This window comes from Nocardia sp. NPDC004068, assembly GCF_042874315.1.
Taxonomy (GTDB): Bacteria; Actinomycetota; Actinomycetes; order Mycobacteriales; family Mycobacteriaceae; genus Nocardia.
Genome location: NZ_JBIAMW010000007.1, coordinates 1 through 112,139, shown reverse-complemented (window position 1 = coordinate 112,139; position 112,139 = coordinate 1). Strand labels below are relative to the sequence as shown.

Annotated in this window: 109 protein-coding genes and 1 pseudogene (1 of these 110 running past the window's edge); 66 read left to right on the top strand and 44 right to left on the bottom strand. The window is 68.8% G+C overall.

The features are described from left to right. Positions 1 to 1,068, top strand: the 3' portion of a protein-coding gene (locus ACFYTQ_RS19295) for an adenosine deaminase (RefSeq protein ID WP_387362520.1). It extends 24 nt beyond the left edge of the window; 1,068 of the gene's 1,092 nt are visible here — the last part of the coding sequence; the start codon falls outside the window, past its left edge; the stop codon is at positions 1,066 to 1,068. A 22-nt stretch (positions 1,069 to 1,090) separates the two neighbouring features. Here ACFYTQ_RS19295 and ACFYTQ_RS19290 read toward each other — a convergent pair whose 3' ends face one another. From ACFYTQ_RS19290 to ACFYTQ_RS19270, 5 genes are read right to left on the bottom strand one after another with little or no spacing between them, the layout of a single operon-like run. Next, positions 1,091 to 2,344: a primosomal protein gene (locus ACFYTQ_RS19290; protein WP_387362518.1), complete on the bottom strand. Its 1,254-nt coding sequence runs from the start codon at positions 2,342 to 2,344 to the stop codon at positions 1,091 to 1,093. A gap of 33 nt (positions 2,345 to 2,377) precedes the next feature. After that, on the bottom strand, positions 2,378 to 2,710 hold the full coding sequence (locus ACFYTQ_RS19285; protein WP_387362517.1) for a YbaB/EbfC family nucleoid-associated protein: 333 nt from the start codon (positions 2,708 to 2,710) through the stop codon (positions 2,378 to 2,380). Beyond that, entirely contained in the window at positions 2,707 to 3,051 is a 345-nt protein-coding gene (locus ACFYTQ_RS19280; RefSeq protein ID WP_387362515.1) for a hypothetical protein, read from the bottom strand. Before ACFYTQ_RS19280 ends, ACFYTQ_RS19285 begins: the two co-directional genes overlap by 4 nt. Next, on the bottom strand, positions 3,048 to 4,208 hold the full coding sequence (locus ACFYTQ_RS19275; protein WP_387362513.1) for an NlpC/P60 family protein: 1,161 nt from the start codon (positions 4,206 to 4,208) through the stop codon (positions 3,048 to 3,050). The genes ACFYTQ_RS19280 and ACFYTQ_RS19275 overlap by 4 nt, the downstream gene beginning before the upstream one ends. Further along, a complete protein-coding gene (locus ACFYTQ_RS19270) occupies positions 4,205 to 4,525 on the bottom strand; it encodes a type VII secretion target (protein WP_387362511.1) in 321 nt (106 codons plus the stop codon). Before ACFYTQ_RS19270 ends, ACFYTQ_RS19275 begins: the two co-directional genes overlap by 4 nt. Before the next feature lie 118 nt (positions 4,526 to 4,643). Here ACFYTQ_RS19270 and upp point away from each other — a divergent pair, with 118 nt between their 5' ends. Beyond that, complete coding sequence (gene upp / locus ACFYTQ_RS19265) at positions 4,644 to 5,267, top strand: uracil phosphoribosyltransferase (protein ID WP_387362509.1); 624 nt, start codon at positions 4,644 to 4,646, stop codon at positions 5,265 to 5,267. On the opposite strand, the gene ACFYTQ_RS19260 is transcribed toward upp, so the two are convergent. Together ACFYTQ_RS19260 and ACFYTQ_RS19255 are read right to left on the bottom strand one after the other, a co-directional pair. Beyond that, a complete protein-coding gene (locus ACFYTQ_RS19260; protein WP_387362507.1) occupies positions 5,264 to 6,823 on the bottom strand; it encodes a phospho-sugar mutase in 1,560 nt (519 codons plus the stop codon). The two genes, upp and ACFYTQ_RS19260, sit on opposite strands and share 4 nt — an antisense overlap. A 10-nt stretch (positions 6,824 to 6,833) precedes the next feature. After that, entirely contained in the window at positions 6,834 to 7,613 is a 780-nt protein-coding gene (locus tag ACFYTQ_RS19255) for a purine-nucleoside phosphorylase (protein ID WP_387362505.1), read from the bottom strand. A gap of 64 nt (positions 7,614 to 7,677) precedes the next feature. Here ACFYTQ_RS19255 and ACFYTQ_RS19250 point away from each other — a divergent pair, with 64 nt between their 5' ends. From ACFYTQ_RS19250 to ACFYTQ_RS19235, 4 genes are all read left to right on the top strand, one after another. Next, entirely contained in the window at positions 7,678 to 8,586 is a 909-nt protein-coding gene (locus tag ACFYTQ_RS19250; protein WP_387362503.1) for a ribonuclease Z, read from the top strand. A gap of 22 nt (positions 8,587 to 8,608) precedes the next feature. Beyond that, positions 8,609 to 9,310, top strand: a complete 702-nt coding sequence (locus ACFYTQ_RS19245) for an enoyl-CoA hydratase-related protein (RefSeq protein ID WP_387362502.1) — start codon at positions 8,609 to 8,611, stop codon at positions 9,308 to 9,310. 123 nt (positions 9,311 to 9,433) lie between these two features. Continuing rightward, entirely contained in the window at positions 9,434 to 10,609 is a 1,176-nt protein-coding gene (locus ACFYTQ_RS19240) for an amidohydrolase (protein ID WP_387363071.1), read from the top strand. Between the two features lie 26 nt (positions 10,610 to 10,635). Further along, on the top strand, positions 10,636 to 11,814 hold the full coding sequence (locus ACFYTQ_RS19235) for a M20 family metallopeptidase (protein ID WP_387363068.1): 1,179 nt from the start codon (positions 10,636 to 10,638) through the stop codon (positions 11,812 to 11,814). Between the two features lie 52 nt (positions 11,815 to 11,866). Here ACFYTQ_RS19235 and ACFYTQ_RS19230 read toward each other — a convergent pair whose 3' ends face one another. After that, positions 11,867 to 12,346 (bottom strand): gamma-glutamylcyclotransferase, encoded by a 480-nt coding sequence (locus tag ACFYTQ_RS19230; protein ID WP_387362500.1) that lies wholly within the window; start codon positions 12,344 to 12,346, stop codon positions 11,867 to 11,869. A 139-nt stretch (positions 12,347 to 12,485) separates the two neighbouring features. Between ACFYTQ_RS19230 and ACFYTQ_RS19225 the strand changes: the two genes are divergently transcribed. From ACFYTQ_RS19225 to ACFYTQ_RS19210, 4 genes are all read left to right on the top strand, one after another. Next, positions 12,486 to 13,916 carry an NAD(P)H-quinone dehydrogenase gene (locus ACFYTQ_RS19225; RefSeq protein ID WP_387362498.1) on the top strand — a complete coding sequence of 477 codons (1,431 nt, stop codon included), beginning with the start codon at positions 12,486 to 12,488 and terminating at the stop codon, positions 13,914 to 13,916. A gap of 263 nt (positions 13,917 to 14,179) precedes the next feature. Further along, positions 14,180 to 15,373: a hypothetical protein gene (locus ACFYTQ_RS19220; RefSeq protein WP_387362496.1), complete on the top strand. Its 1,194-nt coding sequence runs from the start codon at positions 14,180 to 14,182 to the stop codon at positions 15,371 to 15,373. A gap of 623 nt (positions 15,374 to 15,996) precedes the next feature. Further along, positions 15,997 to 16,872: a hypothetical protein gene (locus ACFYTQ_RS19215; RefSeq protein WP_387362494.1), complete on the top strand. Its 876-nt coding sequence runs from the start codon at positions 15,997 to 15,999 to the stop codon at positions 16,870 to 16,872. Between the two features lie 86 nt (positions 16,873 to 16,958). Next, on the top strand, positions 16,959 to 18,149 hold the full coding sequence (locus ACFYTQ_RS19210; RefSeq protein WP_387362492.1) for a PLP-dependent aminotransferase family protein: 1,191 nt from the start codon (positions 16,959 to 16,961) through the stop codon (positions 18,147 to 18,149). Here ACFYTQ_RS19210 and glpK read toward each other — a convergent pair. Beyond that, a complete protein-coding gene (gene glpK, locus ACFYTQ_RS19205; RefSeq protein ID WP_387362490.1) occupies positions 18,131 to 19,630 on the bottom strand; it encodes a glycerol kinase GlpK in 1,500 nt (499 codons plus the stop codon). The genes ACFYTQ_RS19210 and glpK overlap by 19 nt on opposite strands. A gap of 577 nt (positions 19,631 to 20,207) precedes the next feature. On the opposite strand from glpK, the gene ACFYTQ_RS19200 reads away from it, so the two are divergent. After that, positions 20,208 to 21,965: a glycerol-3-phosphate dehydrogenase/oxidase gene (locus tag ACFYTQ_RS19200; protein WP_387362488.1), complete on the top strand. Its 1,758-nt coding sequence runs from the start codon at positions 20,208 to 20,210 to the stop codon at positions 21,963 to 21,965. Positions 21,966 to 22,116: 151 nt separating this feature from the next. Here ACFYTQ_RS19200 and ACFYTQ_RS19195 read toward each other — a convergent pair whose 3' ends face one another. The 3 genes from ACFYTQ_RS19195 to ACFYTQ_RS19185 all read right to left on the bottom strand — a co-directional run bounded on the left by ACFYTQ_RS19195 (position 22,117) and on the right by ACFYTQ_RS19185 (position 28,673). Further along, positions 22,117 to 22,293 carry a hypothetical protein gene (locus ACFYTQ_RS19195; protein ID WP_387362486.1) on the bottom strand — a complete coding sequence of 59 codons (177 nt, stop codon included), beginning with the start codon at positions 22,291 to 22,293 and terminating at the stop codon, positions 22,117 to 22,119. Between the two features lie 587 nt (positions 22,294 to 22,880). Beyond that, positions 22,881 to 23,645 carry a DNA-formamidopyrimidine glycosylase family protein gene (locus tag ACFYTQ_RS19190; RefSeq protein ID WP_387362484.1) on the bottom strand — a complete coding sequence of 255 codons (765 nt, stop codon included), beginning with the start codon at positions 23,643 to 23,645 and terminating at the stop codon, positions 22,881 to 22,883. A gap of 255 nt (positions 23,646 to 23,900) precedes the next feature. Continuing rightward, positions 23,901 to 28,673, bottom strand: coding sequence for an ATP-dependent helicase (locus ACFYTQ_RS19185; protein WP_387362482.1), 4,773 nt, complete (start codon positions 28,671 to 28,673; stop codon positions 23,901 to 23,903). Positions 28,674 to 28,770: 97 nt separating this feature from the next. Between ACFYTQ_RS19185 and ACFYTQ_RS19180 the strand changes: the two genes are divergently transcribed. Further along, positions 28,771 to 29,316: a histidine phosphatase family protein gene (locus ACFYTQ_RS19180; RefSeq protein WP_387362480.1), complete on the top strand. Its 546-nt coding sequence runs from the start codon at positions 28,771 to 28,773 to the stop codon at positions 29,314 to 29,316. Here the strand turns inward: ACFYTQ_RS19180 and ACFYTQ_RS19175 are convergent. Next, positions 29,267 to 29,902: a TetR/AcrR family transcriptional regulator gene (locus tag ACFYTQ_RS19175; RefSeq protein WP_387362478.1), complete on the bottom strand. Its 636-nt coding sequence runs from the start codon at positions 29,900 to 29,902 to the stop codon at positions 29,267 to 29,269. The genes ACFYTQ_RS19180 and ACFYTQ_RS19175 overlap by 50 nt on opposite strands. A gap of 68 nt (positions 29,903 to 29,970) precedes the next feature. Here ACFYTQ_RS19175 and ACFYTQ_RS19170 point away from each other — a divergent pair. Then, positions 29,971 to 30,926, top strand: a pseudogene (locus ACFYTQ_RS19170) (patatin-like phospholipase family protein). Next, entirely contained in the window at positions 30,923 to 31,756 is an 834-nt protein-coding gene (locus ACFYTQ_RS19165; RefSeq protein ID WP_387362476.1) for an SDR family oxidoreductase, read from the top strand. The pseudogene ACFYTQ_RS19170 and the gene ACFYTQ_RS19165 overlap by 4 nt, the downstream one beginning before the upstream one ends. Before the next feature lie 146 nt (positions 31,757 to 31,902). Here ACFYTQ_RS19165 and ACFYTQ_RS19160 read toward each other — a convergent pair whose 3' ends face one another. Next, entirely contained in the window at positions 31,903 to 33,432 is a 1,530-nt protein-coding gene (locus tag ACFYTQ_RS19160) for an aldehyde dehydrogenase family protein (protein WP_387362475.1), read from the bottom strand. A gap of 87 nt (positions 33,433 to 33,519) precedes the next feature. Between ACFYTQ_RS19160 and ACFYTQ_RS19155 the strand changes: the two genes are divergently transcribed. The 5 genes from ACFYTQ_RS19155 (at position 33,520) to ACFYTQ_RS19135 (ending at position 38,263) form a co-directional block, all read left to right on the top strand. Next, the gene (locus ACFYTQ_RS19155) at positions 33,520 to 33,972 is read left to right on the top strand and encodes an Lrp/AsnC family transcriptional regulator (protein ID WP_387362473.1); all 453 of its coding nucleotides are present in this window, start codon (positions 33,520 to 33,522) and stop codon (positions 33,970 to 33,972) included. Positions 33,973 to 34,040: 68 nt separating this feature from the next. Further along, a complete protein-coding gene (gene lat, locus ACFYTQ_RS19150; RefSeq protein ID WP_387362471.1) occupies positions 34,041 to 35,423 on the top strand; it encodes an L-lysine 6-transaminase in 1,383 nt (460 codons plus the stop codon). A 71-nt stretch (positions 35,424 to 35,494) separates the two neighbouring features. Continuing rightward, on the top strand, positions 35,495 to 37,135 hold the full coding sequence (locus ACFYTQ_RS19145; protein WP_387362469.1) for an acyl-CoA carboxylase subunit beta: 1,641 nt from the start codon (positions 35,495 to 35,497) through the stop codon (positions 37,133 to 37,135). A 149-nt stretch (positions 37,136 to 37,284) separates the two neighbouring features. Next, entirely contained in the window at positions 37,285 to 37,593 is a 309-nt protein-coding gene (locus tag ACFYTQ_RS19140) for an acyl-CoA carboxylase subunit epsilon (protein WP_387362467.1), read from the top strand. 1 nt (position 37,594) lies between these two features. Then, a complete protein-coding gene (locus tag ACFYTQ_RS19135) occupies positions 37,595 to 38,263 on the top strand; it encodes a Maf family nucleotide pyrophosphatase (RefSeq protein ID WP_387362465.1) in 669 nt (222 codons plus the stop codon). Here ACFYTQ_RS19135 and ACFYTQ_RS19130 read toward each other — a convergent pair. Continuing rightward, positions 38,174 to 38,887, bottom strand: a complete 714-nt coding sequence (locus ACFYTQ_RS19130) for a helix-turn-helix transcriptional regulator (RefSeq protein ID WP_387362463.1) — start codon at positions 38,885 to 38,887, stop codon at positions 38,174 to 38,176. The genes ACFYTQ_RS19135 and ACFYTQ_RS19130 overlap by 90 nt on opposite strands. Before the next feature lie 231 nt (positions 38,888 to 39,118). On the opposite strand from ACFYTQ_RS19130, the gene ACFYTQ_RS19125 reads away from it, so the two are divergent. Continuing rightward, positions 39,119 to 40,048 (top strand): sulfurtransferase, encoded by a 930-nt coding sequence (locus ACFYTQ_RS19125; protein ID WP_387362462.1) that lies wholly within the window; start codon positions 39,119 to 39,121, stop codon positions 40,046 to 40,048. A 145-nt stretch (positions 40,049 to 40,193) separates the two neighbouring features. Further along, complete coding sequence (locus ACFYTQ_RS19120) at positions 40,194 to 41,996, top strand: biotin carboxylase N-terminal domain-containing protein (protein WP_387362460.1); 1,803 nt, start codon at positions 40,194 to 40,196, stop codon at positions 41,994 to 41,996. A 48-nt stretch (positions 41,997 to 42,044) separates the two neighbouring features. Here the strand turns inward: ACFYTQ_RS19120 and ACFYTQ_RS19115 are convergent, their stop codons facing one another. Then, on the bottom strand, positions 42,045 to 43,442 hold the full coding sequence (locus ACFYTQ_RS19115; RefSeq protein WP_387362458.1) for a serine/threonine-protein kinase: 1,398 nt from the start codon (positions 43,440 to 43,442) through the stop codon (positions 42,045 to 42,047). Positions 43,443 to 43,503: 61 nt separating this feature from the next. On the opposite strand from ACFYTQ_RS19115, the gene ACFYTQ_RS19110 reads away from it, so the two are divergent. The 7 genes from ACFYTQ_RS19110 to ACFYTQ_RS19080 all read left to right on the top strand — a co-directional run bounded on the left by ACFYTQ_RS19110 (position 43,504) and on the right by ACFYTQ_RS19080 (position 48,100). Beyond that, positions 43,504 to 43,929, top strand: coding sequence for a DUF1707 domain-containing protein (locus tag ACFYTQ_RS19110; RefSeq protein WP_387362456.1), 426 nt, complete (start codon positions 43,504 to 43,506; stop codon positions 43,927 to 43,929). Continuing rightward, positions 43,929 to 44,267 carry a hypothetical protein gene (locus ACFYTQ_RS19105; RefSeq protein ID WP_387362454.1) on the top strand — a complete coding sequence of 113 codons (339 nt, stop codon included), beginning with the start codon at positions 43,929 to 43,931 and terminating at the stop codon, positions 44,265 to 44,267. Before ACFYTQ_RS19110 ends, ACFYTQ_RS19105 begins: the two co-directional genes overlap by 1 nt. A 92-nt stretch (positions 44,268 to 44,359) precedes the next feature. Then, complete coding sequence (locus ACFYTQ_RS19100; protein WP_387362452.1) at positions 44,360 to 44,542, top strand: hypothetical protein; 183 nt, start codon at positions 44,360 to 44,362, stop codon at positions 44,540 to 44,542. A gap of 21 nt (positions 44,543 to 44,563) precedes the next feature. After that, a complete protein-coding gene (locus ACFYTQ_RS19095) occupies positions 44,564 to 45,355 on the top strand; it encodes a biotin--[acetyl-CoA-carboxylase] ligase (protein ID WP_387362450.1) in 792 nt (263 codons plus the stop codon). A 121-nt stretch (positions 45,356 to 45,476) separates the two neighbouring features. Continuing rightward, complete coding sequence (locus ACFYTQ_RS19090) at positions 45,477 to 46,019, top strand: PH domain-containing protein (RefSeq protein ID WP_387362448.1); 543 nt, start codon at positions 45,477 to 45,479, stop codon at positions 46,017 to 46,019. Between the two features lie 80 nt (positions 46,020 to 46,099). After that, positions 46,100 to 46,777, top strand: a complete 678-nt coding sequence (locus ACFYTQ_RS19085) for a response regulator transcription factor (RefSeq protein WP_062504717.1) — start codon at positions 46,100 to 46,102, stop codon at positions 46,775 to 46,777. 6 nt (positions 46,778 to 46,783) lie between these two features. Beyond that, on the top strand, positions 46,784 to 48,100 hold the full coding sequence (locus ACFYTQ_RS19080) for a sensor histidine kinase (protein ID WP_387362446.1): 1,317 nt from the start codon (positions 46,784 to 46,786) through the stop codon (positions 48,098 to 48,100). Between the two features lie 22 nt (positions 48,101 to 48,122). Here ACFYTQ_RS19080 and ACFYTQ_RS19075 read toward each other — a convergent pair whose 3' ends face one another. Next, positions 48,123 to 48,668: a GtrA family protein gene (locus tag ACFYTQ_RS19075; RefSeq protein ID WP_387362444.1), complete on the bottom strand. Its 546-nt coding sequence runs from the start codon at positions 48,666 to 48,668 to the stop codon at positions 48,123 to 48,125. A gap of 64 nt (positions 48,669 to 48,732) precedes the next feature. On the opposite strand from ACFYTQ_RS19075, the gene ACFYTQ_RS19070 reads away from it, so the two are divergent. The 5 genes from ACFYTQ_RS19070 to ACFYTQ_RS19050 all read left to right on the top strand — a co-directional run bounded on the left by ACFYTQ_RS19070 (position 48,733) and on the right by ACFYTQ_RS19050 (position 52,986). Beyond that, the gene (locus tag ACFYTQ_RS19070) at positions 48,733 to 49,953 is read left to right on the top strand and encodes a 5-(carboxyamino)imidazole ribonucleotide synthase (protein ID WP_387362442.1); all 1,221 of its coding nucleotides are present in this window, start codon (positions 48,733 to 48,735) and stop codon (positions 49,951 to 49,953) included. Next, positions 49,946 to 50,455, top strand: a complete 510-nt coding sequence (gene purE / locus ACFYTQ_RS19065) for a 5-(carboxyamino)imidazole ribonucleotide mutase (protein ID WP_387362440.1) — start codon at positions 49,946 to 49,948, stop codon at positions 50,453 to 50,455. Before ACFYTQ_RS19070 ends, purE begins: the two co-directional genes overlap by 8 nt. A 29-nt stretch (positions 50,456 to 50,484) precedes the next feature. After that, a complete protein-coding gene (locus tag ACFYTQ_RS19060; protein WP_387362438.1) occupies positions 50,485 to 51,132 on the top strand; it encodes a TetR family transcriptional regulator in 648 nt (215 codons plus the stop codon). A 161-nt stretch (positions 51,133 to 51,293) separates the two neighbouring features. Beyond that, the gene (locus tag ACFYTQ_RS19055; protein ID WP_387362436.1) at positions 51,294 to 52,454 is read left to right on the top strand and encodes an acyl-CoA dehydrogenase; all 1,161 of its coding nucleotides are present in this window, start codon (positions 51,294 to 51,296) and stop codon (positions 52,452 to 52,454) included. 223 nt (positions 52,455 to 52,677) lie between these two features. Then, entirely contained in the window at positions 52,678 to 52,986 is a 309-nt protein-coding gene (locus tag ACFYTQ_RS19050) for a hypothetical protein (protein WP_387362434.1), read from the top strand. Here ACFYTQ_RS19050 and ACFYTQ_RS19045 read toward each other — a convergent pair. Both ACFYTQ_RS19045 and ACFYTQ_RS19040 read right to left on the bottom strand, forming a co-directional pair. Beyond that, positions 52,983 to 53,273: a GNAT family N-acetyltransferase gene (locus tag ACFYTQ_RS19045; RefSeq protein WP_387362432.1), complete on the bottom strand. Its 291-nt coding sequence runs from the start codon at positions 53,271 to 53,273 to the stop codon at positions 52,983 to 52,985. The genes ACFYTQ_RS19050 and ACFYTQ_RS19045 overlap by 4 nt on opposite strands. A gap of 37 nt (positions 53,274 to 53,310) precedes the next feature. Continuing rightward, on the bottom strand, positions 53,311 to 54,669 hold the full coding sequence (locus ACFYTQ_RS19040; RefSeq protein WP_387362430.1) for an FAD-binding oxidoreductase: 1,359 nt from the start codon (positions 54,667 to 54,669) through the stop codon (positions 53,311 to 53,313). 139 nt (positions 54,670 to 54,808) lie between these two features. Here ACFYTQ_RS19040 and ACFYTQ_RS19035 point away from each other — a divergent pair, with 139 nt between their 5' ends. From ACFYTQ_RS19035 to ACFYTQ_RS18995, 9 genes are all read left to right on the top strand, one after another. After that, on the top strand, positions 54,809 to 55,099 hold the full coding sequence (locus ACFYTQ_RS19035) for a hypothetical protein (protein WP_387362428.1): 291 nt from the start codon (positions 54,809 to 54,811) through the stop codon (positions 55,097 to 55,099). A gap of 729 nt (positions 55,100 to 55,828) precedes the next feature. After that, positions 55,829 to 56,875: a ParB N-terminal domain-containing protein gene (locus tag ACFYTQ_RS19030; protein ID WP_387362426.1), complete on the top strand. Its 1,047-nt coding sequence runs from the start codon at positions 55,829 to 55,831 to the stop codon at positions 56,873 to 56,875. Between the two features lie 185 nt (positions 56,876 to 57,060). After that, a complete protein-coding gene (locus ACFYTQ_RS19025) occupies positions 57,061 to 57,183 on the top strand; it encodes a keywimysin-related RiPP (RefSeq protein ID WP_387362424.1) in 123 nt (40 codons plus the stop codon). Between the two features lie 37 nt (positions 57,184 to 57,220). Continuing rightward, entirely contained in the window at positions 57,221 to 59,062 is a 1,842-nt protein-coding gene (locus tag ACFYTQ_RS19020; RefSeq protein WP_387362422.1) for an asparagine synthase-related protein, read from the top strand. Further along, positions 59,049 to 59,300: a PqqD family peptide modification chaperone gene (locus ACFYTQ_RS19015; RefSeq protein ID WP_387362420.1), complete on the top strand. Its 252-nt coding sequence runs from the start codon at positions 59,049 to 59,051 to the stop codon at positions 59,298 to 59,300. The genes ACFYTQ_RS19020 and ACFYTQ_RS19015 overlap by 14 nt, the downstream gene beginning before the upstream one ends. After that, entirely contained in the window at positions 59,297 to 59,731 is a 435-nt protein-coding gene (locus ACFYTQ_RS19010; protein WP_387362418.1) for a lasso peptide biosynthesis B2 protein, read from the top strand. The genes ACFYTQ_RS19015 and ACFYTQ_RS19010 overlap by 4 nt, the downstream gene beginning before the upstream one ends. Before the next feature lie 83 nt (positions 59,732 to 59,814). Further along, positions 59,815 to 61,506 (top strand): ABC transporter ATP-binding protein, encoded by a 1,692-nt coding sequence (locus ACFYTQ_RS19005; RefSeq protein WP_387362416.1) that lies wholly within the window; start codon positions 59,815 to 59,817, stop codon positions 61,504 to 61,506. A 564-nt stretch (positions 61,507 to 62,070) separates the two neighbouring features. Continuing rightward, positions 62,071 to 62,391 (top strand): GroES family chaperonin, encoded by a 321-nt coding sequence (locus ACFYTQ_RS19000; RefSeq protein ID WP_387362414.1) that lies wholly within the window; start codon positions 62,071 to 62,073, stop codon positions 62,389 to 62,391. A gap of 195 nt (positions 62,392 to 62,586) precedes the next feature. Further along, complete coding sequence (locus ACFYTQ_RS18995; RefSeq protein WP_387362412.1) at positions 62,587 to 62,811, top strand: hypothetical protein; 225 nt, start codon at positions 62,587 to 62,589, stop codon at positions 62,809 to 62,811. Between the two features lie 200 nt (positions 62,812 to 63,011). Here the strand turns inward: ACFYTQ_RS18995 and ACFYTQ_RS18990 are convergent, their stop codons facing one another. Next, positions 63,012 to 64,451, bottom strand: coding sequence for an MFS transporter (locus ACFYTQ_RS18990; RefSeq protein WP_387363066.1), 1,440 nt, complete (start codon positions 64,449 to 64,451; stop codon positions 63,012 to 63,014). A gap of 162 nt (positions 64,452 to 64,613) precedes the next feature. On the opposite strand from ACFYTQ_RS18990, the gene ACFYTQ_RS18985 reads away from it, so the two are divergent. Beyond that, positions 64,614 to 65,195: a TetR family transcriptional regulator gene (locus tag ACFYTQ_RS18985; protein WP_387362410.1), complete on the top strand. Its 582-nt coding sequence runs from the start codon at positions 64,614 to 64,616 to the stop codon at positions 65,193 to 65,195. 16 nt (positions 65,196 to 65,211) lie between these two features. Here the strand turns inward: ACFYTQ_RS18985 and ACFYTQ_RS18980 are convergent, their stop codons facing one another. Continuing rightward, positions 65,212 to 65,808 (bottom strand): NADPH-dependent F420 reductase, encoded by a 597-nt coding sequence (locus tag ACFYTQ_RS18980; protein ID WP_387362408.1) that lies wholly within the window; start codon positions 65,806 to 65,808, stop codon positions 65,212 to 65,214. A gap of 28 nt (positions 65,809 to 65,836) precedes the next feature. Further along, a complete protein-coding gene (locus ACFYTQ_RS18975; RefSeq protein ID WP_387362406.1) occupies positions 65,837 to 66,652 on the bottom strand; it encodes an inositol monophosphatase family protein in 816 nt (271 codons plus the stop codon). Positions 66,653 to 66,765: 113 nt separating this feature from the next. Between ACFYTQ_RS18975 and ACFYTQ_RS18970 the strand changes: the two genes are divergently transcribed. The 3 genes from ACFYTQ_RS18970 to ACFYTQ_RS18960 all read left to right on the top strand — a co-directional run bounded on the left by ACFYTQ_RS18970 (position 66,766) and on the right by ACFYTQ_RS18960 (position 69,219). Continuing rightward, positions 66,766 to 67,698 (top strand): LysR family transcriptional regulator, encoded by a 933-nt coding sequence (locus ACFYTQ_RS18970; protein ID WP_387362404.1) that lies wholly within the window; start codon positions 66,766 to 66,768, stop codon positions 67,696 to 67,698. A gap of 140 nt (positions 67,699 to 67,838) precedes the next feature. Beyond that, positions 67,839 to 68,012, top strand: a complete 174-nt coding sequence (locus tag ACFYTQ_RS18965; RefSeq protein ID WP_387362402.1) for a hypothetical protein — start codon at positions 67,839 to 67,841, stop codon at positions 68,010 to 68,012. Further along, a complete protein-coding gene (locus ACFYTQ_RS18960; RefSeq protein WP_387362400.1) occupies positions 67,999 to 69,219 on the top strand; it encodes a hypothetical protein in 1,221 nt (406 codons plus the stop codon). The genes ACFYTQ_RS18965 and ACFYTQ_RS18960 overlap by 14 nt, the downstream gene beginning before the upstream one ends. A 102-nt stretch (positions 69,220 to 69,321) precedes the next feature. On the opposite strand, the gene ACFYTQ_RS18955 is transcribed toward ACFYTQ_RS18960, so the two are convergent. Continuing rightward, positions 69,322 to 70,215 carry a Scr1 family TA system antitoxin-like transcriptional regulator gene (locus ACFYTQ_RS18955; protein ID WP_387362398.1) on the bottom strand — a complete coding sequence of 298 codons (894 nt, stop codon included), beginning with the start codon at positions 70,213 to 70,215 and terminating at the stop codon, positions 69,322 to 69,324. Between the two features lie 216 nt (positions 70,216 to 70,431). On the opposite strand from ACFYTQ_RS18955, the gene ACFYTQ_RS18950 reads away from it, so the two are divergent. The 3 genes from ACFYTQ_RS18950 to ACFYTQ_RS18940 all read left to right on the top strand — a co-directional run bounded on the left by ACFYTQ_RS18950 (position 70,432) and on the right by ACFYTQ_RS18940 (position 73,266). Then, on the top strand, positions 70,432 to 71,658 hold the full coding sequence (locus ACFYTQ_RS18950) for a helix-turn-helix domain-containing protein (protein WP_387362396.1): 1,227 nt from the start codon (positions 70,432 to 70,434) through the stop codon (positions 71,656 to 71,658). 586 nt (positions 71,659 to 72,244) lie between these two features. Beyond that, positions 72,245 to 72,958 (top strand): hypothetical protein, encoded by a 714-nt coding sequence (locus ACFYTQ_RS18945; protein ID WP_387362394.1) that lies wholly within the window; start codon positions 72,245 to 72,247, stop codon positions 72,956 to 72,958. Positions 72,959 to 73,068: 110 nt separating this feature from the next. Beyond that, a complete protein-coding gene (locus ACFYTQ_RS18940; protein ID WP_387362392.1) occupies positions 73,069 to 73,266 on the top strand; it encodes a hypothetical protein in 198 nt (65 codons plus the stop codon). Between the two features lie 53 nt (positions 73,267 to 73,319). Here the strand turns inward: ACFYTQ_RS18940 and ACFYTQ_RS18935 are convergent, their stop codons facing one another. The 6 genes from ACFYTQ_RS18935 to ACFYTQ_RS18910 form a co-directional block, all read right to left on the bottom strand. Next, complete coding sequence (locus ACFYTQ_RS18935; protein ID WP_387362390.1) at positions 73,320 to 73,685, bottom strand: hypothetical protein; 366 nt, start codon at positions 73,683 to 73,685, stop codon at positions 73,320 to 73,322. 99 nt (positions 73,686 to 73,784) lie between these two features. Next, positions 73,785 to 74,714 (bottom strand): NADP-dependent oxidoreductase, encoded by a 930-nt coding sequence (locus ACFYTQ_RS18930; RefSeq protein ID WP_387362388.1) that lies wholly within the window; start codon positions 74,712 to 74,714, stop codon positions 73,785 to 73,787. 90 nt (positions 74,715 to 74,804) lie between these two features. Then, positions 74,805 to 75,248 (bottom strand): hypothetical protein, encoded by a 444-nt coding sequence (locus ACFYTQ_RS18925; RefSeq protein WP_387362387.1) that lies wholly within the window; start codon positions 75,246 to 75,248, stop codon positions 74,805 to 74,807. A gap of 119 nt (positions 75,249 to 75,367) precedes the next feature. Then, a complete protein-coding gene (locus ACFYTQ_RS18920; RefSeq protein ID WP_387362385.1) occupies positions 75,368 to 76,015 on the bottom strand; it encodes a Type 1 glutamine amidotransferase-like domain-containing protein in 648 nt (215 codons plus the stop codon). Further along, positions 76,015 to 76,836: a maleylpyruvate isomerase family mycothiol-dependent enzyme gene (locus ACFYTQ_RS18915; protein WP_387362383.1), complete on the bottom strand. Its 822-nt coding sequence runs from the start codon at positions 76,834 to 76,836 to the stop codon at positions 76,015 to 76,017. Before ACFYTQ_RS18915 ends, ACFYTQ_RS18920 begins: the two co-directional genes overlap by 1 nt. Beyond that, positions 76,833 to 77,282, bottom strand: coding sequence for an HIT family protein (locus ACFYTQ_RS18910; RefSeq protein ID WP_387362381.1), 450 nt, complete (start codon positions 77,280 to 77,282; stop codon positions 76,833 to 76,835). Before ACFYTQ_RS18910 ends, ACFYTQ_RS18915 begins: the two co-directional genes overlap by 4 nt. Before the next feature lie 190 nt (positions 77,283 to 77,472). On the opposite strand from ACFYTQ_RS18910, the gene ACFYTQ_RS18905 reads away from it, so the two are divergent. The 4 genes from ACFYTQ_RS18905 (at position 77,473) to ACFYTQ_RS18890 (ending at position 80,692) form a co-directional block, all read left to right on the top strand. Beyond that, positions 77,473 to 78,597, top strand: a complete 1,125-nt coding sequence (locus ACFYTQ_RS18905) for a Re/Si-specific NAD(P)(+) transhydrogenase subunit alpha (RefSeq protein WP_387362379.1) — start codon at positions 77,473 to 77,475, stop codon at positions 78,595 to 78,597. Then, a complete protein-coding gene (locus ACFYTQ_RS18900) occupies positions 78,597 to 78,914 on the top strand; it encodes an NAD(P) transhydrogenase subunit alpha (protein ID WP_387362377.1) in 318 nt (105 codons plus the stop codon). The genes ACFYTQ_RS18905 and ACFYTQ_RS18900 overlap by 1 nt, the downstream gene beginning before the upstream one ends. A 3-nt stretch (positions 78,915 to 78,917) precedes the next feature. Next, positions 78,918 to 80,330, top strand: coding sequence for an NAD(P)(+) transhydrogenase (Re/Si-specific) subunit beta (locus ACFYTQ_RS18895; RefSeq protein WP_387362375.1), 1,413 nt, complete (start codon positions 78,918 to 78,920; stop codon positions 80,328 to 80,330). 62 nt (positions 80,331 to 80,392) lie between these two features. Continuing rightward, positions 80,393 to 80,692: a hypothetical protein gene (locus tag ACFYTQ_RS18890; RefSeq protein WP_387362373.1), complete on the top strand. Its 300-nt coding sequence runs from the start codon at positions 80,393 to 80,395 to the stop codon at positions 80,690 to 80,692. 45 nt (positions 80,693 to 80,737) lie between these two features. On the opposite strand, the gene ACFYTQ_RS18885 is transcribed toward ACFYTQ_RS18890, so the two are convergent. Next, positions 80,738 to 81,244 (bottom strand): MarR family winged helix-turn-helix transcriptional regulator, encoded by a 507-nt coding sequence (locus tag ACFYTQ_RS18885; protein WP_387362371.1) that lies wholly within the window; start codon positions 81,242 to 81,244, stop codon positions 80,738 to 80,740. A gap of 58 nt (positions 81,245 to 81,302) precedes the next feature. Here ACFYTQ_RS18885 and ACFYTQ_RS18880 point away from each other — a divergent pair, with 58 nt between their 5' ends. Further along, positions 81,303 to 82,742: an MFS transporter gene (locus tag ACFYTQ_RS18880; RefSeq protein ID WP_387362369.1), complete on the top strand. Its 1,440-nt coding sequence runs from the start codon at positions 81,303 to 81,305 to the stop codon at positions 82,740 to 82,742. A gap of 40 nt (positions 82,743 to 82,782) precedes the next feature. Here the strand turns inward: ACFYTQ_RS18880 and ACFYTQ_RS18875 are convergent, their stop codons facing one another. The 3 genes from ACFYTQ_RS18875 to ACFYTQ_RS18865 all read right to left on the bottom strand — a co-directional run bounded on the left by ACFYTQ_RS18875 (position 82,783) and on the right by ACFYTQ_RS18865 (position 85,511). Further along, positions 82,783 to 83,571, bottom strand: a complete 789-nt coding sequence (locus ACFYTQ_RS18875) for an SDR family oxidoreductase (protein ID WP_387362367.1) — start codon at positions 83,569 to 83,571, stop codon at positions 82,783 to 82,785. Positions 83,572 to 83,643: 72 nt separating this feature from the next. Further along, positions 83,644 to 84,219: a TetR/AcrR family transcriptional regulator gene (locus ACFYTQ_RS18870; RefSeq protein ID WP_387362365.1), complete on the bottom strand. Its 576-nt coding sequence runs from the start codon at positions 84,217 to 84,219 to the stop codon at positions 83,644 to 83,646. Positions 84,220 to 84,251: 32 nt separating this feature from the next. Further along, positions 84,252 to 85,511: an MFS transporter gene (locus ACFYTQ_RS18865; protein ID WP_387362363.1), complete on the bottom strand. Its 1,260-nt coding sequence runs from the start codon at positions 85,509 to 85,511 to the stop codon at positions 84,252 to 84,254. A 100-nt stretch (positions 85,512 to 85,611) separates the two neighbouring features. Here ACFYTQ_RS18865 and ACFYTQ_RS18860 point away from each other — a divergent pair, with 100 nt between their 5' ends. Together ACFYTQ_RS18860 and ACFYTQ_RS18855 are read left to right on the top strand one after the other, a co-directional pair. Beyond that, positions 85,612 to 86,601, top strand: a complete 990-nt coding sequence (locus ACFYTQ_RS18860) for an AraC family transcriptional regulator (protein WP_387362361.1) — start codon at positions 85,612 to 85,614, stop codon at positions 86,599 to 86,601. Between the two features lie 24 nt (positions 86,602 to 86,625). Beyond that, positions 86,626 to 87,099, top strand: a complete 474-nt coding sequence (locus ACFYTQ_RS18855) for an acyl-CoA thioesterase (RefSeq protein ID WP_387362359.1) — start codon at positions 86,626 to 86,628, stop codon at positions 87,097 to 87,099. On the opposite strand, the gene ACFYTQ_RS18850 is transcribed toward ACFYTQ_RS18855, so the two are convergent. The 3 genes from ACFYTQ_RS18850 to pdhA are packed head-to-tail and all read right to left on the bottom strand — an operon-like array spanning position 87,077 to position 90,554. Next, complete coding sequence (locus tag ACFYTQ_RS18850; protein ID WP_387362357.1) at positions 87,077 to 88,480, bottom strand: dihydrolipoamide acetyltransferase family protein; 1,404 nt, start codon at positions 88,478 to 88,480, stop codon at positions 87,077 to 87,079. The two genes, ACFYTQ_RS18855 and ACFYTQ_RS18850, sit on opposite strands and share 23 nt — an antisense overlap. 26 nt (positions 88,481 to 88,506) lie before the next feature. After that, positions 88,507 to 89,487, bottom strand: coding sequence for an alpha-ketoacid dehydrogenase subunit beta (locus ACFYTQ_RS18845; RefSeq protein WP_387362355.1), 981 nt, complete (start codon positions 89,485 to 89,487; stop codon positions 88,507 to 88,509). Beyond that, a complete protein-coding gene (pdhA, locus tag ACFYTQ_RS18840; protein WP_387362353.1) occupies positions 89,484 to 90,554 on the bottom strand; it encodes a pyruvate dehydrogenase (acetyl-transferring) E1 component subunit alpha in 1,071 nt (356 codons plus the stop codon). Before pdhA ends, ACFYTQ_RS18845 begins: the two co-directional genes overlap by 4 nt. Positions 90,555 to 90,720: 166 nt before the next feature. On the opposite strand from pdhA, the gene ACFYTQ_RS18835 reads away from it, so the two are divergent. After that, positions 90,721 to 91,224 (top strand): Lrp/AsnC family transcriptional regulator, encoded by a 504-nt coding sequence (locus tag ACFYTQ_RS18835; RefSeq protein WP_387362351.1) that lies wholly within the window; start codon positions 90,721 to 90,723, stop codon positions 91,222 to 91,224. 52 nt (positions 91,225 to 91,276) lie between these two features. Beyond that, positions 91,277 to 91,990, top strand: a complete 714-nt coding sequence (locus tag ACFYTQ_RS18830) for a nucleotidyltransferase domain-containing protein (protein WP_387362349.1) — start codon at positions 91,277 to 91,279, stop codon at positions 91,988 to 91,990. A gap of 138 nt (positions 91,991 to 92,128) precedes the next feature. Here the strand turns inward: ACFYTQ_RS18830 and ACFYTQ_RS18825 are convergent, their stop codons facing one another. Further along, entirely contained in the window at positions 92,129 to 93,154 is a 1,026-nt protein-coding gene (locus ACFYTQ_RS18825) for an alpha/beta fold hydrolase (protein WP_387362347.1), read from the bottom strand. A gap of 144 nt (positions 93,155 to 93,298) precedes the next feature. Here ACFYTQ_RS18825 and ACFYTQ_RS18820 point away from each other — a divergent pair, with 144 nt between their 5' ends. The 3 genes from ACFYTQ_RS18820 (at position 93,299) to ACFYTQ_RS18810 (ending at position 96,175) form a co-directional block, all read left to right on the top strand. Further along, positions 93,299 to 93,925, top strand: a complete 627-nt coding sequence (locus ACFYTQ_RS18820) for a class I SAM-dependent methyltransferase (protein ID WP_387362345.1) — start codon at positions 93,299 to 93,301, stop codon at positions 93,923 to 93,925. 181 nt (positions 93,926 to 94,106) lie between these two features. Next, positions 94,107 to 95,309: a benzoate/H(+) symporter BenE family transporter gene (locus tag ACFYTQ_RS18815; RefSeq protein WP_387362343.1), complete on the top strand. Its 1,203-nt coding sequence runs from the start codon at positions 94,107 to 94,109 to the stop codon at positions 95,307 to 95,309. A gap of 59 nt (positions 95,310 to 95,368) precedes the next feature. Further along, entirely contained in the window at positions 95,369 to 96,175 is an 807-nt protein-coding gene (locus tag ACFYTQ_RS18810; protein ID WP_387363063.1) for a sulfurtransferase, read from the top strand. A gap of 515 nt (positions 96,176 to 96,690) precedes the next feature. Here ACFYTQ_RS18810 and ACFYTQ_RS18805 read toward each other — a convergent pair. Both ACFYTQ_RS18805 and ACFYTQ_RS18800 read right to left on the bottom strand, forming a co-directional pair. Next, positions 96,691 to 97,392 carry an HNH endonuclease family protein gene (locus ACFYTQ_RS18805; RefSeq protein ID WP_387362341.1) on the bottom strand — a complete coding sequence of 234 codons (702 nt, stop codon included), beginning with the start codon at positions 97,390 to 97,392 and terminating at the stop codon, positions 96,691 to 96,693. Positions 97,393 to 97,424: 32 nt separating this feature from the next. Continuing rightward, entirely contained in the window at positions 97,425 to 97,787 is a 363-nt protein-coding gene (locus tag ACFYTQ_RS18800; RefSeq protein ID WP_387362339.1) for a hypothetical protein, read from the bottom strand. A gap of 134 nt (positions 97,788 to 97,921) precedes the next feature. Here ACFYTQ_RS18800 and ACFYTQ_RS18795 point away from each other — a divergent pair, with 134 nt between their 5' ends. The 3 genes from ACFYTQ_RS18795 (at position 97,922) to ACFYTQ_RS18785 (ending at position 102,520) form a co-directional block, all read left to right on the top strand. Then, the gene (locus ACFYTQ_RS18795; protein WP_387362337.1) at positions 97,922 to 100,726 is read left to right on the top strand and encodes a DEAD/DEAH box helicase; all 2,805 of its coding nucleotides are present in this window, start codon (positions 97,922 to 97,924) and stop codon (positions 100,724 to 100,726) included. Beyond that, positions 100,723 to 101,487 (top strand): SWIM zinc finger family protein, encoded by a 765-nt coding sequence (locus ACFYTQ_RS18790; protein WP_387362335.1) that lies wholly within the window; start codon positions 100,723 to 100,725, stop codon positions 101,485 to 101,487. The genes ACFYTQ_RS18795 and ACFYTQ_RS18790 overlap by 4 nt, the downstream gene beginning before the upstream one ends. 271 nt (positions 101,488 to 101,758) lie before the next feature. After that, the gene (locus ACFYTQ_RS18785) at positions 101,759 to 102,520 is read left to right on the top strand and encodes a helical backbone metal receptor (protein ID WP_387362333.1); all 762 of its coding nucleotides are present in this window, start codon (positions 101,759 to 101,761) and stop codon (positions 102,518 to 102,520) included. 7 nt (positions 102,521 to 102,527) lie between these two features. Here the strand turns inward: ACFYTQ_RS18785 and ACFYTQ_RS18780 are convergent, their stop codons facing one another. Then, positions 102,528 to 103,355, bottom strand: coding sequence for an SDR family NAD(P)-dependent oxidoreductase (locus ACFYTQ_RS18780; protein WP_387362331.1), 828 nt, complete (start codon positions 103,353 to 103,355; stop codon positions 102,528 to 102,530). Between the two features lie 65 nt (positions 103,356 to 103,420). Further along, complete coding sequence (icmF, locus tag ACFYTQ_RS18775; protein WP_387362329.1) at positions 103,421 to 106,669, bottom strand: fused isobutyryl-CoA mutase/GTPase IcmF; 3,249 nt, start codon at positions 106,667 to 106,669, stop codon at positions 103,421 to 103,423. A gap of 148 nt (positions 106,670 to 106,817) precedes the next feature. Between icmF and ACFYTQ_RS18770 the strand changes: the two genes are divergently transcribed. Both ACFYTQ_RS18770 and ACFYTQ_RS18765 read left to right on the top strand, forming a co-directional pair. Continuing rightward, positions 106,818 to 107,891, top strand: coding sequence for an enoyl-CoA hydratase/isomerase family protein (locus ACFYTQ_RS18770; RefSeq protein ID WP_387362327.1), 1,074 nt, complete (start codon positions 106,818 to 106,820; stop codon positions 107,889 to 107,891). 25 nt (positions 107,892 to 107,916) lie between these two features. Beyond that, complete coding sequence (locus ACFYTQ_RS18765; RefSeq protein ID WP_387362325.1) at positions 107,917 to 108,693, top strand: enoyl-CoA hydratase; 777 nt, start codon at positions 107,917 to 107,919, stop codon at positions 108,691 to 108,693. A gap of 2 nt (positions 108,694 to 108,695) precedes the next feature. Here ACFYTQ_RS18765 and ACFYTQ_RS18760 read toward each other — a convergent pair whose 3' ends face one another. The 3 genes from ACFYTQ_RS18760 to ACFYTQ_RS18750 form a co-directional block, all read right to left on the bottom strand. Continuing rightward, complete coding sequence (locus ACFYTQ_RS18760) at positions 108,696 to 109,775, bottom strand: Hsp70 family protein (RefSeq protein ID WP_387362323.1); 1,080 nt, start codon at positions 109,773 to 109,775, stop codon at positions 108,696 to 108,698. Positions 109,776 to 109,850: 75 nt separating this feature from the next. Beyond that, a complete protein-coding gene (locus ACFYTQ_RS18755) occupies positions 109,851 to 110,387 on the bottom strand; it encodes a MarR family winged helix-turn-helix transcriptional regulator (protein WP_387362321.1) in 537 nt (178 codons plus the stop codon). A 34-nt stretch (positions 110,388 to 110,421) separates the two neighbouring features. After that, positions 110,422 to 111,825 (bottom strand): metallophosphoesterase, encoded by a 1,404-nt coding sequence (locus ACFYTQ_RS18750; protein WP_387362319.1) that lies wholly within the window; start codon positions 111,823 to 111,825, stop codon positions 110,422 to 110,424. Positions 111,826 to 112,139: the final 314 nt, after the last annotated feature.

The following is a 112,139-nucleotide window of genomic DNA, read 5'->3' as shown; positions in this document are numbered from 1 at the left end:
CTCGCCTCGATCCGCCGAGCCCCGAAGGCCGTACTGCACGACCATCTCGACGGCGGTCTGCGGCCCGCGACCGTCCTCGAGCTGGCCGCCGAGTGCGGCTACGACGCGCTCCCGGCGACGGACGCCGAATCGCTGGCGACCTGGTTCCGCGACGCCGCCGACAGCGGTTCGCTCGAGCGCTATCTGGAAACCTTCGATCACACCGTCGCCGTGATGCAGACCCCGGAGGGGCTGCGGCGGGTGGCCCGCGAATGCGCCGAGGATCTGGCCGCCGACGGCGTGGTGTACGCCGAGGTGCGCTTCGCCCCCGAACAGCATCTGGAACGCGGCCTGACCCTCGACGAGGTCGTCGAACACACCCTCGCCGGATTCCGCGAGGGCGAGGAACTGGCCGCGGCCGCCGGGACGCCGATCCGGATGGTCTGTCTGCTCACGGCCATGCGGCACGCCGCCCGCTCGCTCGAAATCGCCGAACTGACAGTGCGTTTCCGCGATCGCGGCGTGGGCGGCTTCGATATCGCCGGGGCCGAGGCCGGGTACCCGCCCACCCGGCACCTGGACGCCTTCGAGTACATGCGCGCCAACCACGGCTCGTTCACCATCCACGCCGGGGAGGCGTTCGGGCTGCCGTCCATTCACGAGGCGCTGGCGTTCTGCGGTTGCGATCGGCTCGGGCACGGGGTGCGGATCACCGACGACATCTTCGACTCCGACTCCGAGCCGACCCTGGGTCTGGTCGCGAATCATGTGCGGGACAAGCGAATTCCGCTGGAGCTGTGCCCGTCGTCGAACGTGCAGACCGGCGCGGTGCCCTCGCTGGAGAAGCATCCGTTCGACCTGCTGGCCCGGCTGCGCTTCCGCGTCACCGTGAACACCGACAACCGGCTCATGAGCGACACCACCATGAGCCGCGAGATGTTCAAACTGGTCGAGACCTTCGGCTACGGCTGGAGCGATCTGGAGCGGTTCACCATCAACGCGATGAAATCCGCGTTCATCCCGTTCCCGGACCGGCTCCGGCTCATCGACGAGGTGATCAAGCCGGGGTACGCCGTCCTGATCGGTTGAGCCCCAGTCCTTCTCGGGGGCCTCAGCCCTTCTCGAGCCGGGCCTCGAACGCGTGCTCCAGGGCCCGCCAGCTCTCCGCCTCGGCGGTGAACGGCGGGCTCGGGGCCAGTCGGCTCGGATCCGGCTCGAGCAGGTAGGAGACGTACCAGCCCAGCGGGGTCGACTTGGCGAGCGCCTGCTCGACCGCGTCGTCGCCCGCGTAATCGGCCGCGTCGCTGAACAATTCGACCGCCAGATCGAGCTGTTCGATGTCGACGGCCTCCGGGCCCGCGGCCAGATCGTCGGCCAGGCCGGGCAGGACGTAGACGTTGTCGTCCTCGACCTCGATCTCCAGCGAGCCGTCCACCGCCGCGGTCTGCACCTCGCCGTAGGTGCTGACCCGGGACAGGTCGTGCTCGTGGTCGTCGGCGAGGTAGCGGGCCAGCGCGCGCTCGGAGGTGAACACCGTGATGGTGCCCTCGGTGCCCAGGAAGACCGGCTCGTCGTCGAGGTAACAGCGCAGCGTGAAGTACGTGTCCGCGGCGGTGACGATCTTGACCGGGTCGATGCCGACCTCGTGCCAGAACGTCTCCTCCTCGTCCTCGGCCTCCTCGTCGTCCGCGTCGAGGTCGACCTGTTCGATCTCGTCGTCGTCATCGGTGTCGCCGACATCCTCGGCGTCGACGATGTTCTCCTCGGCCGCAAGCAGTTCCGCCTCCGCGACGGCCACCGCCGCGGCGTCGACCTCGGGGGTCTTGACGACCGAATCGATGGCGTCGACGACGCGGTCCCAGTCCTTGGCGATGGCGGTGCCGATCTGGTCCCACAGCTCCTCGCCCTCGCGCCCGTAGAAGGCGCTCACCCCGGCGGGCAGCGCGCCCAGCACCGGATGCGAGCCGAAGAACTTCGTCACCACGTCGAGTTCGCAGACCTCGCCGATGGTGCGGACCATGTCGAGGGTCTCCTCGAGCTCTGCCACGGTCTCCGGATCCGGATCACCGGCCGCGAGCTCCGGCACGCCGACCAGATCGAAGACGTACTGCTCCTCCGGCTCCAGCTCGGGCGCGCCCAGCCCGACCACGACCTTCCAGGCCGGATGATCGACCAGATCGTTGTCGTCGTCGGTGCGGATGAACGCCGCCAGATCCGCGACCGACTCGAATCCGTACAGCGCGTCCTCGTGCCCGAGGAATGCCTCCCACTCGTCGTCACCGTCCCGCCAGCGCGGTGCCCACAGTGTGACGAGGTCGCCGTCGGTCAGGCCGAGCTCGATCGGGACGATGTCTCCAGAAGCCATGACCGGAAGCCTATCGAGCCTCGCCGTTCGGCACTATTCGGCCCGCCCCCCAACGTTTCCCGGCGGCGGGGTCACGAAGGTGGAGTTGAGCTCGCCGACGACCTTCGACCGTTGCTCACCGGCGTCCTGGGCGGCCTGCTGGCACGCCCAGATGATGGCCTGCCCGATCTCGGCAGGGGGTCTGGACGTCACCGTCTCCGCCAGGGACAGCGCGACCAGCGCGCCGTTGCTGTCGACCTCCACGCTCACCGAACCGTCGTCGGTGGTGTAGCGGCCACGCACGTTCTTCAGGCCGTAGAGCGCCGCCTCGAGCGCCTCCAGCTTCTGCGTCGCCGCCGCGACCAGGGCGTCCATCTCCGCGCTCATACCGGCCTCATCCAGCTCGTGGGTCCCGTGTCCTCGTCGTCCATGCGATCCAGTTCGTCCACCGCGGCCTGCCGGGTGGGCAGGTCCAGCTTGTCGAGGATCTCGGCGGGCATCCCGGATTCGGCCAGCTGTTCGCGGCGGCGCGCCTTGGCCACGATGGTCGAGCGTTTGGTCAGGCGCAGGATCTCCGCGGCCAGAGCGCTTGCGCCGTAACGGTATTCGCTGCGCTCGAATTTGATCTCCACCGGCATGCCCTGATCGGTGGCGCGGACGGTGATGGTGCCCGCGCGGTTGGTGCTGGCGGCGACCGTGACGTTCGGAATCTGCGGTGGCTTGCTCATGACGTGGGCCTGTAGAAGCCGTGGAACGCCATACCCATGTTCTCCGTTCGAATCGGATCGATCTGTACCGGATCACCGGCCTCGACCATCTGTCCGTTACCGATCACCATGGCGACGTGACCGTCCCAGACGGCCAGATCGCCGGGCATGAGATCACCGGGGCTGACCGGGGTCGCGCCCGCGGACTGGTCGGCGGCCAGCCGGGGCAGGTCGACCCCGGCCTCGCCGTAGGCCCATTTCGTGAGGCCGCTGCAATCCAGGCCCGCGCCCGGGGTGTTGCCGCCCCACACATAGGGGGTGCCGACCGCGCTGATCGCGGATTTGACCGCGGTGGCGGCCTTTTCGTTGGGGGCCTCGACCTGACTGCCGTCGGGCAGCGTGATCATGACCCCGCCGTGCCGCCCGGGCCGGTCGCCCTCGGTCGCCGTGCCCGGGGTCGGCGTGGTCGTGCCCGCACCGCCGGAACTCGATCGCGACGGCATGGCCATCGAGGCCGTATGGATCAGGGGTGCGGCCATCGAGCCGCCGGTGGAGGCGAGGCCGCTGAGCGCCGAACCGGCCTGCTGCACCCCGCTGAGCACGGGCGCGGCCATCGAGGCGGGAGCGGTCGCGGCGGCCGCGGCGTCGGCGGGCGGGGGAGTGGGCGGCGGCGGGGTCAGTTCCGTCATGGCCGCGGTGTGGGTGTCGAGTTCGGAGCGGACCCGGCCGACCACGGTCAGCGCCTGCCCGAAATGGTCGATGGCCGAGCTCACCACGGCCGCCAGGCCGGGCGGGGTGGTGACCGCCGGGCCGAGCGCGGTCACCGAGTCCACGAACGACTGCAGGATCGCGTCGAGTTCCTTCTGCCCGGTCTGCACGGTGGCCGCGGCCTGACTGACCACGTCGGCGATGCTGTAGCCGCGATCGGAGATGGCCGCGGCGGAGGTCTGCACCTTCATCGCCTTGTCCATGGCCGCGTCGCCGCCCTGGCCGTTCCACACGCTGGTCAGTTGATTGATACTCGACGCGCCCGCCTGATGAATCCCGTCAAGGCTGGTCGACGCGTTGCGCAGCGCGTCGGCCGGGCCGCCGCCGGGCAGCACACCGTTGCCGAAACTCGCCAGCAGATCGAGCAGCGGCTGCGCGAGCGCGGTGAGGTCGACGACGGGCGCGGTCACGCCATACCTCCCTCGGTGGCGCGCAGACCCGCGGCGCCCGCGGCGTCGGTTCCGGCGTAGGCGCCCGCGGCCCCGGTGGCCGCGGCGCCGACAGTGCCCAGCACCGCGGACAATTCGCCGATCGAGGCGACGTGACCGGCGTGCGCGGCGGCGTAGGCGGCCACGAAATCACCGCCGATCAGACCGAAGATCGGGCCCAGCAGAACCGGATTCGCGCCCGCGGCCCCGGCCGCCGCGGCGGCCATCTCACCGGCGAGTCCATCGGCTGTCGCACCGTAGGCGGCGACGCCCTCGGTGTCGACCGAGATCTTGTGCATCAACATCCCCCATCGTGCTGGTCTCGTGGGCAGATTACGTCATCCGAGTACTTCGACGCAGGCGCCGCGGGGCCGGTTCCCGTTCCCCGACCCGAAATCGGGCCGATATCGTTCCCTCATGCGCACCCACCTCGTGGATCATCCGCTGGCCGCCACCTTGCTGACCACTATGCGGGACGCGGGCACATCCAACGCGGCTTTTCGTGCGGCACTGCGGGATCTGACCGGCATCCTCATCTACGAGGCGCTGCGCGAGGCCGAGGTGACGACCTTCGACCTCAGCACGCCCGTGGCCGCCACGCGCGGGGTGCGACTGGCCCGGCCGCCGCTGCTGGTTCCGGTGCTGCGCGCCGGGCTGGGCATGGTGGACGCGGCGAGCGCGCTCATCCCCGAATCGCGGGTGGGGTTCGTCGGCATCGCCCGCGACGAGAGTTCGCACCGGCCGGTGCCCTATATGGAGTCGCTGCCCGAGGACCTGTCCGGGCAGCCGGTCTTCGTGCTCGATCCGATGTTGGCCACGGGCGGGTCCATGCGGCACACCCTGGAACTGCTGGCCGCGCGCGCGGCCACCGACATCACCGCCGTCTGCGTCGTCGCCGCGCCGGAAGGCATTGCGGCGCTGACGGATTCGGGCCTGCCGGTGCGGCTGGTCACGGCCGCTGTGGACGAGCGGCTCAATGCCGACGCCTACATCGTGCCCGGTCTCGGGGACGCGGGCGATCGGCAGTTCGGGCCGCGCTAGAGCTTCTCGCAGAACGCGCGCAGTTCCATCAACCGCCGGGCGGCGGCCAGCCGCGCCTCCGGCAGCTCGTCGCGTGACGACACCGGCTCGACCACCTCGAGGTAGCACTTGAGTTTCGGCTCGGTGCCCGACGGACGGATCACCAGCCGCTGGCCCGCGCCCTCGAAGATCAGTGCGTCCGTGCGCATCCGGCCCCGGGCCTGCGCCAGATCCGTGCAGCGCACCGGTTCCCCGCCGAGGGTCGCGGGCGGGGTCGCGCGCAGCCGGGTGAGCACCTCGGCGGCCGCGGCGGGATCGGCCAGCCGCACCGAGATCTGATCGCCCACGTGCGCACCGAATTCCAGGGCGTAGTCGTCGAGCGCCTCGTGCACGCTGCGGCCCGCCGCGCGCAGCCGCGCCACCAGATCGGCCGCGGCCACGGCCGCGGAGATGCCGTCCTTGTCGCGCACGGAGTTCGGGTCGACGCAGTGTCCGATCGCCTCCTCGTAGGCGTAGACCAAGCCCTCGCCCGCGCGCGCCAGCCATTTGAAGCCGGTGAGGGTCTCGGCGTAGCGGGCCCCGCGCGCGGGCGCGAGCTCGCTCAACAATCGCGAGGACACGATCGTCGTGGCCACCAGCGCGTCCGGCGGCGCGGCGCGCAACACGTAATCGGCCAGCAGGACACCGGTTTCGTCGCCGCGCAGCATCCGCCAGCCCTCCGGTCCGGGCACGCCGACGGCGCAGCGGTCGGCGTCGGGGTCCAGCGCGATGGCCACATCGGCGTGCACCCGCTGGGCCAGCGCGAGCAGTTTGTCCGACGCGCCGGGCTCCTCCGGATTCGGGAAGGCGACGGTCGGGAAGTCCGGATCGGGGGCGAACTGGTCGACCACGACGTGCACGTCGAGGAAGCCCGCCGCGTGCAGCGCGGTCACCACCGCCTGACCGCCGACGCCGTGCAAGGGGGTCAGCGCGATGCGTAAGGTCTTGCGCGACACGGCTTCCGAGTCCGGGCCGCCGAGCACGCCGGGCAGTTCGGCCACCCGCGCGAGGTAGCGCCGCACGATCTCCTCGGTCATGGCCGTCGTCGTGGCGCCCGCGGGCAGGCCGAGGATCGCGGGGGGCGGTGCCGTGGACTCGGGATCGGCGCGCGGAATCGGTTCGGCCGCGGCCTCGATGAGCCGTTCGATCTCGCCGTCGGCGGGCGGGATCAGCTGGGAACCGCCGTCGAGGTAAACCTTGTAGCCGTTGTCGCCGGGCGGATTGTGCGAGGCGGTGATCTGCACCCCGGCCACCGCGCCGAGTTCGCGCACCGCGAAGGCGAGGATCGGGGTGGGCAGCGGCTTGGTCAGCGGGAGCACCGAGAAGCCCCCGGCGGCAAGGACTTTCGCGGTGGTGGCGGCGAATTCGGCCGAGCCGTGCCGGGCGTCGCGGCCGACGATCACCAGTCCGCCGCCCAGGCAGCGCCCGCGCAGCCATTCGGCGAGTCCAGCCGTGGCGCGGGTGACCGTGGTGACGTTCATGCCGTCGGGGCCGTCGCGGAGCGGGCCGCGCAGACCCGCGGTTCCGAAGCGCAGCATCGTCCCTGCCCTACAGCCGTTCCAGCACGCCGCGCAGCAGCTTGCCCAATCGCGGTGCGGCGGCGTGCCCCTCGGCGAGGACCTCCGCGTGCGAGAGATGTTCGCCCGTCACGCCCGCGGCGAGGTTGGTCACCAGCGAGATGCCCAGCACCCGCGCCCCGGCGGCGCGGCAGGCGATCGCTTCCAGCACGGTCGACATGCCGACCAGATCGGCGCCGACGGTGGCGAGCATGCGGATCTCGGCGGGCGTCTCGTACTGCGGGCCGGTCAGGCCCGCGTACACGCCCTCGGTCAGGCTGGGATCGACTTCCCTTGCCAGCGTGCGCAATCCGGGGTCCCAGGCGTCCACCAGATCGACGAAGGTGGCCCCGGTCAGCGGGGTGCGGCCGGTGAGATTGAGGTGGTCGGCGATCAGCACCGGCTCACCGACCCGCAGCCCGGGTCGGATACCGCCCGCGGCGTTGGTCAGCAGCACGGTGCGCGCGCCCGCCGCGATCGCCGCCCGCACGCCGTGCACGACCTGCGCGGGTTCGTGACCTTCGTAGAGATGCTGGCGGCCCATCAGCAGCAACACGTCGGCGTCGTTCACCCGCACCGAATGCACGGTGCCCTGATGGCCCTGCGCGGTCGGGGTGTCGAAGCCGGGCAGTTCGGCCATGGGCACCGAGGCGGTGGGGCTGCCGATCTCGGCGGCGGCGTCCTGCCAGCCCGAGCCGAGCACCACCGCGATCCGGTGGCCCGATACTCCCGTTCGTTCGGCGATCGCCTCGGCGGCCTGTGCGGCAAGCATGGGCTCACGATAGTCCGGCGCGAAGGTCCGCGCGCCCGGGGGACGGGCGGGGCAGGATGGGGGCGTGCGTGAACTCGTCGTGCTGGGGACGGCCAGCCAGGTACCGACTCGGCAGCGGAATCACAACGGCTATCTGCTGCGCTGGGACAGCGAGGGGCTGCTGTTCGATCCCGGCGAGGGCACCCAGCGGCAGATGCAGTTCGCGGGCGTGTCGGCCACCGGGATCACGCGGATCTGCCTGACGCATTTCCACGGCGACCACTGCCTCGGACTGCCCGGTGTGCTGGCCCGGCTCAATCTGGATCAGGTGCCGCATCCGGTGGACGTCTGCTATCCGGGTTCGGGCCAGGAGTTCTTCGAGCGGCTGCGCGACGTCGTCCCGTGGTTCCCGGGGCTGCGGGAGCGGCCGGTCACCGCGCCGGGTCCGATCCCGTTGCCGGACGCGCCCTTTCGCGTGGAGGCCGTGCGGCTCTCGCATCGGATCGACACCTTCGGGTATCGGCTCGTCGAACCCGACGGCCGCCGCATGTTGCCGGAACGCCTACGCGCGCTGGGCATTTCGGGTCCGGACGTCGGGCGGTTGCAGCGCGAGGGCACGCTGCGGCTGCCGACCGGGCGGGTGGTCGAACTCGCGGAGGTCTCGACGGTCCGGCGCGGGCAGCGCTTCGCGTTCGTGATGGACACCCGAATGTGTTCGGGCGTCGAGGAATTGGCGCACGAGGCCGATATGCTCGTCATCGAGGCGACCTTCCTCGACGCCGACGCGGCCCTGGCCCGCGACTACGGCCACCTCACCGCCGCCGAGGCCGCGCGGGCGGCCGCCGCGGCCGGGGTGCGCACGCTGGTGCTCACGCATTTCTCACAGCGCTACGGCGACCTCGACGGCCATCGCATCGAGGCGAGCAAGTACTTCGACGGCGAGCTGGTGGTGGCCGAGGACCTGCAACGCGTACCGGTCCCGACTCGCCGGTAACTTCGAGGGATATTCTCGGCGCATGCCGTACTTGGAACGTGACGGGGACGTCTTCGTGCTCTCCCTGGGCAGCGAGGGTCAGACCGACAACGAGAACCGCTTCCACCCCGAGTGGATCGACGCCCTGCACGGGCTGTTGGACGAGGTCGAGGCGTCGTCGGGACCGGCGGCGCTGGTCACCGTCGCGACCGGGAAGTTCTACAGCAACGGTCTCGACACCGACTGGCTGTTCGCCAACCTCGACCGCAAGAACTGGTACCTGGACCGGGTGCACTCGCTCTACACCCGGTTGCTGGCCTTCCCGCTGCCGACCGTGGCCGCGCTCAACGGGCACGCCTTCGGCGCGGGCGCGATGCTGGCCCTCGCGCACGACTTCCGCGTGATGCGGTCCGATCGCGGCTTCTGGTGCCTGCCCGAGGTGCATCTGGGCATGCCGTTCACCGTCGCGATGAACGCCCTGGTGACCGGGCGGCTGGCCAATCAGGTCGCGGTCGAGGCCATGACCACCGGCCGCCGCTACGGCGCCGACGCGGCCATCGCGGCCGGGATCGTGGACGATCAGGCCGCGGCCGATCAGGTGCTGCCGACCGCGGTCGCGCGGGCCACCGCGCTCGCGCCCAACCGCAAACCCAATCTGCCGGTCATCAAGCGGGCCCTGCACGCGCGCACTCTCGAGGGCCTGACCGTCCCCACGACCGACGAGAACCTCGCGTTCGCGCCGTGATAACCCGATAGGCGCGGTGGCGGCCGCAGTGCAACACTGTGTGCCATGCCACGCAGCCGCGAGGACCGGACGGCCGAAACGCGGGACGCGGGGGCGGATGTCGTCGCGCCCGCGGATCCCGCGGTGACCGCTGCCGCCGACGCCGCGATCGGCGCGGCGGCCGCCGAACTCGTCGCGCTCGCGCACGACATCCACGCCGAACCGGAACTGGCCTTCCACGAAACCCGCAGTGTCGCAAAGACTCTGGCGCCGCTTCGGGAGCGGGGCTTCGAGATCGCCGCGCCGGTCGCCGATCTGGACACCGCCTTCGTCGCCAGCTACGGCAGCGGCGACCTCGTGGTGGGCATCTGCGCCGAGTACGACGCGCTGCCCGAGATCGGCCACGCCTGCGGGCACAACATCATCGCCGCGTCCGCCGTCGGCGCCGCCCTCGGGCTGGCCGCGGTGGCGGATGTGTGCGGAATCACGGTGCGGGTTCTGGGCACCCCGGCCGAGGAGAGCGGCGGCGGCAAGGTCCTCATGCTCGAACGCGGCGTGTTCGACGACATCGCGATGGCCCTCATGGTCCACCCGGGCCCGGCCGATATCGTCGCTGCGCGCTCGCTGGCGCTGGCCGATCTGTCGATCGTGTACCACGGCCGCGAGGCCCATGCGAGCGCCGCGCCCGACCAGGGCCGCAACGCCGGCGACGCGGTGACGGTCGCGCAGGTTGCTCTGGGCTTGCTGCGGCAGCATCTCGGGCCCGGACAGCAACTTCACGGTATAGTCGGATCGGGTGGTGTTGCCCCCAATATCGTGCCCGGACAGGCGGAACTGCTGTATTACCTACGGGCGGTCGATTCCGTGTCCCTCGACGAGTTGATGCGACGGGCATCGGCGTGTTTCGAGGCGGGCGCGCTGGCGACCGGGTGTACCCACGAAATCCGGACGCTCGCGCCCACGTATACCGAGCTCACGCCCGATCCGGGACTACTGTGGGCATACCGCGAGCAGATCGTCGGAATGGGACGCGTACCGCTCGCGCCGGAGCTGGAGGCGGCTCGGCCGCTGGGCAGCACCGATATGGGCAACGTCACCAACGTGATTCCCGGCATCCATCCGGTCATCGGGCTCGATGCCGGAGGCGCGGTCACGCATCAGCCCGAGTTCGCGGCGGCGTGCGTGACACCGTCCGCGGATCTCGCGGTGATCGACGGGGCTACGGCCCTGGCGCGTACCGCGATACAGATAGCGAACGATCAATTTCACAGGGCCAGGTTGTTGGAGCGCAGCGTTCAGCGACAGGAGGAGATTCGGTGAGCACGAGCGGGGGTTGCGCCGCGGATGTGGCGGACCCGGAAGAGGCGTCGTCGGGGCGGAAGGCCGTCGACGCGTGGTTACGCGAGCACTCGGAGGACCTGATCGGGTTCCGGCGGCACATCCACGCCAACCCCGAACTGTCCCGGACCGAGTTCGCGACGACCGAGTTCATCGAGAGCTGGCTGGTGAAGGCCGGACTCGAACCGCGCAAGCTGCCCACCGGCACCGGCCTCATCTGTGACATCGGTCCCGACGGCCCGCGCGTCGGACTGCGCGCCGATATGGACGCGCTGCCGTTGCAGGAGTACACCGGCCTGCCCTTCGCCTCGTCCGTGCCGGGCGTGTCGCACGCCTGCGGCCACGACGCGCACACCGCCATCCTGCTGGGCACGGCCCTCGCGCTGGCCGAGGTGCCGCGGCTGCCCGTCGGCGTGCGGCTGGTGTTCCAGCACGCCGAGGAGGTCATGCCCGGCGGGGCCATCGATATGGTCGCCAGCGGCGCGATGGAGGGCGTGTCGCGCATGTTCGCGCTGCACTGCGATCCCCGCCTCGAGGTCGGGCGCGTCGGGGTCCGGGTCGGGGCCATCACCTCGGCCGCCGACACGGTCGAGCTGGTGCTCGACTCGCCGGGCGGGCACACCTCGCGGCCGCATCTGACCAGCGATCTGGTCTACGCGATCGGCACGGTCATCACGGGTCTGCCCGGAATGCTCAGCCGCCGCATCGATCCGCGCACGAGCACGGTCATGGTGTGGGGCGCGGTCTCGGCGGGCAAGGCCCCCAACGCGATTCCGCAGACCGGCATGCTCACCGGCACCGTCCGCACCGGCGACCACGCCACCTGGTCCCTGCTCGAGCCCCTGGTCCGCGAGATCGTCGACGGCCTGCTCGCCCCCACCGGCGTCCGCTACCAACTGAACTACAAGCGCGGCGTCCCCCCGGTGGTCAACGAGGAACAGTCCACCCGCATCCTGGAGAACGCCATCCGCACCCTCGGCCCCGGCTCCCTCTCCGACACCCCCCAATCCGGCGGCGGCGAGGACTTCTCCTGGTACCTCGAGGAGGTCCCCGGCGCCATGGCCCGCCTCGGCGTCTGGTCCGGCACCGGTCCCCAATTGGATTTGCACCAACCCACTTTCGACATCGACGAGCGGGCCCTGGCGGTCGGCGTGCGGGTCCTGACGAACGTGGCGTTGCAGGGCTGAGGGTCCCCACCCCCTGTTCCTCGAGGTCGGCCCCCAGGGCCGACCTCGAGGACTACATCCCGAACGTCCCCGGCCCCACGTTCCTGCTGTTGCGGGTCCGCAACGCATGCGTGTAATCGCTTGGCGCCCCGGCCTTTTCGGCGGCGTCCGCGATCACCCCGAGATACCGGGCCGACGGTAGCCCGCCCTCGTACGCGTCCAACACATACAGCCAAGCCAGCACCGAATCCCCGCCCGTGCCCGGGTTGGGCGTGACGCGGAGGCGGATCTTCTTGTGGATGCCGAAGTCCGAGCCCTCCCAGCGGTCCAGGCTCATCTCGTCCTCGGGGGAGACGTCGTACAGCACGACGAACACTCGCGAGCCGGGCTCCTCGACCACCGTTGCCAGCGGGCCCTCCCAGCCGATGTCGTCCCCGGCGAAGGTCAGGCGCCAACCCTCCAGCCAGCCGGTTCCGTACACGGGCGAGTGCGGACAGCGCTTGAGCATCTGCTCGGGATCCATATTGGATCCGTAGGCGGCGTATATCGGCACCCAGCAAGGGTATCGAACAGTCGCGGCCGCTGCGCCCGATGGCCTCGCTTCGGCCCTCGATTTGCCGACCGTGACCGGCGGTGCGACCGAACCTGCCCGGAGCAGGACCGATAAGTTGAACCCAGACCGGAGATCCCGGTTGCACAGCTCGACAGCGGAGGTACACATGACCCGCATCGCGATCATCGGAGGCGGCCCGGCAGGTTACGAAGCGGCCCTGGTCGCGGCTCAGCACGGCGCGACGGTCACCGTGATCGACCGCGACGGCATCGGTGGCGCCTGCGTGCTCTGGGACTGTGTGCCGTCCAAGACCTTCATCGCCTCGACCGGCGTGCGCACCGATCTGCGCCGCGCCCGCGACCTCGGCATCACCTTGCATCCCGCGCAGGCGAAGGTGCGCCTGGGCGAGGTCAATTCCCGCGTGAAGATGCTCGCGCAGGCGCAGTCCTCCGACATCCGTTCCAAGCTCCAGGCCGCGGGCGTCTCCGTCCTCAACGGCCACGGCGAACTGATCGACCAGATCGCGGGTCTGGCCACCCATCTGGTCCGGGCCACGCTGGCCGACGGCACCGAGCGCGTGCTCGAGGCCGACGTGGTGCTGATTTCCACGGGCGCGAACCCGCGCGTGTTGCCCGGCGCGGAACCGGACGGCGAACGCATCCTGAACTGGCGTCAGCTCTACGACCTCAAGGAGCTGCCGAGCACCCTGGTGGTCGTCGGTTCCGGCGTCACCGGCGCCGAATTCGTCTCCGCCTACACCGAGATGGGCGTGAAGGTGAAGGTCGTGTCGAGCCGCGACCGCATCATGCCCGGCGAGGACGCCGACGCCGCCCTGGTGCTCGAGGACGCCCTTACCGAACGCGGCGTGGAACTGGTCAAACAGGCCCGAGCCGACGCCGTCGAGCGCACCGCCGACGGCATCGTGGTCAAACTCTCCGACGGCCGCGCGGTGACCGGTTCGCACGTGCTCATGACCGTCGGTTCCACCCCCAACACCCAGAACCTCGGCCTCGAGCGCATCGGCATCCAGCTCGACAAGGGCGGCTACCTGCGGGTGGACCGGGTCTCGCGGACCTCGGTGCCCGGCATCTACGCCGCGGGTGACTGCACGGGCCTGCTGCCGCTGGCCTCGGTGGCCGCCATGCAGGGCCGGATCGCGATGTATCACGCGCTCGGCGAGGGCGTGCAGCCGATCCGGCTCAAGACGGTCGCCTCGGCGGTGTTCACCCGGCCCGAGATCGCCACGGTCGGCGTGAGCCAGAACGCCATCGACAACGGCGAGGTGCCCGCCCGCACGGTCATGCTGCCGCTGAACACCAATCCGCGCGCCAAGATGTCGGGTTTGCGCCGCGGCTTCGTGAAGATCTTCTGCCGGCCCGCCACCGGCGTGGTGATCGGCGGCGTGGTCGTCGCGCCCATCGCCTCGGAGTTGATCCTGCCCATCGCCATCGCGGTGCAGAACAACCTGACCGTCAACGATCTGGCGCAGACGTTCTCGGTGTACCCCTCGCTGTCCGGGTCGATCACCGAGGCCGCGCGGCAGCTCATGCGGCACGACGACCTGGGCTGATTCGCCCGGAGGTTACTGCCGCCGTGGCCTTTACATCCGTGTTGCCTGAATGTTGTTCGTATGGTTCACTTCCGGCAGAGATGTGCACGGGGGATGCGTCTTTCCCGACGGAGTCCGCGGATGACCCACGGGGTCGCGGCAGGGCGCGGTCCGGCCATCCGATGAGGGACAACAGGAGAGCGGCCGGTCTCGGGTGACGGCGAGCTCGGGAAAGGTATGGACGAGCAGTGAAGCATCGTAAGCCGAGTCGGGTGCAGCGAGCGATGGCCACGACGTCGTTGCCTCTGGCGACCGCGGCCGCAGTCGCGACCATCCTGTCCGCACCGGCCAACGCGGCGCCCGCGGATCAGGCGCCGGTTCCCACCGAGGGCGCCCAGCAGGACCAGAACGTCCAGCAGGGCAATACCCAACAGGGCAACGTCCAGCAGGGCAATGTCCAGCAGCAGGCCCCGCAGCAGGGCGATTGCGCTCCGGGACAAGGCAATCCGTGCACCCCGCCGCAGCCGAACCAGCCGGGCACGAATCCCCAGCAGAATCAGCCGGGTACGAACCCCCAGCAGAACCAGCCCGGCACCACGCCGCAGCAGCCGGGTACGGGCCCCAGCCAGCCGGGCACCACGCCCCAGCAGCCGGGCACCGGCCCGAGCCAGCCGGGCACCACCCCGCAGCAGCCGGGCACGACCACGCCGCAGCAGCCGGGCACCACCAACCCCAACGGCCCCGACATGGCCGGACCGCAGCAGCCGGGCGTCACCAACCCGCGCGTCGCGCCGCTGCCGGTGCCGGGGCAGAACAACCCCAACAACAACCCCCCGCAGACGGCCCCGGAACCCAACGCGCCCAACGGATCTCAGGACCTGAAGCCGGGCCAGCAGCCGCAGGGCCCGACCACCCCCAGCCGTCCGCAGCAGCAACAGCCGCAGCAGCAGGGCGGCGGCAACAGCGACAACCTGACCGGCGGCCAGGGCGATCAGCAGCAGCGCTGGAACTCCCCGAGCCTGCAACAGGCCCCCGCCGCGCCGGTCGTCACCATGACCGGTCCGCACACCGAGGTCGGCGCCAATGTCGACGGCGGCGCGCTGCTGCCCGGGTTCGTGGCCAACACCCACCACTTCTCCAACCTCGACGGCTACGTCGGCACCATCGGCTACAGCACGCCGACCGGTTCCGGTGACGCGGGCGCCTCGGTGGAGTTCGTGGAGCCCAACAAGATCAAGCTCACCTACTACACCCACGCCACCGACCGCGAGGACGCGAAGGCGGAGACCTACATCGACACCACCCAGGCCAACGCGGCCAAGGCGGCGGTCGAGGGCTGGATCCGCCAGCAGCCGTTCGGTTCCGAGGCGCTCGACGCCGCGGGCCGAGTTGGTAGGCTGCCGGAGGGCGAGATCGCTCCGGCAACGGTGAACGTCGGGGGCCTCACCACCCAGTGGGGCGGCGACGTTCAGTACTGACACACAGACTGGGTAACAACGCGTGGGGCGGTCGGTGACCGCCCCACGCGTGTGTCATGGGGAAGGGACGGGTGATGGGTTCCGCAGACGACGCGAACCGTCGTGATTCCGAGCGGCCGGATCCGGAGGAACAGGATTCGGCGTTCGGGCCACCGGTCTCCGAATTCGGGCCTCCCCTCAAGGATTTCACGCCCCCCGCCCCGGCCCCACCCGTCGGCTGGTCGCCCGCCGACCAACCGGACCGCCCGACACTGGGCTGGCAACCCGCCGACGCCACCCCCGCCCGCCCACTGCCCCCGCAGTACCGCGCCCCGGATTCGAGTGCACCGAACCACCCGATCCAGCCCGCGCGCCCGGTACCCCCGCCGGGTTCGTTTGCGGGGGAACAGCCCGCGCGTCCGGTACCCCCGCCCGGTTCGAATCCGGGGGGACAACCCGCGCGCCCGGTGTCCTCGCCCGGTTCGACTCCGGGAGAACAATCTGCGCGCCCGGTGCCGCCCAATTCGACTCTGGGAGAACAGCCCCCGCGTCCGGTGCCGCCGCAATATCGTGCGCCGGGTTCGACTGTGGGGGACCAGCCCGCGGGTCCGGTGCCGCCGCCACACCGCGCGCCGGATTCGACGGTGTCCGCACCGCCCGTCGCTCCCGCGCGGCCGGTGCCCCCGTCGGATTCCAAGGCGGCCGAGCAGTCCGCCGTTCCGGAGCGGCCGCCGGTCGCGCCCGCTCGTCCGCCGTACCGCGCGCCCGACTCCGGCACATCGGAGCAGTCGGCCGCGGCGGGCGAACCGGCCTCCGGCTCGCAGGCGTGGTGGAAGTCCGCGCCCGAGGGGTATCCGCCCACACCGCCGAAGGTGGCGCCCGCCGCGCCGCGCGGCTCGAGCAAATCCCTCTGGGACGACGATGATTTGGCGAAGAAGCTCATCGCCTCCCGTCCCACCCCGGCCGCCGAGCCGGAGGCCCCGGAGGACGAGCCCGAACGCCGGTGGGGCGTGTGGATCGGCGGCGCGGCCGCAGCGCTCGTGGTCATCGTCGTCGTGGTGCTGGTGATCGTGTTCGCGAGCCGGGGCAGCGACACCGACGCCCCCGTCGCCGGGCCGCCGTCCTCGACCAATCCGACGACCTCGGCCATGAACTGCCCGGCCAGCACCACCGGCGGTGTGATCATCGGCAACGGCGCGGGCGACACCGACAGCGGAGCGGGGGCGATCATGGGCTTCCAACACGCCTTCTTCGTCGACCGCAGCGGCGCGAAGGTGCGTTCGTTCGTCGCGCCCGATTCGGACCGGGTCCCCCCGGCGGAGAGCATCCAGCAGGCGATCGACACCGACATCCCGCAGGGCACCCGATTCTGCCTGCGGATCGAGCAACTGGCCCCCGACCGCTTCACCACCGAGCTGACCTCCTTCCGCCCCGACGGCGGCACCACGCTCTACCGCCAGCTGGTGACCACGGTCAATCAGGGCGGCAAGAACCTGGTCTGGGGCATCGTGGCCATCTGATGAATCTCAGATAATGGGATAACAATTTCAGATCTTGGGTCGAATATGGGACATTGGATGATCGCCCGATGTCCCGGAGGTACCCCATGTCGACGCTCACGCCACCGTTGTCCCAGCGCCTGGACGGTCTGCGGAGCTCGGCGATCCGGGATCTGCTGAAGCTGACCGCCCGCCCCGACATCATCGGTCTGGCCGGCGGCCTGCCCGACGAGGAACTCATGCCGCGCGACCGCATCGCGCTGGCGGCGGAGTCCGCGCTGGCCGATCGGTCCCGCCTGCAATACACCGAATCGGCGGGCTGGGGTCCGCTGCGCGAGGTCCTCGCCGCCCGCGAGTCCGCGCGGCTGGGGCGGACCGTTCCGCTCGCCGAGGTGTTCGTCACCCACGGCTCGCAGCAGGCACTGTCGCTGCTGGCCGAGGTGCTGCTCGATCCCGGCGCGCTGGTGATCGTGGAGGATCCGGCGTATGTCGGTGCGCTGCAAGTGTTCCGGGCCGCGGGCGCGCGCATCGTCGCGGTGCCGCTGGACACCGAGGGCATGCGCGTGGACGCGCTCGCCGACCTGCTCGCGGCCGGGGAGCGGCCCGCCGTCGTGCACACCGTGAGCAACTTCCACAATCCGCGCGGCGTCACCCTGAGCGCCGCGCGCCGCCGCGAACTCGCGAATCTGGCCGAGCGCCACGGCTTCTGGGTGATCGAGGACGATCCGTACGGCGAACTGTGGTTCGACCGGCCCGCGCCCGCGCCCGTGGCGACCTACTCGCCCAACGTGATTCGGCTCTCCAGCGCCTCCAAGATCCTCGCGCCGAGCCTGCGCGCGGGCTGGATGGTGGCCCCCGACGCGGTCTGCCGCGGCGTCGAACTGCTGAAACAGGGTGCGGACCTGTGCGGTTCGGCGCTGACCCAGCAGATCACCGCCGACCTGCTGGCCGACGAGTCGTGGCTGAGCGGGCATGTGGACAAGGTGCGGGGCATGTACGGGGAACGCGCGCAGGCCCTGGTCGGCGCGCTGCGCGAACGGTTCGGCGATCGGGTGGTGAGCACCGACGCCGCGGGCGGGATGTTCGTGTGGGTCGACTTCACCGACGGCACCGACACCGCCGCCCTGCTGCCGCGCGCGGTCGACCACGGCGTCGCCTTCGTCCCGGGTTCGGCGTTCGCCGTGTCCGACGGGTACCGCGGCTCGATGCGCCTGTGTTTCACCACGTCCGAGGCGGCGACGCTGCGGGAGGCGGTCGAGCGGCTCGCCCGGGCCGCGGCTCAGTCCACCCAGTCGTAGGTGCGTTCGACGGCCTTGTTCCAGTCGGCGTAGAGCTGTTCGCGCTCGTCGGCGGACATGGTCGGCTCCCAGGTCTTGTCCTCGGCCCAGTTGGCGCGGATCTCGTCGGTGCCCGACCAGAAGTCCACCGCCAGGCCCGCCGCGTAGGCCGCGCCGAGGGCGGTGGTCTCGGTGACCACCGGACGGACCACGGGCACGTCGAGGATGTCGGACTGGAACTGCATGAGCAGCTCGTTGCGAACCATGCCGCCGTCGACCTTCAGCGTGGTCAGCTCGAGCCCGAGGTTCGCCGCGTCCGCGTCGGCGCGCATGGCGTCGGCGACCTCGCGGGTCTGAAAGGCCGTGGCCTCCAAGCCCGCTCGCGCGAGGTGTCCCTTGTTCACGAAGCGGGTCAGGCCCGCGATCACCCCGCGCGCGTCGGGCCGCCAGCGCGGGGCGAACAGGCCGGAGAACGCCGGGACGAAGTACGCGCCGCCGTTGTCGTCGACCGAGCGGGCCAACTCCTCGATCTCGTCGGCGGAGGAGATGATGCCGAGGTTGTCGCGCAGCCACTGCACCAGCGAGCCGGTCACCGCGATCGAACCCTCCAGCGCGTACACCGCGTCCTGTTCGCCGAGGCGATAGCACACGGTCGTCAACAGGCCGTGTTCACTCTTGATCGGGGTGGTCCCGGTGTTGAGCAACATGAAATTGCCGGTGCCGTAGGTGTTCTTGGCCTCGCCCGGTTCCAGGCACGCCTGCCCGAAGGTGGCTGCCTGCTGATCGCCGAGGATGCCCGCGACCGGCACCCCCGCCAGCGGCCCCGCGCCGATCTCAGCGTAGACCTCCGCCGAACTACGGATCTCGGGCAATATGGCTGCGGGAACACCGAATTCGTCGCAGATGCTCGAATCCCATTGCAGCGTGCGCAGATCCATGAGCATGGTGCGCGACGCGTTGGTGACGTCGGTGACGTGCTCGCCGGTGAGCTGCCACAGAATCCAGCTGTCGACGGTGCCGAAGCACAGCTCACCGGCCTCGGCGCGGCGGCGGGCGCCGTCGACGTGGTCGAGGATCCAGCGCAGCTTCGGCCCGGCGAAGTACGTGCTCAGCGGCAGTCCGGTACGGTCGGCGTACCGATCGGGCCCCACCTCCCCGCCCAGTTCCCGGCACAGCTCCGCGGTCCGGGTGTCCTGCCACACGATCGCGTTGTGGATCGGTTCGCCGGTCTCGCGATCCCACACCACGGTCGTCTCGCGCTGATTGGTGACCCCCACCGCCGCGATGTCCGCCGCGCTCAGCCCGTTGTCGTCGAGCACCTCCCCGAGCACGGATTCCGTATTGCGCCAAAGGGTTTCGGGATCGTGCTCGACCCACCCCCGCCGCGGGAACAACTGCTCGTGCTCCCGCTGGGCGACGCCGGCGACGCTGCCGGAGTGGTCGAAGACGATGCATCGGCTCGAGGTCGTGCCCTGATCGATGGCGGCCACATAGCGTCGCATTCACGCAGGCTACTAAACGGTCGCGGCGGTGTGCATCACATCGGAGGGGCGTGGGGTGGTTCGCCGCCGCTGCCCCTGCCTCGCATCGTGGGGGTGGTGGGTGGTCTGTCCCGCGGCACTGCACGTCTCGTCGTGTGGGTGGTGAGTGGTCCGTTCCCAGGGCACCGCGCGTCGCGTCGGTGGTGGGTGATCGGTTCCCAAGGCACCGCGCGTCGCGTCGGTGGTGGGTGATCGGTTCCCAAGGCACCCCGCGTCGCGTCGGTGGTGGGTGATCCGTTCCCAAGGCACCGCACGTCACGTGGCGAGGGTGGTGATCCGTTCCCGGGGCACCGCATGTCACATCGTGTGGGTGGTGGGTGATCCGTCTCCGGGGCACCGCGCGTCGCGTCGCGAGGGTGGTGGGTGATCCGTCCCCAGAGCACCGCACGTCACATCGCGAGGGTGGGCGGGGTCGACTAGTGTCGATCTCGGGTGCCGTGCCGCGTTTCGCCTAGCCTGTACCCGAACAGCCAAGGACCGGAGCTTGCACCGACGAGGCGGCCCGTCGCGGGGCGAGGGGTCGCGGAGGAGTGGGGCGATGACGACGAACAAAGCGGAACCACGCGGGCAGTCCTGCGGCGCGTTGGGCCCCGAGCAGCGGGCGGCGGCCTGGGAGCGGCTGGGCAAGGACCACTTCGACGTGATCGTGATCGGCGGCGGCGTGGTCGGCGCGGGCATCGCGCTCGACGCGGCCACCCGCGGCCTCGAGGTCGCCCTGGTGGAGGCGCGCGATCTGGCCTCGGGCACGTCGAGCCGGTCGTCGAAGATGTTCCACGGCGGGCTGCGCTATCTCGAACAGCTGGAGTTCGGGCTGGTGCGCGAGGCACTGCGCGAACGCGAGCTGAGCCTGACGTCGCTGGCCCCACATCTGGTGCAGCCGTTGCGCTTTCTGTATCCGCTGACCCACCGCGCGTGGGAAAGGCCCTATGTCGCAGCGGGTTTGACGTTGTACGACACCATGGGCGGCAAGAAATCCGTTCCGGGACAACATCATCTGACCCGCTCGGGCGCGCTGCGCCTGTTCCCCGGGCTGCGGCGCGACGCGCTGATCGGCGGGCTCACCTACTACGACACGGTCGTCGACGACGCCAGGCACACCATGACCGTCGCGCGGACCGCGGCCCACTACGGTGCGGTCGTGCGGACGTCGACGCAGGTGGTGGGATTTTTGCGCGAGGCGGACCGGGTCGTCGGGGTGAAGGTGCGCGACAGCGAGGACGGGCGTACGACCGAGGTGCGCGGGCATGTGGTCATCAATTCGACCGGGGTGTGGACCGATGAGATCCAGGCGCTGTCGCAGTTGCGCGGGCGGTTCCATGTGCGGGCGTCCAAGGGCGTGCACATCGTGGTGCCGCGGGATCGGATCGCCAGCGATACCGGCCTGATCCTGCGCACGGCGACCTCGGTGCTGTTCGTCATTCCGTGGAAGTCCAACAACCACTGGATCATCGGGACCACCGACACCGACTGGAATCTGGATCTGGCCCATCCGGCCGCGACCAAGGCCGATATCGACTACCTGCTCGAACAGATCAATCGCGTGCTGGTCACGCCTCTGACCCACGACGACATTCAAGGCGTCTACGCGGGCCTGCGCCCCCTGCTCGCGGGGGAGAGCGACGAGACCTCGAAGCTGTCGCGCGAGCACGCGGTCGCCCGCCTGGCCCCCGGTCTGGTCGCCATCGCGGGTGGCAAGTACACGACGTATCGGGTCATGGCCTACGACGCGGTCGACGCTGCGGCACAAGACATTCCGCAACGCGTCTCTCCTTCGATCACCGAGAAGGTCCCCCTGCTCGGCGCGGACGGCTACTTCGCCCTCCTCAACCAGACCCCCCACCTCGCGGAAACCTACGGCGTCCACCCCTACCGCATCGAACACCTGCTCAATCGCTACGGGTCGATGCTCACCGACGTCCTCGACCTCGCCGCGGGCGACCCCACCCTGCTCCAGCCCATCACCGAGGCCCCCAGCTACCTCAAGGTCGAGGCCCTCTACGCCGCCACCGCCGAAGGCGCCCTCCACCTCGACGACATCCTCGCCCGCCGCACCCGGATCTCCATCGAGTACTCCCACCGCGGCACCGCCTGCGCCGAGGAGGTTGCCCACCTGATAGCCCCCGTCCTCGGCTGGACCGAAGCCGAGACCACCCGCGAAATAGCCACCTACACAGCCCGAGTGGAGGCCGAGATCCACTCCCAAACCCAACCCGACGACATCTCCGCCGACGCCCTCCGAGCCGCCGCCCCCGAACCCCGCCCCGAAATCCTCGAACCGGTCCCCGTCGAAAGCTGACCCACCCCAGCCGCACCCTTTGTCCGAATCCGCACCCTTTGTATGCCCTTGGAAGGGGCGCGGATTCGAATAAGGGGTGCGGCTGGGGTTGCCGCGCTTGGGGTTGGGTTACCTCTGGAACGGGTTTCGGGATCGAGGTTTTCGCGGTCGGTCAGTGCGCGACGATGGCCGGAGCGGAGGGCTGCGGGGTGGGATGGTCGTGCGCGGCGGAACGCTGGTGCAGCAGGAGAACACTGAAGACGACCGTCGCGGCGACACAAACCACCGCGATGAGCACCTGCACGGCAATATCGAACGTGCGGCGCCGAACATTCGTCACCGTCGTCATCTGCCTGCTCCTCGGTTGCGCGGCGGGATCTTCCACGGATGTGTCGGAGCCCGGATGCTGAGCGTTAGCAATTGAATGGCAAATTACACGGGCGAATCTTCGAGGTGGGGTTGGCGCGCCGGGTTCTGTGGACGCGGGGTGTTTGGCCAGGGGCGCTATGCCGTGGTCCTTGGGCGCAAGGGTGTTTGGCCGGGGGGCCGGGTCGTGGTGGGTGAGCGCGAGAGGCTTCGCCGGGGTGTCGGGTAGTGGTGGGTGAGCGCGAGGTGCTTCGCCTGGGCTGCCGGATCATGGTGGGCAGGCGCGGGGTTGTTTCGCCGGGGTGTCGGGTCGTGGTGGGTGAGCGCGAGGTGCTTCGCCTGGGCTGCCGGACCATGGTGGGGCGGACGCGGGTGGTTTCGCCGGGTGCCGGGCCGTGGTCGGTGGGCGCGCGGTGCTTCGCCGGGGGCGCTGGGTCGTCGGTGAGCGGCGGGGTGTTTTGCCGGTGGTGTCACCGTGGTGGGTGGGAGCCGGGGTGTTTGGGCCGGGGGTGCCGGGACGTGGTCGCTGAGCGCGGATCGTCTTGAGACATCGCGTTTGTCGGCGGGCGGTCAGTCGGGTGCGGGTTGGCAATGGGGGCAGAAGTAGACGCTGCGTTCGGATCTGTCGGCGACCTCGTCTGCGAGCATTCGGACCACCATGCCGTTGCCGCAGCGGCGGCAGGGTTGGTTGGCGCGGCCGTAGGCGAGGGGGCGGCGGGGTGGGTGGCGGACGGCCTCGGTGAGGATGCGGTGTGCCTCCTCGACCAGCGCGATGGGATCGGGTACCGCGGCTACGGGGGTGGACGGGTGGACGCGGTGTAGGAAGCAGACTTCGCTGCGGTAGATGTTGCCGATGCCGGCCAGATTCCGTTGATCGAGCAGGGCGAGCCCGATTGGTCGTTCGGGTTGCTCGAGCAGGCGGCGCACGGCCTCCTGGGGATTCCAGTTCGGCCCCAATAGATCCGGGCCGAGATGATCGGTCGCCGTGTGCTCGTCCGCGCGTCGCAGGACCTCCACCAGACCCAGCGAAAAACCCACGGCCTCGGCGTCTTCGGTGCCCAGTACGAGTCGCGCGGTGAAGCCGGGTTTGGTCCACCGCTCGCCGGGGCGGTAGACCCGCCAGACCCCCTCCATCTTGAGATGGGTGTGGATGCTGACCCGCGGGGTCCGGACGAACAGATGCTTGCCGTAGCTTCCGACGCTCTCCACGGGCTCGCCGCGCAGATCGAGAGTCGCGTAGCGGGGCACGCGAAAGTCGCTGCGCGTCAAGGTCTTTCCGTCGAGCGCTCGCCGCAGCCGAGCGGCGGCAAGGAAGACGGTGTCACCCTCGGGCATGCGGCATCCCGGTGCGCTCCGCGGCCTGGGCCGCACCCGTTCCCGCCGCCACGATTGTCGTCGCCGGATTGCCCCACGCCACGATGCCCAGGCGAACTCGACACCACCCGAACGCATTCCGATCACAAGCATCGCCGAGCGCGCCCTCGGGCCAGCGGCCCATGATTTGCTCCGCAGCCGGATTGCCCGCGGAGTCGCGGCGAACCCCGCCTCCGTGACCGAACGCGAACGCGCTGCCCCCGCTGGACCCTTGGATCATGGTTTGCCCCGCAGCCGGAACCCGCGCGGGGTCGCGGCGAACCCCGCCTCGGTGAGGAAGGTGGCGAAAGTGTTGCCGTGCACCGATTCCCCGTCGACGCGGTCGATGACCAGCGAATCGACCCGCCGCGTCGTGACCAGTGCCGCGAGTGCGGCGGCGGCCTCGCTGCGGACCTGGGGGTCCTCGGTGAAGGTGAGCAGGGTCTTGCCGCCGCGTTCGAGGTAGAGGGCCAGTTCGCCGTTCACCAGGACGACCAGGGCGCCCGCCTTGCGGCCGGGACGGTGTCCCGCGCCCTCGGCCGCGGACTTGGGCCAGGGCAGCGCGGCGCCGTAGGGGTTCGCGGGATCGCAGGACGCCAGGGCGAGAGCGCCCTGCTGGGCGCTGTCGGAGTCGTAGGAGCGCAGGCGGTCCACGACATCGGTGGTGGAGAACTGGGCGCCGCCGAGGGAGTCGACGAAGTATCCGCGGCGGCAGCGACCGCGGTCCTCGAATTCGGTCAGGACGCGGTACATGAGCGCGAAGCCGCCCGAGACGCCCTCGCTCTGCACGGGGCCGCGGGTCAGGACGCCGTAGCGTTCCAGGAGGACGTCGGCGGTGGCGTGCGCGCGAATCGTGTTGTCCGCCTCGCGTTCCGGCAGCAGCGACCACCGTCCGGCGACCGTCGGCGGGCCGGTGCGGGTGGGCATGTTCGCCCGGGGGAGGTACATCCGGCCGCGCGGGGTCCGGCGGGGGGTGCGGTGGGCGGTGGTGCTGCGCGTGGTGCCGGACAATAGTGCTCGAACCGGCGCGAAGGTGTCTCCGGCGACATACCCCGCCCACACCAGGTCCCAGAGCGCGGACGCCACGGCGTTGTCGTCGAGCAGGCCGGTGGCGTCCGACAGCTGCCGGAAGAAGTACGCGCCGCCCGTGGACGGCACCACTTGCATCCGCCCGCCCGCTTCGGGCTCGACGGTGACCGACGAATCCATCACCTCCGCAGCGGGTCTCTCGGGCTCGAGCGAAACCTCCCCTCCCACAGCATGTTTCGACGTGTCGCCGGGAAGGGAGCGACCTTGCGCGTCCACGGGTATGAGCGTCGCCCCCAACGACAACAACAGCTGAACGTGCGTCGCCCCGAAGTCGATCTCGTCCGGCGGCGGCAGGGTGAGCGGGAGCTGATCGGCGGGATGCAACGCGACCCAGCCGTCCTTGGCGGTGATCGACCCGTGACCCGACCAGACCACCTCGCCGGTGGCCATCAGCTCGTCGAGCATGGCGGGGGAGTAGTCGCGCACCCGCGACGGCAGGACCAGCGACTCCCACGCCGAGGCCGGAATGGGCACGCCCGCAAGCTGTTCCACCACCGCGGCCACGCCGTCCACACCCCGCAACTCTCCCGTCCCGACGTGCTGCCAGGCGGGCAGGAACCGGGCGAACGCGGCGGTCGACACCGGCTCGACCTCCTTGCGCGCGGCGGCCAGGGAGCGGCGGCGCAGGCGGCGCAGAACTTGGGCGTCGCACCATTCCGCGCCCGCCGCGCCCGGCGTGAATTCGCCCTCGACCACGCGTTTCTCGGCCGCGAGTCGATGCAGCGCCGTCGCGGCGACCGCCGTGCCGATGCCGAACCGGCGCGCGACCGCGTCGAGAGTGAACGGCGCGTGGGTGCGGGCGTAGCGGCCGACGAGATCGCCGAGCGGATCGGGTACGGGTTCGATGAAAGCCGTCGGCGTGCCGATCGGCAACGGCACCCCGAGGGCGTCCCGCAATCGCGCGGCGTCCTCCACGGCCACCCACCACCGCTGCCCGGCGAACGAAACCTCCAGTGCGCGACGGGTTTTCGACAGCTCCTCGAACCACGGTATCGGATCGTCGGTACAACGCCGCGCGGCCTCGTCGGGGGTGAGCGGGCCGAGCAGGCGCAACAGGTCGGCGAGACCCTCGAGCTCGCGGGCGTGACGTTCGGGTGTGAGCCGCTGCAACTCTCGTTCGGTCAGCGCGATGACGTCGGCGTCCAGCAGTTCCCGCAGCTCCACCCGTCCGAGCAGTTCCGCGAGCAGACTCGAATCCAGCGACAGGGCGGCGGCGCGGCGCTCGGCGAGCGGGCTGTCGCCCTCGTACATGAACTGTCCGATGTAGTCGAACAGCATCGAATTGGCGAACGGCGAGGGCGCGGCCGTCTCCACCGCCACCAGACGCAGTTTGCGCCGCGCCACCTCCCCGAGCAGCCGACGCAGCGCGGGCAGGTCGTAGACGTCCTGGAGACATTCGCGCACGGTCTCGAGCAGGATCGGGAAGTCCGGGAATTTCCTTGCCACATCGAGCAATTGGGCGGCCCGCTGCCGCTGCTGCCACAGCGGCGCCCGCCGCCCGGGATCGCGCCGCGGCAGCAGCAGGGCGCGCGCCGCGCACTCCCGGAAACGGGAGGCGAACAGCGCCGACGCGCCCACCTGCTCGGTGACGATGTCGTCGATCTCGTCGGATTCGAAGACGAACAGCTCCGCGCCCGGCGGATCGTCGGTGGTGTCGGGCAGCCGGACCACGATGCCGTCGTCGGAGGCGGTCGGCGCGGCGTCCACCCCGAATCGTTCGCGCAACCGCGACCCCACCGCGAGCGCCCACGGCGCGTGCACCGGCAACCCGTACGGCGAGTGCAGAACCAGCCGCCAGTCCCCGAGCTCGTCACGGAACCGCTCCACCACCAGCGTCCGATCGGTGGGCAGCTGCCCCGTCGCCTGCTGCTGATCCCGCAGCAGCGCAACGAGATTGGCCGTCGCGAACGCATCCAACCCAGCGGCGCGCGAGATCCGCTCGAGTTCGTCCAATTCCGCCCCGGCCCTGCGCTGCCCGCGCTTGGACGAGTCTGACGATGCCCCAGCTCCGCGCTTCGTCACCTCCGGGTCGGAAGTAGCCCCGACCAGCGTGTCCACCCGGGCGGCAGGTGCGCGCTCGATGGCCTGACCGGCGGTGCGGACGAATTCGCCCAGGGCGGCGCCCAATTCGGCCGGGCGACCCAGGGAGTCGCCGTGCCAGAACGGTAATCGGCCGGGCAGGCCGAACGCGGGGGACACCAGGACGCGGTCGTGGGTGATCTCCTCGATGCGCCAGCTGGTCGCGCCGAGGGCGAAGACGTCGCCGACGCGGGATTCGTAGACCATCTCCTCGTCGAGTTCGCCTACGCGCGAGGCCTTTTCGCCGACCATGAAGACCGGGAACAGGCCGCGGTCGGGGATGGCGCCGCCGGAGGTGACGGCGAGGCGTTGCGCGCCGGGACGTCCGGTCAGCGTGCCCGCGTCGCGGTCCCAGACCACCCGCGGGCGCAGCTCGGCGAATTCGTCGGAGGGGTAGCGGCCCGCCAGCAGATCGAGGACCGACTCGTAGGCCGAGCGCGGCAGGGTGGCGTAACTGCCGGTGCCGCGGACGGTTTCGAACCAGGTGTCCACATCGATCGGCTCCAGCGCGCAGGCGGCGACCGTCTGCTGGGCGAGGATGTCCAGCGGATGCGCCGGAATCGACAGCTCCTCGATCTGGCCGGCGGTCATCCGCATCGAGGCGACCGCGCAGTGCACGACGTCGGTGCGGTGCTTGGGGAAGATCACCCCGCGCGAGATCTCGCCCACCTGATGGCCCGCCCGCCCGACCCGTTGCAGGCCGCTGGCCACCGACGGCGGCGCCTCCACCTGCACCACCAGATCGACCGCGCCCATATCGATGCCCAGCTCGAGACTGCTCGTCGCGACCACGCAGCGCAGCCGCCCGCTCTTGAGGTCGTCCTCGATGAGCGCGCGCTGCTCCTTGCTGACCGACCCGTGATGGGCGCGGGCGAGCAACTGCTCGGCGCCGTGGGTGACCTCGGTGGAGGGGCCGAGCTGGGCGGGCGGGGCGTGCTCGGTGTCCACCGGATCGCCGAGCCGCGCGGTGTACGCCTCGTTCAGCCGCGCGGTCAGGCGTTCGGCGAGGCGACGCGAATTCGCGAACACGATCGAGGAGCGGTGTGCCAGCACCAGATCGACGATGGCGGAGTCGACGTGCGGCCAGATCGAACCGGGCTGATCGTCCGAATCGCCCGGTTCGGTCATATCGGCGACGGGAACGCGGACCGACAGGTCGAAGGTCTTGGGCGCGGGCGGCGCGACGATGGCGATCGGGGCCGGACCCACCAGGAACCGGCCGACCTCCTCGGGCGGGCGCACCGTCGCCGACAGCCCGATGCGCTGGGCGGGACGCTCGGTCAGCAGATCCAGCCGGGCCAGCGAAAGCGCCAGGTGCGCACCGCGTTTGGAGCCCGCGATGGCGTGCACCTCGTCGACGATGACCGTGCGGACCTCGCTCAGCGTCTCGCGCGCGGCCGAGGTCAGCATGAGGAACAGCGATTCGGGGGTGGTGATGAGGATGTCGGGCGGGGTGCGCTGCATGGTCCGGCGCGCGGCGGGGGTGGTGTCGCCGGAGCGCACGCCGACGGTGATCTCGGGGGCGGGCAGCCCCAGCCGCTTGGCGGTCTGGGTGACCCCGACGAGCGGCGCGCGCAGATTCCGTTCGACGTCGACGGCCAGCGCCTTCAACGGCGAGATGTAGAGCACACTCGTGCGCGCCGGACCGTCGGCGGGGGGTCGGGTGGCGAGCCGGTCGATCGCCCACAGGAACGCCGACAAGGTCTTCCCCGAACCCGTCGGCGCGACGACCAGGGTGTGTTCACCGGCCGAAATGGCCTGCCACGCGCCCAACTGAGCGGCCGTCGGCGCGGCGAAGGCGCCGTCGAACCACTCCTGGGTGGCGCGCGAGAACTGGTCCATGGGTCCCAGTCTGCACCCCACCACCGACAACAACGGGTGGAGCGAAGGCGCGGCAATCACGACCCGCGCCGCCATCGAGCGCCGTACGCTTCGAACCGTGCAGAAGGTCCTCCGACTCGACCTCGTCAGTCACGGTATGACCGAAGCGATGCGCAAAGCTAGATTCCCGGTGGACGAACCGCTCACCGAGGCGGGCCGCCGGGCCGTTTCCGCGTGCGGGCGATTACCCGCGGCGCGGGTCCTCACCGCGCCCGAGCGCCGGGCGGTCGAGACCGCGGCGCTGCTGGGCCTGCTCGGCGACGAGGACGATCGGCTGCGCGATCTGGACGCCGGGGCCTGGCGGGGCGGGGAATTGCTGTCGGTGCCCCAGGACGAGCTCTACGCGTGGCTGACCGATCCGAAGTTCCGCGGGCACGGGGGTGAGTCGGTCGTCGACGTCCTCGAGCGGACGCGGGAGTGGCTCGACGACATGGCCGCCCAGGACGTGTCCACCATCGCGGTCACCCATCCGGCGGTCGTCCGCGCGGCGCTGCTGGTGACCCTCGACGCACCCGCGAAGTCGTTCTGGCGCATCGACATTCCGCCGCTGAGCGTCACTCGGCTGCACTATCGCGGCGAGTGGACGCTGCACTTCCGTTCGTAGCCGAGCGCAGCAGACCGCGGACCGCCGCGGTGATCAGGCGCGCGGACAGCGACGGATCCACCGCCCGCTGAATGCCCAGGCCCAATCCCGTACTCAACACCAGCGTGGCCGCGTCCTCGGCGGCCATCGGCAGCTCGACGCCGAGATCGCCGGCGAGGGCGTGCAATTGGGCGGCGACCGTGCCGCGCACCAGGCTCAGATCGGCGACCAGCGCGGCTTGGAGCGCGGGGTCGTCGCGGGCGACGATGGCGAATTCGAATTCCAGCATGGTCCAGCCCACGTCGCCGAGGGTGGCCTCGGCCCAGTCCTCCAGCCGCGCGAGGCGATCCTCCAGCGTGCCCGCGGTGCGCACGACCTCGCTCACCTCGGCGAACTTGGTCTCGTGAATGAGGGCCAGCACCTCGAGGCAGAGCTGGGATTTGGTGCGGAAGTTCGAGTAGACCGCGCCCTTGGAGTAGCCCGCCTCCTCGGCCACGCGTTCCAGGCTCGTGCGGGCGTAGCCCTCGGACAGGAACAGCGTCCGCGCGGTGTCGAGCAGTTCCGCGCGGGTGCGGGCCTGGCTTTCGGACCGGGTCAATCGGGGCATGGGGTGATTCTAGGGACGAGAGGTTTTGGGATACCGGTGGTATTTGAAGTCTGTTAGTGTGCGAAACCATGAGTAACGGCAATGGGGCCAGGCGCGGATTGGCGATCGGGTGCGGCGGCACCCTCGGGGCGGCGTGGACGGTGGCGGCGCTGGGGGCCGTGCGGGACGTGCTGGCGTGGGATCCGCGGGAGGCGGACGTGCTGATCGGGACGTCGGCGGGGCGGAGCTGGTGACCATGCTGGGCAGCGGGGTGGGCGTGGACGAGCTGCTGGATATGCAACGCGGACACGGCGATTCGGTGTTGGCGCGGCATCTGCGGGACGCGCCCGGGCGGTTTCCGCCGTTGCCGCGCCCGCGGCTGGGCTCGCCGCGGCACGGGCTGCGGACGTTGGCGTCGCCGCGGGTGCGGCGGGGGCAAGGGCTGTTGACGGCGGGCAGCGGGTTGTTGCCGGAGGGCGGGGGCGACGCGGCGTGGTTGCAGCGGCTGGCCGAGGAACTCGCGCCCGGCCGGGAGTGGGTGTCGCATCCGGCGACCTGGCTGGTGGCGATGGACTACGCGAGCGGGCGGCGGGTGGCGTTCGGGTCGCCGGGCGCGCCGACCGCGAATCTCGGTGCGGCGCTGCGGGCTTCGTGGGCGATTCCCGGCTGGTTTCCGCCGGTGACGATCGAGGGGCGGCGGTATGTCGACGGGGGCGCGGCCTCGACGGCGTCGGTGGATCTGCTGGGGGACGTGGAGCTGGACGAGGTCGTGGTGCTGGCGCCGATGGCGTCGGCGCGGCGGGAGCGGGTCGAGGGGCCGGGGCATCTGTTGGAGCGGCAGCTGCGGAATCGGATGAGCGCCAGGCTGTCTCGGGAGATCGCCGGGCTGCGGGCGCGGGGGACGAAGGTGCTGCGGATCGACGCGCGGGCGGAGGATCTCGCGGTGATGGGGGCCAATTTCATGGACGGACGGCGGCGGGTGGCGACGTTCGAGCACAGTCTGCGCAGCACTCGGCGCGCGGTGGAACAGGGAGTCTTCGCATGAATCTTTTCGGAAACGATTATCCGGCAATCGATTTGAACGGCGCGCGCGTGTTCGTCACCGGGGGCGGGCGCGGTATCGGCGCGGCGACCGCCGAGTCGTTCGCGCGGAAGGGGGCCGAGGTCGTGGTCGCCGATGTGGATCTCGCGGCGGCGCGGGACGTGGCCTCGGCGGTGCACGGGCGCGCGGTGCGGCTCGATGTCCGGGTTCGGGAGCAGTGGGACGCGGCGGTCGGCGAGGTGGGGCGGATCGATGTGCTGGTGAACAATGCCGGGGTGATGCCCGCCGGGGAGTTCCTGGCGGAGCCGGATGCGGTGGGGCGCACCACGATCGATGTGAACGTGTGGGGATTGATCCACGGCATGCGCGCGGTGGTGCCCGGCATGATCACCCGCGGGCGCGGTCACGTCGTCAATGTCGCCTCCCTCGCGGGCAAGGTGCCGCTGCCCGGCCTCGCGGTCTACAACGCGAGCAAGTTCGCCGCCGTGGGCCTGTCGGCCGCCACCCGTTTGGAATTCGCCGATCACGGCATCAGCGTCAGCTGCGTTCTCCCCTCGGCCGTCCGCACCCGCCTCTCCTCCGGCCTCACCCTCGGCCGCGGCCTCCCCACCGTCGACCCCGAGGACGTGGCCGCCGCCATCGTCAAAACCTGCCACACCCGCCGCCCCGAAACCCCCGTCCCCGCCTACCTGTCCCCCTTGGACCTGGCTCTCGCCGCAGCCCCCGAACCCGCCACCCGCCTGGTCCGCCGCCTCCTCAACGGCACCCGAGCCCTCCACCCCACCGACCCCACCACCCGAAACACCTACGAATCCGAAATCCGAACCCTCTAACGCCAAACCCCCTCAAAACGCCCACCCCCCAAAGCATTACGCCAACCCAGCCGCACCCTTTATCTGGATCCGCACCCTTTGTGGGGCCCTGAAACGGGTGCGGATTCGAATAAAGGGTGCGGCTGGGGTGGCTTACCTGGGGGTGGTCAGGTGAAGTGGATGCCTTGGGCGAGGGGGAGGTCGGGGGAGTAGTTGATGGTGTTGGTGGCTCGGCGCATGTAGGACTTCCAGGCGTCGGTGCCGGATTCTCGGCCGCCGCCGGTGTGTTTCTCGCCGCCGAAGGCGCCGCCGATCTCGGCGCCGGAGGTGCCTATGTTGACGTTGGCTATGCCGCAGTCGGAGCCCTCGGGGGAGAGGAAGAGTTCGGCCTCGCGTTGGTCGGTGGTGAAGATGGCCGACGACAGGCCCTGGGGGACGGCGTTGTGCAGGGTGATCGCGGTGTCGAAGTCGTCGTAGGTGAGGACGTAGAGGATGGGGGCGAAGGTTTCGGCGCGGACGAGGTCGGTCTGGGCGGGCATGCGGATCAGGGCGGGGCGGACGTAGTAGGCGTGCGGGTCGGGGCCCTCGACTCGGTCTCCGCCGCAGAGCACTTCGCCGCCGTCGGCCTCCGCGCGGGTGAGCGCCTCGCGCATGGCGGCGTAGGCGCGCTCGTTGATCAGCGGGCCGACCAAAACGCCGTCGTCGAGCGGATTGCCCACGCGCAGTTGGCGATACGCCTGTGCGATCCGGTCGACCAGCTCGTCCACCACCGACCTGTGCACGATGAGCCGCCGCAACGTCGTGCAGCGCTGTCCGGCCGTGCCCGCCGCCGCGAAAACGACGCCGCGCGTGGCCAATTCGAGATCCGCCGAGGGTGTCACCACGGCCGCGTTGTTCCCGCCCAACTCCAGCAGGCAGCGCCCGAACCGGGCCGCCACGCGCGGCGCGACCGCCTGCCCCATCCGCACCGAACCCGTCGCGCTCACCAACGCCACCCGCTCGTCGTCCACCAGCAGCGCGCCGACATCGCCCGCGCCCTGGATCAATTGGTGGATCTCGGGATCCGCCCCGACGTCCTCCGCCGCCCGCCGCACCAGCGTGTGACAGGCCAGCGCCGTCAACGGCGTCGTCTCCGACGGCTTCCACACCACCGTGTCCCCGCACACCAACGCGAGCGCGGTGTTCCAGGACCACACGGCCACCGGGAAGTTGAACGCCGACAACACCCCCACCACACCCAGCGGATGCCAGGTCTCCATCAGCCGGTGCCCGGGCCGCTCCGACGGCATCGTGTAACCGTAGAGCTGGCGCGACAATCCCACCGCGAACTCGCAGATGTCGATCATCTCCTGCGCCTCGCCGCGCGCCTCCGCGCCGATCTTGCCCGCCTCCAGCGTCACCAATTCGCCCAGCGCGCCGAGATGTTCGGTCAGCAGTTGTCCCAGCCGCCGCACCACCGCCGCCCGCACCGGCGCCGGCACGGTGCGCCAGGACCGAAACGCGTTGGCCGCCTTGTCGATCGCCGCGTCCACCTCCTGGGCCGAACTCGGCGCGAGCGTGGCCAGCTCACCGCCGGTGATCGGGGTACGGGCCGACAGCGGACCCGGTGCGGGCGGGGTGGCGCCCAACTCGCGCAGCAGTTGCTCGGCGCGGGCGCGCAGTTCGTCGGTCAATGGTGCGGTGGGTGCGGATGTCATCCATTTCTCCATGTGAGGCGGGAATCTTCGGACGGCCCGAGACCATGTTCCGGCCACGAGTTCGGTTCGCTGGGTTAGCCTTCGCTGATGGCGGATGCACCGACGAAAGCTGTTCTGGACGATATCGATCGACTCTTGATCCGCGAGCTGATGGCCGACGGTCGCGCCACGCTGTCGAATCTCGCGGAGAAGGCCAATCTGTCGGTGTCCGCGGTGCAATCGAGAGTTCGGCGGCTAGAGGCGCGCGGGGTGATCCGAGGCTATACCGCGAAGGTCGATCCGGAAGCCCTGGGACAACTGCTGTCGGCATTCGTCGCCATCACTCCTCTCGACCCGTCCCAACCCGACGACGCCCCCGCCCTGCTGCAACACATCCCCGGCATCGAGGAGTGCCACTCCGTGGCGGGCGACGAGAGCTACGTGCTACTGGTCCGGGTGGCCTCGCCGCGACACCTCGAACAGCTGTTGCAGGAGATCCGCGCGACCGCCAACGTCCGCACGCGCAGCACCATCATCCTCCAGACATTCTACGATCGTTAGCCGGAGATCGTTACTTTTTACGGTGTTTCCGTAGTGATGTCGTAAAAATTTACGTTAGCCTGGTTCGTGTGACCCTCGAACTGGAGCGGCCGGGGGCAGTCGCCGACGCGACGCCGGTCACCCCCGCCCGCGTACACGACATCCTGTCCGCGAACATCCTCGCCGACGGCTTCGACCTGGTGCTGGATCTGCGACGCTCGCAGGGCCGGCGCCTGGTCGACGCCCGGGACGGCACCGCGTATCTCGACATGTTCGGGTTCTTCGCGTCCTCGGCGCTGGGCATGAATCACCCCGCCCTGGCCGCCGACGACGAGTTCCGCGCCGAACTGACCACCGCGGCGCTGAACAAGCCCAGCAACTCCGATGTCTACACTGTCGAAATGGCGCGCTTCGTCGACACTTTCGCGCGCGTGCTCGGCGATCCCGCACTGCCGCACCGGTTCTTCATCGACGGCGGCGCCCTCGCGGTGGAGAACGCGCTCAAGGCCGCGTTCGACTGGAAGAGCCGCCACAACGAAATGCACGGCCGCTCAGGCGATCTCGGCACCAAGGTGTTGCATCTGACCGGCGCCTTCCACGGCCGCAGCGGCTACACGCTCTCGCTCACCAACACCGAACCGGTCAAGATCGCGCGCTTCCCGAAGTTCGATTGGCCGCGCATCGACACCCCGTACCGCACCGACGGCGTCGACATCGCCGCCGCCGAGCGCCGGGCCCTGGCGCAGGCCCGCGCCGCCTTCGCCGAAAACCCTTACGACATAGCGTGTTTCATCGCCGAGCCCATCCAGGGCGAGGGCGGCGACCGGCATCTGCGCGCGGAGTTCCTGCTCGCGATGCAGGAGCTGTGCCACGAATACGACGCGCTGTTCGTCCTCGACGAGGTGCAGACCGGCGCGGGCATGACCGGAAGTGCTTGGGCCTACCGGCAACTCGGCCTCGCGCCCGACATCGTGGCGTTCGGCAAGAAGACCCAGGTCTGCGGAATCATGGCGGGCCGGCGCGTGGACGAGGTGCCCGACAACGTCTTCCGGGTCAGCTCGCGGCTGAACTCCACCTGGGGCGGCAACCTCGCCGACATGGTCCGCGCCCGCCGCATCCTCGAGGTGATCGAACGCGACGGACTCATCGAGCACGCCGCGAAGCTCGGTCCCTATCTGCTGGATCGTCTCGAGGGGCTGGCCGCGCGGCACGTGGAGGTCACCGAACCGCGCGGGCGCGGGCTCATGTGTGCGATCACGCTGGCCTCGCCCGAACTGCGCGACGCCGTGGCCGCCGAACTCTACGAGCGCGAACGCGTCCTCATCCTCGGCACCGGCGAGCGCGGCCTGCGGTTCCGGCCGCCGCTGACCGTCACCGCGGAGGAACTCGACGAGGCCGTCGACGCGCTGGATCGGGTACTGAAGTCTTTGCTGCTCAGGGGCTTTCACCAGCGGTTTCTTACTGACGAGTAGCCAATAGCGGTACTCGCGGGTAGTGGATACTGGAATTTTCAGGAGGTCTCGGACTGGTTACACTCCCCGTCATGACGAGTGTCCAGCAGCAGCCTCAGCCGGGTTCGGCGGGCGCACCCGATATCCACACCACCGCCGGGAAGCTGGCCGATCTGCGCAACCGCATGGAAGAGGCCCAGCACCCGATGGGTGAGGCCGCGGTCGACAAGGTCCACGCCAAGGGCAAGATGACCGCGCGCGAACGGATTCTCGCACTGCTGGACGAGGGCTCGTTCGTGGAACTGGACGCGCTCGCCCGCCACCGCAGCGTCAACTTCGGCTTGGAGAACAACCGTCCGCTCGGCGACGGCGTGGTGACCGGCTACGGCACCATCGACGGCCGCGACGTCTGCATCTTCTCCCAGGACGCCACGGTCTTCGGCGGCAGCCTCGGCGAGGTGTACGGCGAGAAGATCGTCAAGGTCATGGATCTGGCGCTCAAGACCGGCCGCCCGTTGATCGGCATCAACGACGGTGCGGGAGCGCGCATTCAGGAGGGCGTGGTCTCGCTCGGCCTCTACGGCGAGATCTTCCACCGCAACATCCAGGCCTCCGGCGTGATCCCGCAGATCTCGTTGATCATGGGCGCGGCCGCGGGCGGGCACGTCTACTCCCCGGCGCTCACCGACTTCGTCGTCATGGTCGACGAGACCAGCCAGATGTTCATCACCGGACCGGACGTCATCAAGACCGTCACCGGTGAAGAGGTCACCATGGAGGAGCTGGGCGGCGCCCACACCCACATGGTCAAGTCGGGCACGGCCCACTACGTGGCCTCCGGCGAGCAGGACGCCCTGGACTGGGTCAAGGATCTGCTGAGCTACCTGCCCAGCAACAACCGCGCCGAGGCCCCGCGCTTCCCGGCCAGCGATCCGATCGAGGGCGCGATCGAGGAGTCGCTGACCGAGGAGGACCTCGAGCTCGACACGATCATCCCGGACTCGCCGAACCAGCCCTACGACATGCACGAGATCATCCGGCGACTGCTCGACGACGACGAGTTCCTCGAGGTGCAGGCCGAACGCGCGATGAACGTCATCGTCGGCTTCGGTCGCATCGACGGCCGCAGCGTCGGCATCGTGGCCAACCAGCCCACCCAGTTCGCTGGCTGCCTCGACATCGACGCCTCGGAGAAGGCCGCGCGGTTCGTGCGGACCTGCGACGCGTTCAACGTCCCGATCATCACCCTGGTCGACGTCCCCGGCTTCCTGCCCGGCACCGGCCAGGAATACAACGGCATCATCCGGCGCGGGGCCAAGCTGCTCTACGCCTACGGCGAGGCCACGGTCGGCAAGATCACGATCATCACCCGCAAGGCCTACGGCGGCGCCTACGACGTCATGGGCTCCAAGCACATGGGCGCGGACGTGAACCTGGCCTGGCCCACCGCGCAGATCGCGGTCATGGGCGCGTCGGGCGCGGTCGGCTTCGTCTACCGCAAGCAGTTGCAGCAGGCCGCGGCCGAGGGCGCCGACGTCGACGCGCTGCGCCTGGAGTTGCAGAACGAGTACGAGGACACGCTGGTCAACCCCTACGTGGCCGCCGAACGCGGCTATGTGGACGCGGTCATCCCGCCCTCGCACACGCGCGGACAGATCGTGTCGGCCCTGCGGTTGCTCGAGCGGAAGATGGTCACCCTGCCGCCGAAGAAGCACGGCAACATTCCGCTGTGATCGGACGATATGCGCGGTGAAAGGGACAAACTGTGAAATGTCCAACAGATCTCTCTCGATCAGTGTGAACCGGCTCGTTCGGGTCAAGATGGAAAGAGATGGACGCCGACCCCACCCGGGTCCGGCACCTGACAGGAGGAGCTGGCGCTGTGACGGCTGTGGCTGATGAAGAAGTTTTGCGCGCCGCGGAGCTGGATCTGGCGGCCGATGATCTCGCCGCGATGGAACCGCTGGTCGCCGATGCCGAATCGGACGCGGGACCCGTCATCCGGATCCTGAAGGGCGCGCCCACCGACGACGAGATCGCCGCCCTGGTGTGCGTGCTGACCGCCGCGGCCGCGAGCGCCGACTCCGCGCCGGAGCCGCGCGGCCCGATCGATCTGTGGGGACGGCCGACGTTCATGCATCGCGGCACGGTCCCGTTCTCGCCGTACGCGTTCGGCTTCCCGAACGCCTGACGTGACCCGATTCGTTCTCGCCTCGGCCTCGCCCGCGCGGTTGCAGGTGTTGCGCTCGGCCGGGGTCACCCCGGTGGTCCGGGTCTCCGACGTGGACGAGGACGCGGTGGCCGCGGCCCTGCCCGCCGGGACCGCGCCCGCCGATGTGGTGGTCGCCCTGGCCAGTGCCAAGGCCGAGGCCGTCGCCGCCGCCCTGATCGCCGAGGACGCCGACGTGATCGCGGATTGCGTTGTGGTGGGCTGTGATTCGATGCTGCTGCTCGACGGCGAACTCCAGGGCAAACCGCTGACCGCCGAGGTGGCCCGCAAGCGCTGGGCCGTGATGGCCGGGCGCGCGGCCGAACTGCTGACCGGGCACTGCGTGCTGCGCCTGCGCGAGGGCCGCATCGTCGCGCTGGCCCACGACTGTTGCGGCACCATGGTCGAATTCGGCACGCCCGACCCCGACGAGCTGGACGCCTACATCGCCACCGGCGAGCCGTTGCGGGTGGCCGGGGCCTTCACCCTCGACGCCCGCGGCGGCTGGTTCGTCGAGGGCCTGCGCGGCGATCCGTCCAGTGTGATCGGGATCGGCCTGCCGCTACTTCGTCGACTGCTTCGCGACGTGGGCGTCTCCGTTGCGCAATTGTGGGTCGGCGGTACGCAATTGGGGAGCGACCCGGCCTCCTGAGGGCGTCGCGATGCGCGGCTCGCCGGTCTCGGGCCGGGCGTCGGGCATGGTCGCGGCATCGGGCACCAGCACGGTCCGCAGCGCCTCGAGCCGGGCCACGCACAGTTCGGGCTGCACGAACGGATGCAGCCGCACGTTCACCGTGTCCCGGCCGCCGTTGCGGTCGATCACCTCGCGCATCAATCCCAGATGCACCCCGCACACGACCTCCGAATGGGTGCGGGCCAGATCGCGCAGCGGGCAGGCCGTCATCCGGATCAGCACCTGATCGCCGGTCTCGCTTCCGGGGTCCCGCTCGGGGGCGTAGCCCAGTTCGGACATCATCGTCATGGTGGCGTCCTTGGCGTCGTCGAGCGAGGTGATGGGTTGTTCCATCGTCTCGAGTCGCGCGCCCCATGCCCGCCCGGCCGCGATGGCCGCGTCCGAGCGCCGCCGCGGATCCGACCCGAGCTGATCGGCCAGCACCTGGGCCAGATCCTGGTAGCCGACCGATCGCTGAACGGCGGTGTACCCGATGCGCGGACGGCCGCGCCCGCGTGGCGGCTGCTGGAACTGCCGCACCAGCGACTCACGCGTCAACACGTCCAGGTGGAAGCGCACCGTGGTCACGTGCTGCCCGGTCACTCTCGCGAGTTCCTGGGCATCGAGAGGCTCGCTGGCGCCACGCAGGATCGCGAGCAGGCGCCGTCGTGGCCAAGAATCGGACATAGCTCACCCCTCCTCCCAGGAGACTTTATCGGATGGAGCTGCGACTTAATCGAGCTTCACCAGATTCGTGATGTGAAACCGGTTGCTGTCGGTTCCCCGCCTACCATCGGAGAGGAACCGCTGACTCACAACGAAGGACCGACCATCGTGCCCGTCGCCCCGGACCCGCATCACTCCTTCGGCGCCCACGCCTATCCTCACCGACTAGTAACCACAGAGTGGCTGTCGGCAAACATCGGCGCGCCGGGATTGCGGATCGTCGAGGCCGACGAGGACATCCTGCTATACGACATCGGCCATGTCCCGGGTGCTGTCAAGATCGACTGGCGGGCCGAGCTTACCGACCCGGACACCCGGGACGTGGTCGATAGCGTCCGTTTCGCGGAATTGATGCGAGCCAAGGGCATCGAGCGCGACGACACGGTGGTCCTCTACGGCGACAAGGGCAACGGTACGGCCGCGGCGGCGCTGTGGGTCTTCGCCCTGTTCGGCCATCCGGACGTGCGGTTGCTCGACGGCGGTCGGGACGCGTGGATCTCCGAGGCGCGCGACACCACCTTCGAGGTGCCCGCAGTCGGGTTGGGCGACTACCCGGTGGTCGAGCGCGACGACCCGCCCGCGCGCGTGTTCCTCGACGAGGTCCGCGCGCTGGTGAATTCGGCCGACCGCGCGGCCGCCCTGCTGGATGTGCGTGCGGCCGAGGAGTATTCGGGGGAATGCGATCGAATCCGCGACCGCCCCGAGGAACAGTCGTTGCGCGCGGGCCACATTCCGACGGCGGTGAACATTCCGTGGAATCGAGCGCTCGCCGCGGACGGCCGGTTCCGTTCCCGCGCCGAATTGGATCGGATCTACGAGGAGTTCCGCGCGGCACCCGAAACGATCGTCTACTGCCGCATCGGGGAACGGTCCGCGCACACCTGGTTCGTGCTGACCGCCCTGCTCGGGCTGGCGAACGTTCGTAATTACGACGGTTCCTGGACCGAATGGGGAAATGCTGTGCGAACTCCCATGGTCAAGGGCGCTGAACCCGGTGAGGTGTCCGAACTCTCGTCCCAGGCGGCGGGCGCGGCGTAAAGTCCCGGCTTGCCATTCGGCGAGACTGTTGTTCATATCACTTGGCGGGACTACTGTTCAGTAGCCCCTAGCCCGGTGCGGAGTCTGTTGGCAGACTGCCTACACTCGCTCCAGACGAAAGTTGTCCACAGCATCAGGAGGCTCAGTGCCCAGCCACGCCAGCGCGCAGATCACGAAGGTTTTGATCGCGAATCGGGGCGAGATCGCGGTGCGGGTCATCCGGGCCGCGAAGGATGCCGGTCTCGCCAGTGTCGCGGTGTACGCCGAGCCCGATGCCGAGGCCCCGTTCGTGAAGCTCGCCGACGAGGCGTTCGCGCTGGGTGGTCAGACCTCCGCCGAGTCGTACCTGGTCTTCGACAAGATCTTGGACGCGGCCCGCAAGTCGGGCGCCGACGCCATCCACCCCGGTTACGGATTCCTCTCGGAGAACGCCGATTTCGCGCAGGCCGTGCTCGATGCCGGTCTGATCTGGATCGGGCCGAGCCCGCAGTCGATCCGCGATCTGGGTGACAAGGTGACCGCGCGGCACATCGCCGAGCGCGCCCAGGCGCCGATGGCCGCGGGCACGAAGGATCCGGTGAAGAACGCGGCCGAGGTGGTCGAGTTCGCGAAGCAGTACGGGGTCCCCGTGGCCATCAAGGCCGCCTTCGGCGGTGGTGGTCGCGGCATGAAGGTGGCCCACACCATCGAGGAGATCCCGGAGCTGTTCGACTCGGCCACCCGTGAGGCGACCGCGGCGTTCGGTCGCGGTGAATGCTTCGTCGAGCAGTACCTGGACAAGGCCCGGCACGTCGAGGCGCAGGTGCTCGCCGATCAGCACGGCAATGTCATCGTCGCGGGCACCCGCGACTGCTCGCTGCAACGGCGGTTTCAGAAGCTGGTCGAGGAGGCCCCGGCCCCCTTCCTGTCCGATGAGGTGCGCGCCAAGATCCACGAGTCGGCCAAGCGGATCTGCCGCGAGGCCGGGTACTACGGCGCGGGTACGGTCGAGTACCTGGTGCAGGGCGAGACCGTCTCGTTCCTCGAGGTCAACACCCGCTTGCAGGTCGAGCATCCGGTGACCGAGGAGACCTCGGGAATCGACCTGGTGCGCTGGCAGTTCCGCATCGCCAACGGCGAGCAGCTGACCATCACCGAGGATCCGACCCCGCGCGGGCACGCCATCGAGTTCCGCATCAACGGCGAGGACGCGGGCCGCAACTTCCTGCCCGCCCCCGGCCCGGTGACCGTGTACAAGGAGCCCACCGGCCCCGGCGTGCGGATGGATTCCGGTGTGGTCGCCGGTTCGGTGATCGGCGGGCAGTTCGACTCGATGCTGGCCAAGCTGATCGTCTGGGGTGAGACCCGCACCCAGGCGCTGGAGCGGGCGCGGCGCGCGCTCGACGAGTACGAGATCGAGGGCCTGGCGACGGTGCTGCCGTTCCATCGCCACATCGTGAGCAACCCGGCGTTCATCGGCGACGGCACCAAGTTCGACGTCTACACCAAGTGGATCGAAACCGATTGGGACAACCCGATTCCGCCCTACACCGGCGCCCAGCCGATCGAGGACGAGGACGAGGCGCCGCGGCAGAAGGTCGTGGTCGAGGTCGGTGGTCGTCGGCTCGAGGTGTCGCTGCCGGGTCAGTTCTCCGTCGGCGCGGGCGCGGCCGGTGCGGGCGGCAACGGCGCGGGCGTGGTCCGCAAGAAGCCCAAGCCCCGCAAGCGCGGTGGCGCGAGCGCGGGCGCGGCGTCCGGCGACGCGGTGACCGCGCCCATGCAGGGCACGGTCGTCAAGGTCGCGGTCGAGGAGGGCCAGACCGTCGAGGCGGGTGACCTGATCGTGGTGCTCGAGGCCATGAAGATGGAGAACCCGGTCACCGCCCACAAGGCCGGTGTGGTCAGCGGGCTGGCCGTGGCGGCCGGGGCCGCCATCACCCAGGGCACGGTGCTCGCCGAAATCAAGTAGGCGACAACGGTTTCCGAGGCCCGTCCGCACCCGCGGACGGGCCTCGCGTCATTTGTCCTTCTTCTCCTTCTTGTCGTGGCCCGGCGGATTGCCGTGGCCCGCGGGGTTTCCGGGTTTGTCGTCCTTCGGCTGGTTCTGGGAGATGCCCGGAATCTGGAATGGCGGGGTGCCGAAACCCGGCGGCACGGGAATGGTCATGGTCGGCGGGGGCGGCGCGTCGGTCGTGGTCTGTTCGATCGGGGACGTGGGCGCGGGCGCGGGCGCGACGCTCGCCGGGGGTGTGGCGGGAGGCGTGGTGGATCGTGCGTTTCCGTCGCGGGTGAGCAGGGCCGTGCCGAGTGCGATGGCCGCGAAGACGACCAACGCCCCGAACGCGAGCGCCGCCACCTTCACCGCCGTCCCGGTCGAGGCGCGGCGTCCGGTGCCGTCCCATGTGGTCAACAGCCGCGTGCCGGGTGCGTCGGCGGCGGCCGGTCCGGCGTCGCGCGCCGCGTCGAAGCGCCCGCCGGGTTCGGCGGCGAGGCCCGGACCTGGACGACCGGGCCGCACGGCCGCGGGCGGGTAGCCCTGGGCCCTGGCGCCCAGCACCGAGGTCGGCGCGCTCGCGTCCGCGTCGAGCACCGGCGGAACACGCGAGGTCACCGCGCCCGCACCGATGGCCGCCCTGGCCGCGGCGGCCAGTTCGCCCGCACTGCGGTACCGCTCGTCGGCGCTCTTGGCCATGCCCCGGGCGATCACCGCGTCCAAGGCTTGCGGCACAGCGGGATTCAGGGCGCGGGCGCTCGGCGGGGCCTCGTGCAGATGCGCGTGCAACTGCCGCACCGGATCGGTGTCGCCGAAAGGTCTTTCCGCCGTGAGGCATTCGTAGAGCACACAGGCCAGCGAGTAGATGTCGGACCGGGCGTCGCCGTGCCCGGAGAACCGTTCCGGGGCCATGTAGGCGAGCGTGCCGACCGTGAACCCGGTCGCGGTGATCGTGGTGTGATGCGCGGCGCGGGCGATCCCGAAGTCGATGAGATACGCGAACCCGCTGGCGTGCACGATGACATTGGCCGGTTTGACGTCGCGATGGACCAGCCCGGCCGCGTGCGCGGCATCCAGGGCCGAGGCGACCTGGGCGATCACGTCCACCGCCGCGTCGACGTCCATCGGCCCCGACCGCAACCGCGCGGCGAGGTCGACGCCCGGAATGTAGGCCATCGCCAGGAACAGCCGCCCGTCCCGCTCACCGAAATCGAAGATCGGCACGATGTGCGGATCGGCCAGATCGGCCCCGATGCGGGCCTCCCGCTCGAAGCGCCGCCGATAGTCCGGCTCGTCCGCGGTGACCGAGAGGATCTTCAACGCGACGACGCGGCCGGTGTCGTCGCAGGCGCGCCACACCTCGCCCACCGAGCCTCGCCCGATCAGCCCGTCGAGCCGATACCTCCCGAACCACCGCGTCACCGTTCGACCCTAAACCGGGCACGTCGGGCGGAACCACCACCCGGTCGCTAGGCTCGAATGTATGGCTGAGTCACCCGACATCCGCATCGGCACCACCGAGCGTGAAGAGGCCATGCGGCGCTTGTCGGATCATTTCGCGGCGGGCCGTTTGTCGGTCGCGGAATTCGACGAACGCAGCGCGGTCGTCGCGGCCGCCGTCACCCGCGGCGACCTCACCAAGGTGTTCACCGACCTCCCCGAACCCACGTCCGACAAGCCGCTGCCCGTCCGCAAGACCGGCGACAAGCCGGAGTTCCAGGGCCCGGTCGTGGGGTTGGTGGTCATCGCCGCCCTCGTCCTGTTCTTCACCACGCATGTCTGGCTGTGGTTCCTGATGATCCCGGCCACCGCGATCCTCATGGGCGCGTTCACCCAGGCCGGGGACAAACGCCGCGAAGACCGTCGCGCGCACCGCCGCGACCGTCGGCAACGGCGACGGGAGCGCTGATGGAACCCGTCGAGATCAACGCGGGCAGTTGGTATCTGCGCGCCCTGCGCGCCGACGACCGCATCGACGACCGGCCCGCGCTCGCCGCGGGCGGCATCGACGACCCCGGCTACGTCGCGCGCCGCACCCGCGAATGGGCCGAGTCCACCCGCTATTCGTGGGCCGTCTGCGAACCCACCACCGCCGAACTGGTCGCCGAGATCGTGGTGACGCCGAATCCCGATGGCACCGCGGAGGTTTCGGGCTGGGCGCGCGAAGGCCACGGTGCCGCACTGGATTCCGGACAGACCGCGGTGCGGCGTTTCGTCGCGGGCGCGCTGGGACTGCAACCCCTCTGAGTCGAATCCGGTTGTATCCGGAGAAAATTCGCTGTCGCTCGACCGTGCCCTCCCGCTATCGTGGAGATCTCCAAGCGCAGGGGAGGCGCGAAATGTGGGAATGGAGTAGATCCGTCGCGGAACGAGCCCTGGCCGCGACCTGGCAGAGTTGGCAACCATCCGAACCGACACTCACCGTGGTCGATCCCGAGTTCTGGGCGGACGGCGCTGGGGACGACGAGTCCATCGACGACGCCTGGGCAGTACTGATCGGCATGCTGAGCCACACCCGATGAGGTGAGTAGTAGCCTGCGGTGGTGCACAGGCCACCCTTGGACGCCGAGCGGTTGCGGCGTGACCTCGCCGAATCGCCCGAACTGTCGTTCTTCTCCCGCATCGATGTGGTGGAGTCGACCGGCTCCACCAACGCCGATCTGATCGCGCACGCCGGGGAGCCGGACGCCGATCGCCGGGTGCTGATCGCGGAGGCGCAGGAGCGCGGCCGCGGTCGGCACGAGCGCACCTGGGTGAGCCCGCCGCGGGCGCAGATCGCGATGTCGACGCTCGTGCGGCTGCGCGGCATCGACCCCGCGGTGCTGGGGTGGCTGCCGCTGCTCACCGGCGTCGCGGTCGTCGACGGCGTCCGCGCGGTCACCGGACTGCACGCGAACCTCAAGTGGCCCAACGACATTCTCATCGACGGCCGCAAGGTCTCGGGCATCCTCGCCGAGGTGGCCTCCGGTGCGGGCGCGCCCGCCGTGGTGGTCGGCGTCGGGCTCAATGTGAGCCTGGCGCAGGACGAACTGCCGGTGCCGCACGCCACGTCGCTGACGCTGGCGGGCGCGCCGGACGTCGACCGGATCGAACTCGCGCTGGCGCTGCTGCGCGAGTTCGCCCGCCGTTTCACCGACTGGAGCGCCGCGGACTGGGACATCGCGGACGTGGCCCGCGAGTACCGGAACCGTTGCGGCACAATCGGTGCCGAGGTGCGCGCCGAACTTCCGGGCGGCCGGGTGCTGACCGGGATCGCGACCGATGTCGACGAGCACGGCCGGTTGCTGATCGGGGATCGGCCGGTCGCCGCCGCCGACGTGACGCACCTGCGTTAGACCGGACCCTCGCGCGCGGTTCGGGTCCCGTTCGGCCTCCGGAAATGTCCGCTCGGACTTGGTGTTGCGAAAGCCGTGACGATCCCTCGGCGCTCGCGCGCGCACGCGGTAGGGTGCGCGTATGGGCTATCCGGAGGAACTGCTCGCACCCGACGAGCAGTTGCTGCTGCACCGTCATCCGCACTGGAAAATGCTGTTCTGGCCTGCCGTCACGTTCATCGTCGCGAGCGCGCTGGCGGGCTTCGCCGGGGGGCTGTCCTGGCGGCACACCGAGGGCACCGCGCACACCGCCGTGCTGATCGGCATCGCCGTGCTCTGGGCCGCCATCGTGCTGTGGCGCTGCGCGGGCCCGGTGATCCGTTGGAAGTCAACACATTTCATCATCACCGACCGCCGGGTGCTGGTGCGCGAGGGCGTGCTCACCCACACCGGCATCGACATCCCGATGAGCCGGATCTCCAGCGTCCAGTTCCGGCACGGACTGTTCGACCGCATGCTCGGCACCGGCACCCTCATCATCGACGCCGCCTCCGGCGACCCCCTCGAATACGACGACATCCCCCAGGTCCAGCGCGTCCACGCCCTGCTCTACCACGAGGTCTTCGATAACACCGACTACGACCCCCGCCGCGACCCCCGTCCGGACGCCCCCGAGCGCCGGTGAGCGCCACGGGTTTTCCATTCGGTAGCGAAGTGCGTCGGAGAACGCGACGCGGATTCGGACACAGTGCGTAATCTTGGGTCGTGACCGCCGTACTGCTGGCCGAAGACGACGAGGCCATCGCCGCCCCGCTGTCGCGGGCGCTGGGGCGCGAAGGGTATTCGGTGACCGTGGAGAGCTTCGGTCCCGCGGTGCTGCAACGCGCGCTCGAGGGTGAACACGATCTGCTGATCCTCGATCTCGGGCTGCCCGGGATGGACGGGCTCGAGGTGTGCCGTCAGGTGCGGGCGCGCGGGGCGGATCTGGCGGTGCTCATGCTGACCGCGCGCACCGACGAGGTCGACTTCGTGGTCGGGCTGGACGCGGGCGCCGACGACTACGTGGGCAAACCCTTCCGGCTCGCGGAACTGCTGGCCCGCGTGCGAGCGTTGTTGCGCCGCAGCGGAATCGGCGACGAGGCCGTCGAGATCGGCGGCGTCCGGCTGGAACCGCAGGCGCGCCGCGTCCTGGTCAACGGCCACGAGGTGAACCTGGCCAACAAGGAGTACGAGCTGCTCAAGGTCCTCATCGACCGGGCCGGGCAGGTGGTGCCGCGCGAGACCATCCTGCGCGAGGTGTGGGGCGACGCCGATCTGCGCGGCTCCAAGACCCTCGACATGCACATGTCCTGGCTGCGGCGCAAGATCGGCGACGAGGGCCCGGTGGCCGAGCGGCGCATCGTCACCGTCCGCGGCGTCGGCTTCCGGTTCAACACCGACTGACGGCCGATGCGACGACGCATATTGCTGTCGATGCTGGCCGCACTCACCTTCACCACGGTGGTGCTGGGCATCCCGCTGGCCTACACGGCCTGGCAGTGGGTCGCCGACATCACGCGAAACGACCTGCGCGCCAGGCTGGATCGCATGTCGGTGGAGATCGTGTCGCAGGAGCGCGACGACGGCATGGTGCACGGCACCCTCGACCTGCGCTCGGTGCGCCCGCTGATCCCGCCGGGCGGGCGGCTCACGATCATCTACCCCACCCCCGAGGACGCGGCCCTGCGCGTGGACGCCGGGACGTCGCACGTGGACGACCCGGTGATCGAGTCGCTGGCGATGGGCACCTCGGGGTCGCTACGGCTCGAGGTTCCGGCCGGGCCCATGCACGCCATGCAGCGGCAGGCCGTCGGCGCGGTCGGCCTGGTGGCGGTGGCCTCGCTGGCCGCGGGCGCGGCGGTCGCGGTGGTGACCGCGCGCCGGGTCGCCGATCCGCTGCGCGATGTCGCCGCCCGCGCGGCCCGGCTGGCGACCGGGGACTTCCGGCTCGACCCCACCCGGCACGGTGTCACCGAACTCGACCGCGTCTCCGATGTGCTGGACTCGGCCGCGGTCGAGATCGCGGGACGGCTGCAACGCGAGCACGCCCTGGTGGCCGATGTCTCCCATCAGCTGCGCAGCCGGCTCACCGCGGTGCGGCTGCGGCTGGACGAGCTGTCCGAGCACGCCGATCCGGCCGTCGTGCACGAGGCCGAGGAGGCCATGGCCCAGGTCGACCGCCTCACCGCGGCCATCGACGAACTGGTCCGCGCGTCCCGCGACGAGAACGCCGCCGACCGCGACCCGGTGCGCGTGATCGACGAACTGCGCGGCGTGGTCACCGAGTGGCGGCATCCGTTCGCCGAGGCGGGCCGCCGCCTGATCCTGTCCGGTGACCCGAGTCTGCGCGCGCCCGTGAGCGGTTCCCGCCTGCGAGAGGCGGTCGCGGTGCTGGTCGACAACGCCCTCATGCACGGCGGCGGCGACTGCACGATCTCGGTCCGCACGGTCTACGGCGGACCTGATCGCGAACCGCTGGTGGCCGTGGAGATCGCCGATGAGGGCGAGGGCGTCAGCGACGATCTGGCCCCGCACATCTTCGACCGCGGCTTCTCCGGCGCGGGGTCCACGGGCGTCGGCCTCGCACTCGCGCGTGCACTCATCGAGGCCGACGGGGGTCGTCTCGAACTGCAACGCCGCCGCCCGGCGTTGTTCGCGGTCTTCCTCGGTCACTCCTCGCCGTCGCGCTCGAATCTGTCGACGACGATCGCGGGCGAGCCGCGCTGAGCACTCCGCTCGTCCAGTAGGGCTAGCTGTGCCCGAGCTGTTCTTCCTCTTCGTAGAGTTCCTCGAATTCCTCGACGAGGGAATCTATTTCGTCGGGGAAGACCCAGCGCCGCATCGCCCAGAAACGGAACACCATCTGGAGGAGATTGCCGATCAGAAACGCGCTGAAGAAGTCGGCGATGTTCTCGACGGCGAGGCTGACATCGGGGACGTGGAGGTGGAACACGTAGCGCGAAATCCACAACGGAACGTTCGACAGCAGCACGCCCACGCCGCTCACCACGAAGAACAGCAGCGCCTCGTGATGGCGTTCGCGTCCGCCGCGGCCCTTGAACGACCATTCCCGGTTCAGGATGTAGGACGCGATGACCGCGATCACCCCGGAAATGATCTTGGCCGTGATCGGTTTGGGCGACAGCACGGTCAATTTCAGGAGATAGAAGATGCCGCTGTCGATGACGAAAGTGGTCGCGCCCACGATCGCGAACTTGATCAGTTCCCGATGGCGATACGCGAAGTCCCGGAACGTGCTGGGCAGGACGTTGACCACGTCGTCGACGAATGACACGGGGCGAGTCTACGTCCCTCGTTCTCGCGGCAACCAACCCGCACGCGTCGCCCCGGTCATCGGCATGACAACATGGTGGGCCGTGACCACCCGTTTCTTCGACAAGTCGGGCATGCCGACCGTCACCATGATCGGTGGCGGCCAGCTGGCGCGCATGACCCATCAGGCCGCCGTGGCGCTGGGACAGCGGCTGCGGGTGCTGGCCGAGCGCCCCGACGATCCGGCCGCGCAGGTGACCCCCGAGGTCGTCCTCGGCTCGCACACCGATCTGTCCGCGCTGCGCAAGGCCGCGGTCGGCTCGCACGCGCTGACCTTCGACCACGAGCACGTGCCGACCGAGCACCTCGAGGCGCTGGTCGCCGAGGGCGTGAACGTGCAGCCCCCGCCCGGCGCGCTGGTCTACGCCCAGGACAAACTGGCCATGCGCCGCAAACTCGCCGACCTCGGCGTGCCGGTGCCGCCCTTCACCGCGGTCGAATCCGCTTCCGACGCAATCGCTTTCGGCGACGAGCACGGCTGGCCGTTCGTGCTCAAGGCGGTGCGCGGCGGCTACGACGGGCGCGGCGTGTGGATGATCGACGACCGGGCCGAGGCCGAGTCGATCGTCGCCGAGCAACTCGCCGCGAACGTGGTGCTGCTGGCCGAACAGCGGGTCGACCTGAAGCGCGAGCTGTCGGCGATGGTGGCGCGTTCCCCGTTCGGCCAGGCCGCGGCGTGGCCGGTGGTCGAGACGGTGCAGCGGGAGGGTCAGTGCGCGGTGGTCATCGCCCCCGCCCCCGACCTGCCCGCCGAGCGCGCGACCGAGGCGACCGAACTCGCCCTGCGCCTGGCGCGAGAACTCGGTGTCACGGGCGCGATGGCCGTGGAGCTGTTCGAGACCCACGACGGCACGCTGCTGGTCAACGAATTGGCCATGCGCCCGCACAACTCCGGGCACTGGGGGATGGACGGCGCGGTCACCGGCCAGTTCGAACAGCATCTGCGAGCAGTACTGGACTATCCCCTCGGTGACACCAGCCCGCTGGCCCCGGTGACGGTCATGGCCAATATCCTCGGCGCCCCCGAGGCCCCCGCGATGTCCATGGACGAACGCCTGCACCACCTGTTCGCGCGCATGCCGCACGCCCGCGTGCACCTCTACGGCAAGGGCGAACGCCCCAAGCGCAAGATCGGGCACGTCAACATCCTCGGCGAGAACGTCGCCGAGGTCCGCGAACAAGCCGAGCGCGCGGCGCACTGGATGTCGCACGCGATCTGGACCGACGGATGGGACCCCCATGCCTGACACCACCACCCCCCAGGTCGGCCTCATCATGGGCAGCGACTCCGACTGGCCCACCATGGAAGCTGCCGCGGAAGCCTTGGCGGAGTTCGGCATTCGCTTCGAGGTCGGCGTCGTCTCCGCCCACCGCACCCCCCAGCGCATGCTCGACTACGCCCGCGACGCCGCCGCCCGCGGTCTGAAGGTCATCATCGCGGGCGCGGGCGGCGCGGCCCACCTGCCCGGCATGGTCGCCGCCGCCACCCCCCTCCCCGTCATCGGCGTCCCCGTCCCCCTGAAATACCTCGACGGCATGGACTCCCTGCTGTCCATCGTCCAGATGCCCGCCGGCGTCCCGGTGGCGACGGTCTCCATCGGCGGCGCCCGCAACGCGGGCCTGCTGGCCGCCCGCATCCTCGCCACCGCCGACCCCGAATTGCGTTCCCGCATGGAGCGATTCCAGTCCGACCTGGAGGCTCTGGTCCTGCGGAAGGACGACGCCCTGCGTCAGCGGCTCCTGGGGTGAGCCCGGCGGTGCCGGATTACGGTGGTGCCATGGACGAGACCTCGCGCTTCAAGTTGACGGTCGTCGACCACGCCCTGCGGTTGTTCGCCGAGAAGGGGTACGAGGCGACGACCGTGGACGAGATCGCGGAGGCGGCGGGGATCTCGCGGCGGACGTTCTTCCGGCAGTTCCGGTCGAAGGAGGATGTGGTCTTCGCCGATCACGAGGCGCAATTGGCGCAGGCCGAGGCGTTTCTGGGGGCGGCGACGGGGGATCCGTGGGACGCCGTGTGCGAGGCGGTGGTGGGGGTGTTCGAAAGGTTCTCGCAGACACGGGAATTGGCGGCGCGGCGGTACCGGGTGGTGCGGCAGGTGGCGGCGCTGCGGGATCGGGAGATCGTCACGGTGTTCCGCTACGAGCGGCTGTTCACCGACTATCTGCGGTCGCGCGTCGCGGGCGTCGACGATCTGGCGTTGATCCAGTTCACCGCGGCCGTGACCGCGACGCACAACTATCTGTTGCGCCGCATGGTGCGGGGTCGGTCCGAGGCGAGTCCGGGAGACCTGCGGGCCGCGCTCGCGGCGATTCCGCGGCTGGGCCGGGAGAGCGCGGGCGAACTCGTCGTGGCGGTCTTCCCCCGGGACATGCCGCCCGGTCGGATCGCCGACCTGCTCGCGCACCGACTCGGTAATCTGTGATCAGCACCACATTCACCTGAGTGACACTCAGTGCCAGGGTGGAACCTGCATGTGCTGGCAGTACCGCCGCGTATACTGGATGGTGACTGGCACTGAGTGCCGACATGCCGGAGATTCGCGGACCAGGCGAGCAACACACCCGACGACCAGGAGTGCAACCCATGGCGGGCAACCCCGATTTCGATCTGTTCAAACTGGACGACGTCCATCACGAGCTGCGCGAGGCCATCCGCGGCCTGGCCGAGAAGGAGATCGCCCCGCACGCCAAGGACGTCGACGAGAAGGCCCGCTTTCCCCAGGAGGCGCTCGACGCGCTGAACGCCGCCGGTTTCAACGCCGTTCACGTACCCGAGGCGTACAACGGGCAGGGTGCGGATTCGGTGGCGACCTGCATCGTGATCGAGGAGGTCGCCCGCGTCTGCGGTTCGTCCTCGCTCATCCCGGCCGTCAACAAGCTCGGCACGATGGGCCTCATCCTGAAGGGCTCGGAGGAGCTCAAGCAGAAGGTGCTGCCCGACATCGTCGACGGCAAGATGGCCTCCTACTGTCTGTCCGAGCGCGAGGCCGGTTCCGACGCCGCGAGCATGCGCACCCGTGCCCGCCGCGACGGCGACGACTGGGTCATCAACGGCTCCAAGTGCTGGATCACCAATGGCGGCGCGTCGACCTGGTACACCGTCATGGCCGTGACCGATCCCGACAAGGGCGCCAACGGCATCTCCGCGTTCATGGTCCACTCCGACGACGAGGGCTTCGTCGTCGGCCCGCTCGAGCACAAGCTCGGCATCAAGGGTTCGCCCACCGCGGAGCTCTACTTCGAGAACTGCCGCATCCCCGGCGACCGCATCATCGGCGCGGAGGGCACCGGCTTCAAGACCGCCCTCGAGACCCTCGACCACACCCGCCCGACCATCGGCGCGCAGGCCGTCGGCCTGGCCCAGGGCGCGCTCGACGCCGCGATCGCCTACACCAAGGACCGCAAGCAGTTCGGCAAGGCCATCGCCGACTTCCAGAACACCCAGTTCATGCTCGCCGACATGGCGATGAAGGTGGAGGCCGCCCGCCTGATGGTCTACACCTCGGCCGCCCGCGCCGAGCGCGGCGAGAAGAACCTCGGTTTCATCTCCGCCGCCGCCAAGTGCTTCGCCTCCGACGTCGCCATGGAGGTCACCACCAACGCCGTCCAGCTGTTCGGCGGCGCGGGCTACACCACCGACTTCCCGGTCGAGCGCATGATGCGCGACGCCAAGATCACCCAGATCTACGAGGGCACGAATCAGATTCAGCGCGTGGTCATGTCGCGCGCGCTGCTCAAGGGCTGACGACACCCGCCGAGAGGCAGGCCCCGTTCGTAGGGGTCTGCCCTTCCGGCGCACCGGCATTCGCCGCGCGGGAGATTCCGGCCAGCCAGCTTGCGTGAGCACGTCCGCCGCCGCGCGCCGGGGACGCGTGAATCACGAAAACCGTTCTTGCATCTGCACATTCAGTCGCAATTTGGCGAATTCGGGACTATCCGTGGGCGCTCGAGCGGAGCACTATTGATGCATGGCCGGAGTCGAGATCAACGACAGGTTCGTCCGGCGCACGTTGGACAACGGGCGTGTCGAAGAGGTCTTGTGGCAAGAGCTTTCGGAGGTGCGGATCATCACCACCGCCGACGGGCCCTTCGCCGATGATGTGTTCTTCGTGCTGATCGGCGCGCGGGGAAACGGCTGTGTCGTTCCGCATTCCGCGGCCGATCCGCACTTCCTCGCGCGCCTGCAGCAGCTGCCGGGTTTCGACAACGACAAAGTGGTCGAGGCGATGTGCACGGTCCAGGATCGTCAGTTCCTGGTGTGGCGGCGGCGCAATTAGGCCATCAGATCCGCGTATTCGCGGTGTTCCTCGATGAACTTCTCGACATACCAGCAAGTCGGTACGACCGACAGTCCGGCCTCGCGGGTGTCGCGCAATCCGAATTCGACGACCTGCGCGGCCACGCCGCGACCCCGGAATTCGGGGAAGGTCAGCGTGTGCTGGAAATCGCGCACCGTCTTCTCGCCCACCTCGCGGTCGCTGTAATCGGCGTACCCGGCCAGGGTGTCGTCGAGGTAGATCTCGTATCGGGTGGCCTCGGCGTTGTGCTCGAGCCTGGGGGTCATGATCGCTGGAACTCCTGCCTTCGGTCCGTTGTACCGCTTACAACACCGCTCCGGGGTTGAGTATGCCGTGCGGGTCGAGTGCGGTTTTGATACGGCGCGTCAGGTCCATCACCTCGGGCCCTACCTGATCGGGCAGCCACGCCTTCTTGAGCCGGCCGACGCCGTGTTCGCCGGTGATGGTGCCGCCCAGCGCAATGGCCAGATCCATGATCTCGCCGAAGGCCCGATGCGCCCGCGCGGTTTCGTCCGGATCGGCGGGGTCGTGCACGATCAGCGGGTGGGTGTTGCCGTCCCCCGCGTGCGCGATCACCGAGATCAGCACGTCGCGCCGCCGCGCGATCTCGGCGACGCCCTCGACGAGTTCGCCCAACCGCGGCAGCGGCACCCCGACGTCCTCGAGCAGCAGCGGCCCCCGCCGCTCCACGGCCGGGATGGCGAACCGCCGCGCGGCGCAGAACGCCTCGCCCTCCTCGGGGTCCTCGGTGCTGAAAACCTCGTGCGCCCCGGCCTTTTCGCACGCGGCCACGATGATCTCGGCCTCGCGGGCGGCGAATTCGCCCGGCGCGTCGGACCGGGCCACGAGCATGGCGGCGGCCTCCCGGTCCAGACCCATGCGCAGCTCGTCCTCGACGGCGTTGACCGCGACGGAGTCCATGAACTCGAGCATCGAGGGCCGCAGCCGGCCGGTGATCTCGAGGATGGCGTCGGTGGCGGACGTCAGCGTGGAAAACGTTGCCACGACGGTACTTTGGGGCGGCTGCGCGGGCAGCAGGCGCAGGGTGAGTTCGGTGATGACCCCGAGCGTCCCCTCACTGCCCACGAACAGTTTGGTCAGCGACAGCCCCGCGGTGTCCTTCAGCCGCGGCCCGCCCAGCCGCACCACGGTGCCGTCGGCCAGTACCACCTCCATGCCCAGTACGTAATCCGTTGTGACCCCGTACTTCACGCAGCACAGCCCGCCCGCGTTGGTGGCGGCGTTCCCGCCGATCGAGCAGATCTCGAACGACGAAGGGTCCGGCGGATACCACAGCCCGTGCGCCGCGACGGCCCGCTTGACCTCCGCGTTGAGCAGCCCCGGTTGCACCACGGCCGTCCGGGTCACCGGATCCACGGTGATCTCCCGCATCCGCTCCGTACTCAACAGCAGCGCCCCGTCCTGCGCGGTCGCCCCGCCCGACAGCCCGGTGCCCGCGCCGCGCGGCACCACCGGGACCCGGTTCTCGTGCGCCCATTTCAGCACCGTGGCGACCTGCGCGGTGGTGCTCGGCCGGACCAGCGCCAGCGGCGTCCCCGCATCGGGGTCCAGCGCCCGGTCCTGCCGATATCCCGCGAGGATGTCCACGTCGGTGACGACGGTCCCGTCGGGCAGTTGGCTGGCAAGCGTATGCACGTCCACATATCGAAAGTACGTGGTCGCGGCCGCTTCCCGGGCCTCGGGTTGGCGTCGGTACGGCGAAAGCGTCAGAATTCTCGAAGGCCAGCCGCCTCGAGTCGGGCGAGCGGCGGCGCCCCGACGACCTCGAGGAAGCATGTCCATGCGCTTGGATTCCCCCGATTTCCGTGACCTGGTGGCCTCGCTGTTCACCGACGAGCCCCTCGACCACGCCACCCTCGCCCGCATCCACGCGGGGGCCGTCGACTACTGGGCCGAGACGCTCGACCGCTCCGGCCTGTTCGGCCGCGAGATAGCCCAAGCCGCACAACACTATTGGCGCGAGCACCCCAGGGCCCTGGTCGAAACCCTGCTGATCCGAGCGGACGACATCACGCGGCATCAGTGGTTGACCGTGTGGGATACGGACTTCCCGGCCCGCCTCATCTCGTGATTGCTCCGGCCGTGCAGCTCAACCCGTGGGGTTGAGACGACCGTCCGCCCGATCGCTTCGGTACGTTCACTACACCGGCTCCACCCCCTGCCTGTCGAGCGAGAACCCAGGTGCCCTACCAAGCGAGCGATTTCATGCCGGTTCAAGCCATCGTTCGAATTGCGAGAGTCGAATGTCCGAGGTTCCAGGTGAGTCGGTGACGCGGTTGAGACAAGGATCGATGGAATGGAACCCGCTGGCCCGAACGTACGTCAAAGCCCATGTGTTGGTCTTGTCGCGCAGTACGCCACGGCGTCGATCCTCTCCCGGCGGAGTCCGGAGGCTGAACCGCAAGTGTCAGCCGTTGTCGAAGATTGCGACGTTGTCTGCAGCAACCCGCGCAGGACACCGGAAGTACCGGGGTAGTTAGTTTCTAGCTATTCCAGCCGAGATATCTTTCTTGAAAAGAGAATGTTCCATAGGTAGAGTAGCGTACCGATATGGGGGTGGCCAGAAGGCTTCTGTGTATCTATCTATCTGGCGTGATCTGCCGACGGGGGCATATGCAGTGTGTTTGCGAGTTGAAGTTATCCCTTTTCGCGCTTCGGAACCTTTTGCTGCGCCCTGGATGTCGATGCTTCTGGTGGGCGGCGAGTGGTTGATACGAAAACAGGGAGGGGTTTCAGGAGCGTCTAACTGCGTCTGCAACGCATGCTGAACCAGTGCTGATGGTTTTAGGGGGAAGAAAAAATGACAAATAAGGGTGATGCGCGCTCGAGTCGAGGACGTGGCGGGCGTGGGGACGCGGAAGAGGGCCACGATCTCGCATTGGGACAGGAGCCGACACGAGTACCAATCAGCTCTTTGTCCTTGGCTGACTCGCCTCGCATTTCGGGGGAGAATGTCGAGCATACCCGTCTTCTGGCGGATGTAGGGGGTCCTCTCCCGGCAATTATTGTGCAGCGTTCGAACATGCGCGTCATCGACGGTATGCACCGGTTGCATGCTGCTCGGTTGCGCGGGGAATCGGACATCGATGTATTGTTCTTCGACGGGGATGACAAAGACGCATTTCTGCTGGCGGTCGAAACCAATATCGCGCACGGCCTCCCGCTGTCTCTCAAGGATCGTAGCGCTGCCGCACGCCGGATCATGAGATCTCACCCTCTGTGGTCCGATGGAGCCATCGGAAAAGTCACCGGGTTGGACGCCAAAACAGTCGCGGCGTTGCGTCGATCTGACGAAGATATCCCACAAGTGGCGGTGAGGATCGGACGAGACGGTCGGACGCGGCCAGTAGACGCTACCGAAGGACGTAAGAGAGCGGCTGAATTGCTGGCGAACCACCCCGACGCTCCTCTGCGGCGGATTGCCCGGGCTGCCGGCGTTTCCCTCGGTACGGTATCCGACGTCAGGCGAAGGATGCAGGCGGGCATGAACCCGGTCCCAGGCGGCCGGAGGGTCTCCAATCGGCAACGAGACGTTGCCGCCGATACGGAGAAGGCCGGTCCGATTTCCACGGGGCGTATCACTTCGAGTGTCGGGGGCAAACCCGATCCTCGAGTTCTGCTCGAGCGACTACAAAGAGATCCCTCACTACGGTTCACTCAGGCCGGACGTGCCCTCATTCGTTGGATGGAGATCCAGGGCATATCGCACGAAGGGTGGGAGCTGTTGCTCGACAGCGTTCCCGCCCATTGCGCTGAAACCGTCGCTGAGCTGGCGCGCGAGTGCGCCCGTGCTTGGCAGAATTTTTCCGTCGAACTGGAACACCGTGGAAGGGTGAGTGCTGGGTGAAGGGCGGTGTTCGACCAAGGAAATTCCGATGTTGAACATGCCCCGATTCGCTCTCTTGCTCCGACAAGGTCTCCGACTCGAACACGTTGATAAAAGAGATATGGTTGTGCCACAGTAGGAATGCCCAATCAGGGTACTGGCGGGGAAGTTATCCCGGTCATGAAGTTCTCACAGGAGGTATCGAAATGGTCCGTAAGCAGAAGTACGTCGCTCCGAAGTTGGTCAAGGCCGGAGAGTTCCGCAAGGACACCGGGAATCTCAAGCGCGGCACCTTCGAACCGTCGATCGTGCTGCCGCGGGGCCTCTGAAATTTCTGAGGTCTAGTATCTTCCGGAAGGATTGAGCGTGCGTCACGGCGAAGGTTTCTTCATCGTCTTGCCAGACCTTATCGATTCGTTCGCCGTGGCGTCACGTTTGTCGGCGAGCGAGTTGAAACGGATTTCCTACCCGTCTGGGAACACGTTTGTTCTCGGTTTATGGGACGACCACGAGCTTAGTTTGACAAAAACACGGGACGGCATTGTCGCACTCATCGGCGCGCACACCAGGTCATCGGCGACTGTCGATGCGGTGGAGCGGACAGCCTTGGGCCTTCAGTCGGCCGACGAACTTGCTCTCTCCGTAGCCGGTAGCTATCACCTCGTTTCCTGGGACGGCCGCCGGCTGCGGGTGCAGGGCACGGCGTCCGGGATGCGCAGGATGTACTACGGGATTACGGACGGCGTTGTTGTCGCCTGTAACCGCGCTGACGTGTTGGCTTCCCTGTGCGGCGCGTCTTTGAATGACGAGCAACTCGCTCTGCGGCTCATGGATTATGTCCCATACCCACTCGACACGGTGCCGATGTGGCATGGTATCGAGGCGGTACCACCGGGCAGCTACCTCGACGTGCGCCCCAATGGCCGATCCGCCACGATCCATTGCTGGTGGTCGCCTCCGGACCCTGTGGTGTCAATCAGCGAAGGCGCCGCTGACCTGCGGCGCGCTTTGCAAGACGCCATCGCTGCCCGGGTTGGTCAGGGAACGGTGAGTTGTGATCTTTCCGGTGGTTTGGACTCAACGCCGTTGTGCTATCTGATAGCGGCCGCGACCCGAGGTTTTGTGGCCCGTACGATTGCCAGTCGGGACCCTGCGGATGATGACATGGCCTGGGCGTTGCGGGCAGCCGCGTCAATGGATGGCATCGATCACGTGATCATTTCGCCAGACGAACTACCGTTGTCGTATTCCGGCGTCGTGGTTCCCGCGGTTCCGGTCGATGAGCCGGCCCCCACCCTGCTCGACCTCAGCAGGCAGTTCGTCGGTTTCGACCGTCTGTCTGGCGCTGTGGTTCACATAACTGGCAACGGGGGGGATCATTTGTTCACTCCTCCGCTGGCGCACTGCCGAGATGAACTGAAGAGGCACCCGTTTGTGGCTATCCGGCATCTCAGAGCGCACCGGATCCAGGAAAAGTGGCCGATTCGAACAGCGATTGTCGAGCTCCTGCGTAACGAGTCATATGCAAAGTGGTTGGCAAGGGCGGCAAGAGGAGTACGCCGGAAAACGTCTTTTTCGACCCATCAGCTGCTCGGCTGGGACATTGCGCCTCAGATGCCGCCGTGGGCCAGTGACGATGCTCGCGAGATTGCTGCTGTCGGGTTGCGCGAAGCGTCGCGTCATCTACCCGCGCTGTCGCGACGTCGAGGTGTCCATGCGGACGTGGCCATGATCCAATTCGGCACGAGAACAGCACGCATCCTGCACCAACTCAGTGAGGCGAACGGGCTGCCGATGCAGTCACCCTACTTCGACGACAGAGTCATCGAGGCCAGTTTGGCTGTCAAACCTCTTGAACGAGCGAGTCCGTGGGAATTTAAAACCATCATTAAAGAAGCGATGCGCGATATCGTCGAGCCGTCACTGCTCACACGCCAAACCAAGGGCAACGGTGACTCCGACAAGATCGGCGGTCTCCGAACTTATAGCGAAAACGTCGCCGCATTGTGGACTTCGTCTGAACTAGCGCGTCGCGGATTGATAGAAAACGTTCAACTCGCCGACCGGTTGAACCAGCCAGGAGGTCCGGATTTCGGGATTGATCAAGTGGCGTTACTGGATACTACGCTCGCCTGCGAACTGTGGCTGAGATCACAAACCCACCGACCTGCGCGGCGAGGGGAGGCGATCGACCATGCGCATACCTGATCACATCAACATTGCCGAAACAAACACTGGTCTTGTTCTCCTACACGGCCAAACGGGTACTTATTGGGAAATAAATCAGACCGGGCGCATGCTGATCGAAGCGATCCGTCGATCGGGACAATTGGACGAGTTGCCTGGTCGGATCGCTGCTGAATTCGATGTCGATAGCGAGCGCGCTGAAGCGGACCTTCATGCTGTCTTGACGCAGCTCGTGGCCGAGGGGCTGATAGAGAAATGACCTATCAAATCGTTCTCGAACGCCCGGAAGGAAATACTTCCTTTCTGCACCGGATTGCCGCCCGATTTGCTGTAGCCGTCGCGATGGTGGTGAAGCAACTGCCCCCGCAACGCATCCTCGTATTGTTCGAATACCTCCGGCGTGGGGCGCGGCCCGCCACCTACGATGAAGCGACCGTGGCCCGAAATGCGACGATCGCGGTCTCGTTGCAATGCGCCAGCAGAGAGGGGTGCCTCATTCGTTCGATTGCCATAGCGCTGACGTGCCGTGCGTTCGGTAGTTGGCCGACATGGTGTATCGGAGTCAAGACGCACGCACCCTTCGGCGCTCATGCTTGGATCGAAGTTGAGAATGAGCTTGTGGGCGAGAAGGTGCCATACGACTATCTCAGTCGATTGATATCTGTTCCACCGAGCGGAACCAAGGGGTGAAGGTGCCAGCGAGAGCGCACAACCATCGAGCTCGATACCGCGATCTGATCGCGTTGCTGCGGAGACACGCTCGGGAGATCAGTGTGGGTGTCTTGTTGTTGTTGGCCGGCTCCGGTTTGGGTGTCGTGCAGCCGTTGGTGACAATGCGGATTATCGATGCGGTGTCCGGGGGGGACGCAATAACAGGTCTGGTTACGTTGCTTGTCGGGATCGTTCTCGCTCAGGCGCTATTCGACAGCCTCGGCACGTATCTCGTAGCGCGTACCGGCGAGCGCGTTGTCTTCGATCTCCGCAAGCGGTTGATTGATTGTTTGTTGCGGGTGCGCCTGCCTGTCTTGGACCGGATGCGGGTCGGAGACCTCACCGCCCGCCTCGGCACCGATACCTCCGTGCTACGAGAGGACGTGGTGACCAGCGCGGTGCAGCTCGGCCTTTCGACGGTTTCCGCTGCGGGTGCGCTGGCAGTCATGATTTGGCTCAGTCCGTTCATGACTGTGGCGGCGTTGATGACAACTGTCACTGCCGGACTGCTGGTAACGGGAGCATTATCGGGAATCAGGACCGCTTCTGAAGACGTCCAGGCCAGCATCGGCGAACTCACCGCCGACGCCGACCGCGCCCTGGGCGCGCTGCGAACGGTGCGTGCCAGCCTGGCCGAGGAAAGGGAGGCGGCCAGGCTGACCGCTCGAGCATCCGAAGCTTTTCAGGGTGGTGTTCGCGCCGCCCGCATGGAGTCGATCATTCGTTCGACTGCGCTGGCAGCAGTGAACGGGTCGTTCCTGGCTTTGCTCCTGGTTGGCGGCATTCGCGTGGCAGGCGGTCATATGAGCGTCAGCGAGCTGGTCGGATTCCTGTTGTATGCCACGTTTCTGGCCACACCGGTCTCCGAGACCATTGCTTTGCTGGGGTCGATGCAGCGTGGGATGGGTGCGTTTCAACGTGTCGTCGAAGCGCTCCAGGTCGACATCGAAGGCGACTCTGTCCGTGCGACGGCGATCGGAAACGTTGGGCGAGAATCTGGCCGCCTGAAAAGGGAACGTTCAGCCAGAGTCGAGATTCACGGTCTCGGATTTTCCTACGAACCGTCACGGCGTGTTCTCGAGAATGTTTCGTTTACTGCCGTTGCTGGGGGACAGGTGGCGATTGTCGGACGCTCCGGTAGCGGGAAAAGCACTTTGTTGGCGTTGATCGAACGCTTCTACTCACCTGACAGCGGCTCGATTCTCGTTGACGGAACTGACGCCTCTCTCATTGATCTGCCCTCTTATCGACGGCGCATTGCCTTCGTCGAGCAAGGAGCGCCGGTCCTACATGGTTCCGTACTCGACAACCTCACCTATGCCCATCCGGACGCCTCCGAACAAGACATCACGCGTGCGGTCGAACTCGCCGGATTCACTACCGTCCTCGAGCGGCTCGATGCAGGTGTCCACACACAAGTTGGAGAACATGGCCAGTCGTTGTCTGGAGGTGAGCGACAGCGGTTGGCGATCGCCCGCGCATTGCTGACAGAACCGGACCTGCTCCTTCTGGATGAGCCGACCTCGAATCTGGACCCGATCAGCGAAGCGGCCATCTCGCAGACGTTGCAGAATCTACGGGGAAGGTGCACGGTTATCGTTGCTGCGCACAGGTACTCGACCATTCAAGCGGCTGACAGCATAATTGTGCTCGAGAATGGTCATGTCGAGGCAATCGGAACCCACAAGGAATTGATGGAATCCAACGCCTACTATCGTGAGTTGGCAAAAGGCACGACCTTCGCCCGAACCTGAGGCGCAATCCAGGGTCTCCAATGGGCCTGGGTCGAACGGGAATTTTGCCTCAGTTCGATGTGCCCACCTCGACTTCCCGTCACCTCTCGGTTGATCATCGCCGATGTGGCCCCGGCGTCTGAGCAGACGGCGGTCACCTTGTCTCGGTTGTGCACACGCGATGCCGCGTCAAAGGACGCCTCCGCCGACGAGATCGCCGAGGACCTGCTCAGCGGCCAGGCTCGGAGTCCGGATCCTCGCTGGACTCGCAGTGCCCGACCAGCTTGGACAGTCGTTTAGTACCGGGTGAAGGGTGGATTTCGACTCTCGGGCTCACGGCCCTTGTTCGCTGTGGGTCGTCGGGTTCCTGTCCACGACCTCACTTTCGCGGTCCTTATTGCTCAGGGAGGGGCGTGTGCCTTCAGTCCAGGGCCACTTCTAGATAACGGGGCGGCGAGGATTTGCGGGGTACGGACTAGTGGGGCGGGTCGTGCGTGGTCCCCCCGCATGGCCTCGCTTCCGGCCGAAGAGCACGGGGATTCCCAACTCGCAGCGTCATTTCCCGACCAAGGTAAACTGCCGCAGGTGTCCGATGCCAAGCTAGAGATCCAGATGTTGCACGACCGGGTCATGGTGCGCGTGTCCCAGGAATCCGGTGAACGACGCAGCAGCGGCGGCATCCTCATCCCGGCCAACGCCCAGGTCGCCAAGCGCCTCTCCTGGGGCGAGGTCTGCGGCGTAGGCTCCCACGTCCGCGCCGTCAGCGTAGGCGACCGAGTCCTCTTCAGCGCCGACGACCAATACGAGGTAGAAGTCCAAGGCCACGCCTACCTCGTCCTCCGCGAACGCGACCTCCACGCCGTAGCCAACGAACGCATAGAACACGGCACCGGCCTCTACCTCTGACCACCACCCCCAGGTACAGCAGTACAGCCGCGCCCTTTATTCGTATCCGCACCCTCTACATAGCTCTACAAGGGGTGCGGATCCGAACAAAGGGTGCGGCTGGGTTGGCGTACCTGGGGGACCGGGGCCTTGGGGGTACGCTGGGGGCTTCGTATCGACCCAGTTTGTCGGGGCCGCAACATGATTGGGGGAAGCATGGCAAGGCAGACGATCGAACGGCGCGTCGAAATGCTGGAGGAGGGCATGAGCCGACTGGCAGCCAGAGTCGGTGAACTCGACGACGGTTACGGGGAGGCCATCTATCGAACCGATCGGAACGTGGTAGGGCTGGAGATCACCCTCAGCCGAGTCGCCGCGGCCCTCAACGTCGCCCCGGCCTCCGAAGAGGAGATCGACGCCTCCTACGACGAACGGTCGTAACCGTAGGCCGCGGCGGGGCCTCGGCTGTCCAGGCCCCGCCGCGCTACACCGCCCTTCATCCCCAACCTCGGCAGCACAGCCGCACTCCTTATTCGAATCCGCACCCTCTATATAGCTCTACAAAGGGTGCGGATCCGAACAAAGGGTGCGGCTGTGTTGCGTCGGCGAGTGGTAGGTGGCGTGGTGGAGATGCCGTCGGGTTAGGCGGCTGCTTTGCGGGGGAGGGACAGAGCCGCGGCGAGGACCACTGCCAGGACCACAATCCCACCCAAAGCCGCAGCCTCCATCGCACGGATGTAATCCGCGCTCGAGCCCAGTGCCGAGAAGAAGATCACTCCGAGAACCGTTGCGCCAATGGCGTTTCCGAACTGCTGCGAGGTCGTGAGGACGCCTGCGGCCATACCGGCCTGCTGGGGCGGGATGCCGGAGGACAGGACCGCGCCGACGACCGACGGGATGGTCAGCCCGTTGCCCGTGCCGACGATCATCATGCCGGGGACGAGGGCGAGCACGGCTACCTGCGGGCCCGCGAAGGCCAGCACGCCGAGGGTGATGAGCAGGCCCGTGAGACTGGTCAACGTCCCGACGACCATCACCCGGTTCCCGATCCGGTTGGCCACCCGCGGTGCGAGGAAGAACGAGCTCGCCGCGAAGCACACTCCGAGCGGAGCGAATGCCAAACCCGCACGCAGCGGCGACAATCCGAGCCCGTTCTGCAACATCAGCGTCAGGCACAGCATGAATCCGGCGAAGAACGTCAGGTAGCCTCCGGCGATGACCAGCCCGAGGCTGAACCCACGTTCCCGTACCATCCCCGTATCGAGCACGGGCTCACCGCCCCGCCGCGCCAGCCGGTTCTCGTAGCGCAGCGTGAGCGCCAGCACCGGCACCGAGGCGAGCATCGAGATCCACGTCCACACCGGCCAGCCCTCCGGCCGCCCCAGCGTGATCGGCACCAACAGCAACGCCAACGCGGCCGAGATGCCCAGCGCGCCAACGGGATCCAGTCGCGGTCGCCGCCCGGCCTCGTGCGTCGGCAACCAGCGCGCCGCCAGCGCCGCGGCGGCCAATCCGATCGGCACATTGATGTAGAAGATGGTCCGCCACCCCCACCCGAACAGATCCAGGTCCAGCAGCACCCCGCCCAGCACCTGACCGGACACCGCGCCGATGCCGATGGTCGCACCGAAGGCTGCCATGGCCCGTGCTCGCTCCCGTACCGGGAACATGGTGTTGATGAGGGCGAGCATCTGCGGCACCATCAGCGCCGCCGTCGCGCCCTGGAGCACGCGGAACGCGACCAGCGCCCAGGCGTTCGGCGCGAGCCCGCACAGCAGGGACGCCACCGTGAAGGCGAGCATCCCGATGACGAACAAACGTCGGTGCCCGTGCAGGTCACCCAGTCTGCCGCCGGTGATCAGTCCCGAAGCGTAGGCGAACCCGTAGCCGCCGACGATCAGTTCCAGCGCCGCCTCCCCGGCGTGCAGGTCGTGCTGCAACGACGAGGCCGCGACATTGACCACGAACCAGTCGAACATCGCCATGAACATGGCGCTCAGCACGACCGGCAGTACCCGCCAGCGCGTGGGAAACGCATCGGGTTCGAGAGAAATCGTTGGGACGGAACGAGTTTCGAGCATGGACACGGCAAGCTCCGAGAATCGTGGGACGGTGAACGACGCGCCGTTGCGCCGGACGGATGTGCGGCGGTGGCCGCACAAGAGCTGTAACTAACCGGTTGGTTGTCACTATTCCCACCCGACCCCCACCTTGTCAACCAATTAGTTGGTTACTATCGACCCATGGCACCCAGAGACCCCGAGGCGACCAAGGCCCGCATCTTCGCCGCGGCCACCCGGGAGTTCGCCGCCTACGGGATCGCCGGTGCCCGCGTCGACCGCATCGCCCGCAGCGCCCAGGCCAACAAGCAGCTGATCTACGCCTACTTCGGCGACAAGGAGCAGCTGTTCCACCAGGTCCTCGAGCGCGCCATGGTCGACGCCGCCGCCGCGGTGACCATCGACATCGACGACGTCGACCACTGGGTCGACCAGCACATCGACTACCACCGCGACCATCCCGAATTCCTGCGCCTGATGCTCTGGGAGGCACTGGAATTGGGCGCGGACGGCGCGTCCGGCGGCGAGGCCCGCATCGGCCGCTACGCCGCCAAACAGGCCAAGGTCGCAGATGCCCAGTCCCGCAACCTGATTCGCGCCGACATGCCGCCCGCCGCTGTCCTGCTGCTGATGCTGAGCATGATCAACTACCCGCGCGCGGTGCCGCAGATGCAGCGGTTCCTGTTCGGGGAGGGCTTCGATCCGGAGTCGATGCGGGAGTGGGTGAAGGACGCGGTGCGACGGATGGTCGCTCCGGGGGAGTGACGCCGATGACGCGTCGTCACCGAGCGATCGAAATCGCGAACGGCGCGAACCCGTTGGCCCGAATCACGTACGGCACGAACAGAATTGCCGCCTCCGTGGCCCGCGCGGTCTCCACGCCACCCAGATCGGTGATCCACTCCCGCCGCCAGCCGAGATCGGTGAGGAGCCCGGCGACGATTCGCTTGGCCGCCGGGTCGTCGCCGGAGAGGAATGCCGTCGGCGGCTGCTCGAGGATGCTCGGCGCGGTCATCACCGGAAACAACATTGTGTTGAGCGTCTTGACGATTCGTGTGTCGGGCAGGGCGTGCTGGAGTTGTTCGGCGAGGCTCGAGCCGGGGTAGAGCAGGGCGGCGGGCAGGCCGTCGGGGCCGTCGATGGTGGCGTTGGAGACGTCGATGAGAATGGTGTCGCGCAGCGTGTCGCGCAGGGCGGTCAGCCGCTCGAGCGAACCCGCGCCGGGGGTGGCGTTGATGACGATCCCCGCCGAGCGCGCGGCCTCGGCGGCGGCACCGGGGGAGCGGTCGGGGACACGGACCTCGTGGCCCGCCTCCGTGAGCGCCCTGGCCAGACCGCCGCCGACGCGACCGCTGCCGAGGATGGTGATCGTGCTCATGGTTCGTTCTCCTGAAATCGTAAGTCGCTCAACGAGTTAGGGTGCTGACAGCTGCGGCGTGCACGCCGGGCGCCGTGGCGAGGAAGCTGTCGCTGTGGGGCGCCCACGGACGCCCGTCGGTGGTGGAGATCCGGCCGCCGGCCTCGGTGACCAGCAGGGCGCCGGGGAGTAGATCGGCTCGGGCACCGGCGAATTGCCAGAACGCGTCGATGCGCCCGGCGGCCACGTTCACCAGATGCAGGCTGGCGGGCACGGTGACGCGCACGACGAGCGCGTCGAGGAACATCTCGGTGATCGAGGCGCCGACGCGGCGCACCACCTTCTCGTCCTCGTCCGGTCGCGCCTGGCTCGTGGCCACGATGCCGAGGCCGAGATCGGTTGTGGCGGAGACGATCAGCGGGCGGCCGTCGAGATGGGCGCCGCCGCCGATCCGCGCGGTGTAGGTCTCGCCGGTCAGGGGCAGGTGAACCACGGTGAGCACCGGCTGGTTGTCGCGCACGAGGGTAGCGGTCAATCCCCACTCCGGCAGGCCGCGCACATGGTTGACGTTGCCTTCGGCCGGATCCACGACCCACCATTCCCCGCCGGGCAGGACCCCGCCGTCCAGTTCCTCCTCGACCCAGTTCGCGCCGGGCCGCAGCGCTTGCAGGCGAGGGCGTAGCGAGGCGGCCGCGGCGGCGTCGTTGGCGGCGAGGGCGCGCATGAGTTCCGCACGCGTCCGGGCGGTGACGACCCCACCGAAACGCTCGCGCAGCGCGGAACCCGCTGTGCGAACGGCTTTTTCGAGCTCGGTGAGCAGCTCGGCGTCGGTGGCCGCACTGCGTGCGACAATCGGTTCGGGCATGACGGTGCTCCTTCTCCCTGGAGTGCCGGATCGGCTTTCCGTCCTCGACGTTAGGGGCGGCAATCATTAACAACAAGTGCATGTAAAGCACGCATAAGATGACTGACATGCAATTGGATTTGAATCTGCTCGCGGCGCTCGACGCGCTGCTGGAGGAGGGCAGCGTGGCGGGCGCGGCGGACCGGTTGCACGTCACGGCGCCCGCGATGAGCCGCAGCCTGGGTCGGCTCCGGCGCACGACGGGCGACCAGATCCTGGTGCGCACGGGTCGCACGATGACCCCCACGCCCTACGCGCTCGCCGTCCGCGAACAGGTACACGACCTGTTGCAGCAGGTCCGGGGCGTGCTGGCGCCCAGTCGCGCCCTCGACCTCGCGACCCTCGACCGCACGTTCACCTTGCGCTGGCACGACGCGCTCGTCGCGCTGAGCGGCCCGGCCCTGTTCAACGCCGTGCGCGCGCAGGCGCCCGGCGTGCGGCTGCGGTTCATCGCGGAGTCGAGCATCGACACACCCGAATTGCGCCGTGGCGAGGTCGATCTCGCCGCCAACGCGGACCGCCCGGCCGCGCGCGAGCTCCGTGCCGAGCGGGTTGCCGAGACGCGGCAGGTAATCGTTGTGCGGCAAGGACATTCGCTCGCCGAAGGCGAAATCGTCACTGCCGCAGCGTATGCGGGGGCTGAGCATCTCACCGTGTCGCGGCGAGGACGGCTGACCAACCTTATCGACGACGCGCTCGCCCGCCTCGACCTGACTCGTCGGGTGGTGGCTACCGCACCCACCGAACGCGCGGCGTTCGAGTTCGTGCGGGAGAGCGACCTCGTCGTGACGGCCCCGGAATCCACTGCGCGGGAGGCTTTTTCGGACCTCGGGCTGGTGCTGCTCCCGATTCCGCTCGACCTGCCTCCGGCCGAGGTCTACCTGTCCTGGCATCAGCGTTATGACACCGACCCGGCGCATATCTGGCTGCGTGACCTCGCGCGGAGCGCGTTGGCGGACGCGATGGTGGGGCCGCCGGGCTCTCGAACGGACCGGGCCCGGCGGTAACACGCCGCACCCGGCCGAGCGCCGTCGCCGGATACGTCTGCGAGGTAGGGAAATTTGTCGACGCGCACTATTGGCGTCGCTCCATCTACCGTTACACCCGGCAGCTGACCATCAGCCTGCGCCACGCCAATGCTGGAGACGTGATCAGCTGTTCCGCGATCGAGGAGCATCAAGAAGGCGCTGAGCATTCGGTGACCGAAGATCTGCTCTGGGATTACGACGACAGTGACGTCATCATCGAACTCAGTCGAGAATATCTGCGTCCGAATCAATCGATAACCTTGCGGTGGGAAGTGGCCAATGAGTATTCGTGACGCTGTCGAAGACGTCATCAGAGCGTGGCATCGACATCAGACGATTCGCGGTGCCGCCGCTGTGATCGACTTCGACCTCCATCCCGTACGGAGTGGGCCGTCGGAGCCCAACGACTTGCTCACCACGTTTCTCCGCCTCCGCGAGTTGAACGAGCAGTGCACGGAACCCGTTGTGCGGCAACGCATCGGCGCTGACCTTGCCTATCTGCGGGCACTCATGGGCGAACGACCGGCCCTGGACGAGTATGTCCGGGCGACACAGGGTTGCCCGGCGGCCGGGTGGCCCGCCGACTACGTGGCTGCCGTCGGCGAAACCGCCCGGCGATGTCTCGGTGACCTCGGCGTCAGCTGGAGCGCCACCACCGGCTCCGAGCTGACCGAGTCCGAAGGCCCGCTCAGCGCGAGCGAGGTAGCCGACGCCATCCGCCAGGCCACCGCGGAATACGAGCCTGCCGTACGACGGCTCGCCGGAACCGACGCAGTTTTCGACTTGACCATCGAAGAAGCCGACGCGGACGCCTATTGGGCCTACTGGCTCGACGGTGCCGGGAGTCGGGTACGGCTGAGAATGAACACGCGCAACGCCAGCTTCACCAAGGTTCGTGCCCGTCAGATGGCGTTGCACGAAGTCCTCGGCCACGGTCTACAGAGCGCCAGCATGGCGGCCAGGTGCGCGGTCGAGGACGTTGCGTGGGTCCGTCTGTTGTCCGTCCATGGCCCGCAGCAGGTCCTGCTCGAGGGGTGGGCGCAGGCCATGCCGTTGTTCCTCGCACCGGACGACGACCAGTTGATCGCGCGCACCCGACTTGCCCATTACACCCACTTGGTACGGGCTGAACTGCAGCTGGCCCTCAACGCGGGTTCGCCCATCGAAAGCTGTGTGGAACACGCGCAATCCCGCGTGCCCTGGTGGAACAACAACGATCTGGCGGGCATACTCGCCGACCGAAGTACGGATCCGCTACTGCGGAGCTACATGTGGGCCTACGCGGCCGGGATCGATTGGTTCACTCACCTTGCCGCCGCCGACCCCGGAACGATCTCCGCGGTCGTACGCGCCGCGTACCGGGCGCCACTGACTCCAACAGATCTCGAATCACTCTGGCCCGAAGGCCCACGGGTGGGCGGCGGCACGCGCGGAATTGACGCCTCCGGTGAGGAACTCGGCGACGATCTGCCTGGTGGCGAGTTCGTCTCCGGAGGGTAATGCCGTCGATGCCTGGTTGACGGCGATGGGTGCGGGCCGAGCTCGGCGGTGATACGCCGAGCCCGGCCGAGTCGATTCGGGGTCGAGGGAATTCAGGGATGGTCAGTTCTCGTATTCGTCCGATATCGCCAAAATCCGCGCGCTGGAATCGCTTTCGCTCAAGGCCACCCGCCGCAGTTCGCTGATCGCCGCTTTGTAACGGTCGACCTCGGCGGAGCGTTCGAGGTAGAGGTCGCCGGTGTATTCCTCGACGTGGACGATCGGGCGTTCCACGAAGCGGGTGTGTGGCAGTAGCGGGAATTCGAGCAGGGAGAAGGAACCGACGAGGGCTCCGAGGTGGCCGCGGGTGCGGAACGGGACGACGCGGATCGAGACATTCGGGCGGTGGCCGATTTCGACCAGGAATCGGCGTTGTTCGGCCATGACCGACGGGCCGCCCCATTCCTCCCGAATCGCCGCCTCGGACAGGAGGATTTCGACGGTGAAGGTCGAATCGTCCAGTCGCCGTTGCCGTTCGGCGACGCGCTCGATGCGATTATCGAGCTCGTCGGTGGGGAGGTGGGGCCATGTGGTCCAGGCGACCGCGCGGCGATAGTCGGGGGTCTGCACGATTTCGGGCAGGAGAATGACGTGCCAGGCCGTCAAGCGGCGAGCCGCGTGATCGAGGAACGCTCGCGGCTCGAAATCGTTTGCCGGGCGGTCGATATGGGGCCGCCACCAACCGCCTCCGTTCTTCGCCGACACCCGCGCCTCCCGTGCCATCGCGAGAATCGCGCGCCGCTTCTCATCGGAGACGCCGTAATGATCGCAGAGGGCGTTCATGTACAAATCGTTCGTGGACGGCACCGACAGCCCGTCCTCGAGCCGCGCCATCGTCTGCGGCGAGATACCCAAAACCTTCGCCGCGCGATTCTGGCTCATATCCGCTTTCTTGCGCAACTTCTGCAACTGCCGTCCCAGTGCCCGGCGTGCGATCGTGGAACCTTCGGCAACCATTTCGATACCCCGCTTTCCGTGTGAGGAGACACCATCGGGACCGACCGTATGCCGCGCATCCGGCGGCGACCGGCGCAAATAGGTGAAGCCCCTGGAATATCCGGAGAATGAGATACAGTATCACCACGGGTGAAAGTCGTTGCCTGGCACCATGTTCCGAGCGGTCGGACCGATCTTGCAGCAGCACGTTCATCAGGAAGCGGGGGCAGTATGCATATGACCACAGGGGAGGTCATCCGGCGGATCCGCAAGTCGCTCGGGATGACCCAAACCGAGTTGGGCGCCATTCTGGGCTACACCCAACCGGTGATCTCGCAGCTCGAACACGACGGAGGTGCCATCAACGACGTAAGGGTGCTCCGCCGTATCGCCAAGGCGCTCGGCGTTCCGCTTGCCATACTGGTAGTGGAGTCGAACGAGGAGGCGGATGTGAACCGTCGTAATTTCCTACGAGCCAGCGCATTCGGCACCGGTGCCGCCGTTGCGGCGGGACAGGGAGCCGCGGCGTCGACGGACGGCCTTCACATTGGTACCGCCGATGTCGCTGAAATAATCGCCAGTACCAGTGAAATTCATGAACTCGACCTGTTGGTGGGCGGGGACAGGCTGTGCCGCGTGGCGGCCGGCCAGGTCCGGTTCATCGAACGGCTACTGGAACACGGCAGCTATACCGACGCGGTCGGCCGTGATCTGACCAGCGCCGCCGCCGAAGCGATGACGGCCGCCGGTTGGGTGCACTGGGACGCGGGCCGACCGGATCGGGCTCGGCAGTACTATGCCAAGGCCCGGCAAACGGCTTCTGCCGCAGGCAATGTCATCGCGGAGTCGCACGCGCTGCTCAACGCCAGCCTTGTCAGCTTCCAGGGCGGGTTCGGCCCGTCCAAACCGTCGAAGCAGCTGCGTCCCCGGGATGCGGTCAATCTCGCCGAAGCCGCGCAAACGACGGCGCGAGGCAGTGGCGGCCCGAGGCTGCGGGCGCGGGCCGTGATCTACGAAGCGGGCGCGCACAGTACGGCGGGGGACAGCAGCGCCATGACGAACGCCATCAGTCGTGCGCACCGCGCCTTCGAATCGACGCGCGGCCACGACCCGGAGTGGGTGTACCTGCCGCCAGCGGCCCTGGCAGGTATGACCGGGTGGGCGCACATGCGCATCGGCGACCACAAAACGGCCACGGCCTACCTCCAAGAAGCGATCGACGGCACCGCCTGGTGGCCGAGGGAGAACATCGGCTGGCGAATCAAGCTGGCTGAGAATCACATTCAAGCGGGTGAACTCGCGGACGGCTGTCAGATCCTGATCGACCACTTCGACCAGATCACCAGCACGACATCGTCCCGCCTGTGCGCCACGCTCGACAGCATCACCCAGGATGTCCGTCCGCACGCGAGTGTGCCCGAAGTGCGTGAATACTTGGGCATGGTGGCAGCACGGGTTTCATAGCGGCACCGTCCCTTCCAGACGCGACACACCCACCCCGTACGGCCGAAGCCTCACCGGCGCCCGCTGCCTGTCGGCTCCGGCTCGCAGGGCTGGGACTGCCCGGTGACTCCGTGTCGCACAAGCGATTTCGACACCCGTGCGCTACGTTACGCTCGCAGCATCGCTCAATGTGATCGACGGGAACGCTTTTGAACTGCTCGAACTGTGGGATGGTCATACCGTACGTGGGGCGCGTGTGCCCATACTGCGGCATCGACAAGAGGGCCGATCAGGAAACGACGCGCATCAAGTTCTGGGTCCTGGCCGGTGTGAGCTTGCTGATCACGGTTCCCCTCGCGATCGCGATCGGCAGTACCGCCAGCAACCATGGCGTACACCTCCTCGGTTCGTTCGCCGGTGGCCTCTGCTGCGTCCTGTTCCCCGTGGCCTTGATTTGGGGCTCTCTGACCTCAACGAGGAGATAGCCTTTCGACTCCGTCGATCTCGGCAGCCCGGCCTCCGGACCGAAGGTATCGCACAGACCATCGATCGACAGACCGTGCCAGAATCGTTGCACACCAAAACAACTGGGTATCGAGGATATTCGATGAGTGCAACCAGCGGCGATGGCCGATTCTCGTTCCTCTTGTGGCGTGCAATCGGAATTCTGATGAGCCCGCCCGGTCCCGAGCCTCAGATTTCGCCCTGGCTGCGCGGCGTTGTGCGGCCTGCGCCCGGCAGCGCGCGCATCGTCCTCAGTCCGGACGAGCGCCATGCGCCGGGGCTCGCGGTCGATTACCCCCTCGATGCTGCCCAGGGATTGAATGTGGCGGCGGTTCTGGATCATGTCAGGTTCGCGGTCGGGCCGCAGGTGTCTGCGCTCCTGGACCGCTCGGCGGTTCCCGATCGCGATAGCTATGGCAATACGATCGTTCCCGCCGATGAATTGGATTTCGACAACAGCGCGGAGCTGACCCGATGGGACCAGAACATCTTCTCGCTGTTCACCACGTTCCTGGGTGCGAGTATTCCCTTCTTCGAAGAGGACTTCGCATTCTTCGGGTTCATGTTCGTCGGCTCGAACACGTGCCGGATCTACATTCGTAGCGCACAGACGCGGCTCACCTACGGGATCGATCTGCCCCTCACCCGAGCCGATGGCGCTCCGTTCGAGGGGTATGCGTACCTGGCACGCGAGCTCGCGCCGCTCGTACGCATCGGTGACCTCGACCTGTATCGAGTCGAGGGCGCGGCGGACGAGTACTGCGGTCAGGTCGTGGATCTGAACGCATGGTTCGGCCCCGCCGCGTCCGCGCAGTAGTACGCAAGAGAAGATGTGAAACGCCTGTGTAACAGACCCTCCGCCCCCATCGATCACCATGCGAGTCCGCACCCAAGCGGGCCAAACCTGTTGAGGGAAGGCATGTTCCAATGAATCGAGTTTCCCGGGTCACCGTCGGCGCGCTCGTCTTCGGGGCCGCGCTGTTGCCGATGGCGCCCGCGCAGGCCGAGGTCGTTGCGCGGCCTGCGGCGGTGGCCGATGCGGGGACGGGGTCGTCCACGCAGTCGATCATGTGCACCGTGTTGCGGCTGATGTTGATGAATCAGGGGCCGGCGTGGTGCCAATGAGGTAGTGAGCGGGGCGTAGGCAGCGGTCGTGCTGCCTACGGCCAGCGGGGAACTCAGTCCCGGTAGATCCGCACATGCGCGCCGGTGGCGGTGCCGACGCTCGTCGGGCCGAGGCATGAGGCGGTGCCCTGGCCGGACGGGGGGAACGAACCGCTCCACGAACCCTGGTACGGGCCGAAGGCTATGAACGGGAAGGCATTCGGGTCGACGTGCAGGCCGACGCAGTCGACGATCAACGCGTATTCCCGTCCGGCGGGGCCGTCGTCGTGGCAGGTCGCCGTCGCGCTGGTCAGGTCTCGGGTGATCGTGCAGTCCTCGGGCGCGGCCTGCGCGGTCCCGGCGCCGAGGACGGTGGCGAAGCCCGAGACGGCCGCGGCGGCAAGGGCGGTTCGCGCGGCGATTGCGGTTGTTCTTCTCATATGAATCCCATCTCCCACACGTCTTTTACTGTCCCTTGACCATCGTTTTCCATCTGGAAGTGTTACGAAGGTGGAGTGGCGATCGCGAAATGCGTTGCGCTACTCCGTAATTCGCACCACGACCTTACCTCGCGTGTGTTTGCCCGCTACCCGCGAGAGGGCTTCCCGAACCTGGTCCAGCGGCAGGACCGCCTCGATGTGCGGCCGCAGCCGGTCGCTGTCGACGAGTTCGGCCAGCGCGCCCAGCCGCTCGCGGTCGACGTGCGCGGCGAAGGATTCGGCCGTGATGCCGCGAGACAGCGGCGGGGTGGGGTCCTGGATGACGATGAGGCTCGCCCGCCCGTTGTCGCGGACCGCTTCGAGCGCCCGGTCGCGGGTCTCGCCGCCCGCGCAGTCCATGAGCAGGTCGACTCCGCCGGGACAGGCGGCAAGCACCTGTCGAACCCAGTCGGGATCGTGGTAGTCGAAAGTCTCGCTCGCGCCCAGATTTCGCAGGTAATCGTGGTTGCGGGGGCTCGCCACGCCGAAGACGCGGGCGTCCGTCGCCGCCGCGATCTGCACCGCCGCACTGCCCACCCCGCCCGCGGCGGCCGTGACGAGCACGGTCTGGTCCGGTCGCAGGTGGCCGCGATCGATGAGGCCCTCGTGCGCGGTTCCGGCGGCGATCACCAATGCGGCCGCCTCCGGAAAGTCGGCCTTCTCGGGCATGGGGGCCATGCGAGCCGCGTCGACCAGGGCCAGTTCGCCGAACCCGCCACCGGTGGGGAACGTGGTCGCGAAGACGCGCTGACCGGGGCGGGCATCGGTCCCTTCGCCCGCCGTTTCGACCACGCCCGAAATCTCTTGTCCCGGAACGAAAGGCGTGGCCATCCCCGGGAATCCGCCGCTGAGCATTCCGACGTCCCACGGTCCGACGCCCGCGCAGTGCACGCGCACCAGGACCTGCCCCGGTCCGGGGACCGGATCCGGCCGATCCACCAGTTCGACATTGCCGATCCCGGTCGGTTCGGTAGCGATCGCGACTCGCATCCTGCGCCCCTGTCTCGTCGGACTACGGCTCGATCACCACAGTGGCACGGCCGAGCCGTTTTCGGCTGTTGCCCAGGGCGTGTTGACCGCCTACTTCCGCTCGATGGTGATCGACGTGTCGATCCGGGCCCGGACGTCCTCCGTTTCGGCCTTGTACAGGATGGCGGTGGCACCGGCGGTCTTTCCGATCTGCCATTCGCTCGGGCCGCTGTCGCCGAAGGGGGTGGCGGAACTCCCCACGACCTGAACCGTCCACGCGTGCGGCTTACCGTCGCAGCGGAACAGGCTGTGCTTGGTCACGCCGCCTTGCAGACCGTCCTGGCTGACGGCCACACGCAGATCGATCCCGCCGCCCTTGCAGGTGCCGGACCCGCTGACCTCGACCGCGGCGCGATCGGCCTTGCCGATGGGGTCGATGCTCACCGTGGTGCTCTTGGCGGGGGCCGCCGACGCCGTCCCGGCGTTCACGGCCGGGACGCAGAGCACCGCGCCGACGGTCATCGCGACCCCCGCCGCGCGGAATGTGCCGATCACTGTCGTGAAGCTCCTCTCGCACGAAATGAAGCAGGACAGCGCCGCACACTAAACCCTTTCCCGCGCCGAACCTTTCACCGCGCATACCGTGGCGATTCGCGTCGAGGTTCGGGACGGCCTCAGGATCCGCTGAGGACCTCGATCCGATCCCCGTCGACCACCACCGCATCGTCATCGGTCAGCGCCCAGTGCGCCACACCCTCCGCACGGAAGCGGCGGGCCAGCTCGGTGCACACCCCGTCGGGATCGGTGCCCGGCGAGTCGACATGGGGAACGATGCGCCGATCGACCAAACCCAAACCGTCCCAGAGCACATCGATACCGCACGCCGGACGGACCTCCGCCGGATCGTCGGCGATCTCGATACCGTGCAGATCCGGCCCGAGCAGACACGCCCCCGCGCTGTATCCCGCGTAAGCGAGCGCGTCCTCCCCCAGCAGCGCGGGCAGCACGAGATCCGCTCCGCTACGGGCGAATTGGGCGCGCAACACGAAGGTGTTCCCGCCGCGCACCCACAGCACGGGGAAGCGTCGCAGCGTTCGCTCCAATTCCCCTGTGCGACCGACATATTCCCGCAGATCGACCACCTCGGGCCGAAATCCCAACCGCCGCAAGGGCGCCGCGTCACTCGTGATCGCACCCTTCCACGCCGCGGGCCACGCGTCACAGGCGTTGGGAACGAACGCGATCGGCCCCGGCTCACCGGCCAGCGCCGCGAACCGGTCGTAGTGCGCCCCGAATCGATAACTCGACAGGAACAGCCGCATCAGATCGTGAAACCCAGATTGTCCACGATCCGCTGCCCGAGCTCCCGATCGCCCGCCAGCGTGATCTCCTCGGCGTGCTCCCGCGCGGACACCCGCCCGCCGCACAATCGCGCGAACAACCCCGAGCCCAGCTCGATCACCACATCGGCCGGACGGTCCAGCGCCGCAACGAGTTCCGCGCGCCCGTCCACCCGCACGTGCAGCTCGCGCCGGACCGGACCGGTCAGCGCGAAACTCACCCGGGCGCCGTCCGGCGCCTTACCCCGCTTGACCACCGTGCGGCCGAGGAACGGCTCGATCTCGTCCACCGCGAACTCGGCCCGCGCACCGCCCTCGTCCACGCGAACTCCCAGCGCGTCGGCGATGTCGAGTTCGTGCATCCAGCAGTCGAACAACCGCACCCGCATGAACCGCCCGTAGCTGACCAACCCGACCGGCGACTGGATATCGGCCTGCCAGGCCGCGTCGTCGGTGTCGCGCAACGCTTTCCGGCGGCGGTCGGTGACCTCGGTGAAGCCTTCCAGCAGCCCCGCCCCGGACAACGGCCGCAGCGACTCCAGCCACGCCTCGTTCAGCGCCCCGGTGTCGTTGCGCACATGCGCGAAGGCGCGCAGGTCGGTGTCCGGCCGCGGTATCGACTCGCCCAGCAGCATCGATTCGGTGCCGACCACGTGCGCCAGCACGTCGAACACCGTCCAGCCGGGCAGCGGAGACGGTGTGCGCCAACGGTTCTCGTCGATGCCGTCGACCAAGCGGGCCAGCGCGTCCCACTGGTCGGAGAGCGCGGCGACGATCTCGGCGCGATCCAGGCTGCCACTCATGCGCGGGTCTCCCTCTCCTCGGTCTCGAGCCGGTCCAGCCCGGCGCGGATGGCCGCGGCCGTGCTCTCGGTGTCGTGCGGTCGCCGCAACACGAAGCCCGTGGCGAAACCCCAACGGTCGCCGTGCTTTCGGGGCACCACGTGCAGGTGGACGTGGCCGACGGTCTGGAAAGCCGCGCGGCCGTCGTTGAGCACGAGATTCGCCCCGTCGGCGTTCAGGTCGCTGCGCCGCACGGCCTTGGCGATGCGGTGGCCGAGGGTGAAGACCCGCGCGCCCAGCGCGTGATCCAGCTCGTCCAGATCGGTCGCGTGCTGCTTGGGTACGACGAGGGTGTGGCCGCGGGTGATGGGCCGGATGTCGAGGAACGCCAGCAGCGTGTCGTCCTCGTACACGCGGGTGGACGGTGCCGAGCCCGCGACGATGCGGCAGAAGATGCAGCCACTCACCCCGCCGACATTACGGCGTACGAGACGGAATCGGGAGTGCCCGACGATGTTCGGTTCGGGGTAAATGCGTGGAACCTCACCCTTCGTTGTGATGTTGATCTCGGTTAGGCTTCCCTGCGACCAGGTATCCTCGCACGAACCTACCAGCAAGTAAGTTACTCGCTCGCCGCTCGAGTTAGGAAGATGACCAGTGGAGACAACGCAAAGCGCAGACGCGGACGCGCCGCGCGGGACGCGTGTCGGAGTCGTACGTGAATCCAACGCCGACGAGCGTCGGGTGGCCTTGGTGCCCAAGATCGTTCCGTCCCTGGTGAAACAGGGCGTGGAGGTGATCGTGGAGGCCGGGGCCGGAGCCGGAGCTCTCATCCCGGACGAAGCATACGTCGAGGCCGGGGCCACCATCGGTGATCCGTGGTCGGCGGAGGTGGTCGTGAAGGTCGCCCCGCCCAGCGACACCGAGATCGCCAAGCTGTCGTCGGGACAGACGTTGATCGGATTCCTCGCACCGCGCAACGCCGACAACAAGATCGGCGCGCTGAAGGCCGCGGGCGTGCAGGCGTTCGCCGTGGAGTCGATCCCGCGCATCTCGCGCGCCCAGGTGATGGACGCGCTGTCCTCGCAGGCCAATGTCGCCGGGTACAAGGCGGTCCTGTTGGCCGCCTCGGAATCGACCCGGTTCTTCCCCATGCTCACCACCGCCGCGGGCACGGTGAAGCCCGCGACCGTGCTGGTGCTCGGCGTGGGTGTGGCCGGTTTGCAGGCGCTGGCCACCGCCAAACGGCTCGGGGCCCGCACCACCGGCTACGACGTGCGGCCCGAGGTGGCCGATCAGGTGCGTTCGGTGGGTGCGCAGTGGCTGGATCTGGGCATCGACGCGGCCGGTGAGGGCGGGTACGCCCGCGAGCTCACCGACGAGGAGAAGGCCCGGCAGCAGCAGGCCCTCGAGGACGCCATCAAGGGCTTCGACGTGGTGATCACGACCGCGCTGGTGCCGGGCCGTCCCGCGCCGCGGCTGGTGACCGCCGCCGCCGTGGAGGGTATGAAGCCCGGCAGCGTGATCGTGGACCTGGCGGGGGAGACCGGCGGCAACTGCGAGTTGACCGAACCCGGGAAAACCGTTGTGCGCCATGACGTCACGATCACCTCGCCGCTGAATCTGCCCGCGACCATGCCGGAGCACGCGTCGGAGTTGTATTCGAAGAACATCGCCGCCCTGCTGGAGTTGATGCTGACCGAGGGCCGTCTGGCGCCGGACTTCTCCGATCAGGTGCTGGCGGATTCGTGCGTGACCCGCGAGAAGGAAGCCCAGAGCTGATGTATACCGAACTGCTGGCCAATATCGCGATCCTGGTGTTGTCGGGATTCGTCGGATTCGCGGTCATCTCCAAGGTCCCCAACACCCTGCACACCCCACTCATGTCCGGCACCAACGCCATTCACGGCATCGTCGTGCTCGGCGCGCTGGTGGTGCTCGGCCGCATCGAGCATCCCTCGATCGCCACCCAGATCATCCTGTTCATCGCCGTCGTGTTCGGCACCTTGAACGTGATCGGCGGGTTCGTGGTGACCGATCGCATGCTGGGAATGTTCAAGGGCAAGAAGCCCGCGGCGAGCGAGAAGGCGGGCAAGTAGGCCATGGACAATCTCGTCAATATTCTCTATATCCTCGCGTTCGCGCTGTTCATCTACGGTCTGATGGGTCTGACCGGACCCAAGACCGCGGTGCGCGGCAACTGGATCGCCGCGATCGGCATGGGCATCGCGGTCGTCGCGACGTTCATCGCGATCCGCGACACCACCAACTGGATCATCATCGTCGCCGGTCTGGTCGTCGGTGTGGTGCTGGGCGTGCCGCCGGCGCGGTTCACCAAGATGACCGCCATGCCGCAGCTGGTGGCGGCGTTCAACGGCGTCGGCGGCGGCACGGTCGCGTTGATCGCCCTGTCGGAATTCCTGAATACGCAAGGGTTTTCGCGGATTCCGGAGCAGCCCAGCGTGCACATCGTGGTGGCGTCGCTGTTCGCGGCGATCATCGGTTCGGTGTCGTTCTGGGGTTCGCTGATCGCGTTCGGCAAGTTGCAGGAGATCCTGCCCGGTAAGCCCATCGGGATCGGGAAGTTGCAGCAGCCGTTGAACATTCTGCTGTTCGTGGCCGCCGTCGCCGCCGCCGTGGTGATCGGCGTCGGGGCGTCGAAGGACGGCGTGTCCACCTGGTGGATGGTGCTGGTGCTCGTGGCCGCGGCCGTGCTCGGGCTGATGGTCGTGCTGCCGATCGGCGGCGCGGACATGCCGGTGGTCATCTCGCTGCTCAACGCGCTGACCGGATTGTCCGCCGCCGCAGCGGGTTTGGCGTTGAACAACACCGCGATGATCGTGGCGGGCATGATCGTCGGCGCGTCGGGCACCATCCTCACCAACCTCATGGCCAAGGCCATGAACCGGTCCATCCCCGCGATCGTCGCGGGCGGATTCGGTGGCGGCGGCGCCGCGCCGAGCGGGGCGGGCGGGGAGCAGAAGCAGGCCAAGGCCACCTCCGCCGCCGACGCCGCGATCCAGATGGCCTACGCCAACCAGGTCATCGTGGTGCCCGGCTACGGCATGGCCGTCGCCCAGGCCCAGCACGCGGTCAAGGAGATGGCGTCGCTGCTGGAGGGCAAGGGCGTGGAGGTCAAATACGCCATCCATCCCGTGGCGGGCCGGATGCCCGGACACATGAACGTGCTGCTGGCCGAGGCCGAGGTCTCCTATGACGCGCTCAAGGAGATGGACGACATCAACGGCGAATTCGCCCGCACCGACGTCGCTTTGGTGATCGGCGCCAACGACGTCACCAACCCGGCCGCCCGCGAGGACTCCTCGAGCCCCATCTACGGCATGCCGGTGCTCAATGTCGACCAGGCCAAGTCGGTGATCGTGCTCAAGCGGTCGATGAACTCCGGTTTCGCCGGTATCGACAATCCGCTGTTCTACGCCGACCACACCTCCATGCTGTTCGGCGACGCCAAGAAGTCGGTCAACGCGGTCACCGAGGAGCTCAAGGCGCTCTAGGCGATTCGCGCGATGGCCCCGGTCCGCTTCGAGGACCGGGGCCATTCCTCTAAGCTGCCCCTGTGACGCTTCGTGAACGGTTCGGCCTGCCCGCCGCCGGGGACGCCGTGGGCTACGGCGCTCCGCACGAGACGGCCGACGGGGCCACGGTCATCACGGTGACGGGGTCGGGCGGCCTGTTCCGGCCGGGCCCGCGGCCGCTCGGGATCTTCGTCGTGCACGGCGAAAAGGTCTCCTGGGCACCGGTTTACGATGGCGAGCGGATCGCCTTCGTGGGCGTGCTCACCGGACTGCTCGCCGCCGTCATCGGCACCCTCGCGGTCCTGCGCCGCCCGCCGTGGCCGGATCTGTCCGGGCGGTAACTACGCTGCGCCGCCCGTCGTGGCCGGACCTGAGGCGGTGACCCCCTAGCGGGCCCGAGTGCGGCTCGCGGCGATCTCGAAATCGTCGAGCATCCGGTGGTTCAGGCTCGCGAGCAGCGACAGGTCCTCGGATGTCCACTGCGCCAACGCGTCTCGGATCGATCGGCGGATGACCGCCGAGATCGCGTCCACCGCGTCGTGCCCGGCCGTGGTCAGGCACACCTGCTGGGCGCGGCGATCGTCGGGATCGAGCACCCGCGACACCATGCCCGCGCGTTCGAGCCGCTGCACCTGCCGGGTCACGTGCGGCGCCTCCACATCGAGTCGGCACGCCAATTCGCCCAGGCGCAACGGCTTTCCGGCGTCGGCGAGCATCCGCAGCAGCGGCACGTTCGCGCGGTCGATGTTCACCCCGGCCGCCGCCACCGTCTGATCGTGCCGCCGCGCCCGGGTGAGCAGATGCGCCAGCCGCGTGATGGCGCGTTCCAGTTCCGCGACATGCCCTGCATCAGCGTCGATTTCGGGCGGGGAGATTGCTTCCGGACGCGGCATGCGGTTATTGTACGGGTAACTTACTTATGTTTGTTAAGTAATAGATGAGGACGAAAAGATGACGTCGACCGTCGCCGGACGGTCCAGCGGCACCGCCGCCGGGACCGGCGCTCCGGCCCATCTCGGGATGACCCTGCTCGCGTTGTGCTCGGCCGGACTGGTGGTCTCCCTCCAGCAGACGGTCGTGATCCCGCTGCTGCCCCGCCTGCTCGTGGAGCTGCACACCGATGTCGCGGGCGTGACGTGGCTGTTCACCGCCGCGCTGCTCACCGGAGCCGTTGCGACGCCGCTGCTTTCGCGATTCGGCGACATGTACGGCAAGAAGCGCATGGTGCTGCTGTGCATGGGTCTGCTGATCGTCGGATCGGTGGTGTGCGCGCTGGCGACCTCGCTCGGCGTCTACATCGTCGGCCGCGCGTTGCAGGGCACCTCCTCGGCGATGATCCCGCTGGCGATCGGGATCATTCGCGACACCTTCCCGCGCGAGCGGCTCACCACGGCCATCGGCGTGGTCAGCGGGACCATGGGGGTGGGCGGCACGATCGGCATGCTCGTCACGGGCGTGATCGCGGACCGGACGACCGATCCGCATCCGGTGTTCTGGATGGTCACCGGCTGCGCGGTGCTCGCGACCGCGCTGATCCAAATGAGCGCCAAGGACATCGGCGCGCGGCACGGCGGGCGGCCGGACTTCCTCGGCGCGATCCTGTTGGCCGGGCTGCTGGTGTGCCTGCTGCTCGCGATCAGCGAGGGGCCGCGCTGGGGGTGGGGTGCGGCCAGCGTGATCGGGCTGTTCGCCGCCTCGGCGGTGCTGGCGGTGGTGTGGGTGCTGGTGGAGCTGAAGGTGGCCCAGCCGCTGGTTCGGTTGCCGCTGCTGGTCGGGCCCATGTCGTCGTCGGCGAATCTGGCCTCGGCGCTGCTGGGCTTCGCGATGTTCGGATCCTTCACGCTCATCTCGAATTTCGTGCAGGCGCCGCACGACAAGCTGGGCTACGGGTTGTCGGGTTCGGTGCTGGCGGTGGGGTTGTACGGCATTCCGAGTTCGGTTCTGATGACGTTCTTCTCGTTCCGTACGGGCCGCATCGTGGCCCGCATCGGCGCGGCCAAGACGCTGGCCATCGGCGCGGTGTTCGGCGGGCTGGCGACCGGCTGGCTGGCGATCTTCCACAGCCACGGCTACGACATGATCGTCTCGAATGTGTTGCAGGGCATCGGTTTCGGCATCGGGTACGCGGCGCTGGGCACGCTGGCCGTGCAGCACGTCCCGATGAGCGAGAGCGGTATCGCCAGCGGGATCAACTCGCTGGTCCGTGTGGCGGGCGGCAGTATCGCCGGGGCCATCACCGCCTCGGTGCTGAGCGCGATCACCATCGGGGACACCGGGATTCCGTCGCTGCGCGCCTATGTCGTCAGCTTCGCCATCCTGAGCGTGGGTTCGTTCGCCGCGGCGGCGGTGGCGCTCGGGAACGGGTTGCGGCACAAGCACGTTCGGGAGTAGGGCCGGGTCCCCTGCCCGGGGGCGGGGGACCGCCGGCGGCTCAGAGGATCTTGACCGATCCGCCGTCGATGACGTGGTCCGCGCCGATGATGTTGGTGGCGCGGGCCGAGACGAGGAAGGACACCAGGGCGGCGACCTCCTCGGGTTCGGTGATGCGGCCGGAGGTGATGCCGAACTGCTGGGGGATCGCCTGGAGCAGCTGGTCCAGCGAAACACCGTTCGCCTCGGCCACTTTCGAGCCGAATCCGGCCGGATCGCGCCAGAGCGGGGTGCCGACCACGCCGGGGGAGACGGTGTTGACGCGCACGCCGCGCGGGCCGAACTCCTCGGCCAGCCGCTTGCCGAACGCGGTCAGCGCGGCCTTGGCCTCGCTGTAGCCGACCGGGCCGCCGCTGGGCCAGCGGGCGTTGATCGAGGAGATGTTCACGATGGCGCCGCGCCGCTCGATCAGCGAGGGCAGGGCCGCGCGGGCGGTGCGGATCGCGCTGAACAGGTTGAGGTCGAACATCTTCTGGATCTGGTCGTCGTCGATGTCGAGCAGGGTGCCCAGCCGCAGTTTGTCCGCGTCGCCGCCGCCGACATTGTTGACGAGGATGTCGAGGCCGCCGAGTTCGGTCAGGGCGGCGTCGACGACCGAGCGCGCGCCCTCGGCGGTGCCCAGGTCGACGGAAATCGCCGCGACCGAAGCCTTTTCGAGTTCGGGGGTGATGGTGCGGGCCGCGCCGACGACCCGCACGCCCTCGGCGGTGAGCGCCTCGGCCACGGCCAGGCCGATGCCCTTGCTGGCGCCGGTGACGAGCGCGGTCTTGCCGGTCAGTTCGAGATCCATGGGGATTTCCTTTCTTGAACTACGGGTCAAAAATTCGGGTATGACGAAGGCCGCGGGATGCGGACCGGGTGGTCAGAGGACGGTCAGGGCGGTGTCGATGACCCGGTGCAGGGTCGGCGCGTCGTAGCTGCGGGCCATGACACGCAGGCCGCTGATGGTGGTGAGCAGGAATTCCGCGGTGGCTCGCGGGTCGAGGTCGGCGCGCACATCGCCGTCGCGCACGCCCTGTTCGAGGCGGGTGCGCAGGGCGCCGAGGGTGTGCTCGGCCATGCGGCGCACGACGCGTCTGATCTCGGGATCGTGCCCGGCCAGTTCGGTGGCGGTGTTGACGGCCAGACAGCCGCGCCGATCGGGATGGGACAGGTCGGTGTCGACGAGGAAGCGCAGGAACGCGCCGATCCGCTCGCGGGTGCTACCCGGTTCGGACAGAATCGCTTGCGCCAGTTCGGTTCCCGCGACATCGTAGCGATCGAGGGCCCGATCGAACAGTTCGCGTTTGCTGCCGAAGGCGTTGTAGAGACTGCCCTTTCCGACGCCGGTGGCCTCGGCCAGCTGGGCCGGTGAGGTGTTGGCGTAGCCGTGGGTCCAGAACACCTCCATGGCCCGCTCCACCACCGCGTCGGCCTCGAAGTTGCGTGGTCTGCCCATGTCTCGAACCTACAACCTTTTAGACCTCTGGGTCAAGAACTTGGCCGTACGACCCGCGCTCCCCACGCGCACAGCAGGACGGCCGCCAGCGGGACCAGCAGCGCGGCGGTGAGCGAGGTCGGTTTCGACAGCCAGCCGATGATCGACGGTCCGGCCAGCAGGCCCAGGTAGCCGAGGCTGAACACGCGGGACATATCGGTGGCGGCGGTCTCGGTGCCGAGATTGCCCGCGGCGGTGAAGATCTGGGGGATGCCGCCGGACAGGCCCAGTCCCATCAAGCCCCAGCCGACGAGGGTCAGCGGAATCCACGACGAGGCGACGATCGCGATCAGCCCGGCCGCCGCGAGCAGCGCGCCCCAGCGCACCACCGCGACCGGGCCGAAGCGTCCGCTCACCCGGTCGGAGCCGAATCGGCCGAGGGTCATGGTCGTGGAGAAGGCGGCGAAGGCGAGCGCGGCGGTCGCCTCGTTCGCCCCGAGGTGTTCGCGCAGTTGCAGTGCGCTCCAGTCGTTGGCGACGCCCTCGGTCATGAGCAACGCGAACGCGATGGCCGCCAGGGCGAACACCTTGCGGCGCACGGTTTTCCGCGCCGAATCACCCGTGCCTCGGGACGCCGCGGGAGCTGCGGGCCGGGGTGGCCGCGCGACCGCGGCCGCGGAGACGTCCGGGCCGTCGGCGGGCGTGGGCGGGAACGAGGTCGCGGGATCCTCGGTCGTTCCGGTGCGCGCCAGCATCTTCGGCACGCACACCGCCACGGCCGCCAGCCCGAGGACCGCCGCGATGGTGAGCGTCAGCCGGATGTCCCAGCCCGCCCGCAGCGCCGCCGCGCCCGCCAGCGAACCGACGAGGCCGCCGCAGGAGAACAGCGCGTGGAAGGCGCCCATGATCGGCCGGGGGTAGGCGCGTTCGACGTGCACGGCCTGCGCGTTCATCGACACGTCGAGCGCGCCGTTGCCGAACCCGAACAGCATCAGCGCGATCGCCAGCGAGACCGGCCCCGTCGCGAGCCCGGGCCCGACGACCGCCACCGAGAGCATCCCGGCCGCCGCGGCGACCAGGACCCGGCTGCCGAACCGGTCGGCCAGCGGCCCCGCGACCCGCATGCCGACAATGGCCACACCGGCCATCAACAGGATCAACATGCCCAGCGTGGCATTGGAGACCTCGGTCCGCTCGGTCACGGCCGGAATGTGCACGACCCACATGGCCCCGAGAAACCCGTTGAGCCCGAACACCCCGAACACGGCGGCGCGCGCGATCCGGACCGGAGGGGCAAGCGTCGTAGCGTCCACCGATTCGACGGTACCGTTCGGAACCGTTTCGGGGTCGGTGGATTCGTGGTCCTGTCGAATCAGGGTTGAGAACCTCGTACCGGTCTGTCAGGGTCAGGGGGTGGATCCGCTGGAGAGCCTGCTCGAGGGGCCGCGGGCGCGGGGGGCGTTCGTGGTGCGGTCGTTGCTGGATCCGCCGTGGTCGCTGTTGGTGCGGGACGAGGCGCCGTTGACGGTGGCGGCGATGGTGCGCGGGGACGGGTGGATCATCCCGCATCCGGCGACGGGGAGCGCCGCGCCGCGGCCCTTGCACGCGGGCGATGTGGCGGTGTTCCGGGGGCCGGACCATTACACGGTCGCCGACGATCCGGCGACCGCCCCGCAGGTGTACATCGAACCGGGCAATGTCACCACCACGCCCGAGGGCGAAGTGCTCTGCGAGACATGGAGTTTGGGCGTGCGCGGCTGGGGCACCGATCCGAACGCCGCGACCATGTTGGTCACCGGCACCTACGAACAGGAGAGCGCGGCGAGCCGTCGCCTGCTGCGGGCGCTGCCGCCGGTCGTGGTGCTGCGGCGCGCGGAGTTGGACTCCCCGATCCTCGATCTGCTCGTCGAGGAGAGCGCCCGCGACCGACCCGCGCAGGGCGCGATGCTGGACCGGCTGCTCGATCTGCTGCTGATCGCGGTGCTGCGCGCCTGGTTCGCCCGCGCCGACGCGCCCGCCTGGTACCACGCCTACGCGGATCCGTTGGTGGGCAAGGCATTACGGCTCCTGCAACACAATCCCGCCCATCCCTGGACGGTCGCCGCGCTCGCCGCCGAGGTCGGCGCGTCCCGGGCGGCGCTGGCCCGGCGCTTCACCGATCTGGTCGGCGAGCCGCCCATGGCGTTCCTCACCGAGTGGCGGCTGGCGCTGGCGGCCGATCTGCTGCACGAATCCGACGCCACGGTCGAATCCATCGCGCGCCGAGTCGGATACAGCAGCGCGTTCGCCCTGAGCACCGCCTTCAAGCGGCACTACGGGGTGAGCCCGCGCGATCACCGCTCGGGGTCCGCCTCGATCGAGCGCGAACCCTCCGGCGTCGCCCGCGCGTCCGGCGGCCGGTGACCACTCGGGCGGTTCCGTTACGACATGATCACGGCCCTGGCTAAGGTCGAGCGGGTGACGACCACGCAGCAGGACTACCCGGTGCTCTGGCCCATGCCGACCAGGTGGGCGGACAACGATCACTACGGCCACGTCAACAACGTGACCTACTACTCGTACTTCGACACCGCCGTCAACGCGTGGCTGATCCACGCCACCGGCACCGACATTCGTGATCTACCGGCGATCGGCGTCGTCGCCCAGACCTCCTGCCGGTTCCTGGGCTCGCTCAGCTTCCCCGACGAACTGCGGGTGGGCCTGCGGGTGGCCCGGCTCGGCAACTCCAGCATCACCTACGACCTGGCCATCTTCCGCGCGGACGGGGACGCGCTCGAACTGGCCGCGACGGGGACGTTCGTACACGTCTACGTCGACGACGTCACCCGGCAACCGGTCGAGATCCCCGCGGTGATCCGCGCGGTCGCCGAGGAACTGGTCATACCCGACCCAGCAGCGTGAGCGGATCCTCCAGCAGCGAGGACACCGTCGCGAGGAATCGGGCAGCCAGCTCGCCGTCGATCATCCGATGGTCGAAGCTCAACCCCAGTTCGGTGACCCAGCGCACCGCCAGTTCGTCGCGATAGACCCACGGCCGCTTGCGGATCGAGCCCAGGCACAGGATCGCGGCCTCGCCCGGATTCACCAGCGGCACACCGGTGTCCACGCCGAATACGCCCACATTGCTGATGGTGAACGTGCCGCCGCGCAGGTCGGCCGGGGTGGCCGTGCCCGCGCGGCACACATCGGCCAGCCAGCCGATCTCCCGGCACAGATCGCGCAGGCTGAGCGCGTGCGCCTCCTTGATGTTGGGGACCAGCAGCCCGCGCTCGGTGGCGACGGCGATGCCCAGGTTCACATAGTGCTTGGTGACGATCTCGTGCTTGTCCTCGTCCCAGAACGTGTTGATGCCCGGGAACTCGGCCATCGCCGCGAGGGTCGCCTTGGCCACCAGCGCCAGCGGCGTCAGCGAGAGTCCGGCGAAGGATTCGGTGGCCCGCAGATGATCGAGCAGTTCCATCGACGCGGTGAAGTCGGCGGCCACGAAGGCGCTGGCCTGCGGGATGCCGCGGGCGCTGGCGACCATGGCCGCGGCGGTGCGCTTGCGGACCCCGCCGACCGGGGTACGGGATTCGCGCGCCGTGGGTGCGGGCCGCACGACGCCGCTGTCCGGGCGCATGAGCGGCACCCGGTGCGGGACCGGGCGCGGCGCGTCCTCCGACTCGTCCTCGCGGCGAATCCGGTTGGGCGGCTGGGAAACCGGGACGGCGTGGCGCACATCCTCCACGGTGACCGCGCCGCCCGGACCCGAACCGGCGACGAAGGCGATATCGATGCCGAGTTCGCGGGCCAGCTTGCGCGCCGCGGGGGTGGCCGGTGGGCGGCCGGGAATCTCGGGGTAGCCCTGGGGATCCGGGCGGGTGGGTGGCGAAACCTGTTGGGGTGTTTCGTCTTTCCCGTTCTGGGTCGAGGCGGAATCGGCGTGTGCCACCGCAGGACTCGTGCGGCCGCGGCGGGATGTGGCTTCCGCTTCGGGACCGTAGCCGACCAGTACCGACTGTCGACCCTCGGGGGCGGCGTCGACCCGGACACGGATCAGGGGCGCGCCGACGGGCACGGTCTCGCCCGGGGTGGCGAGCAGCTCCGCGACCGTCCCGGCGAACGGGCTGGGCAGGGCCACCTGGGCCTTGGCCGTCTCGACCTCGGCGATGGTCTGGTTCAACTCCACGGTGTCGCCCACGGCGACCGACCACGCGACCAGTTCGGCCTCGGTCAGGCCCTCGCCCAGGTCGGGCAGGCGAAATTCGAGAACGTTCCGGTCCGGTTCAACCGAGTCTTCCAACGGGCACCTCTGTCTGAACGAGCGGATCAGGCGGCGAGCGTGCGGTCGACCGCGTCGAGGATGCGGTCGGGGTCGGGCAGGTGGTGCCGTTCGAGCTTAGCCGGGGGATAGGGGATGTCGAAGCCGCCGACCCGCAAGACCGGGGCCTCGAGGTGGTAGAAACACCGTTCGGCCGTGCGTGCGGCGATCTCCGCGCCGAGCCCGGCGAAGACCGGGGCCTCGTGTGTCACGATCAATCGGCCCGTGCGGCGCACCGATTCCTCGATGGTGTCGAAGTCGATCGGCGACAGGCTGCGCAGGTCGATCACCTCGAGTTCGCGGCCCTCGCCCGCGGCGATCTCGGCGGCGGTGAGCGCGGTGCGGACCGTGCCGCCGTAGGCGACGATCGTCGCGTCGGCGCCCGGGCGCAGCACGCGGGCGCGGTGCAGCGGGAAGGGGTCGTCGTCGAGGGCGGCGAAATCGACCTCGGCCTTGTCCCAGTAGCGGCGTTTGGGTTCGAAGAAGATCACCGGATCGTCCGCCGAAATCGCCTGGCGGAGCATGAGATACGCGTCGGCGGGGTTGCTCGGCGCGACCACGCGCAGACCCGCGGTGTGCGCGAAGTACGCCTCGGGCGATTCGGAGTGATGCTCCACCGAGCCGATGCCGCCGCCGAACGGGATGCGAATCGTCAAGGGGGCGTTGACTTTTCCTTGGGTGCGGTAGTGAATCTTGGCGACCTGCGAGACGATCTGATCGAAGGCCGGGTAGACGAAGCCGTCGAACTGGATCTCGCAGACCGGACGCAGGCCGCGCAGCGCCATGCCGAAAGCCGTTCCGACGATGCCGGATTCGGCCAGTGGGGTGTCGATGACGCGATTGTTGCCGAAGTCCTTCTGGAGGCTGTCGGTGACGCGGAAGACGCCGCCGAGGCGGCCGATGTCCTCGCCCATCAGCACGACGCTCGGGTCGTCCTCAAGGGCTCGGCGCAGGCCGGTGTTGAGCGCGTTGGCGAAGGTGGTGATCACGAGCGGACTCCCTCCAGGTAGGCCGCGCGCTGCTCGTCGATCAGGGGATGCGGCGCGGCGTAGACGTGGTCGAACAGCTCGCTCGGATCGGGGTCGGGGAGTTCGAGGGTGGCGGTGCGGACACGGGCGCCGACCTCGTCGGACCGGTCCTTGACGCGTTGCTCGAACGCGTTGTCCCACAAGCCTTGTCGTTCCAGCAGGCGGCGCATTCGATCGATGGGGTCGCGGCGCTGCCACACCTCGGTCTCGGCCGCGGTGCGGTAGCGGGTCGGGTCGTCGGCGGTGGTGTGCGGGCCCATGCGGTAGGTGATGGCCTCGATGAAGGACGGGCCGCCGCCGGACCGGGCGCGGGCGATCGCCTGCCGGGTCACCGCGAGGACGCCGAGCACGTCGTTGCCGTCGACCTGCACGCCCGGGATGCCGTAGCCGTAGGCGCGCCGCACGATCGGGGTGGGGCTCTGGACGCGGACCGGTTCGCTGATCGCCCACTGGTTGTTCTGGCAGAAGAAGACCACCGGGGCGCTCCACGAGGCGGCGAAACCGAGGGCCTCGGCGATATCGCCCTGACTGGTCGCGCCGTCGCCGAAGTAGGCGACCACCGCGATCTCCGCGCCCTCGAGATGCGCGGCGTAGGCGTAGCCGGTGGCGTGCAAACCCTGGGCGCCGACCACGATCGCCGGATTGGTCATATTGATCTCGGCCGGATCCCAGCAGTGGTGCGCGACCCCCCGCCACAGCCGGGTGATCTTCGCCGGATCGACGCCGCGGCAGTAGGCCACGGCCGCCTCGCGATAGCTACAGAACACGTAGTCGTCCCGGTGCAGGGCGTGGGCCGAACCGACCTGAGCCGCCTCCTGCCCGAACAGCGGCGCCCACAGCCCGAGCTGCCCCTGCCGTTGCAGCGCGGTCGCCTCGGTGTCGATCCGGCGGGCGACCACCATGTCCTCGTAGAGTTCGCGCAGCTCCGTGGGTCCCACATCGGCGACCGACGCCGCGTGCTCCCGATCGAACACCCGTCGTCCGTCCGGTTGAACCAACTGCACCGGGTAGGTGGCTCTGTCGGCCATGCCCATCGCCTCCTGTTCATCGCGCTGCCGGGGTCTCCGGGTATCGCGACATATCGATGTGCTGTAACTCACAGCATCCACGCCTGGGCGATTTGCGCAAGTCACCACACGGCAACTGTGCAGAATGCTCGTCGTCCGGCCGCTGATTGCTGTCATACTGCATCGCATGTCCAGTGCAGAACCTGTCAACGCGGTGGTCGACGCGACCGATGCCCGGTTGTTGCTCGAACTGGTCGCCAACCCCCGGGCGACGGGGGTGGAGCTGGCCACGCGACTGGGGTTGTCGCGCAACACGGTTCAGGCCCGGCTGGCGCGCTGGGAGGCGGGCGGGGTGCTGGGCAGCTTCGAACGGCGGGTGGACCCGCGAGCGTTGGGCTATCCGCTGTCGGCGTTCGTGGCGGTAGTGGTGGATCAGCACAAGCTGGATTCGGTGGTGGACGAGTTGGCGGAGGTTCCGGAGGTGACGGAGGTCTGCGGTATGACGGGGCCTACGGATCTCACTGTTCGGGTGGTGGCGCGGGATGCGGATGATCTGTATCGGATCGCTGGGCAGATTTTGAAGATTCCGGGGGTGGAACGGACCAACATGGCGTTGGTCATGCGCCAGCTTGTGGGGCCGCGAACTTCGCCTCTGCTCCAACGCCTCTCCACCGTTCGCACCCCGCGCTGACCGCTCGCGAAATCCCGTTGCCGTCCGGGTTCCGGTGATGTCGGATCGGGGGATGAGCCTCGATGGAGTCGAGGTCGCTCGGCGACTGGTGCGGGAGATGTTTCCGCGGGCACGGGCGGCCTGGCTGGGCGGCAGCGTCGCGCTCGGGATCGCCACGGCCACTTCGGATCTGGACATCACGGTCCTGCTCGACGGTCCCCCCGCGCCGTATCGGGAATCGTTGCGATTCGAGCGATGGCCCGTCGAGCTGTTCGTGCAGACCCAGGCATCGATCGAGTATTTCCGCACGCGGGAGTGCGCGGTCCGGCGGCCCAGCACGCTGCGCCTGATCGGGCAGGCACATATTCTCCTCGACACCGACGGCAGCGGAGCGCGCCTGCGGGACCACTGCGCGAGCCTCCTGGCGGCAGGACCGGAACCGTTGACGGACAAGGAACTACGCGCCGCCCGCTACCGGATCACCGACCTGCTGGACGATCTCGCGGGTTCGCGCGACGAGAACGAACGCCTGATGATCGCGGCCGCCCTGTGGCAGGCCACGGCCGATCTGCTGCTCACCGGTCACGGCCACTGGACCGGCGGCGGCAAATGGCTGCACCGCGAGCTGTCCACCGTCGACCCGGACTTCGCACAAGCGCTGGCTACCGGAATGCGCTCCGTCGCCATGGGCTCGATCGAGCCGATGACAGACGCCGTCGAGCGGTCCTTGAAACCCTTCGGCGGCCGCCTGTTTCACGGCTACCACGAAGCCGCCCCCCGCGACTGACCCCCCGTGCACGATCTCGGGGCCCGGCAACCCAGCCGCACCCTTTATTCGAATCCGCACCCTTTATTCGAATCCGCACCCTCTGTAGAGCCCTGGAACGGGTGCGGATTCGGATAAGGGGTGCGGCTGGGGTGGGGGTTAGGGGTGGAGGGCTGCTGCGGCGGCGGCTCGGGAGCGGACGCCTAGTTTGGTGCGGGCGTTGGCTATGTGGCGGTGGATGGTGTGGGGGCTGAGGGTCAGGTGGGTGGCTATTTGGGTGTCGGTCAGGCCCTGGGAGACGAGGTGGAGGATTTCGCGTTCACGGGGGGTGAGGGCTTGGGGGCCGGGTGGGGTAAGGCGGGGTGGGAGGGGGTGGCCGAGGGCTCGGAGGGTTTCGTCGGCTACGGCGGTGGCGTTGCCGCGCCAGGGGAAGTGGTCCTCGCCGGGGAGTTCGACGAAGGTGGCGCGGGGGAGGCGGCGGGCCACGTCGAGGCCGAGGGGGAAGGGGACGGCTCGGTCGTCTCTCCGATGCAGGACGGTGGTCGGGATTCGCACTGCCGCAAGGTGATTCGTGGCGTCGAGGGCGTAGGTGGCGGCCAGGGAGCGGGCGGCCTGGTCGGCGGTGGCGGACAGGCGTTGGAATTGGGCGAAGCGTTTGCGCTCGGCGTTGTCGGCGCCGGGGACGAAGACGTCGGCGAGGAGGCGGGAGCCGAGGCCCCAGTGGGTGGCGATGGTGTCGACCATGGCTCGGCGCGCGGCCTCGGGGGCGAGGTCCGTGCCGCGGGCGAAGGCGCCGTAGAGCACGAGGCGGTGGACTCGGCGGGGGAGGCGGGCCGCGAGTCCGGCGGCGACGGCCCCGCCGGAGGACGCGCCGAGAATCGCGACGCGCTCCACGCCGAGGGCGTCGAGAAGGTCGGTGGTGACGGCGATCTCGGCGTCGAGTTCGAGGGGAGCGCCGCCGCCACCGGACAGGCCGCGGCCGGGCTGGTCGTAGCGGATGACGGTGAATCGGTCGGCGAGCCGGGACAGATAGCCGCGGAACAGCGGATCCTCCCAGTTGAGGGCCAGGTGGCTGCACCACCATCCGCCGATCAGCAGGGCGGGGCCGCTGCCGACCGCGGAATAGGCGACGTCGCCGCCGACCGTTCGCACATGACGGACGACCTGATCCTCGACGCGCAACATGAGCCACCTCTCACCGGTCGTGCGGATTCTCGCGACAGGAGAACATCGTCCCGGGCACGGCGGGTGCATCACCCGTTCCCGCCATCGATGATGGCCCGAAACGGCCATGACACCGATCGCCCTGGCCCGCCACACTCGATTCCCATGACCACCACAACGTTCGGTCAGCGCGTCTTCGCCAGCTGGTACCTGAATTTCATGTCCCGCGTCGACCGGGCCGGGCAGGCCGATATGCGCCGAGAGCAACTCGCGCACGCGCGGGGCCGCACCCTCGAAATCGGTGCGGGGAACGGGCTTTCCGTACCGCACTACCCCGGCGATCTCGACGCGCTGGTCCTGCTGGAACCGAACGCGGCGCTGCGGGCGCGGCTCGCGGAGCGGACCGATACCCCGGCCGCGGTCACGATCGTCGATGGTGACGCGCACAATCTGGAGTTCCCCGAGGGCAGTTTCGACACGGTCACCGCGTCGCTGGTGTTCTGTTCGGTCCGCGACCCCGCCCGCGCCCTGCGCGAGGTGCACCGGGTGCTGCGCCCGGGCGGACGGTTCCTCTTCCACGAGCACGTCCGAGGCACCGGCGTCCGAGCGTTCTTCCAGGACCTGCTGACGCCGATGCAACGGCGCCTCGCGGACGGCTGCCACGCCAACCGCGACTTCGAATCTTACCTGGCCGCAACAGATTTCGAGATCGAAAGCATCGACCACCGCCGAATGCCGACAATGATGTCCACCATCGTCCCCCTGGTCGTCGGCACAGCCCGAAAGCGCTGACCCACCCCCTGTACGGCAACCCAGCCGCACCCCTTGTTCGGATCCGCACCCGTTGTATAGCCCTGGAAGGGGTGCGGATTCGGATAAGGGGTGCGGCTGGGTTGCCGGGCGTTGGGGAAATCAGGCCAGTTTTGGGGGAGTGGATGGTGACTGGGGGTGGGGGATTGGTGAGGATGGCTCGGTGAGTAGTGGTGTGGAGAGTGCGGCCGTGGGGGAGCGGGCTGTGGGGGTGGGGCAGCCGATCGGTGCGGGGGTTGTCGCGGCGCTGGTGGGGTTGACCAGTTCGTTCGCGGTGGTTTTGGCGGGGTTGACGAAGGTGGGGGCGTCGCCGGGGCAGGCGGCGTCGGGGTTGGCGGCGGTGTGTGTGACGCAGGCCGTGGGGATGATGGTGTTGAGTTGGCGGTATCGGATGCCGATTTCGTTGGCTTGGTCCACGCCGGGGGCGGCGCTGTTGGCGAGTACGGGGGCGGTGGCGGGTGGGTGGCCCGCGGCGGTGGGGGCGTTCGTGGTGACGGGTGTGTTGATCGCGGTGACCGGGTTCTGGGAGCGGTTGGGGAAATTGATCGCGGCGATTCCGGCGGAGATCGCGCAGGCGATGTTGGCGGGGGTGTTGATGCCGTTGTGTCTGGCGCCGGTGCACGCGGTGGTGGTCAGTCCGGCCGTGGTGATTCCGGTGGTGGTGACGTGGCTGGTGTTGCAGCGGTTCGCGGCTCGGTGGGCGGTGCTGGCGGCGTTCCTGGTCGCGGCGGTGGGGGCGGGGATCGATATCGCCGTCACGCATCGGTCGGTGGCGTGGTCGGAGATGGCTCCCCGGGTGGAACTCGTTGCGCCGCATTTCAATTGGCAGGCCGTGATCGGGGTTGCGGTGCCGCTGTACATCGTGACCATGGCGGCGCAGAACATTCCGGGGACCGCGATCATGAGTTCGTTCGGGTATCCGGTGCCGTGGCGGGCGGCCATGGCGACGACCGGGATCGGCACGATGATCGGGGCGCCCGCGGGCGGGCACGCGATCAATCTGGCGGCGTTGAGCGCCGCGTTGACGGCGGGGCCCGGGGCGCATCCGGACCCGCGGCGGCGGTGGATCGCGGTCATGGCGGCGGGGAGCACGTATCTGGTGGTGGCATTGGCGTCCGGGGCCTTCGTGACGCTGGTGGCGGCGGCGCCGAAGGGTGTGCTGGAAACCGTTGCGGGACTTGCCCTGATCGCCACGCTGGGGGCCGCGCTGACGGCGACGCTGAGCGCGGCGGAGCATCGGATCGCGGGGGTGGCCACGTTTCTGGTGGCGGCGTCCGGGGTCGCGATCTTCGGGATCGGGGCCGCGTTCTGGGCGCTGGTCGTGGGGTTGGCGGTGCGCTGGGCGCTGGGTTCGGGCGTAGGGTGAGGGTGTTTCGCGACAGGGTACAGATCTGGAGAACAGGAGCTGGCTTGACCGCGGTATTGATCTCGGCCGACGACCTTCGGAAAGCGCTGTCCGACAACGGTTCCCGGCCGCATCTGCTGGATGTGCGCTGGGCGCTGGGGGATCCGGACGGGCCGCAGCATTATCTGGACGGGCACATTCCCGGGGCCGTCTTCGTCGATCTCGAGACCGAGCTGTCGGCACCGCCCTCGCCCGGCCGCGGCCGTCATCCGCTGCCCGATCCGGCTCATCTGCAGAAGTGCGCGCGCAGTTGGGGTTTGCGGGCCGGGGAGCCGGTGGTGGTCTACGACGCGACGGGTGGGATGGCGGCGGCTCGGGCCTGGTGGTTGTTGCGCTGGGGTGGTGTGGGAGACGTACGGATTCTGGACGGGGGCCTGCCCGCGTGGGAGCGGGCCGGTGGCGAACTCGCGCGCGGGGACGAGCCCGCGCCCGAGCCCGGGAACATCGTGCTGACCTCGGGACATATGCCGACGATCGACGCCGACGGGGCGGCGAGTTGGTCCGGGCTGCTGCTCGACGCCCGGGCCGGGGACCGGTATCGGGGCGAGTCCGAGCCGATCGATCCCCGTGCGGGGCACATCCCGGGCGCGTTGAGCGCCCCGACGGCCGAAAACCTCACGCCGGAGGGGACTTTCAAGCCTGCCGATGAGCTCCGGGACCGCTTCGTCACCCTCGGTACGGGTCCGGTGGCGGTCTACTGCGGGTCCGGGATCACCGCCTCCCACCAGATCGCTGCCCTCGCCGTCGCGGGGATCGAGGCCGCGCTCTATCCGGGGTCATGGTCGCAATGGTCCAGTGATCCCGACCGGCCTGTGGCTACCGTGTGAGATCCCCGCCCGGCCCGCAGGCCGGACCGGGCGGGGAACAAGGGGGCGCGGGCAATCCGGGCGGGGAGCAAGCGTGGTGCAGGCAGGCCGGCGGGAGCAAGCGCGGCGCGGGCAGACCGGCGGGGAACAAGGGCGGCGCGGGCAGACCGGGCGAAAGCAAGCCCGGCGCGGGCAGACCGGGCGGGAGCAAGCGCGGCGCGGGCAGACCGGGCGGGAGCAAGCGCGGCGCGGGCAGACCGGGCGGGAGCACGCGCGGCGCGGGCGGGAACAAAGGCGGTGCGGTCGGACCGGGGGGAGCAAGGGCGGTGCGGCCGGACCGAGCGGGGAACACGGGGCGGCGCGAGCGGAAGATCTATACGGCCGAAAGGGCCTGTGGGGCAAGGTACTTGTGGATTGAAGGCGCTCGAGGCTGGCAGGCCCGTCGGCTGAAGGGCCGAAGGACCTGGGGTGCGTGGGGCCGGAGAGCCGTCGGGGACGGAGGCGGCTGGGGCCGGAAAGCTCTGCGGCGGAACGGTTTACGGGCACCTGGAGGCGACCTTTGTGAGCGCTCGATGGTCGGCCTTGGTGATCGGTAGGTCGTAGTGGATCGCGACGGTCAGGAACTTGCCTGCGTAGAAGCAGTGGTAGGCGGGGGATGGGGGGAGCCAGTCGGAAGGCGTGCGGGCGCCCTTGGATTCGTTGGTTTCGCCGTCTACGGCCAGGAGGTTGAAGGTTATGTCGTTGGCGAAGCGGAGGCGGTGGGGGAGGGGCCAGGTGGCGGCGCCCATGGCCCAGGCGGCGGCTAGGGGGTAGACGTGGTCTATTTGGATGGTGCGGGGGTTGGTTCGGGTGAAGGGGATTCGGCGGCCGGTGTAGGGGTCGTTCAGGGTGCCGGATTGGACGACGCAGTCGTGGGTGTTGGGACGGTAGTGGACCTCGTGTAATTGGTTGGCCAGCACCGTGTTTCGGGCGTCGCAGCCGTCGTGGCCGCCGGGGCCGTCGTGGTCGTCGGACCAGGCGGGGCCGAAGACGCAGGCCTGGGCGGCCTGGCAGCCGCGCTCGTAGCCGCGCAGCGGTGGGCGGGTGTCGAGGAGGCGGACGACGCCGAGGAGGCGTTCGAGTTCGGCTCGGGGCGGGCTGCCGGGGGCCGGTGGGTCGGTGCCCAGGATCGAGCAGGCGGCGGTCAGTGCCGTCGCCAGAACCGTCGCGAGTCCGAAGCCGTACTTCCCCCAGCGCACCCGTCAGGTTGTACACGGGGGCACCGACAGGTTCACATCCAGGCGCGGGCCAGGAGTTGATCGGAGGCCAGGTCGACGGCGGTGGGCGGGAACCGGGTGGCCGCGAGGGTTTCGACGCGTTCGCCGTCGTGCCCGATGACCCACGAGCCGCCGCGGTCCTCGCATTCGGCGATCTTGGCGAAGGTCGTGAGCAGGAAGGTGATGGCGTCGCGGGGGTCGCGGGTGCAGGCCAGGCGCTGGGATTCGCCCGGTCGCGACAGATCCAGCCAGACGCCGCACTGGCCGTCGAGTCGCATGCCGACGATCTTGGCCGCGTCGACGAAGGTGAATTTGCGCCGCTCCCACGGGGTGGTCGGCGTGAAACTCTGTTCGAGAACCTGGAGCAGGATGGTCATCGTGCCGCCCTCTCGGTCGCACAGGTGTTTCATCGGCTGTGACCAGCGGATATCTCAGTATGTGCCGTGCCATCGCAGAAGGAAAGGCCACGGTCGCGGCGCATCGTGTCGGTGCCGGCTGCTTGGATGGACCCATGCTGCACGGGTTGTGGACACCGGGCTCGGGGCTGCTGCTGTGGCGGCGGCCCGATGCCGGTGACGACAGCGCCGTCCCGCCCGTCCCGTTGGCGTCGATCGTGCAGACGGCCCGCTTCCGGCATCGCGCGACCGTACTCGTCGCGGGTCCGAACGGGCCGGTGGAGACCGAGGTGCCCGCGCACGCCCTCGCCCCGGACGCCGCCGCTCGCGTTCTGCTGCAATCCCTTCCGGCCGCCACCGTCGCCGCCGATCTGCGCTTCCTCGCCCACGTCGCGCTCGGCGTCGAGCGGTGGGTGCGCGCGGGCCGGATCGTGCCCGAACTGCGGCGCGAGGACGGGGAGTGGTGGGTGCGCTGGCGGCTGGTCGGCGGCCGTCGGCAACGCGCGTGGCTCGCCGAACTCGCGGTGGCCATGCCGCCCGCGCTGCGCCTGCCCGGCCGCCCCGCCACCATCCTCGAGGATCTGGTCGAGGAACTGACCGACCCGATCGCGCGGCTGCACGCGCCGCGCCTCGACTCCGCGCACCCGTTGCTGTCGGCGCTGCTCGCGGACGTACCGCTGCCCGCCGGATCGCATCGCGTGGCGACGGCTCTCGAGCACTGGCGGACCAGCCTCACCGCGGGCGAACCCGAACTGGTCCTGCGCCTGCTCGAACCCGACGACGACGCCGCGGACGACAGCCTCGACGCGCTGTGGCGGCTGGAGGTCTGCCTGCGCGCGGAAGGCGAAGCGCCGCAAGCGGTTCCGCTGCACGGCGATCCGAGCCTGGTCCGCCTGGCCGGGGAGAAGGTGACCGCCGCCGTGCGGGCGTACCCACTGCTGCGCGAGCTGCCCCGCGATCCGCGCGGCATGGACTTCCTGCTGCCCACCGAGGTCGTGCGGGATCTCGTCGCGCACGGGGCGACCGTGCTGCGCGAGGCCGGTGTGCAGCTGCTGCTGCCGCGCGCCTGGCGGATCGTCGCGCCGAGTATGCGCGTCCACGTGCAGAGCCCTGCCGCGACCGAGACCGCGGTGGGTCTGAGCGGGTTGGTGTCCTACCGCTGGGAGCTGGCGCTCGGCGATATGGTCCTCACCCCGGCCGAGATGAGCCGTCTGGTCCAGGCGAAATCCGATCTGGTCCGCCTGCGCGGGCAGTGGGTGCAGGCCGATCACCGCACGCTCGCCGCCGCCGCGGCCTACCTCGAGGGCCGCACCGACGAGACCGTGGGCACCCTGACCCAGTTCCTCGGCGAGGTCGGCGCGGCGGGAATCCCGCAGGTGCCCGTCGAGCGGGCGGGCGCGACCGGATGGGCCGCGGAGCTGTTCGACTCGACCAAGTCCGTGCGCGACGTCGATCCCCCGGCCGGTCTGAAGGCCCAGCTGCGCCCGTACCAGTTGCGCGGCCTGTCCTGGTTGGCGACCATGAACCGGCTCAACTGCGGCGCGATCCTCGCCGACGATATGGGCCTGGGCAAGACCGTGCAGGTGCTGGCGCTGCTGGCACACGAAAGGGAAACCGCCGCAACGGTTCCCGGCCCGACGCTGCTGGTGTGCCCGATGTCGGTGGTCGGCAACTGGCAGCGCGAGGCCGAACGCTTCGTGCCCGGCCTGCGCGTGCTCGTCCATCACGGCGCGGGGCGTCGGCGCGGCGCGGAACTCGATGCGGCCGTGGCGGATTCGGATCTGATGATCACCACCTACGCCCTGCTCGCCCGCGACACCGAGGAGCTGGAACGCCAGCCCTGGGAGCGGATCGTGCTCGACGAGGCCCAGCACATCAAGAACGCCGCCACTCGGCAGGCGCGCGCCGCCCGTCGTGTCCCGGCCCGACATCGCTTGGCGCTCACCGGAACTCCGGTGGAGAACCGGCTCGAGGAACTGCGGTCGATCCTCGATTTCGCCGCGCCGAAACTGCTCGGCAAGGCGTCGGAGTTCCACTCCCGCTTCGCGGTGCCGATCGAACGCGAACGCGACGAGAACGCGGTCACCCGGCTGCGCGCGATCACCGCGCCGTTCGTGCTGCGGCGGGTCAAGACCGATCCGGCGGTGATCTCGGATCTGCCCGACAAGATCGAGATGACCGTGCGCGCCAATCTCACCGTCGAGCAGGCGGCGCTGTATCAGGCCGTCGTCGACGATATGGTCGCCAAGCTGCGCGGATCGGAGGGCATGGCCCGCAAGGGCGCGGTGCTCGGCGCGCTGACCCGGCTCAAACAGGTCTGCAACCATCCCGCCCACTATCTCGGCGACGGGTCGGGCGTGCTGCGGCGCGGGCAGCACCGCTCCGGGAAGCTGGCGCTGATCGAGGACGTGCTCGAGTCCGTGGTCGCCGATGGCGAAAAGGCCCTGCTGTTCACCCAGTTCCGGGAGTTCGGCGAGCTGATCGCGCCCTACCTCGCGGAGCGGTTCGGCACGACGGTCCCGTTCCTGCACGGTGGTGTGGCGAAGAAGGCCCGCGATGCCATGGTCGATCGGTTCCAGCACGACGACGGTCCGCCGCTGATGTTGTTGTCGCTCAAGGCCGGTGGCACCGGGCTGAACCTCACCGCCGCCAATCACGTTGTGCACCTGGACCGTTGGTGGAATCCGGCGGTGGAGAACCAGGCCACCGATCGCGCGTTCCGCATCGGCCAGCGCCGCGACGTACAGGTGCGCAAGCTGGTCTGCGTCGACACCATCGAGGAGCGCATCGACGACATGATCGGCGGCAAACAGGAATTGGCGAACCTGACCGTCGGCACCGGTGAGAACTGGATCACCGAGTTGAGTTCCGACGAGCTGCGCGAGCTGTTCGCGCTCGGCCCCGAGGCGGTGGGCGAATGACCTCCTTCGAGGACTACAGCAAATACGGCAAACGCCTGCCGGTGCGCGGCGGGGTGGAACCGCGCAGCCGCCGCGGCTCGTTCGCGCGCACCTGGTGGGGGCGGTCGTTCATCGAGGCGATCGAGGATGTCGCCGATTCGGGGCGGCTCGCGCGCGGCCGGTCCTACGCGCGTTCGGGGCAGGTGGTGACGTATCACCTCGAGCCGGGCGCGGTGACCGCGGAGGTGCAGGGCAGCCAGCCGCGTCCGTTCGCGGCCGCGCTGACCATGCGCAAGCTCCGCGAGGAGCGGCTCGACGAACTGATCGAGCTGGTGCGCGGCACGCCCGGCATGCTCGCCCAACTGGCCTCGGGCGCGCTGCCGAAGGAACTGGGCCCGCTGCTGCTGCCCACCACCGCCGCCGAACTCGACTTCGCCTGCACCTGCCCGGATTCGGGCTGGCCGTGCAAACACGTCGCCGCGCTCTGCTACATCATCGCCGAGAGGCTCGACGAGCAGCCCTCGGTCATGCTCGTGCTGCGCGGACTGGATCTGGACACCCTCATCGGCGGGGTGCAGTCCGACAACGGTCCCACCGTCTCCGACGACCTCTACGGCGAGAACACCGACCTGCCCGCCCTGCCCGTACCCGAATTCCGCCCGGCGTACGAGGATCTCGATCCCGTCCCGCTACGGCAGGCGCTGCGCATGACCGCCGAGGACGAGCGCACCGCGGAGGCGGGCCTGCGCGATCTGCGGGAGCTCTATCGCGGGTTGCCGTGACGCCGTGTCGCGTTGGGTTGCGCCGCCGCACCCGCGCCTGGCCGGGCCGCGATCGGCAGCACCCGCGCCTGGTGTGGGCTGGGGTCGGCCGCGCCCGCGCCTGGTGTGGGCTGGGGTCGGCCGCGCCCGCGCCTGGTGTGGGCTGGGGTCGGCCGCGCCCGCGCCTGGTGTGGGCCGCGATCCGCCGCGCCCGCGCCTGGTCTCGGCCGCGATCAGCCAGGGGCGCGGGGACTCGGCCCGAGGGGGCGCTGGGGCGGGCTATCGTGAAGTCATGCGCGATGATCTCGGTGCGGAGGTGCGGCTGTCCCGGCCCGTGGGCCGCGTGGTCTCGCTGGTCCCGTCACTGACCGAGGCCATCGCGCGCAGCTGCCCGGGATCGCTCGTCGCGGTGACCGAATGGTGTACGCACCCAGCGGATCTCGAGGTCGAGCGGGTGCGGGGGACGAAGAATCCGAATGTGCGGCGGATCGTGGAACTCGCGCCCGATCTGGTGGTGTGCAATCAGGAGGAGAACCGGCGCATCGACGTGGATCGGCTGCGCGCCGCCGGAATACCCGTGTGGGTCACCAGGATTCGGACCCTCGACGAGGCATTCGATTCGCTAGCAAGGCTTTTCGAGATCGCGCTCGGCGTCGGCCGCCCTGCCTGGCTGGACGAGGCCGAGCGGGCGTGGCGCGTCCCGGCTCCGAAACCGTTGCGGGACGCCGTGATCCCGATCTGGCGCAATCCGTGGATGGTCGTGGGGGCCGACACCTTCACCGCCGATCTGGCGGGCCGACTGGGTCTGCGGCTCGTGCACGCCGACCGGCCCGAACGGTATCCCCAACTGTCGGAGGACGAAGTGCGCGCCGGAGTGGAGTTGGCGGTCCTGCCCGACGAGCCGTACGTCTTCACCGCCGACGACGGCCCCGACGCCTTCCCCGGCATCCCGGTCGCGCTGGTGGAGGGTCGCAGCCTCACCTGGTACGGCCCCTCGCTGGTCACCGCGCGCGCCACGCTGACCGATCAGCTGGCGGGCGCCTTCGTGTCCTGAGGGCCGCTCAACGCATCAGCCGCTCCAGCAATCCGGCCATCCGGGTGTAGGGGGCGGGCAGCAGGCGTTTGAGGTGCCAGATCGCCTTGGCCTCGAGCTGCGGCACGGCGTACAGCGTGCCGCGATCGACCGCGTCGAGGACATTGCGCGCGATGGCGTCGGGGGAGCGGCCGGTCCAGCGGACCAGGCGTTCGCCGAGCCGCTCGGAGCTCGCGTCCGGAAACGAAACACTGTGCAGGATATTGGTTTTCACCGCCGTCGGGCACACCGCCGTCACGGTCACGCCGGTGCCGGACAGTTCGGCGGCCAGCGTCTCCGACAGCGCCAGCACCCCGGCCTTGCTCACGTTGTAGGCGGCCATGCGCGGCGCGGTGCCGAACGCGGCGGCCGAGGCGGTGTTGACGATCGCGCCGCGCCCGGCCGCGCGCAGCCGGGGCGCGAAGACCTGACAGCCGTGCACGACACCCCACAGGTTCACGTCGAGCACCCGATGCCACTCCGGCAGCGGGACCACGCCGACCACCGAACCGGCCTGGGCGATGCCCGCGTTGTTGACGACGATGTCGGGCTCCCCGCCGAACCAGTCGCGGGCGGTGTCGGCCAGGGCGACGACCCGATCGCAGTCGGTGACGTCGCAGGCCACGCCGAGCGCCTCGCCCGGGGCCGCCGCCGCGGTCGCGCGGGCGCGGTCCTCATCGATATCGGCGCAGACGACGCGCCCGCCGCGCCTGCTCAACTCCAGCGCCAACGCGCGCCCGATGCCGCTACCGGCCCCGGTGATCACCGCGTCGGCGCGGTCGGTGCGACCCGGACGACGGAACGGATCGAACCGCATATGCCCTCCCGTCGCCGGAGACCGGATCTCCCCCATCAGACCCGCGGACCCCGGCGATGTCAACCTCACACGTTGCGGCGATACTGCCCGCCGACGGTGAAGAAGGTGTCGGTGACCTGCTGCAACGTGCACACCCGGGCGGCGTCCATGAGCACCTCGAAGACATTGTCGTCGGTGCGGGCGGCCGCCTCCAGCCGGGCCAGCGCGGCGTGCGCCTCGTCGCGGTGGCGGGTCCGGTAGTCGCGGGTGCGGTCGAGCTGGGACTGCTTCTCGGCTTCGGTGGCGCGGGCCAGTTCGAGTTCGAGTCGCGGGTCGCCGTGCGGATTGCGGAAGGTGTTGACGCCGATGATGGGCAGCGTGCCGTCGTGTTTGCGCTGTTCGTAGAGCATCGACTCGTCCTGGATGCGGCCGCGCTGGTACCCGGTCTCCATCGCGCCGAGCACGCCGCCGCGCTCGGAGATCCGCTCGAACTCGACGAGCACCGCCTCCTCGACCAGATCGGTGAGCTCGTCGATGATGAAGCTGCCCTGGAGCGGGTTCTCGTTCATCGCCAGGCCCCACTCCTTGTTGATGATCAACTGGATGGCCAGGGCGCGGCGCACCGAATCCTCGGTCGGGGTCGTCACCGCCTCGTCGTAGGCGTTGGTGTGCAGGCTGTTGCAGTTGTCGTAGATCGCGATCAGCGCCTGCAACGTGGTGCGAATGTCGTTGAAGCTCATCTCCTGCGCGTGCAGCGAGCGGCCCGAGGTCTGGACGTGGTACTTGAGTTTCTGCGAACGCTCGTTCGCCCCGTACTTGTCCCGCATGGCGATCGCCCAGATGCGCCGCGCGACCCGACCGATGACCGAGTACTCCGGATCCATGCCGTTGGAGAAGAAGAACGACAGGTTCGGCGCGAACTCGTCGATGTGCATGCCGCGCGCGAGATACGCCTCCACGTAGGTGAATCCGTTGGCCAGCGTGAACGCCAGCTGGCTGATCGGATTGGCCCCCGCCTCGGCGATGTGGTAGCCGGAGATCGACACCGAGTAGAAGTTGCGAACCCCGTTGCGCACGAACCATTCCTGGATGTCGGCCATCATGCGCAGGCTGAACTCGGTGGAGAAGATGCAGGTGTTCTGGCCCTGATCCTCCTTGAGGATGTCGGCCTGCACGGTGCCGCGCACGGTGGCGAGGGTGTCCGCGCGGATCGCGGCGGCCTCCTCGGCGCTCGGTTCGCGGCCCTCGGCGTCGGAGAAGCGTTGCAGCGCTTGGTCGATCGCGGTGTTGAGGAAGAACGCCAGGATGGTGGGCGCGGGCCCGTTGATGGTCATCGACACCGAGGTGGTCGGCGCGGTGAGGTCGAAACCGTCGTAGAGCGCCTTCATATCGTCGAGCGTGGCGATGGAGACGCCGGAGGTGCCGACCTTGCCGTAGATGTCGGGGCGTTCGGCCGGATCGTGGCCGTAGAGGGTCACCGAGTCGAAGGCCGTCGAAAGCCGTTTGGCCTCGGAATGTTCGGAGAGCACCTTGAACCGGCGGTTGGTGCGGAACGGGTCGCCCTCCCCGGCGAACATGCGCGCCGGATCCTCGTTGTCCCGCTTGAACGGGAACACGCCCGCGGTGAACGGGAAGCGGCCGGGCAGGTTCTCGGCGCGCAGGAAGCGCAGCAGTTCGCCGTGATCGGTGAACCGCGGCAGGGCCACGCGCGGAATCGAGCTGCCGGACAACGAGTTTCGCCGCAGGGTGGTGCGCAATTCCTTGTCCCGCACGCGCACGACCTGCTCGTCGCCCCGATAGGATTCGGCGATCGACGGCCACTGGGCCAGCAGGTCGGCGTCGGCGGGAGCCAGCTCCTTGCGGGCCCTGTCGAGAAGGTCGGCGACGGCGGTGGCCGCGGACTCGTTCGACTCCTCGGCCGCGGCGGCGGTGAGTTCGCCCAGCACCTGCTCGAACCGCTGAACCCGTTGCGCCGCAAGGGCTTGCCGCGCGGTCTCGGCGTGATAGCCGCGCACGGTGTCGGCGATCTCGGCGAGGTAGCGCACCCGCGCGGGCGGGATGAGCTGGGCGAAGCGGGTGGAGACCTTGGTGTCGACGCGGGGCAGCACGCCCTGTTCGAGGGGCAGGCCGTGCGCGGCCAAGGCGGTGGCCAGATGCTGGTACAGCGCGGTGACGCCGTCGTCGTTGAAAGTGGCCGCGCTGGTGCCGAACACGGGCATGTCCTCGGGCGAGCTGCCGAACGCCTCCCGGTTGCGCACCAGCTGCCGCGACACGTCGCGCAGCGCGTCGGCGGCGCCGCGGCGCTCGAACTTGTTGATGGCCACCACATCCGCGTAATCGAGCATGTCGATCTTCTCGAGCTGGGAGGCCGCGCCGAACTCAGGCGTCATGACGTACAGCGACACGTCGACGTGGTCGATGATGCCCGCGTCGCCCTGGCCGATGCCGGGGGTCTCCAGGATGACCAGGTCGTAGCCCGCCGCCTTGCACGCGAGGATCATCGCGTCGATGTTCGTGGGCAGTTCGTGCGCGCCGCGGGTGGCCAGCGAGCGGAAGTAGACGTGCTCGGAGTCGAGGGAGTTCATCCGGATCCGGTCGCCGAGCAGCGCGCCGCCGCCGCGTCGCCGGGTCGGATCGACGGCCAGGATCGCCACCCGCAGCTTGTCCTGCTGGTCCGACCGCAGGCGGCGCACGAGTTCGTCTGTCAGCGAGGACTTTCCGGAACCGCCCGTACCCGTGATGCCGAGCACCGGCACCGAGCGCGCGGCGGCCGCGGCGGTCAGCGCGGCCAGATCCGATTCGGGCAGCGTGTCCTGTTGCAGGCACGTGAGGGTGCGCGCGAGGGCGGTGCGCTCCCCGGCCAGCACGGCGTCCACGGGCGCGGGCTCGAGCGACAGGTCCACATCGCAGGTCTCGATGAGTTTGTTGATCATGCCCGGCAGGCCGAGCCGCTGCCCGTCCTCGGGCGAGAAGATCGTCACGCCCGCGTCGGCCAGCCGCGCGATCTCCTCGGGCACGATCACCCCGCCCCCGCCGCCGAAGATGCGCACGTGCCCGGCCCCCGCCTCGCGCAGCGCCTGGGCGAGGTACTCGAAGTACTCGACGTGCCCGCCCTGGTATGAGCTGACCGCGACGCCCTGCACGTCCTCGGTCAGCACGGCGTCGACGACCTCGCTCACCGCGCGGTTGTGGCCCAGGTGGATGACCTCGGCGCCCTGCGATTGCAGAATCCGCCGCATGATGTTGATCGCGGCGTCGTGCCCGTCGAACAGGGCGGCCGACGTCACGAAGCGGACGGGGTGGACGGGTGTGTGCAGTGCGGGGCGGTCGGCCATGGAATCCTCCGGCAAGTCCTTGGGCGCCAGATACTAGGACGTCAAACTAATTCTAGGGTGAGTGGAGTCACAGCGCCAGCGGACCAGGTCGGGCTAGGTTCGGTTGGACGTCCAACTATCCTGCCGGGCGGCGAGCGAAGGGAGCGGTGTGAGCGACGAGGTGCTGATCGAGCGGCGGGACGGGCTCGGGCTGATCACGCTGAACCGGCCCAAGGTCATCAACGCGCTGACGCACGCGATGACGCTGACCGTGCTGGACGCGCTGCGGGAGTGGGAGTCCGACGACGCGGTGCGCGCGGTCGTGGTGACCGGTGCGGGGGAGCGCGGTCTGTGCGCGGGCGGCGACCTCGTGGCCATCTACCAGGACGCGAAAACCGGTGCGGGCGAGCCGGATTCGCCGTCGGGGCGGTTCTGGCGCGACGAGTACACGCTCAACGCCTACATCGGGCGCTATCCGAAACCGTATGTCGTGGTGATGGACGGGATCGTGATGGGCGGCGGCGTGGGGCTGTCGGCGCACGGCAGTCATCGCATCGTCACCGAGCGGTCCGCGGTCGGAATGCCCGAGACCGGAATCGGTTTCGTGCCCGATGTGGGCGGGACGTACCTGCTCGCGCACGCGCCCGGGGAGATCGGCACGCATCTCGCGCTGACCACAGCGCGGATGGCCGCGGGCGACGCCATCGCGGCCGACTTCGCCGACTATTACGTTCCGGCACAGGACATTCCGGCGCTGCTGGACGCGCTGCGCACCGCCGATCCGGAGATCGCCATCGCGAAATTCGCCCGGCCCGCGCCCGCCTCCGAGCTTGTGGCGCAACGGGATTGGATCGATGCGTGCTACGCGGCCGACACCGTGGCGGAGATCGTGGCCCGGCTGCGCGCGCACGAATCACCCGCGGCACGCCGCGCGGCCGAGGACATATCGGCGAAATCGCCGACCGCGGTGCAGGCCACCCTGCGGTTGCTGCGGCAGGCCCGCACGCTGGACAGCCTCGAGGAGGCGCTGAACGCCGAGTACCGGGCGACGGTCGCCGCGCTGGCCGCCCACGATCTGGTCGAGGGCATTCGCGCGCAGGTGATCGACAAGGATCGGAATCCGCGCTGGGCGCCCGCTACCTCGGCCGAGGTGACGGCCGCGCAGGTGGACGCCTACTTCGCGGGGCTGGGCGAGTTCGAGCTGAATCTCGCCGCGCCGCGCCTGGGCTATCGTCACCGGTAATCCGCCACCGATCGGGAGAGGGACAGTGACCGATTTCGAGACCATTCTGCTGGAGCGCAGGGACCGGGTGGCCCTGATCACGCTGAACCGGCCGAAGGCGCTCAACGCGCTCAATTCGCAAGTGCTCGTGGACATCACGGCCGCGCTCGACGAGCTCGAGGGCGACGCGGGCATCGGCGCGGTCGTGCTGACCGGCTCGGAGAAGGCGTTCGCGGCCGGGGCCGACATCAAGGAGATGCAGAGCAAGTCCTATATGGACATGTACCTGACCGATCACTTCGGCGGCTGGGATCGGCTCGCCGCGTTCCGCAAGCCGATCATCGCGGCGGTCGCGGGTTACGCGCTCGGCGGCGGCTGTGAGCTGGCGATGATGTGCGACATCCTGATCGCGGCCGATACGGCGAAGTTCGGTCAGCCCGAGATCAAGTTGGGCATCATTCCGGGGATGGGCGGTTCGCAGCGGCTCATTCGGGCCGTCGGCAAGGCCAAGGCCATGGATCTGATCCTCACCGGCCGGAACATGGACGCCGAGGAGGCCGAGCGGGCGGGGCTGGTGGCCCGGATCGTGCCCGCGGCCGAGCTGGTCTCGACCGCGCTCGAGGTCGCCGGGACCATCGCGAACATGTCGCTGCCCGCGGTGATGCTCGCCAAGGAGGCGGTGGGCCGGGCCGACGAGACCACGCTGTCGGAGGGGCTGCGGTTCGAGCGGCGGGTGTTCCACTCACTGTTCGCGACCGAGGATCAGTCCGAGGGCATGGCCGCCTTCGTCGAGAAGCGCGCGCCGAACTTCAGCAATCGCTGAAATCACTTGTGCGGCACGGTATTTCCCGGCGTGCCCGCGATCTCCATCGGGGACGCCGGGGTGCCGCCGGTGGTGGTCGGGGCGGGAGACTGCTTGTCGGTCATGAGAAGTCCGGCGACGGTGGCGCCGAGGGTCGCGGTGACCGCGAGGGCGGCCACCACCTTGCGCCTGGACACCGGCGCGGCGTTCGCGGGGCGCAGGGTCGGCATGCTCGCGAAGCGCACGCCGCGCACGCGCCGGGCGGCGGGCAGCTGCGTGGCCATCAGGACCGCGCCGCGGGCGGAGACGAATTCCGGTTCCGGATCGTACATTTGGGGCAGATCGAGCAGTTGGCTCAGGGTCTCGCGGATACCCGGATTGCGGGTGCAGCCGCCGAGCAGGGCCAGCACCTGCGGCGCCACCCCGGCCTCATCGATCATCTGGCGGACGTAGGACACCGAATGGTGGATGCCCGCGGCCACCAGATCGTTGAAATCGCTGCGGGTCAACACCATTCGCGATCCGGTCACCGGATCGGTCGTCGTCACCACCGGGGAGGCGGTGAGGGCCTCCTTGTAGCCGCGGGCGATCGTCTTGTCGACCTCGACGCCGCCGTGCGCGAGCCGCCAGCGCAGCAACTCGTCGTGGCTGTCGCCGCCGAGCACGGTGCTGTGCCGCGTCGACAGGATGGCGTCGGTGCGGCAGTCGGCCTCGGTGATGGTCAGGCCGGAGGCGCCCAGATCGTAGAGCACGACCGCGCCCTCGTCCGGAAGTCGGCCGGTGAAGCGGAGATACCGCAGCTGGGCGACCGGTTCGTCGACGATCGTGAGGCGGCTGCGGCCCGCCGCGGCGCGAATCGCCTCGGCGTGCCGGGGGCAGCGGCAGGTGACCGCGATCCCGGTGATGAATTCGTCGCGCTCGGTGGCCGCCTCGCGCATGAGCGTGATCGCCTGGAAGACAGGCTCCTCCACGCCGCCGCCCGCCCGCCGGGGAACCGTGCACCGATCGATGGGGGGCAGGTGCGGCTGGTCGGAGTGCGTGAGCATCGCGCGTGCGCCACCAGCGCCCGCCGACACCCCCAGGACCAGCACCATGGCTTCCATGGTGAACCTTTTGGGGCGCGATGGGAAGACGACGGGTCAGTAATGTCGCTGGGCGGATGCTGAACGGTTATGCGGTCAGGCCCAGCGGGTCGGCGTGTCGCCCGTGTCGAAGTCGCCCGCCGCCCGGCGGAATTCGGCGAGAAGTCGCAGCAGGAGCTGCAAACGTTCGGGCGGCAGCCCCGGATGCGCGAAAACCTTCGCGTTCAGGGCAGCGCTCGCGCGAGTCGCCAATTCGCGTCCGGCGTCGGTGATCTCGATCAAGGTTGCCCGGCGGTCGCTGGGATGGGGTACGCGCTTGACCAGCTGCGCGGCTTCGAGGCGGTCCACGGTGTTGGTCACGCTGGTGGGATGCACCTGGAGACGGGCGCTGGCGACGGCCATGGGCAGTGCGCCGGTCTTGCTGAAACTGAGCAGGGTCAGCAGTTCGTATCGGGAGAACGTCAATCCGGACGGGCGCAGCGCCTCGTCCACCCGGGCCATCACGATCTGCTGCGCCCGCACCAGGGAGGTCACCGCCGCCATCCCGTCGGCGACCTCGCCCCAACCGTGCGCGGCCCACTGCCGGTGGGCCTCCTCGATGGGATCCAGGGGAAGCGGGCGGGGCGTTGCCATGGGCCGAGTCTATTTGTTGTGTTCTCCGCTGTATCTAGGGGATTCCGGCGAGGCCCGAGAAGTCCCTGGTCACAACGTGGTTGCGGTCGGTGACCGTGCCGAGGGTGTATTCGGGGAGCAGGCCGAAGTACTCCGAGCGGGTGCGCGTGCTCCAGCGGCGTGCGGCCGGGGTACGGGTTTTGTAGAAGTTGGCCTGGTAGCCGCCCTCGTGGATGCGGAGCAGGGTGTAGCCGCCCGGGTACTCCTTGACGGCGGCGACCTCGAGGAATTCGACGTTCAGCGGGATGTCGGGGCGGGTGCGGCGGTTGCGGTGGGTGTGTCCGCTGTGGTGCAGGAAGACGCCGGGGGTGTCGCGGTAGAGGGCGTGCAGGCGGGCGGCGTCCGGGCGGTTGAGGACGAAATCCGGTCCGGCGAGGTTGGTTACGCCGGATTCGAAGGTGACGGGGTGGTGGCCGAAGACGAGGGTGGGGCGGTCGGGGTCGGCCTTCAGGGTGGTGTGGAGGCGGTCGAACTGGTCGTCGTCGATGGTGCCGCCGGAGGTGTCGAGGGCGGTGGTGTCGAGGCCGATCAGGTGGAGGCCGCCGAGGTCGTGGTCGGTGAGTTCGCCTCGGGGAGTGAAGGATTCGGCCCAGCAGTCGTGGTGGTCTTCGGCTGTCGCCGGGCAGGCGGCGTAATCGGGGCCGACGTGGGGGCGGTCGTGGTTGCCTCGGGTGGCGAACCAGTCCTTGTTCTCGGTGCCCCAGGCGTCGAGGAGGCGGCGGACGGCGCGGGTCTGGTCCGGGGTGGCCTCGGCGGTGAGGTCACCGGCGAGGAGCAGGTGATCGGCTGTGCGGTCGGGGCGGCGGAGGTCGTCGAGCAGGGCGGTGAGCATGACCTCCGGGTAGGGCGGGAGGCCCGGGTCCTGGCGGACGCCCGGGGGGAGTCCGGCGGCGATGAGTCCGCTGATCTCCTCGCCGAAGTGGATGTCGTTGCAGAGGGCGAGGGTGCGCAGGAGGCGGCCGGGTGGGGGTGTGAGGGTGGTGAAGGTGCCGGTGGTTTCGGGGGAGCCGGGGAGTCTGGTGGCGAGATTCTTTGCGGGGGTTGCGGTTACGCCGTTGGAGAGGGCCTCGAAGCGGTAGGGGCGGTTGGGGTCCAGGTTGGTGATCTCGGCGTAGTGGTAGGGGGTGGGGGTTTGGTCTTCGAAGACGGTTTTGGGTGTTGTGAGTGAATTCGCCGGGGCCAGGCGGACTTCGGTGTTCGCGGGGACCGGGGTGTGGTCGTGGGGGTCGAGGGTGGTCCAGGTGAGGATGGCGGCGGTGTCGGTGAGGGTGACCAGTTCGAGATCGGTGGCTTCTGGGTCGGTTTGGGCGCGGGCGGTTCCGGGGGCGAGTAGGGGTGCGGTGGCCGCTATGGCCAGAGCGTTCAGGAAGCGGCGACGGTTGGGGCCGCAGCAGGTCATGGGATCTCCTCGCCCATCGGATGCGCCTTGTCTCCGTGGAGGATACGGCTCCTCCTTCCCCACCACCTCCAAAGCTGGACTGACCCCAGGTACGGCAGTACAGCCGCACCCTTTATTTGGATCCGCACCGGTTTCAGGGATCTACAAGGGGTGCGGATTTGAATAAGGGGTGCGGCTGGGTTGCCGAGCGTGTGGGGTTGGGGGTTAGCGGTTGGCTAGTACTCCAGCCGGACTTCGTGATCGATGGTGTTGCTGGTCAGTGGGCTGGACGTGGAGCGGCCACCGCGTGATCATGTCGTGTTTGTGTGTGACAC

Coding starts and splice junctions, on each gene's coding strand:
- ACFYTQ_RS19290 (WP_387362518.1), bottom strand. CDS start 2,344: ATGGCTTCTGGAGACATCGTCCCGATCGAGCTCGGCCTGACCGACGGC.
- ACFYTQ_RS19285 (WP_387362517.1), bottom strand. CDS start 2,710: ATGAGCGCGGAGATGGACGCCCTGGTCGCGGCGGCGACGCAGAAGCTG.
- ACFYTQ_RS19280 (WP_387362515.1), bottom strand. CDS start 3,051: ATGAGCAAGCCACCGCAGATTCCGAACGTCACGGTCGCCGCCAGCACC.
- ACFYTQ_RS19270 (WP_387362511.1), bottom strand. CDS start 4,525: ATGCACAAGATCTCGGTCGACACCGAGGGCGTCGCCGCCTACGGTGCG.
- upp (WP_387362509.1), top strand. CDS start 4,644: ATGCGCACCCACCTCGTGGATCATCCGCTGGCCGCCACCTTGCTGACC.
- ACFYTQ_RS19260 (WP_387362507.1), bottom strand. CDS start 6,823: ATGCTGCGCTTCGGAACCGCGGGTCTGCGCGGCCCGCTCCGCGACGGC.
- ACFYTQ_RS19255 (WP_387362505.1), bottom strand. CDS start 7,613: ATGCTTGCCGCACAGGCCGCCGAGGCGATCGCCGAACGAACGGGAGTA.
- ACFYTQ_RS19245 (WP_387362502.1), top strand. CDS start 8,609: ATGCCGTACTTGGAACGTGACGGGGACGTCTTCGTGCTCTCCCTGGGC.
- ACFYTQ_RS19220 (WP_387362496.1), top strand. CDS start 14,180: ATGGCCACGACGTCGTTGCCTCTGGCGACCGCGGCCGCAGTCGCGACC.
- ACFYTQ_RS19210 (WP_387362492.1), top strand. CDS start 16,959: ATGTCGACGCTCACGCCACCGTTGTCCCAGCGCCTGGACGGTCTGCGG.
- glpK (WP_387362490.1), bottom strand. CDS start 19,630: ATGCGACGCTATGTGGCCGCCATCGATCAGGGCACGACCTCGAGCCGA.
- ACFYTQ_RS19200 (WP_387362488.1), top strand. CDS start 20,208: ATGACGACGAACAAAGCGGAACCACGCGGGCAGTCCTGCGGCGCGTTG.
- ACFYTQ_RS19195 (WP_387362486.1), bottom strand. CDS start 22,293: ATGACGACGGTGACGAATGTTCGGCGCCGCACGTTCGATATTGCCGTG.
- ACFYTQ_RS19190 (WP_387362484.1), bottom strand. CDS start 23,645: ATGCCCGAGGGTGACACCGTCTTCCTTGCCGCCGCTCGGCTGCGGCGA.
- ACFYTQ_RS19185 (WP_387362482.1), bottom strand. CDS start 28,673: ATGGACCAGTTCTCGCGCGCCACCCAGGAGTGGTTCGACGGCGCCTTC.
- ACFYTQ_RS19175 (WP_387362478.1), bottom strand. CDS start 29,902: ATGCCCCGATTGACCCGGTCCGAAAGCCAGGCCCGCACCCGCGCGGAA.
- ACFYTQ_RS19165 (WP_387362476.1), top strand. CDS start 30,923: ATGAATCTTTTCGGAAACGATTATCCGGCAATCGATTTGAACGGCGCG.
- ACFYTQ_RS19160 (WP_387362475.1), bottom strand. CDS start 33,432: ATGACATCCGCACCCACCGCACCATTGACCGACGAACTGCGCGCCCGC.
- ACFYTQ_RS19155 (WP_387362473.1), top strand. CDS start 33,520: ATGGCGGATGCACCGACGAAAGCTGTTCTGGACGATATCGATCGACTC.
- ACFYTQ_RS19145 (WP_387362469.1), top strand. CDS start 35,495: ATGACGAGTGTCCAGCAGCAGCCTCAGCCGGGTTCGGCGGGCGCACCC.
- ACFYTQ_RS19110 (WP_387362456.1), top strand. CDS start 43,504: ATGGCTGAGTCACCCGACATCCGCATCGGCACCACCGAGCGTGAAGAG.
- ACFYTQ_RS19105 (WP_387362454.1), top strand. CDS start 43,929: ATGGAACCCGTCGAGATCAACGCGGGCAGTTGGTATCTGCGCGCCCTG.
- ACFYTQ_RS19100 (WP_387362452.1), top strand. CDS start 44,360: ATGTGGGAATGGAGTAGATCCGTCGCGGAACGAGCCCTGGCCGCGACC.
- ACFYTQ_RS19090 (WP_387362448.1), top strand. CDS start 45,477: ATGGGCTATCCGGAGGAACTGCTCGCACCCGACGAGCAGTTGCTGCTG.
- ACFYTQ_RS19080 (WP_387362446.1), top strand. CDS start 46,784: ATGCGACGACGCATATTGCTGTCGATGCTGGCCGCACTCACCTTCACC.
- ACFYTQ_RS19070 (WP_387362442.1), top strand. CDS start 48,733: ATGACAACATGGTGGGCCGTGACCACCCGTTTCTTCGACAAGTCGGGC.
- purE (WP_387362440.1), top strand. CDS start 49,946: ATGCCTGACACCACCACCCCCCAGGTCGGCCTCATCATGGGCAGCGAC.
- ACFYTQ_RS19060 (WP_387362438.1), top strand. CDS start 50,485: ATGGACGAGACCTCGCGCTTCAAGTTGACGGTCGTCGACCACGCCCTG.
- ACFYTQ_RS19055 (WP_387362436.1), top strand. CDS start 51,294: ATGGCGGGCAACCCCGATTTCGATCTGTTCAAACTGGACGACGTCCAT.
- ACFYTQ_RS19050 (WP_387362434.1), top strand. CDS start 52,678: ATGGCCGGAGTCGAGATCAACGACAGGTTCGTCCGGCGCACGTTGGAC.
- ACFYTQ_RS19045 (WP_387362432.1), bottom strand. CDS start 53,273: ATGACCCCCAGGCTCGAGCACAACGCCGAGGCCACCCGATACGAGATC.
- ACFYTQ_RS19035 (WP_387362428.1), top strand. CDS start 54,809: ATGCGCTTGGATTCCCCCGATTTCCGTGACCTGGTGGCCTCGCTGTTC.
- ACFYTQ_RS19030 (WP_387362426.1), top strand. CDS start 55,829: ATGACAAATAAGGGTGATGCGCGCTCGAGTCGAGGACGTGGCGGGCGT.
- ACFYTQ_RS19025 (WP_387362424.1), top strand. CDS start 57,061: ATGGTCCGTAAGCAGAAGTACGTCGCTCCGAAGTTGGTCAAGGCCGGA.
- ACFYTQ_RS19015 (WP_387362420.1), top strand. CDS start 59,049: ATGCGCATACCTGATCACATCAACATTGCCGAAACAAACACTGGTCTT.
- ACFYTQ_RS19010 (WP_387362418.1), top strand. CDS start 59,297: ATGACCTATCAAATCGTTCTCGAACGCCCGGAAGGAAATACTTCCTTT.
- ACFYTQ_RS18995 (WP_387362412.1), top strand. CDS start 62,587: ATGGCAAGGCAGACGATCGAACGGCGCGTCGAAATGCTGGAGGAGGGC.
- ACFYTQ_RS18990 (WP_387363066.1), bottom strand. CDS start 64,451: ATGCTCGAAACTCGTTCCGTCCCAACGATTTCTCTCGAACCCGATGCG.
- ACFYTQ_RS18985 (WP_387362410.1), top strand. CDS start 64,614: ATGGCACCCAGAGACCCCGAGGCGACCAAGGCCCGCATCTTCGCCGCG.
- ACFYTQ_RS18980 (WP_387362408.1), bottom strand. CDS start 65,808: ATGAGCACGATCACCATCCTCGGCAGCGGTCGCGTCGGCGGCGGTCTG.
- ACFYTQ_RS18975 (WP_387362406.1), bottom strand. CDS start 66,652: ATGCCCGAACCGATTGTCGCACGCAGTGCGGCCACCGACGCCGAGCTG.
- ACFYTQ_RS18960 (WP_387362400.1), top strand. CDS start 67,999: ATGAGTATTCGTGACGCTGTCGAAGACGTCATCAGAGCGTGGCATCGA.
- ACFYTQ_RS18955 (WP_387362398.1), bottom strand. CDS start 70,215: ATGGTTGCCGAAGGTTCCACGATCGCACGCCGGGCACTGGGACGGCAG.
- ACFYTQ_RS18950 (WP_387362396.1), top strand. CDS start 70,432: ATGACCACAGGGGAGGTCATCCGGCGGATCCGCAAGTCGCTCGGGATG.
- ACFYTQ_RS18945 (WP_387362394.1), top strand. CDS start 72,245: ATGAGTGCAACCAGCGGCGATGGCCGATTCTCGTTCCTCTTGTGGCGT.
- ACFYTQ_RS18940 (WP_387362392.1), top strand. CDS start 73,069: ATGAATCGAGTTTCCCGGGTCACCGTCGGCGCGCTCGTCTTCGGGGCC.
- ACFYTQ_RS18935 (WP_387362390.1), bottom strand. CDS start 73,685: ATGAGAAGAACAACCGCAATCGCCGCGCGAACCGCCCTTGCCGCCGCG.
- ACFYTQ_RS18930 (WP_387362388.1), bottom strand. CDS start 74,714: ATGCGAGTCGCGATCGCTACCGAACCGACCGGGATCGGCAATGTCGAA.
- ACFYTQ_RS18920 (WP_387362385.1), bottom strand. CDS start 76,015: ATGCGGCTGTTCCTGTCGAGTTATCGATTCGGGGCGCACTACGACCGG.
- ACFYTQ_RS18915 (WP_387362383.1), bottom strand. CDS start 76,836: ATGAGTGGCAGCCTGGATCGCGCCGAGATCGTCGCCGCGCTCTCCGAC.
- ACFYTQ_RS18900 (WP_387362377.1), top strand. CDS start 78,597: ATGTATACCGAACTGCTGGCCAATATCGCGATCCTGGTGTTGTCGGGA.
- ACFYTQ_RS18895 (WP_387362375.1), top strand. CDS start 78,918: ATGGACAATCTCGTCAATATTCTCTATATCCTCGCGTTCGCGCTGTTC.
- ACFYTQ_RS18885 (WP_387362371.1), bottom strand. CDS start 81,244: ATGCCGCGTCCGGAAGCAATCTCCCCGCCCGAAATCGACGCTGATGCA.
- ACFYTQ_RS18880 (WP_387362369.1), top strand. CDS start 81,303: ATGACGTCGACCGTCGCCGGACGGTCCAGCGGCACCGCCGCCGGGACC.
- ACFYTQ_RS18875 (WP_387362367.1), bottom strand. CDS start 83,571: ATGGATCTCGAACTGACCGGCAAGACCGCGCTCGTCACCGGCGCCAGC.
- ACFYTQ_RS18870 (WP_387362365.1), bottom strand. CDS start 84,219: ATGGGCAGACCACGCAACTTCGAGGCCGACGCGGTGGTGGAGCGGGCC.
- ACFYTQ_RS18855 (WP_387362359.1), top strand. CDS start 86,626: ATGATCACGGCCCTGGCTAAGGTCGAGCGGGTGACGACCACGCAGCAG.
- pdhA (WP_387362353.1), bottom strand. CDS start 90,554: ATGGCCGACAGAGCCACCTACCCGGTGCAGTTGGTTCAACCGGACGGA.
- ACFYTQ_RS18835 (WP_387362351.1), top strand. CDS start 90,721: ATGTCCAGTGCAGAACCTGTCAACGCGGTGGTCGACGCGACCGATGCC.
- ACFYTQ_RS18830 (WP_387362349.1), top strand. CDS start 91,277: ATGAGCCTCGATGGAGTCGAGGTCGCTCGGCGACTGGTGCGGGAGATG.
- ACFYTQ_RS18825 (WP_387362347.1), bottom strand. CDS start 93,154: ATGTTGCGCGTCGAGGATCAGGTCGTCCGTCATGTGCGAACGGTCGGC.
- ACFYTQ_RS18820 (WP_387362345.1), top strand. CDS start 93,299: ATGACCACCACAACGTTCGGTCAGCGCGTCTTCGCCAGCTGGTACCTG.
- ACFYTQ_RS18800 (WP_387362339.1), bottom strand. CDS start 97,787: ATGACCATCCTGCTCCAGGTTCTCGAACAGAGTTTCACGCCGACCACC.
- ACFYTQ_RS18795 (WP_387362337.1), top strand. CDS start 97,922: ATGCTGCACGGGTTGTGGACACCGGGCTCGGGGCTGCTGCTGTGGCGG.
- ACFYTQ_RS18790 (WP_387362335.1), top strand. CDS start 100,723: ATGACCTCCTTCGAGGACTACAGCAAATACGGCAAACGCCTGCCGGTG.
- ACFYTQ_RS18785 (WP_387362333.1), top strand. CDS start 101,759: ATGCGCGATGATCTCGGTGCGGAGGTGCGGCTGTCCCGGCCCGTGGGC.
- ACFYTQ_RS18780 (WP_387362331.1), bottom strand. CDS start 103,355: ATGCGGTTCGATCCGTTCCGTCGTCCGGGTCGCACCGACCGCGCCGAC.
- icmF (WP_387362329.1), bottom strand. CDS start 106,669: ATGGCCGACCGCCCCGCACTGCACACACCCGTCCACCCCGTCCGCTTC.
- ACFYTQ_RS18760 (WP_387362323.1), bottom strand. CDS start 109,775: ATGGAAGCCATGGTGCTGGTCCTGGGGGTGTCGGCGGGCGCTGGTGGC.
- ACFYTQ_RS18755 (WP_387362321.1), bottom strand. CDS start 110,387: ATGGCAACGCCCCGCCCGCTTCCCCTGGATCCCATCGAGGAGGCCCAC.
- ACFYTQ_RS18750 (WP_387362319.1), bottom strand. CDS start 111,825: ATGACCTGCTGCGGCCCCAACCGTCGCCGCTTCCTGAACGCTCTGGCC.